Below are 112,181 nucleotides of genomic sequence, written 5' to 3'. Positions count from 1 at the left end.
ATGGCCGAGCCGTTGGGGCAGGCGGCGACGCAGGCGCCGCAGCCGATGCACTCGGCGTGCTCGAAGGCGAAGTCCGCGTCCGGCTTGGGCACCGGTGTCGCATGCGCGTCGGGCGCCGTACCGGTCGGGGCGGAGATGTAGCCGCCGGCCTGGATGATCCGGTCGAACGCCGAACGGTCCACGACCAGGTCCTTGACGACCGGGAAGGCCGAGGCGCGCCAGGGCTCGATGTCGATCGTGTCGCCGTCCGCGAAGGACCGCATGTGGAGCTGACACGTGGTGGTGCGTTCCGGGCCGTGGGCGTCGCCGTTGATGACGAGGCTGCACGCGCCGCAGATGCCCTCGCGGCAGTCGTGGTCGAAGGCGACGGGGTCGTCGCCTTCGAGGATGAGCTCCTCGTTGAGGGTGTCGAGCATCTCCAGGAACGACATGTCCTGCGAGATTCCGTCCACCTCGTAGGTGGACATGGCGCCGGGGGCGTCGGCGTTCTTCTGGCGCCAGACGCGCAGGGTGAGCTTCATGCGTAGCTCCGCTGAGTGGGGTGGACGTACTCGAAGACGAGGTCTTCCTTGTGCAGGACGGGGGCTTCGCCGGTGGCGGCGAACTCCCATGCCGCCGCGTACGAGAACTCCTCGTCCCGGCGGGCGGCTTCGCCGTCCGCGGTCTGCGACTCCTCGCGGAAGTGGCCTCCGCAGGACTCCGCACGGTGCAGCGCGTCGAGGCACATGAGCTCGGCGAGCTCCAGGTAGTCGACGATGCGGTTGGCCTTCTCCAGCGACTGGTTGAACTCGTCGCCCGTGCCGGGGACCTTGATGCGGCGCCAGAACTCCTCGCGGATCTGCGGGATCCGGTCGAGGGCCTTGCGCAGGCCCTGGGCGGTGCGGGCCATTCCGCAGTACTCCCACATGAGTTCACCGATCTCCCGGTGGAAGGAGTCGGGGGTGCGGTCGCCGTCGACGGCCAGGAGCAGGTTGAGCCGGTCCTCGGTCTCGGCGACCACCTCCTCCACGGCGGGGTGGGAGGCGTCGACCTCGTCGTGGTGCGGGTTGCGGGCCAGGTAGTCGTTGATGGTCGACGGCAGGACGAAGTAGCCGTCGGCGAGGCCCTGCATCAGCGCGGAGGCGCCGAGCCGGTTGGCGCCGTGGTCGGAGAAGTTGGCCTCGCCGATCGCGAACAGGCCCGGAACGGTGGTCTGGAGGTCGTAGTCGACCCAGAGCCCGCCCATCGTGTAGTGCACGGCCGGGTAGATCCGCATCGGGGTCTCGTACGGGTTCTCCGCGGTGATCTGCGCGTACATGTCGAAGAGGTTGCCGTACTTCTCCTCGACCTTGGCGCGCCCCATCCGCTCGATGGCCTCGGCGAAGTCCAGGTAGACGCCCTGGCCGCCGGGGCCGACGCCGCGGCCCTCGTCGCAGACGTTCTTCGCGGCGCGGGAAGCGATGTCGCGGGGCACGAGGTTGCCGAAGGCGGGGTAGATGCGCTCCAGGTAGTAGTCGCGTTCGTCCTCGGGGATCTGGTTCGCGGGGCGGTCGTCGCCCTTGGCCTTCGGCACCCAGATGCGGCCGTCGTTGCGGAGCGACTCGCTCATCAGCGTCAGCTTGGACTGGTGCTCGCCCGTGCGCGGGATGCAGGTGGGGTGGATCTGGGTGAAGCAGGGGTTGGCGAAGTACGCGCCGCGCCGGTGGGCGCGCCAGATGGCGGTGGCGTTGGAGTTCATCGCGTTGGTCGACAGGTAGAAGACGTTGCCGTAGCCGCCGCTGGCCAGCACGACCGCGTCGGCGAAGTACGTGTCGATCTTCCCCGTGACCAGGTCGCGGGCGACGATGCCGCGGGCCTTGCCGTCGACGATGACCAGGTCGAGCATCTCGGTACGGGGGTGCAGCTCGACGTTGCCCGCGGCGATCTGCCGGGAGAGCGCCTGGTAGGCGCCGAGGAGCAGTTGCTGTCCGGTCTGGCCACGGGCGTAGAAGGTGCGGGAGACCTGGACGCCGCCGAAGGAGCGGTTGTCGAGGAGGCCGCCGTACTCACGGGCGAAGGGGACGCCCTGGGCCACGCACTGGTCGATGATCTCCACGGAGATCTGGGCCAGGCGGTGGACGTTGGACTCGCGGGCGCGGAAGTCGCCGCCCTTGACGGTGTCGTAGAAGAGCCGGTGGACCGAGTCGCCGTCGTTGCGGTAGTTCTTCGCCGCGTTGATGCCGCCCTGGGCAGCGACCGAGTGCGCCCTGCGGGGCGAGTCCTGGAAGCAGAACTGGACGACGTGGTAGCCCTGTTCGGCGAGCGTGGCACCGGCCGAACCGCCGGCGAGGCCGGTGCCGACGACGATGACGGTGTGCTTGCGGCGGTTGGCGGGGTTGACCAGCTTCGCCTCGAAGCGGCGGGTGTCCCAGCGCTCGGCGACGGGGCCGGCGGGCGCCTTGGTGTCGGTGACCGGTGCGCCGGTCGCGTAGTCCGTGTAGTCGTTCATGTCAGCTCACCACTCCGGTCATGACGGCGACGGGTACGGAGACGAAGCCCACCGTCAGTACCAGCGCGAGGACGTTGCCGAGGGCCTTCAGGGCGCGGTCGCGGCTCGCGCGGCCGGCGCCGAGGGTCTGCGCCGCGCTCCAGAACCCGTGCTGGACGTGCAGCCCCACGGCCACCATGGCGACGATGTAGATGACGTTGCCGTACCAGGTGGAGAAGGTGTCGATGACGTTCTGGTACGGGTGCCCGGACTGGAATCCGCCCGAGTGCACGGTCCCGGTCGTCAGGTCCAGGATGTGCCAGACGATGAACAGCGCCATGATGATGCCGCCGTAGCGCATCGTGTTCGTGGCATAGCTCGCGCGCGGCTTCTTGTGCACGTACTTGCTGGGACGCGCCCGCAGGTCGCGCCGGCTGAGCTGGTACGCGGACACCGCGTGCAGGACCACCGCGGCGACCAGGACGACACGGACGATCCACAGCGCCCACTCGTGGTGCAGGACCGGCTCGCCCATCACGCGCAGCCAGTGCGCGTAGCCGTTGAACTCGTCGGAACCGAAGAAGATCTTCAGGTTGCCGACCATGTGGACGACCAAGTAGAGGAGCATGATCAGACCGCTCACGGCCATGATCGTCTTCTTGCCGACGGATGAGTCCCAGAGCGTGCGCGTCATGGACGGCCGTCGGTCCGTCCGTGTTGCCAATGCCATGAACACGACGCTAGGGCCGAAGGGCCCGATCAGTCCAAGACATGGAGTAGCTGATATCCATAGGCGCACCCTATTGACCGCGGTAGGCTGGGTGTATGCAGTTCCAGCAGCTCCTGTACTTCGTGGCGGTCGCCGAGGCCCGGCACTTCACCCGCGCCGCGGAGGAGGTGCACGTCTCGCAGCCCTCGCTCTCCCAGCAGATCAGGGCCCTCGAGACCGAGCTGGGCGCCGAACTGTTCAGCCGGGCCCGGGGGAACATCACGCTGACGGACGCGGGCGAGGCCCTGCTGCCGCTCGCCCGGCGCATCCTGGCCGACGCCGACACCGCACGGCACGAGGTCCAGGAGCTGGCCCAGCTGCGCCGTGGCCGGGTCAGACTGGGCGCGACGCCCAGCGTCTGCACGGGGCTGCTGCCCGATGTACTGCGCCGCTTCCACGACCTGCACCCCGGGATCCAGCTGCTGCTGGAGGAGGGCGGTTCGCACGACCTGGTACGTGAACTGGCGCGCGGCGCACTCGACCTGGCCCTCGTGGTGCTGCCGCTGCCCGCGGCCTCACCGGCACTGACCACCGTCGAACTGCTCCAGGAGGACCTGGTGGTGGTCTCCTCGGCGGACGGTCCGCGGCCCGGCCGGGGCGGCACGGTCCGGATCGCGGACCTTCAGGGCGAACCGCTGGTGATGTTCCGGCACGGCTACGACCTGCGGGAGCTGACGGTGGCCGCCTGCCGCGCCGAGGGCTTCGAGCCGTCGTTCACGGTGGAGGGTGGCGAGATGGATGCCGTGCTCGGCTTCGTCCGGGCCGGCCTGGGCGTGGCGGTGGTCCCGAGCATGGTCGCCGTCCGGGCCGGCCACGACCTGCGGACGACACCCCTCGCGCGGCCGGGACTGCGCCGCACGATCGCGCTGGCGCACCGCAGCGACGTGGCTCCGCCGCGGGCGGCGCGTGAGCTGCAGCGGGTGCTCCTCGCCAGCCGGGCGGAAGCCGTCCCCTCAGGGCCGTCCGGCGCTTGACGACGGACTCGGGGGCACGGCGTCCGCCGGACTCACACCGCGTCGGCCAGCAGCAGGGAGTGGATCCGGTCCGGTGCGCCGGGGCGCGCGTAGTACCAGCCCTGGGCGGTGTCGCAGCCCAGCTGCCGCAGCTGATCCGCCTGCGCCCTCGTCTCCACGCCCTCCACCGTCACGGCCAGGTCGAGGCTGTGCGCGAGCGACACGATCCCCTCGACGATCTTCAGGTCGACGGGGTCGGCCGGATGGTGCTGCATCCCCTGGGTGAAGGACCGGTCCAGTTTCAGCACGCTCACCGGCAGCCGCCGCAGGTTCGCCAGGTTGGAGTACCCGGTGCCGAAGTCGTCGAGCGCTATGTCGACGCCCATTTCCGCCAGTTGCCGCAGCGGCTTCAGCAGGTCCTCGTCCGCCCCGATGAGGGCCGACTCGGTGACCTCCAGGCACAGCGCTCCCGTTTCGAGCCCGGAACGCTCCAGGACGTCGACGGTCTCCGCGACCAGCCCCGGGTGGTGCAGCTGGGCCGGTGAGAGGTTGACGTTGATCCGCAGCGGACCGCCGTCGGTGTGCCGCTCCTGCCAGAAGTTGGCCTGCCGCACCGACTCCTCCAGCACCCAGCGGCCGAGCGGCACGATCAGCCCGGTGTGCTCCGCGAGTGCGATGAACCGGTCGGGCCCCAGCACCCCGTGCTGCGGGTGGCACCAGCGCACCAGAGCCTCCGCGCCGTGCACCGAACCGTCGTCCAGGTGCACCAGCGGCTGGTACTCGATGAAGAACTCGCCGCGCTCCAGTGCGGCCGGCAGCGCCGTGGTCAGGCCGTGCCGGGTGATCGCGCGGGCGTCCGCCTCCGCGTCGGCGAGCTCGAAGCGGTTGCCGCCCGCGGACTTGGCCCGGTACATCGTGATGTCGGCGCTGCGCAGCACCTCCGCGGCGCTCCGCTCGCCGGCGGGCCCCTCGACGACCCCGATGGACCCGCGGACGGTCAGCTCGCGCCCGTCGAGGCGTACCGGCGCGGCAAGTACGCCGAGGAGCCGGCACGCGAGCTCGTCGACCTCCGCCGCGGTGTCCGGTCCGGTGGTCAGGGCCACGAACTCGTCGCCGCCGAGCCGCGCCACCATCTCCCCGGGTGCGGTCGCGCAGCTCTGCAGCCGGTCCGCGACCTCGACCAGCAGCCGGTCGCCCGAAGCGTGGCCCAGGCTGTCGTTGATCGCCTTGAAGCCGTCCAGGTCCAGGTAGCAGAGGCCGAACCGGCTCCCGTCGCCCGCCGAGAGCGCCTTCTCCAGCCGTTCCAGGAAGAGCGTCCGGTTCGGCAGACTGGTGAGCGCGTCGTGCGTGGCCTCGTACCGCAGCCGCAGATTGAGCAGCCGGCGCTCGGTGGTGTCCTCCATCAGGGCCAGCTGGTACTCGGGCCGGCCCTCGGAGTCACGGAGCAGCGACACCGTGAGATTGGTCCACAGGACGGTGCCGTCGTTGCGGTAGTACGGCTTCTCGACCCGGTAGTGCTCGCGTTCACCACGGACCAGCTCGTTGTAGTACTTCCAGACCTGCGGGGTGTCCTCCGGATGGACCCACTCGTTGAGCCGGTGGCTCAGGACGTGGTTCTCGAGGCCGCCGAACATCCGGGTGAGGGTGTCGTTGATCTCCAGCAGGTTGCCGTCCAGATCGGCGATACCGATGCCGATGGCCGCGTCCTTGAAGACGGCCCTGAAGCGCGCCTCCGTCGCGTGCAGCGCCTGTTCGGCGTGGGAGCGTGCGGCGAGCGCCGAGCGGGCGATGGCCTCCTGCTCGGCGAGGGTCCGCTCGCGCAGTGCCTGGGAGAAGCCGCCGGCGACCGCGTGCTGGATCCGCGCGCTGCGGGACCGGCTGTCCTCGGTCGAGAGCGCGACCGGTCCGTTGCTGCCGCAGTAGAGCACCAGGTAAGAGTCGACGACGCCGAGCGTGGAGCTGAGCGCGTCCGGATCCGTGCAGTGCGCCGCGACGAGGGCCGTGCCCACCGCGGTTGCGGGTGCCGGGTCGAACGGGCGGGCGTGCAGCGTGTCGCTGAGCGAGCGGGCCAGCGGGAGCAGATGCTGCTCGAACTCCGGCCGGGTCATGGAGGTGGCCGTCGACGGGAAGATCGCCCGGCTCCAGATCGTGGCGAATCTCCGGAGCCGGTCCTCGGGGCCGTCGGGCTCCGCGTCCGGGGCTCCGGACGCCTGGGCGGGAATGCTCACGCCTTGCGTCCCACTCCGGCGAAGCCCGCGAAGGCGTACGGGTCCTCGTTCTCCTGCGCACCGGCTGCCTCGGGACGCCAGAGCGGCATCGGCACCAGTCCGGGCTCGACCATCTCGTAGCCGTCGAAGAACCGGCCGACCTGATCGCGGGAGCGCATGACCAGCGGGTTGCGGATGTCCTCGTACACCCCCACCGCACCGCCGGCTTCCTCCCTCGTCACGGGAACCCCCTCGTACGAGGCGTGGGTGACGACCAGCAGGCTTCCCGGGGCGAGGATGTCGCGCAGCGCGGCGACGGCCGTGTGCGGGTCGTCGGCGTCCTCGATGAAGTGGAGCACGGCGACGAGCAGCAGCGCCACGGGGCGGTCCAGGTCGAGAAGTTTGGAGACCTCGGGGTGGTCGCGGATCTCCTCCGGCCGACGCAGGTCGGCCGCGGCGATCACCGCGCGGTCGTTGCCTTCGAGTACGGCCTGACTGTGTGCAACAGCGACGGGATCATGATCGACGTAGGCCACTTTCGCCTGCGGGTCGAGCGCCTGAGCGACCTCGTGCACGTTGCCGAAGGTCGGTATCCCGGAGCCGATGTCCAGGAACTGCGTGACGCCCTCGTCCAGCGCGAAGCGTACGGCCCGCCGCATAAAGGCGCGGTTCGCCTGCATGATCTTGGGAAGTCCCGGCATGAACTCCATGGCCTTGCGGGCCGCTTCCCGGTCCACCTCGAAATTGTGCGAGCCGCCCAGATAGAAGTCGTACATTCGGGACACGCTCGGCACCGAAATGTCAATGCCTCGCGGTGCCCAGGCGGGACGCTCCATCGATGTCTCCAACAGTCGCCTCGGGGATCCGGCCATGTTCATGGTCAGTATTGACCAGAGGCTACTGACCCACCGCCAGGAGAGCGAGCGGAAACGGAAATTAGCGGTCCGTTATTGGTCACACACCAGTGGCATGTGCAACCGTCCCGTCGCTGCCAGTGACATTCGGCGACGGGACGGCACCGGAAGACCGCGCGGCAACTACTTCGGCGCGCCGACCAACTTGGCCTGGGGCGAGACCGCGTACCAGGTGCCCCCGACCCCCTGGCCGTTGGTGTCACCCGGTTTGACGTCCCCGGAGAACGTGTAGATGGGCCAGCAGTCGATGGCCTGCTGCTTGAGTCCGTCGGGCCGGTCGAAGGTGACGAAACCCTTCGTGGTGACGCCCTTCACCTCATTCTTCCCGACCGGCGCGACAACCGGCCACTTCGAGAGACAGGCGCCGGTGCAGGCCGACTTCATCGGCCACGCAACATCCTTCTTGAACCGGTAGACCGTCATGCCGCGCTTGTCCACGACGATATCGCCGAGTTTCGGATCCTTGCGCACCGAGAGTCCCGCAAGGCCGGCCGGTTCCGCACCCGAGGGACCGTCCGCGTTCACGGCCGCCTTCTTGCCGTCCGGCGCCGCGGCGAACCAGGTTCCACCCACTCCCTGCCCCAGCGCGTCGCCCGGGCGGGCGTCCTTGGCATACCGGTACATCGGCCAGCCGGCCAGTGTGAGTTGCTGCGTACCGTCGGCGCGGGTGACCTTCCCGACCGTAGCGGCATCCGTTCCGGCGGCCGCTGTGACATTGCCCGCCGGCACCGGCGGCCAGGCTTTCGCACAGTCGCCTTCGCAATTCGACTTGGGCGGGCTCGCAGTGTCCTTGTCGAATCGGTAGAGCGTGAATCCCTCGCTGTCCGTGACGACTTTGCCGAGCTTCCTGCTGTCCCACACCGCGAGCTGACCGGCCTGCTTCGCCGACGCGGTCTCCGTCGTGGCGCCGGAACCGTAACCGCTGTCCGATCCGTAGCTGTCGGCAGCCTGCCCGGCCGGACTCGCGTTGCCCACGTTCTGCCCGTCGGGAGACTCGCCGCCCTTGTCCTGACCGCACGCCGTCGTGAGCGCCAACAAGGCCGCCGCGGTCACCGCGAGCGAGGCGTTTCGCCAGGTGTTCATGTCAACTCCCGTGGTACTTCCGCCAGTTGCGGCGCGGGTTCGCGCCGTTCATGGCAGTGGATACGGGCGCCGGGCCGTTCTTTGTTCAATGCGTACGCAGATTCTTCCGGAGCCTCAAACACTGAGTGCTCCAGGTCCCCTCCATCAGGCGAATCCCGCGACTGTCCGGCGTGCCCCGCCACGGCCTGGCACATGCTGCCCCTCGTGTACGGATCACTCATCGGCCGACTCACCGCGGCCGTCGCACTCACCTGGCTGCTGACCGCCCCGACGCCCGCGCTGGCCGACAGCTGCGCGTACGCCTCCATCGGGGACGGTGACGGCGGTGTGGCGGTGGCCGAGAGCGGCGACGGCAGCTGCTACGCGGGGCCGGTGCCGGAGCCCACTCCCCCGCCGTCTCCGAAACCGAAGCCCCCGCCTCCACCTCCTCCACCGCCACCGCCACCTCCACCGCCACCGCCACCTCCGCCGCCTCCGCCACCGCCACCGCCCGTTCCCGCTCCCCCTCCCGAGCCGCCTCCTGCGCCCACCCCGCCTCCGCCCCCCACACCGTCCCCGTCGCCCATTCCGTCCCCGTCCCCCACACCGTCCGCACGCCCGGCGCCACCCGCGCCCGTGGCGCTTCCCTCGTACCGCAGACCCGTACGGAAGGCCCCGGAACGCCAAACCTCCCTGGTCACGCTCACTTTGATGATCACAGCCCCCGCAGTGTTCGCCGTCGCCGTACTGCGGCCCCGTTCCCGATGACCTCCGGAGGCACCCATGTCGGAATGGCTGGTTCTCACCCTCGCCATGGCCGCGGCCAGCACCGTCGTGCTGACCATCGCCGTACTCAACAACCGTCGCCTTCCCGAGGACGACGACCCGTCCGAGACCCCTGACGTCATCGAGTACATGACGATGATGATCGGGGTGGTCTACGCCATCGTGCTGGGCCTCGCCATCGCGGGCGTCTGGGAGGGCCGCGGCGCCGCCCAGGAGTACGTACGCCAGGAGGCACAGGCCCTGCACGAGGTCAGCGCACGCTCGTCCGTCTACCCGGTCGAGGTCCGCAACCGGATCCGCGCGGACGTCGACGCCTACGTCAGCTACGTCGTGCACGACGAATGGCGGACGATGAGCGAGCACGGCACCCTCGGCGACCGGGGCGGTGAGCTCCTGGACCGGGTACGCGCCGACGTCACGGACTACCGGCCGAAGACGGACCACGAGGGGCAGGCCTACCAGCCGCTGGTCGACCAGGTCGCGGCAGCGGACGACGCCCGCAACGCACGGGGGCAGAGCGCGGGAGCCACGATGCCGGGCGTCGTCTGGTTCGGGCTGATCACCGGGGCACTGGTGACGGTGGGGCTGATCTTCACCCTGCAGATCCGCCGGACGTTCCGCGAACTCCTGCTGGCCGGTCTCTTCAGCGTCCTGATCGCCTTCCTCCTCTTCCTCATCTGGGACTTCGACTCCCCCTTCGGCCGGGGCATCTCGGCCACCGCCGCACCGTTCCTTGATCTGTTCCCCGGCGCGGCGGGCGGATAGCGGACCTCTCCCCCGGGCGGTGCGCCGCTCGGGGGACAGCGGTGCCCCGAGCGGCGCACCCCGATCGCGGGCGAAATGCACCACTTCTAGCGTTGCCCGCATCGAGGTGCATTTCTGACGCTTTGTGGAAATCCGTTCCGCAGCTGCTCCTCGGGGACCCGGAGGATTCACCATGCGCGCAATACGTGTCACCCCCGTCGCTCTGCTCGGCGCCGCAGCACTCGCCCTGACCGCCCCGGCCGTGACCGCGTATGCCGCTACCACGGGCGGACCGTCCAACAGCGGGAGCGGGTACACCGTCACGCCTTCGGTGATCGCGCCCGGCGGCCAGGTCACCCTGGCGGCCAGGGGCTGCTCCACCACGGCCACGGCGTCCTCGGGGGTGTTCGACACCGTCACCATCCCCCAGGGCGGCACCGGGCGGGCGACAGTCGACTCGGACGCCAAGCCGGGCGCCGCCTATGAGGTGACGTTCACCTGCAACACCTCGCCGGTCTCCACGGCCAAGGTGAACCTCACCATCAGCGCCGCCACCAGCACACCCACCACGAGCTCGACGAGCTCCGCGGTGTCCACCGCCTCCCCGGCCGGTGTGCAGGGCGGTCTCGGCGGCAGCATCGACAGCATGGACACCGGCGAGATCGTGGCCGGCACCGCGCTGGCCGTGGCCGCCGCCACCGGCACCGTCTTCGTGGTGCGGCGGCGCAAGGAGAGCCGCTCGCACTGACCGGCACCGCCGGCGGAACGAAAGTCGCCCCGGGTCCTCTTGGAGGACTCGGGGCGACTTCGGTTATCGGGCCGGTGGGTGCGTCCTTACGGTCAGATCGCCCCATTGCCCGTCCTCCGGCGGCGCATGAAGTACATGCCTCCGCCGAGGGCCGCCGAGGCGGCCAGGCCCGCTCCGACGCCCATCTCCGCCGGGCTCGCGGCCATCGAGCCGCCGAAGCCGCCCTGCGCGCCACGGCTGTTGAGCACGGTGAAGCGGTGTCCGGCCGTCCGGTCGGTGCCGTCGCAGCGCACCGTCAGGTTGTAGGAGCCGGGCGTCGCGTCGTTGAAGATCCGGACCCGGGCGTGGCCGACCCGGCCCGCCGAAAGCCTCGTGGTGCGGAACGCGTTGGACGAGACGCTGCCGCCACGGCCGCAGCCCTCGGCGCTGACCTGCATGGCCGCGCCCTGGTGGACGCGCTCGGGGTCGACGGTCACGTTGTTCGGACCGTTGTTGCGGCCGTTCCCGCCGTTCCCGCCGTTCCCGCCGTTCCCGCCGTTCCCGCCGTTTCCGCCGTTTCCGCCGTTGCCTCCGTTGCCTCCGTTGCCGTTGCCGTCTCCGTTGTCCCAGTCGCCCGGGTCGTTCCAGTCGTTCTGGCTGTTGCCGTTGTTCTGGCCGTTCCCGACGTCTCCACCGGCTGCGGCCATCGGGGCACCGAGCCCGAGGGCGGCGACGGCGGTCGCGGCGACAACGAGAGCGCGTGTAGCACGCATCGTTCGAACCTCCAGCGGGAAGCGCCCCGGAGCTCTGTGCACCGGGATGGTTCGACGAGAACGCCTCCCATGACGAACCCTCACCAGATCCTTGATCCACCGCATTTCGGGACTGCTCCACCCCGGTGATCCGACACACCGGGCGAACACCCGTGAACCTGATGGACCCGCAGGTCACAGACCGTCAGAAGTTTTCTCCGGCCGCTACTCCGATAAGCAGCCCGCCGGGTCGCCGCCACCCGTTCGCGCCTCCCTGAATGCCGCCCGGCCGACCCGCGCCTAGCGTTCCCCTCGTCGCGACGAAGGGAGAACCATGGGCCGGGACAACTGGCGCCCAGAACGGATCAGACACTCGCCGTGGGGCGCACTCGCACTGGCGATGCTCACCGGTCTCGCGTTGATGCGGAACGGAGCGGACCTCTCACCCGGTCCGCCGCAGCCGGTCGCCGCCACATCGGTGGGCCACCAGAAGATCGCCCCGGGGACCCCGGTGGCCGGCCCGGCCGTGAAGCCGCTGGCGTACGCGCCCGTCGCACGCGTGGCCATCCCCTCGATCGGGGTCGACGCACCGGTGGTCGACGTGAACCTCGACGCGAACGGCTGGATCGAGACACCGCCCCCGCAGGACCCCAACCTGGCCGGCTGGTACCAGAACGGCATCGCGCCGGGGCAGCTCGGCACCTCCGTCATCGTCGGTCACGTCGACAACCAGGCTGGCCCCGCCGTGTTCTACGGACTCGGCTCGCTGAAGAAGGGCAACCGCGTCGAGGTCGCCCGCAGTGACGACCGTATCGCCGTGTTCGAGGTCTACGGAGTCGAGGTGTTCTCCAAGAACGACTTCCCCGGCGCCCGGGTGTACGGCGACACGGGACAGGCGGAACTGCGGGTCATCACCTGCGGCGGCGGATACACGAAGGCGAACGGTTACGACGGCAACGTGGTGGCCTTCGCCCGCCTGGTCGAAACCCGCTGAGGCCGATGAGGCCGGCGGAGGCCTCTTGGGCCGCTGCGGCCGATGAGGCCTGTTCGCGACTGCTGCCGGGGGACGGACACCGCCTCCCGGCAGCAGTCGTCCCACCTCAGCGCCGCTGCGGCACCGTGATCCGGTATCCGTCGTCCAGCAGTTCCGGCAGATAGCGGCGCAGCGCCGACACGCTCTGCGAACGGTTGCCGCCCGCGTCGTGCGAGAGCACCACCACCCCGGGGGCCGCTCCCTCCCTGACCCGGCGGACGATGCTGTCGGTGCCCGGCACGGTCCAGTCCAGGGTGTCCACCGTCCAGGCCATCGGCTCCATTCCCATCGCCGCCCCGATCTCGAACGAGTTCCGGTTCCACGCCCCGTACGGGGCCCGGTACCAGAGCGGCGGAGCGCCGGTGATCTTCTCGATCACCTCGCTGGTACGGCCCAGTTCGTCGGTGACGCCGGACCGGGAGAGCTTGGTGACGAGCGGGTGGGTCCAGGAGTGGTTGCCGACGGTGTGCCCCTCGTCGGCGATCCTGCGCACCAGGTCCTCGTTGTCGTGGGCCATCTCCCCGCAGAGGAAGAACATGGCCCGTACGTCGTGCTTGCGCAGGGTGTCCAGGATGTGCGGGGTGTAGAGCGGGTCGGGTCCGTCGTCGAAGCTCAGCACCATGGCCCGGCCGATGTCCGGCAGCTCCTCGAAGGGGCGGGTGCGGACCGGTGGCACGGCCGGCCGGTAGTGGGGCGGGCTGTCCGCGGTCATGGGCCTCAGCCGGTAGGCCAGCGGCCGGGTCCGCAGGGCGGCTGCCTGCGGACCGGCGGCCACGGCCGACGACGGCGCGGGACGCCGGAACGGGGCGCCCGCGGAGTCCGCCGCGACCAGGCGCACGACAGTGGCGGCGCCCAGCCCGGCCGCCAGCCTCAGCAGCGTTCTGCGCATCGGCGGCATCTGATCGTTCTTCATGACCAACTGCTCGCACATCCGCTCTGTCACCCCTCTCAACGACACCGGTCACGGAGGGTTTTGCACCCAATGGAGGGAGCGCGTCCGCGCATCCGGCAGCAGCGCGCCGGGGCACTCGGGAGCCCGGCACAGGGGCGTCCGGAAGAGCCGATAGCCTCACTGCCGTGACAGACCAGCAGCCCCACCAGTTCGAACGTGGCACAGACGGCCCCAAGGTGATCGTCGCGGGCCTCGACGGTTCCGATTCCTCCATGCGCGCCGCCGCGTATGCAGCAGGTCTCGCCCGCCGGCAGCGGGCCATGCTCGCCCTCGTCTACGTCCAGCCCGTGCTGACCGCGGGTGCCGCGCTCGGTGCTCCGGTCGGCGATGCGACGGGGGATGTGGCGGAGGGCCTGGTGAACGAGATCCGGGAGTCGACCGAGCGCATGAAGGACATATGGGATGTGCGCTGGGAGTTCCACACCTTCCGCGGTGATCCGTACAACGGTCTGGTGACGGCGGCGGACGAGCTCAAGGCGGACGCCGTCGTGGTGGGCGCGTCCGAGTCGGCGGGGCACCGGTTCATCGGCTCGGTGGCCGTACGCCTGGTGAAGGCCGGGCGCTGGCCCGTCACCGTGGTCCCGTAACCCCCCTCCCCCGGCCCCGGCATCGCCGCCCGACCGTTCACCGCACCATTCGCCGCTCCGTGCGACCGCTCGTCGCACGGGGCCGCGTTTGTCCTGTTCCCCGGGGCGTGAATGCGTTCGTATACGCCAGTCAGCAGCGAGGCGGCAGGGACCTCCGCGGGGAAGGGCGTTCACCATGACCACGACGACGACCGATGAGCGGGCACTCGCGGATCTGCAGCGTGAGCACGGACCCGCTCTCTTCCACTTCCTGCTCGGTCTGACCTTCGGCGACCGGCAGCGGGCCGAGGATCTCCTCCAGGAGACGCTGGTCCGGGCCTGGCAGCACCCGGAGGCCTTCGACGGACCCTACGAGTCGATGCGGCCGTGGCTGTTCACCGTGGGCCGCCGGCTGGCGATCGACGCCCGCAGGTCGCGGCTGGCCCGGCCGGCCGAGGTCAGCGACGCGGTGCTGGAGAGCGCCCCGGGCCGGGAGGACACCGCGGAGTCCGCGGTGTCCGCGCTCGATGTGCGCGAGGCGGTCCGCACCCTCAGCCCGGAGCACCGGGCCGTGCTCGTCCAGATCTACTTCCGGGGGCTGAGCGTGGGCGAGACCGCCGAGGTGCTGGGGATACCCGCCGGCACGGTGAAGTCCCGCTCCTATTACGCCCTGCGCCTGCTCTCCCGTAACCTCCCCGGTTACTCCAGCAGGTCCTCCTCGGTGAGCAGCGGCAGCAGGGCCGCCGCCTCCGCGACCGCCGCGTAGTCGGCGGCGCACCGGTCGCAGTTCTGGAGATGCCGGGCGACGGTGCACGCCTCCGCGGCCGGTAGCGCGTCCAGGACGTAGGCGCCGAGCAACTGCCGCATGTGGGGTCCCTCCTCCGGGTGGCCGGTCATCGCAACCTCGTATCTGTGACGGATCGGGTCCGACGGATCCTGTCCTTCTGGCCACGCGGGGCGCGCTCCCCCGGTTCAATGCTGCGTGTAGGGCCGTACCGAGAACGGAATGGGGCGAGACCGGATGCGTCCGGAACGTCAAGACGGATCCAGTGGCGGCGGGCTGCGGATCCCGATGGCCTGGATGTACGCGGAGTACATCGCCGACGAACTGCTGCGGACCGGCGAGCTGATGGAGCCGGCGACGCTGGAGTACCGGGCGGGGCGCGATGCGCTCGCCCTGACCGTGTTCCTCTCCGACGGTGCGGTGGCCGGCTCCCTCCCGTCCGCCCGGGTGGACGAGCTGCGGCTGCTGACCGCGTACGGAGCCCCGTGGCGGGGCTGGGTCTGCGCGCGGCTCGACGCGCTGGAGGAGGCGGGCGACACCGGGCCTGATCTGGCCCTGGCCCGTGCGGCCTGGCGGTGGCTGGAGGACACCGAACTCCTGGCGGCCGACCTGGACGCGCTCGGTCCGCCGCCGTGGGAGCCGGCCGACAGCTCCGGGGAGCCGGAGGAGGAGCGGGCGGCCGCCCAGGTCTGGACACCTGCCTGGCAGCTGGGACTGCCGCTGGGGCACCTCTCGATCCACCTGTACTGAGGGATCCGCCCGTACCGGGGATCCGCCCGTACCGGGGATCCGCCCGTACGGGGGGCGCCGCCACCGATTCAGGAACCGTGCACCCCGGCCCGGTACTTCGGCAGCCGCACCGTGATGCGCATGCCGGCGCCGATGCCCGTCTCGATGACGAGCCCGTAGTCGTCCCCGTACACCTGTCGCAGCCGTTCGTCGACGTTCAGCAGGCCGATGCCCGTGGACTTCCCGCCTTCGCCGCGCAGGATGTGACGCAGGCGTTCCGGGTCCATGCCGGTGCCGTCGTCCTCGATGACCACCTCGGCCTCGGAGCCGGCGTCCAGCGCGCTGATGGTGATGCGGCTGGAGGTGACGGCCCCTTCGAGCCCGTGTTTGACGGCGTTCTCGACCAGGGGCTGGAGGCAGAGGAAGGGCAGGGCGACGGGCAGCACCTCGGGGGCGACCTGGAGCGTGACCGAGAGGCGTTCGCCGAACCGGGCCCGGACGAGGGCCAGGTACTGGTCGATGGAGTGCAGTTCGTCGGCGAGGGTGGTGAAGTCGCCGTGGCTGCGGAACGAGTAGCGGGTGAAGTCGGCGAACTCCAGGAGGAGCTCACGGGCCTGCTCGGGGTCGGTGCGGACGAACGAGGCGATGGCGGCCAGTGAGTTGAAGATGAAGTGCGGGGAGATCTGTGCGCGCAGGGCCCTGATCTCGGCCTCGATGAGCTGGGTGCGCGAGCGGTCGAGCTCGGCGAGTTCCAGTTGTACGCAGACCCAGCGCGCGACCTCGCCCGCCGCCCTCGCCAGGACCGCCGACTCGCGCGGGGCGTAGGCGATCAGGGTGCCGAGGACCCGGTGGTCGACGGTGAGCGGCACGGCGACGGCCCAGCGCAGCGGGCAGTCCAGGTCGTCGCACTCGCTGCGGAAGGCGGTGTCGCGGCCGGTGGCGAGGACGTCCCGTACCTGGTCCATGATGTGCCGGCCGTGGTGGTCGCCCTCGCCGTCCCAGACCAGGATCCGGTCCCGGTCGGTGAGGCACAGGGCGTCGGTGCCGAGCAGCGAACGCAGGCGGCGGGACGATCTGCGGGCGCTCTCCTCGGTCAGCCCGGCGCGCAGCGGGGGCGCGGCGAGCGAGGCGGTGTGCAGGGTCTCGAACGTGGCGTGTTCGACCGGTGTGCCGACGTCGCTGGTGCGGACGGGGCGTGCGGTGCGCCGGCCGGTCAGCAGGCCGCCGCCGAACAGCAGCAGCACGAGGAGCACGATGACGGCGTATCCGGCCCCGGTCACCGGTGCCTCCCGGTGGTGAGTGCCTCGGGCAGGTGGAATCGGGTCATGGCGGCGTTGGTGCCGGCGGGTATCCGCCCCGGGGTGGCGAGCGAGACCAGGATCATGGCGAGGAAGCCGACGGGGACGGACCAGACGGCGGGCCAGGCGAGCAGGGCGTGCGGCCAGCCGGGGGGCCGTACCGCCCCGCTGACGGTGATGGCGACGGAGAGCAGGGCGGAGCCGCCGCCCAGGACGAGTCCCGCCACCGCTCCGGGCGGGGTGAGCCGGCGCCACCAGATGCCGAGGACCAGCAGCGGGCAGAAGGACGACGCGGACACGGCGAACGCCATCCCGACCGAGTCGGCGACCGGTACCCGGCTGACGATCAGCGACCCGGCCAGCGGGACGGAGATGGCAAGGACGGTGGCCAGCCGGAAGTGCCGTACGCCGCGCGAGGGCAGGACGTCCTGGGTGATGACGCCGGCGACGGCCATCGTCAGTCCGGAGGCCGTCGACAGGAACGCGGCGAAGGCGCCGCCGGCGATGAGCGCGCCGAGCAGATCGCCGCCGAGCCCGCCGATGACCCGGCCGGGGAGCAGCAGTACGGCGGCGTCCGCGTCGCCTCCGTGGATGAGCTCGGGTGCGTACAGCCGGCCGAGGGCTCCGTAGACGGGCGGCAGCAGGTAGAAGACGCCGATCAGGGCGAGGACGGCGACGGTGGTGCGGCGGGCGTCGCGGCCGTTGGGGCTGGTGTAGAAGCGGACGACGACGTGCGGCAGGCCCATGGTGCCGAGGAACGTGGCGACGATGAGCCCGTAGGTGGCGTACAGCGGATGGTCGGCGCGGAAGACGGAGAGCTGCTCGTCGAACGTGACGCGGGGCCGCCCGTCGCCCTGCCAGGCGAGCACCAGGAAGAGGGCGGGGACGAGGAGGGCGGTCAGCTTCAGCCAGTACTGGAAGACCTGGACGAAGGTGATGGAGCGCATCCCGCCCGCGGCGACGGCGAGGACGACGACGGAGGCGACGAGGACGTCACCGAGCCAGCCGGGCGCCCCCGTCAGGATCTTGAGCGTGAGTCCGGCGCCCTGGAGCTGCGGGACGAGATAGAGCCAGCCGGCGCCGACGACCAGGACGCTGACGAGTCTGCGCACCTGCCGGGATTCGAGGCGCCCCTCGGCGAAGTCCGGCAGGGTGTACGCCCCCGAGCGGCGCAGCGGGGCCGCGACGAAGACGAGCAGCACCAGATACCCGGCGGTGTAGCCGACCGGGTACCAGAGCATGTCGGGTCCGTGGACGAGCACCAGGCCCGCGATGCCGAGGAACGAGGCGGCGGAGAGGTACTCGCCGCTGATCGCGGCCGCGTTCAGCCGGGGCCGTACGGTGCGCGAGGCGACGTAGAAGTCGGAGGTGGTGCGCGAGATGCGCAGCCCGAACCCGCCGACGAGGACGGTGGCGAGGACGACGGAGGCGACGGCCGCCACCGCGTACGTGCGGCTCACTGTGCGGGGCGGCCTTCCACGAGCCGGGCGAAGTCGCGCTCGTTGCGCTCGGCCCGGCGCACGTACCACCAGGCGAGCAGCGTCAGCGGCGGGTAGGCGGCGAAGCCGAGGACGCCCCAGACGACGGCGGAGCTGTGCAGGGCCTCGAAGACGAGGGGCAGGGTACCGACGACGACGGCGAGGCCGGTGAACGCGGTGAGTCCGGCGCGCAGCTGGCTGCGCATCAGCGAGCGGACGTAGGCGCCGCCGAGCGCGGTCTGCTCGTCGATCTCCGACTGGGTGCGGTAGCGCGGCAGCGGACGCACCCGGCGGGGCTCCCCCGTCACCACTTCACGCCGGGGCGTTGGCTCTGCGGACATGGGGCCGGAGTGTACGCAGCACCCGACCCCGCTGGGAAGGGGTCCGGGTGCGGGTAGACGCTGGTCAGCGGCCGGTCTGCCGCATCAGGAGATCGCGCAGCGCGCGGGTGTGGCGGCGGCTGACGGCAAGCTCCGCGGTGCCGATGCGCACGCTCATGCTGCCCGCGTCCAGGCGCAGTTCGTCGATCCGCCCGAGCGCCACCAGGTGGCGGCGGTGGATGCGGACGAACCCGCGGGTGCGCCAGCGCTCCTCCAGGGTGGTCAGGGGGACGCGGACGAGGTGGCTGCCGGTGGCGGTGTGCAGCCGGGCGTAGTCGCCCTGCGCCTCGGCGTACGCGATGTCGTCGATCGGGATGAAGCGGATGACACCGCCGAGTTCGACGGGAATCTGGTCGTGCGCGCTGTCGTGCGCGGGTGCGGAGCGGCCGCCGACCTGTTCGGCGACGCGGCGCACCGCCTCGGCGAGGCGTTCGCGGCGCACCGGCTTGAGGACGTAGTCGACGGCCTTCAGGTCGAAGGCGTGCACGGCGAAGCCCTCGTGGGCGGTGACGAAGACGATGAGCGGGGGCGCGGCGAACCCGGCCAGCAACTGGGCGACGTCGAGTCCGGTGAGGCCCGCCATGTGGATGTCGAGGAAGACGACGTCGATGGCGGCGGGGTCGTCCGGCCCGGCTTCGACGGCGCTGCCGATGCGCCGCAGCGCCTCGGTGGCGCCGGTGGCTCCCTCGGCGCTGCGGATCCGGGGATCGGCGCGCAGGAGGTACAGGAGTTCCTCCAGAGCGGGTTCTTCGTCGTCGACGGCGAGTACGCGGAGCATGAGGCCGGAGTTTAGGGCCTGTACGGCGCTGTGCAGGGGGGTGTGCTGAGTGATTCACGGGCTGTTTCCGTACGGGACGGCATGTGCAGCCCGCAACACCGTCGCGATGTCGGCGCCTACGTCCTGGGTGTGCTCGGCGCCGCCGACGCCTTCCGTTTCGAGGAGCATCTGGAGGGCTGTCCCCTGTGTGCGGGCGCCGTGGTCGAGTTCGGCGGGGTGACGGCCGTTCTCGGGCGGTACGCCCGGCTGACGCCTCCGGGCGTCGCCCCCGTGGCGTGCGCCGGTCCCGGTCTGGTGCGGCGGGCCACGGAGGAGGTGGCGGCCGGGCGGCGCAGGACGCGGCGGCGGCGCCTGGTCCTGGGGGCGGCGGCCGTGGTGCTCGTGGCAGGGGCGCCGTTCGTGGTGCCCGGCGAGGGGTCCGGCAGCGGGCGGTGGGCGGCCGTGGACCGGGGTTCCGGGATGGCGGCCGTCGTGACGGCGGGGGCGCGCGAGTGGGGCGCCGATGTCGGGCTGGAGGTGTCGGGGGTGCCTGAGTCCGGGGTCTGCTCGCTGGTCGCGGTGGGGCGGGACGGGGACGAGGAGACCGTCGCCACGTGGTCGTCGGCCGGCCCGGGCGAGGCGCCGCTCCGGCTCGACGGGGGCGCGGCCCTGCGGCCCGGGGACATCGCCCGCTTCGAGGTGCGGACGGCGGCGGGCCGGCCGCTGCTGCGGCTCACCCGCTGAGGCGTGCTACTTGAGCAGCTTGGAGAGGCGCCGGTCGGCCAGCGGCTTGCCACCGGTCTGGCAGGTCGGGCAGTACTGCAGCGAGGAGTCGCTGAACGACACCTCGCGGATGGTGTCCCCGCAGACCGGGCAGGCCTGGCCGGTGCGCCCGTGGACGCGCATGCCGCTCTTCTTCTCGGCCTTGAGGCGTCCGGCCGCCAGTCCGCTGGAGCGGGTGACGGCGTCGTTCAGAGTGGTGCGCAGAGCCGTGTGGAGCCGGGTGATCTCGTCGTCGGTGAGGTGCGCGGTGAGTTTGAAGGGCGACATCCTCGCGACGTGCAGGATCTCGTCGCTGTAGGCGTTGCCGATGCCGGCGATGAGGGACTGGTCGCGCAGGGCGCCCTTGATCTGGCGGCGTTCGCCTTCGAGCAGCGCGGCGAAGGCGTCCCGGTCGAAGGCCGCGTCGAGCGGGTCGGGGCCCAGGCGGGCGATCCCGGGGATCGCGGCCGGATCGTTCACCAGGTACACGGCGAGGCGTTTGGTGGTCCCGGCCTCGGTCAGGTCGAAGCCGTCGCCGTCGGTGAGGACGGCACGCAGCGCCAGGGGGCCCTTTCCGGGGCGCGGCGGAGTGGCGGGGAAGCTGTCCTTCCAGTGCAGCCAGCCGGCCCGGGCGAGGTGGGTGACCAGGTGCAGCGGGCCCACGGCGATGTCGAGGAACTTGCCGTGCCGCCGGACGCCCGTGACCGTACCGCCGTGCAGGGCGGTGAGCGGTGGGTCGTACGTCTTGAGGACGCTGATGGCGAGCGGCAGGACACGGTCGATCTCCCTGCCGACCAGGTGGTCGTCGAGGAAGACCCGCAGGGCTTCGACTTCCGGCAGTTCGGGCATGGTTCCCAGCCTGCCGCAGCCCGCGCCCCGGCGCCTACCGGAGGCCGTACACGCGCTCGGCCGTGGTGGCGAGGACGGCGTCCCGCTCGTCGTCCGCGAGGCCGCCGAGGAGCGCCAGCGCGGTCTCGACGACCTCGGTGTACGTGGCCGCGAGCCGGCACACCGGCCAGTCCGAGCCGAACATCAGCCGGCCGGGCCCGAAGGCGTCGAGGACCGTGCCGGCGTACGGGCGCAGGTCCTTGACGGTCCAGTCGTGCGGGTCCGCCTCGGTGACCAGGCCGGAGAGTTTGCACACGGTGTTGGGGAGGGCGGCGAGCGCCCTCAGGTCGTCGGCCCAGGGGTGCTGCTGCCCGGTGGCGATCTGCGGCTTGCCGGCGTGGTCGAGTACGAAGGTGAGCCCGGGCAGCAGTTCGGCGGCGCGGACGGCGGCGGGCAGCTGGTGGGGCCGGACCACCAGGTCGTAGACGAGTCCGGCGTCGGCCACGGCGGCCAGTCCGCGCTGTACGTCCGGGCGCAGCAGCCACCGGGGGTCGGGTTCGCCCTGCACCTGGTGGCGGAGCGAGACGAGCCGGTCACCTCCGGGAAGCTCGCGCAGGGCGGCCAGGGCGTCGGCGACGTCCGGGGCGGTGAGGTCGCTCCAGCCCACGACGCCGGCGACCAGGCCGCTGCCGTGGGCGAGCGCGAGGAACTCGGGGGTCTCCTCCGGGAGCGTGACGGTCTGGACGAGCACGGTCGCGGACACGCCGTTGGCCCGCGCCTCCGGCTCCAGGTCGGCGAGGGTGAAGTCACGGCGCAGGGGCGCCAGTTCCTCTCCGGTGATCCAGTCCTGGTCGCGTACCGAGAGGTCCCACACATGGTGGTGGGCATCGACGATGCGGGGACGGGCGGTCATCTCACAGCTCCCAGGCGACCGGGAGGCCCGCTTCGGCCCCGTCCGACGAGTAGTCGTGCGCGACGTCGAGGAGTTCGGCCATCCTGGCCTGCCACGTGACGTTGACGGGGAGTTGCTCCAGTTCGGCGAGGAGCCGGGCGTAGTCGTCGCACTCGATGACGTGGAACAGGTCGGTGCCGCTGCGCCAGATCGTCCAGGAGGTGGCTCCCGCCGCCCGGATCGCCCGGGTCAGTTCGGCCGGGACCTCGCGGTGGGCGGCCTCGTACTCGGCTATGCGGTCCGCACGGACCTTGGTGTGCAGGGCGATCCGCATGTCAGTGTCCGTTCTCGGTCAGCAGGGCCTCGGCACGCAGGTCGTCCCAGAGGGCGTCAGGTATCTCCTGGCGGAGGAGGGCGGCGGCGTCGCGCACCTCGTCGGGTGACCGGGTGCCCACGAGCACGCCGGCGACCGCCGGGTGGCTGAGCGGGTAGTGCAGGGCCGCGGCGCGCAGCGGCACGCCGTGGCCCTCGGTGACGGCCTTCAGGCGAAGGGCCCGGTCCAGGAGGCTCAGCGGTGCGGCGGCGTAGTCGTACGTCGCGCCGGGGCGCGGGTCGGCGAGGAGGCCGGAGTTGAAGACGCCGCCGACGACGACACTGCGGCCGCGGGCGGCGGCCGCGGGCAGCAGATCGCTCAGGGCTGACTGGTCGAGGAGGGTGTAGCGGCCGGCGCAGAGCACCACGTCGACGTCGGTCTCGACGACGAAGCGGGTGAGCATCGCGGTCTGGTTCATTCCGGCCCCGATGGCCCCGATCAGCCCTTCGGCCCGCAGCTTCTCCAGCTCCGGGTAGGCCTCGCCGAAGGCGGCTTCCGCGTGGTCGTCCGGGTCGTGGAGGTAGGCGATGTCGATGCGGTCGAGGCCGAGGCGCTCCAGACTGTCCTCGATGCTCCGGCGGACGCCTGCGGCGCTGAAGTCCCAGCGCCTGCGGTGCGTCGCACGGACGGCGAAGCCCTCGGAGAGCGTTTCGGACGCGGCGGCCCCGCCGCCGGGCAGCGGATCGAGCACCCTCCCCACTTTGGTGGAGAGCACGTACGCGTCGCGGGGCCGGGAACGCAGGGCCTCGCCCAGCCGTCGCTCCGAGAGACCGAGCCCGTAGTGCGGCGCGGTGTCGAAGTGGCGCACGCCCTCGTCCCAGGCCGCGTCGACGGCTGCCGCGGCCTGTGCGGGCTCCACGGCGCTGAAGAGATTGCCGATGGCGGCCGCTCCGAAGGACAGCTCGGTGATCTCGACCGCGCTGTTTCCCAGCCTGTTGCGCCGCATGTGTCCGCCGCCCTCCCCGAAGATCGCTTCCTGCACACAGCGAATATTCATCGGATCACTTGGGCACGTCAACACCCAGGAGGACATCAGTGGTGGCAATTGCTCGCTGATCTGTCCGATCTATAGGGCCGTGCTCAGGGCAGCAGCGTCAGCAGTTCGGAGACCTCGTCCTCGGCACAGCGGCCCAGCCGCTCCAGGTCGGGCAGCGCCTTGCCGTCGGCCACCAGGCCGATCTGCACCGTGCCGCCGTACGTGGTCAGCGCGACGGCCAGCGACTGGCCGCGGGCCAGCGGCGCCATCGGGTAGAGCGCCCGCAGCGGGCAGCCGCCCAGTGACAGGGCCGAACGCGGCAGCGGCACGCTGGTGACCAGTACGTCGAAGAGCATCCGGGCGGCGCTCCCGGCCAGCGGCGCACCGAAGCGGTGGGCCAGCGAGGGCAGTTGGTCGGCGAGGACCGCGACCGCTCCGGCCCCGCGCAGCGGCCCCGCGGCCTTGTTGCGGTCCATGGCACCGCGGACGGCCCGCAGCCGCTCCCAGGGGTCGGGTTCGGAGACGGGGAGGCCCAGCAGATAGGCAGAGAGCCGGTTTCCGGTGGCCGCGGCCGTGCCGCCCGGCCGGCGACGGGAGACGGGGACCAGGGCGCGCGGGTCGGAACCCGGCAGCGGTTCGCCTCGTTCCAGCATCCAGCGGCGCAGCGCACCCGCCACGACCGCGAGCAGCACGTCGTTGCCGGTACCGCCCGCCGCCCGGCGGATCCGCCGCACGGATGCGAGGTCGAGATCGGCCGTGGCGAGGCGCCGGGTGCCGGAGGAACTGGCGCTGAGGGCGGGCGCGCCGCGCAGATCGAGGCGACTGGCCCGTACGAGCGAGGCCCCGACGCCGAAGGCGCGGCCGAGGTCCTCGATCCGGCCGAGGGCGAGTCCGGCGACCTGTCGGGGGCCTGGCATCCAGGAGCGCGGCGGCACGGGGCGGACCCGGCCGGCCGCGGGTCCCGGCCGGCCCCGGCCCGCGGCCGAGGCGATCTCGTCGAAGATCCCGGCGCCGATGGCGACCGCTCGCATGCCGTCGGCGAGCGCGTGGTGAAGCTTGACGAGCACGGCGAACGGACCGTCCGGGGCACCTTCGATGAGGTACATCTGCCAGGGCGGCAGCCCTCGGCGCAGCGGCTGTTCCATCAGTTCGCCCGCGAGCAGGGTGGCGGCGGCCATGAAACCGGCCTCGCCCTCACCGGCGGTCGCCGCCTCGGGCAGCCGCACCCGCTTGACGTGCCGGTGGACGTCGAAGTCCTTGTCCACCGACCAGGCCGCGCCGCCGACGGGCAGCAGCACGTCACGCACCCGCATCCGGAGCCGGGGAATGGCGGCGGCCCGGGTTCCGAGCAGTTCGAGAAGGGCGTCGGGGCCCGGGGGGCGGTCACCGTCCGGCGCGAAGACGGCGAGCGCACCGAGGTGCATGGGGTGCGCATCGGACTCGAGGTGCCAGAAGGCCAGATCGAGAGGTGCCAGTAGCTCAGTGCCCAACGGGTCCTCATGTCATGGAAGACGAAGACTGACAAAACCGCAGTCAATCTCGCGCGGTCGGTTACGGTCAAGTACAGACATGTTACGTTCTGTTACTTTTCAGTAGTGTGCAGTTCCGGGGAACGGCCAGGCGGATCAGTCGCGTGGCGGGATGACGAACTCGCACCAGACGCACTTGCCGGTGCCCCGGGATTCGACGCCCCAGGCGTCCGCCAGCCGGTCGACGAGCATCAGCCCGCGGCCCGAGACCCCCGAATCGCCCGCGTCCCGGCGGCGCGGCAGCGCGCTGGACCGGTCCTCCACATCGACGCGCAGACGCCGTTCCGGCCCGGTCAGGACCCGGATCGTGACGATCGCGCCGCCGTCGGTGTGCATCAGGGCGTTGGTCGTCAGCTCGTCGGCGGCCAGCTCCACCTCGTCGGCCCGCTCCTTCGCACCCCACGCCCGCACCGCCGCACGGATCATGTGCCGCGCCGAGCTGAGCGCCTCCGGGTCGTTCTGTCCCACGTGCTGCTGGAGCCGGCCCCCCGGCTGCGGGGCGTGGGCGGCCTTGCGGCGCAGCAGCAGCACCGCCACATCGTCCTCGCCGCCGCGTTCGTCGACCGATTCGCAGAGCCGGTCGGCCAGGCGCTGGAGGTCCGCCGGGCCGTTCCGGATCATGGCGGTGAGCAGCTGCATGCCCTCGTCGAGATCGGCGCCCGGCAGCTCCACCAGGCCGTCGGTGAACAGCACCATGGTCTGCCCGGGGTCCAGCTCGACCGTGCTGACCGGGTACTCCAGCCGCCCGAACTCGGCGGAGAGCCCCAGCGGGAGCCCGCCGTCGACCAGGAGCTTGCGACAGCTCCCGTCGGCTTCGCGCACCAGGGGGTCGACATGACCGGCCCGGACCACCTGCACCACACCCGTGGTCAGGTCCGCCTCGGCGTAGGTGCAGGTCGCGAAGCGGTCGGTGTCCAGCTCGTGCAGGAAGACGGAGGCCCGCGCCATGACCGTGGCGGGGCTGTGCCCCTCGGCCGCGTACGCCCGCAGCACGATGCGCAGCTGACCCATGACGGCGGCGGCGTGGGTGTCGTGGCCCTGGACGTCCCCGATGACCGTGCCGACCCGGCCGCCGGGCAGCGGGATGACGTCGTACCAGTCGCCGCCGATGTCCCGGCCCAGCCGGGCCGAGCGGTAGCGCACGGCGATCTGCGCTCCCGGCACGTCGGGGATGCGGCGCGGCAGCATCGCCTGCTGGAGGCCCTCGGCGAGGTCGTGCTCCTGCTCGTACAGCATGGCGCGCTGGAGGCTCTGGGCGATGGAGCTGCCGAGGGCGACCAGCAGATTGCGTTCGTCGCCGGTGAATCCGTTCTTGTCGCTGTACAGGAGGCCGAGGGCACCGATGGGGCGGGCCTGGGCGATCAGCGGCAGATAGGCGGCCGAGGTGATGCCCAGATGGCTGATGTGGGGCCACAGGACCGGATACGAGTCCGCGAAGTCCTCGGCGGACTCGATGAAGCGGGGACCGAGCGTGCGCACGACCTCGCTCATCGGGTACTGGTCGTCCGTCCGTGTGTACCGGGTGCCCGGCACGAAGGCGCCTTCGGGTCCGTCGGCCACCAGGTGGATGCGCCCGGCCTCGATCAGCCCCATGACCAGACTGGTCGCCCCCAGATGGGCCAGTCCCTGGGAGTTCTTGAGCACGTTGATGACGTCCTGGACCGTACGGGCGTGGGCCAGCGCGGCGGTGGTGGCGTCCACCAGGCTGGTCCGCCGCCGCCGCTCCTCGTCCAGTTCGTGGCGGGCGGTGGCGTCGGCCAGCTCCTGCGTGGCGTCGCGGACGATCCCGATGATGCGGCGCGGCCGCCCGGTGGCGTCGCGCTGGACGAAACCCTGGGTGTGCGTCCATTGGAGGGTGCCGTCACGCCGCAGAATGCGGAAGTACGCCCCGTAGTTCTTCCGGCCGGACTTGAGCGCCTGAGTGACCATGGCGTCCAGGCGTACGCCCTCGTCCGGCGGCACCCGTGTTCCGAGCGTCGTCGGCTTGTTGTCGTACTCGTCGCCCCTCAGGTCGAACACGTCGAGGGCCGCCTGTTCCATGTGCATGAGGCCGCTGTCCAGGTCCCAGTCGAAGCTGCCCATACGGTTCAGGGCGAGACTGAGGTCCGGGTGGGCGGGCCAGTCGTCCGGGAGTGACAGGGCACCCGCTACCCGATCATCCATGTGGGTCACTCTGCCACTATTTGTCCGATTCTTCGAGTGAGCCGTCCACCAGGTGAACGTGCGATGGAACACATTTCCGAGCCGCTCGAAGGAGCCGATTTCCCGGAGATTCCGCGGGATCCCCCCGTCCGGCAAAGGTGCGGGGCGCCGGAAATCGCCGCAGAACGCCGACCCGCCCCGAAAGGGGGCAGGGGCAGCGGCTAACGTGTGCGTCGGGGTGGAGTAAGCCAAGCCTTACCACGGCCCGCCCCGCTCCTGCTCGTTCGTCCTAAGGAACAGCTCGCCATGACACGCCCCGTCCGCGTAGCCATCGTCGGTGCCGGCCCCGCCGGAATCTACGCAGCGGACGCGCTGCTCAAATCCGATGCCGCCACCGACCCGGGCGTCTCCATCGACCTGTTCGAGCGGATGCCCGCCCCCTTCGGCCTGATCCGTTACGGCGTGGCTCCGGACCACCCGCGGATCAAGGGCATCGTGCAGGCGCTGCACCAGGTCCTGGACAAGCCCCAGATCCGCCTCTTCGGGAACGTCGACTACCCGAACGACATCGGCCTGGACGAGCTGCGGACCTTCTACGACGCGGTGATCTTCTCCACCGGCGCCGACGCGGACCGCGCCCTCGACATACCGGGGAGTGACCTGGACGGCTCGCACGGTGCCGCCGAGTTCGTCTCCTGGTACGACGGTCACCCGGACGTGGCGCGCACCTGGCCGCTGGAGGCCGAGAAGGTCGCCGTCCTGGGTGTCGGCAACGTGGCCCTTGACGTCGCCCGCATCCTCGCCAAGACCGCCGACGAGCTGCTGCCGACCGAGATCCCCGCCAACGTCTACGACGGCCTGAAGGCCAACAAGGCGCTGGAGGTGCACGTCTTCGGGCGGCGCGGTCCCGCTCAGGCCAAGTTCAGCCCGATGGAGCTGCGGGAGCTGGACCACTCGCCGAACATCGAGGTCATCGTCAACCCCGAGGACATCGACTACGACGCGGGCTCGATCGAGACCCGCCGCGGCAACAAGCAGGCCAACATGGTCGCCTCCACGCTGGAGAACTGGGCGATCCGCGACGTCGGCGACCGGCCGCACAAGCTCTTCCTGCACTTCTTCGAGTCCCCCGTGGAGATCCTCGGCGAGGACGGCAGCGTCGTCGGCCTGCGGACCGAGCGCACCGAGCTGGACGGCACCGGCAATGTGAAGGGCACCGGCCAGTTCAAGGACTGGGACGTGCAGAGCGTCTACCGCGCGGTCGGCTACTACTCCCAGGAGCTGCCCAAGCTCCCCTTCGACGTCGCGTCCGGCACGGTTCCGCACGCCGCCGGACGGGTTCTGGCCGGCGGCGAGCCGATGGAGTCGGTGTACGTCACCGGCTGGATCAAGCGGGGCCCGATCGGCCTGATCGGTCACACCAAGGGCGACGCCAACGAAACGGTCGCCTGCCTGCTGGAGGACCACACCACCGGCCGGCTGCCCGCCCCGGCACAGCCCGAGCCGGGGGCCGTGACCGAGTTCCTGGAGTCGCGCGGCGTCCGGTACACCACCCGTGAGGGCTGGTACCGCCTGGACGCGCACGAGCGCGCCCTGGGCGAGCCGCAGGGCCGCGAGCGGGTCAAGGTCGTGGAGCGCGAAGCCATGCTGGACGCCTCGGAGCCCGGCAACTGACACCACGGTGAAGGCCCCGGAACGCCCGAACGGTGTTCCGGGGCCTTCACCGTTACGGCGGCATCAGCGGCCCTGCGGCGCCTTGACGTAGTCGCCGAAGGTCCCGTTCCTGGAACCGTCCCGGCTCGGCGACCAGGTGGTGCTTGAGGCTGCCGTTGCAGTGGTTCCAGGCCTGCGCGACGAGGTTCGGCACCACATGGTCACCACGGGCCCCGGCTGGTGCGGGCAGACCCGGCACCTGCTTCCCGAGGCGGTGTCGGTCAGGAGGCGGCGCGCGCGCTCCGGGACCGTTCACGCACCCGGTCCGGATAGCGCTCCGTGAACCGGACCGCCAGGACCAGCAGGATCACGGGGATGATCCAGTTGTACCAGTCGGCGCCGGACGACGTGTGCACCGCGACCAGGCCCAGCAGGGCGGTCGCGGCGAAGACCCCTCCCCAGAGCAGGGTCAGCACCCGGTTCACATGCCGGAAGACGGGTGTGCCCCACACCTCGCGAGGGGTGGTCTCCCGCGCGTACTGCTCGGTGAACGGGACGAACGCCAGCGAGCCGAGCGCCACCACGGCGACCACCGAGCTGGACAGCACCTGTGCGTACCGCTCCACCCAGGAGAGGTCCTGGGTGTTCAGGAAGAGCGCGAGGACGCTGAGGACGGCGAAGAAGACGATGCCGGTGACCTCAAGCACCTTGAACGAACCCCGCCGCAGGTCCGGGAGGTTGAGGACGACGGCCGCGACGAGACCGGCCAGCGCCGCATACTCCCAGGTACTGGGCGAGGCGATGACGGCGAAGATGATCCACGGGGCGAACGCGAAGAACAGATTCCCGGTCCGCCGCCCGGAATTGGATGGGGCCACCGGACACCTCCGGGGCATGTCCCGCGGCACTCTGCCGCTTTCTCCATGGTGAAGCCGGGCCTCGCCCTCCGCATCTCCGCAGCCGTATCTCCGCGCCCCCGGGCCCACGTTGCAGCGGCTGCGGGCCGGAGATTCAATGAAGGATCGGCACGGCACGCATTCAGAGGCGCCCACGCCCGGCAAGGGGAGGCCACCATGGCCGCACACGCCCAGCAGGCCTTCGACCCGGCCCGCGTCGTCCATCTCTCCGGCCGTTTCGCCCCGGTGACCGACGAGGTGGACGAGGCGGAGCTCCAGGTGACGGGCGAACTGCCCGACGAGCTCGACGGGCTTTTCCTGCGCAACGGTCCCAACCCCCGCTTCAGCCCCATCGGTTCGTTCCTCTACCCGATCGACGGGGACGGAATGCTGCACGGGGTGTGGATCTCCGGCGGTCAGGCCCGGTACCGCAACCGTTTCGTCCGCACACCCGCCGTGCTGGCCGAGGAACGTGCGGGGCGGGCGCTGTGGGGTGGGATCGAATCAATGATCATGCCTCAGGTCCCGGACGTGGAACCGGAGTTGGCCGGTACGTTCCGCGATCTTCCGGACATCAATGTGGTCCGCCACGCGGGACGGCTGCTGGCACTCGCGGAATCTGACTGCCCCTTCCTGATCACGCCGGAACTGGAGACGGCCGGAAAGGAGACGTTCGGCGGGGCACTGCCGGCCGGCATCACCGCCCACCCGAAGATCGACCCGCTCACCGGCGAGATGCTGGTCTTCTGCTACGGCCTGGAACCCCCGTACCTCACCTGGTCGGCCATCGCCCCCGATGGCTCCGTCGCCCGCGGTCCCACGACGATCGACGGACTCGACGAACCGATGATGATCCACGACATGGCCCTCACCGCCAGTTTCCTGGTGATCGCGCTGGCGCCGGTGTTCTTCGACATCGCCGCCGCGATGAGCGGTGGATCCATGATCGACTGGCGGCCGGAGCGCGGCACCCGCGTGGCCCTGGTCCCCCGCGACGGCGGCCCTGTGCGATGGGCTTCGGACGAGGCCTTCTGGCTGTGGCACACGGTCAACGCGTACGACACCGGGCCCGAGGGCAGTGATGTGGTGCTGGACTACGTGCAGTGGTCCCGCCTGTCCATGGGCGCGCCGGACCCCGCACAGGCGCCCAACACCGCCGGTCTGGTGCGCGCGGTCATCGATCCCGTCGCCGGCACGATGCGCCGGACGATGCTGGACGACGCCAGAATGGAACTTCCCCGTACCGACGACCGCTTGATCGGCCGGCGTCACCAACAGCTCGCCGTAGCCTCCGATTCCGGGAACCCGGATCTGCTCCCGGGCGAGTTCGACGCGCTGCGCTGGTACGACGGAAGGGACACGTCGGGTACGAGCACGGTGTGGCGGGCCGGGGATCTGTCCGTCGGCGAACCGGTCTTCGCCCCCTCGCCCGGCACCGCGCCGGGCGAGGGCGGCCACTGGATGACGTACGCCACCGACCGTACCGACGACACCAGTTGGCTGCTCGTCATCCCCGCCGAGGATCCCGCCTCCGGCCCGGTCGCCCGGGTGCGGATCCCGGTAAGGGTCCCGCTGGGGCTGCACGGCAACTGGCTGCCGACACAGGAATGAAGGTCCGGACCACATGGGGTGGCGACGCTCGCACCGGTGCCTCTGACCGGTACGGAGGCAGGTCCCGGGCACGATCGGCGTCGCACCTCCCTCACGGGGCCGGATCACCCCGATGGCGTAAGCCGGCAGTCGCTGCGTCGCCTCCCTGCACCGCCCGTGCGAGCTTGTAGCCGGGCGGCCGTCGTGCCGTCGGACAACCGGTATCGGACACAGGAGCCTCACATGAGCAAGCTGGCTGATGACCTTCGGACACTGAGCCGCGAGGCGTACTGGTACCTCTATCCGCTGGTGACGATGGACATCTCCAGGCGGCAGGCCGCTGCCCTGCCGGCCGGCGTGAAGCCCGCGTTCGGGCCGCCGAACCGGTTCCATCACATGCGCGCGTTCCCGACGGCGGATTTCCGCGCCGTGGTACGGCCGAACTTCGACACCCTTTACTCCAGCGCCTGGGTGGACCTGACGGCGGGGCCCGTCCGCCTGTCCGTCGCCGACACCGGCGACCGGTACTTCCTGTTGCCGATGCTGGACATGTGGACCGATGTCTTCGCCGTGCCGGGCAAACGCACCACCGGCACCGGAGCACAGGAGTACCTGATCGTCGGTCCCGGATGGACCGGCCGGCCCCCCGCGGACGCCCAGGTGATCCACGCACCGACACCGCACGCGTGGATCATCGGCCGTACCCAGACCAACGGCCCGGCCGACTACCAGGCGGTCCACGCCGTCCAGGACGGCTTCCGCCTCACACCGCTGACGCCGGTGGAGCACCGGCCCGACCCCGGCGTGGACACGGACACCGAACCCCTCAGCCTGGTCAACGGGCTCACCGGCGTCGACTTCTTCGCCCGGGCCGCCGAGGCCCTGCGCGTGAACGAACCGCACCCTACCGACTTCTCGGTGCTGGCCCGCATCGCCGGCCTCGGCATCATCCCCGGACAGGCCTTCGACGCGGAAGCCTTCACGGCGGCCCAGCAGGCCGAGATCTCGGCCGGTACCGAGGAAGCCCTGCGACAGATGCACGCTGCCCGGTCGCGGCTCGGCGCCCAGCACAACGGCTGGGCCAGTGTCCTCCAGACCATCGGCGTCTACGGCAACGCCTACTTCCGGCGTGCCGTGGTCACCCTGGTCGGCCTCGGCGCCAACCCGCCCGAGGACGCCGTATACCCGCTGCTCACCGCCGACGCCGACGGCGAGCCGCTCACGGGTGAGCGCGATTACGTCCTGCACTTCGAGGCCGACCGCCTCCCGCCGGTCGCCGCGTTCTGGTCGCTCACCATGTACGACGCCGAGGGCTTCCAGGCCCCCAACGAACTCGACCGCTTCGCCCTCGGCGACCGCGACCCGCTGGACTACAACCCCGACGGGTCTCTGGACATCCACATCAGCCACACCGATCCCGGCCCCGACCGCCGGACCAACTGGCTTCCCGCCCCGCTCGGGCCCCTCGGCATCACACTGCGCCTGTACGCACCCCACCGTCAGGCCCTCGACGGCCACTGGACGCCGCCGCCCGTTCGCAGGGGCTGAGAGCCGGGCCCGTGCCTCCCGTCACCACCCCGGCGGCTCGCTTCCCCCGGATCGCCGGGACCACCGTGAAGAAGCCGGCTGGTGACGCCAGGCACTGAGGCCGGTTCCCAGCCGCGGAACCAGCGGGGGGAGCTGTCCGGGGACGCGAAGCCGAGCAGCCCCGCGATATCGGTCGCGCGGCCGCTCAACCGTCGACGGATGCTTCCGTGTCGTCCTGCCACGGAAGTCGGATGGAGGTCTGGGGCTCGTCGGTCATGGGCGGCACCAGGTCCTGCGGCGGCTCGTCCGGGTCGGCGGGGGCACCGGTCGGCTCGTCCGTCGGGAGCTCCGGGTACCCCTCGGTCGGGCCGTCGGACGGGAGGCCGGTCGGCGTCGGGCAGTTCGTCGGCACCCGCACCGGCGCACCGGTCGGCTCCTTCGTCGCCGCGACCGCCTCGCCCGGCGGGGTCGGGGCAACGGGTGTCGGGCAGTCCCCGGGCCCGGGGGTGGAGCGCGACGGGATCGGCTTCGTCGGCGGCTTCGGCTCCTTGGACCTCGCCGGAGGCGGGTCGGGCAGCGGGCGGGTGATGTCGGTGCCGGGGGCGTAGGGCGGCGGCACTTCGGGGGTGCGGTCACGAGCACCCTCGTCCCCGACCTCACGCGCCATCCAGCTGTTGTGGTCGGCGTCCACGATGACCAGGTCCGCAACCGCCTTCGGGGCGGGTGCGACGACGACGGTCCTCGCCGGGTCGTACCCCGCCCACTTCTCGCCCCGCCCGCCCTCCACGTCTCCCCCGCCGGCGGGCCGGCTCAGCGGGTTGCCGCAGGCGCAGCGGACGCGCGGGAGGCCATGACCGTCCACCATCACAGCGGTTCCGGCCTGGAGCACGGACTGGAACGTGGTGGTCGAACCCGTACGGAAGCCGTGGTTGCCCACCCGGGTGTCGGCGCGCAGGACCACGGGGGTCAGGCCGCGCAGAAAGTCCGGAACACCGGCCCGGGGCACGCCCGCAGCCTGCGCGAAGGCCGCTTCCCTGACCGGGTCGGCCGCGAGGAAGCGGATCTGCTGTCCGACGTCGCAGGAGGCAACCGAGCGGGTGCCGCCGTAGAGGCCGGGGGTCGAACCGGGGAGGGTGCGCGGCGTTCCGTCGCCGGGCGGGGGTGTCCCGGGCGGGGTCGTGCGGGGCACGGCCGGCGCGGCGCCGGCCGGGTCCACCGTGGACCTGGTGAAGGGGTCGGGCCCCTGCGCGGCGGCCGGCTGGAGGAGCACCTCGCCGGCGTCCGCCGTCCCTTCGGTGCCGGGTCCGCCGCCCCCGGCCTCCCGGGCGCAGCCCGCGGTGACGAGGATGCCGGTGGACAGTACGGCGAGCACGGCGCGGCGCATGCGTGTCGGTGCGTGCACGAAGAGGTCTCCTGCCTGGTCACCGGTCACTGGTGGTCTCTCATGTCTGCCGCAGTTCCCCCTCCCCCGCAAGCCGGGGCCGCACGGTGTGCCCGCGGTTCCGGACATCACGCCGCCATCACCTTGAACGCGTTCAAGAAAGCCTCTAGAGTCAGCACCACCATCGCTTGAACGCGTTCAAGAAGGGGGGGCTGAAGGGTGTCGGTCCTGGTGGGTCTGATCGTGATGCTGGGCATGCTGGTGATCGTGCCCTCCGGACTGCGGCTGGCGGATGCCCCCGACCTGGACCGGATACGGCGGCTGTGGCTGGTCTTCGCCGTGCCGGGTGCCGTTGCCCTCTGGCTGCCGCGCGGCCCCCTGGCCACCGTCCTGGCCCTCGGGTACGGACTGGGCGCCGTACTCCTCGCCCTGCATGCCCCGGCCCGAATCGTCCGGCGCCCCGGTCCGCTGCTGTCATGGCGCACAGCACCCGCCGAGATCGCCCTGCTCACTGCCCTGTCGGCCCCGGCCGTCTCCGCCGTCGCGCTGGTCGCCGAGCGCTCGGGGCGTCCGCTGTTCGGCTTCGGCCTCGGAATCCTGGCGCTGACCGTGCCGCACTTCCACTTCGCCGGATTCGCCGCCGCTCTGGTCGCCGGACTGGTCGGCCGCGTGGTCGACAGCGCGGCGGGGCGGTTCGCGGCGCTGAGCGTTCCGCTGGGCACCCTGCTCGTCCTGACCGGCTACTTCATCGGCGACTGGGCCGAACTCGCGGGGGCAGTGGTCCTGACAGCAGGCATGTGGACCGTCGCTCTCCTGACCTGGCGCACGGTCAGGCCCGCGGCCCGCGACCGGACCACCGGGCTGCTGCTCGCCGCCTCGGCCGCCGTGCTCGCGGCGACCATGGCGCTGGCACTGAGCTGGGCCCTGGGCGAGGCCACCGGCCTCCCGCACCCCACTCTGACCTGGATGGCCGCCACCCACGGCGTGGGCAACGCGCTGGGCTTCGCGCTCTGCTCGGTGCTCGCCTGGCAACGCCTGAACCCCCGTTCCGCCCATGAAGAAACCCGCGAAGGAACCCACGAAGGAAGGACCGCATGAGCACCCTCACGTATCCGGAGGCGGGCAGCACCCGGCTCGGCCCACTCCCCGACGGCTACCACCATCTGCACCACCGCACCCGGATCGGACACGGTCGTGCCGACTTCGAGGCCGCGGGCGCCGCGATCACCGAATTCCGTATGCACCGCGTCTCCGGGACGCGGGTCAGGGCCTCCGCGCCACGCGCCGAGCCCGGTGCCTCCGTTCGGGTGGCGCTGGGGGCCGGCCCGTTCCGGTTGACCGCGCCGTGCCGCGTCGTCTGGGCCGAGTACGGTCCCGAACGCATCGGATTCGCGTACGGAACGCTCCCCCGCCACCCCGAGTGCGGCGAGGAGTGCTTCGTGGCCGAGCTCGCGGACGACGGCACGGTCACGTTCACCGTGATGGCGTTCAGCCGGCCCGCACGCTGGTACACCCGCATCGCCGGACCGTTCGTGCCGGTGGCGCAGCGGTGGTACGCGCGCCGGCTCGGCCGCACGCTGCGCCGGATCGTCAGGGAGGGACACGCACCACAGGAGTGAGACGCCGCGGAGCGACGGGCCGATACTGGAAGCGATGGACTGGTTCACCGCAGACGGGTACTGGCTCGGCCGGCTCCTCTTCCAGAAGGCCCTGGCCGTCATCTATCTGGCCGCCTTCCTCACCGCCGCGCTCCAGTTCCGGGCGCTGATCGGCGAGCGCGGCATGCTGCCCGCCCCCGAGGTCCTGCGCCGGACGGACTGGCGCACCGCCCCGGGCCTGTTCCGCCTGCACTACTCCGACCGGTTCTTCGCCCTGGTCGCCTGGTTCGGCTGTGCGCTCGCCGTCGCGCTGCTCGCGGGTACGGACCGTTTCGTACCCCTGTGGGGGGCCATGGTCCTGTGGGCCCTGCCCTGGGCGCTGTATCTGTCGATCGTGCAGGTCGGTGGTACGTGGTACGGCTTCGGCTGGGAGTCGTTGCTCCTGGAGACGGGGTTCCTCGCCGTCTTCCTCGGCAACGCGCACACGGCGCCGCCGGTGCTCGTGCTGTGGCTGCTGCGCTGGGTGCTGTTCCGGGTGGAGTTCGGCGCGGGACTGATCAAGATCCGCGGCGACGCGTGCTGGCGCAAGCTGACGTGCCTGTACTTCCACCACGAGACCCAGCCGATGCCGGGCCCGCTGAGCTGGTTCTTCCACCACCTCCCCCGCCCCGTGCACCGGGCCGAGGTGGCGGCCAACCATGTGACGCAGCTCCTCGTGCCGGTGCTGCTCTTCACCCCGCAGCCGGTGGCGAGCGCGGCGGCGCTGCTGATGGTCCTCACGCAGCTCTGGCTCGTGCTGTCGGGCAACTTCGCCTGGCTCAACTGGCTGACGATCGCCCTCGCCCTGTCGGCCGTGGACTGGTCCCCGGTCACCGAGCCGCCCGCGCAGGCCGGTGCGCCGCTCTGGTACGAGGTGGTGGTCATCGCCGTCACGGCCCTGGTCGTGGTCCTCAGCTATCGCCCGGCCCGCAACCTCCTGTCGCGCCGGCAGATCATGAACCGGTCCTTCGACCCGCTGCACCTGGTCAACACGTACGGCGCCTTCGGCAGCATCAGCCGCGTCCGGATGGAGGTGGTGGTCGAGGGCACCGACGAGGCGGTGATCCGCCCGGGGACGGTCTGGCGGGAGTACGGCTTCCGGGGCAAGCCGGGCGATCCGCGCCGGCTGCCGCGCCAGTTCGCCCCGTACCATCTGCGGCTCGACTGGATGATGTGGTTCGCGGCGCTCTCGCCCGCGTACGCCCGCCCCTGGTTCGGGCCGTTCGTGGAGCGGCTGCTGGACAACGACCGGGACACGCTGCGGCTGCTGCGCCACAACCCGTTCCCGGGTGCGCCGCCGGCACACGTCCGCGCCAGGGTGTACCGCTACCGGTACACGACCTGGCGCGAACTGCGGGACACCGGGTGCTGGTGGCACCGCACCTATGTACGGGAGTTCCTGCACCCGACCCCGCCGGGCCCGGCTACCGGCCGCCCTCGCGGGAACGCAGCAACGAGCTGATCTGCTGGACGAGTTCGTCGTCCTCGGACGCCGGCTTGCCGGAGACCAGGGCGCCGAGGCGCTCGGCGGTCTGGAAGTCGTACGCGCGCTCCTCCTCCTCGCCGGGGACGGTCGCGTACTCCTCCTTGGCACGGAATCCGACGGTCAGGTCCACGGCCTTGGCGATGAGCCAGGTGAGGATGAACGAGAAGGCGATCACGGAGACGATGGCGACGAGCTGCTTGCCGAGCAGCCCCCAGCCTCCTCCGTAGAAGAGCCCTTCCTTGCCGCTGATGCGCGCGGTGGCGAAGAGTCCGACCATGATCAGGCCGATCAGCCCTCCGACGCCGTGCACGCCCACCACGTCGAGCGTGTCGTCCACGTTGAAGCGGAACTTGAGCGTGATCGCGAAGGCGCAGACCGCGCCGACGACGAGGCCGGTGATGACCGCGCCGAGCGTGTCGATCTCACCGCAGGCCGGGGTGATGGCGACCATGCCCGCGACGGCGGACGAGACGACGCCCATGGTGGTGACCTTGCCGGTGCGCCACTTCTCCACCAGCGGCCAGGTGACCATGGCTCCGGCGGCCCCGAGCTGGGTGTTGATGAAGGCCGCGGCGGCGGTTCCCTGGTCGGTCAGCGCGGAACCGGAGTTGAAGCCGAACCAGCCGAACCAGAGCAGGCCCACGCCGATGACCACGAGCGGAATGTTGTTGGGGCGCTCCTCGCGGCGGGCGAAGTCGCGCGGCGCGCGCAGGACGAGGGCGACGGCCAGACCGGCGACGCCGGAGTTGAGTTCCACCGGCAGACCGCCGGCGAAGTCGAGGGCGCCGAGGTGCTTCACGATCCAGCCGTCCGTGTCGAACACCCAGTGCGCGATGGGGATGTAGACGATGAGCAGCCACAGCACGACGAAGACGAGCCACCCCCTCATCGTGGCGCGGTCCGCGATCGATCCGCTGACCAGCGCCACCGTGATGATGGCGAAGCCCATCTGGAAGGTGCTGTAGACGTACGTGGGGATCGCCCCGGTCAGCGTGTTCAGCTCGATGTCGTGCATGAACACGTGGTCGAGGTTCCCGATGATTCCGGCGCCGCCGACATCGGGCCCGAACGCCAGCGTGTACCCGATGACCCACCAGACGAGGGTGCCGAACGCCAGCGCGGCGAAGCTCATCTTGATCATCATGAGCACATGGCGGGTGCGCACCATGCCGCCGTAGAAGAAGGCGAGGCCGGGCGTCATCAACAGCACCATGGCGGTGGCGGCGAGGAGCCAGGCGGTGTCCCCGGAGTCGTACGCGGCCGGCATCGGCGCGGGAGCGGTGTTCATCGGCGGATCCTCGTGTGGGTCGGTGGGGGTCAGGGCTTGCGCAGGTCGGGGGCCGGGTGGCCGGTGAGCAGGCGGCGGACGGCCTGGCGGACGGCCTCGTGTGCGGCGGCGGTCCGGATCGGGCTGTCGTCCAGCACCCGCACCCATGCGCCGCAGTCCCGGGGCAGGACGCTCACCCCGTACAGGACGCCCAGCTCCGCGAGGGCGTCGTGCAGGGCGTCGGCGAGTTCGGTGGCGGGGACACGGTCGGTCACGGCGAACAGTGAGGCGACGTGGTCGTGACCGGCGAACACGCCCGGCCCCAGGACTCCCTCGCCGCTCCTCCCCGGAGCCAGACGCAGGGTGTCCACGGCGAGCAGCGTGCCGTCGGGCCGGCTGATGTGCAGGTCGGTGGCGAGCACCCGGTAGGCGTGCCGTTCACCGCGGGCGAGCCGCCCTGCGGTGAACGTGTCACCGACGACGACGGTGGCGCCCGGGGCGACGACCACCTCGGTCCGCTGGTAGAAGCGGGCGTCCTTGAACGGGATCAGCGGGTCCGGCAGGTACTCGACATAGCTCCCGGCCTCCGCCGTCAGATGCACCCGCTGGCTCGCGTAGTCGTGTTCCATCCGGAAGATCTTGGTCGCGGCCTGCGTGGTCAGGTGGACCTGGGTGTCAGGGCCGCAGCGGAAGTCCATCCGGTAGCGGTCGGCCTGGGCGATCCCGCCGCCGGTCGCCATCATGTAGACGTAGCTCATCCCGGGCAGTTCGGGGTCGATCCACAGCGGCCGCATGATCTGCAGGGGTGTCTTCTGGTAGCGCTCGACGAGTTCGGTGCGCTCGCCCCGTACCGCGAAGGCCAGGTCGAGGATGCCGACCTTGGCCGGGGAGCCCGGGGCCAGCGTGTCCGGCACGGAGGCCAGGGCCGCCACGTCCGGGGGGACGCGGACCGCGGTGTAGTACGTCTCGGCGAGCCGGTCGGCACGGGGCCGGTACGGGGCGAGCCGCACGTCAGATCAGCACCTTGCGGCGCGATTCGAGGTACACCGCGATCTCGTCGATGCCCTGGCCGGTGAGGCAGTCGGTGAGGACGACGGGGCGGTTGTCGCGTACGCGGTGGGCGTCGGACTCCATGACGTTGATGTCCGTGCGCACGTACTTCGCGATGTCGATCTTGTTGATGACGAGAAGGTCGGAGTCGGTGATTCCGGGCCCGCGCTTACGGGGCATCTTCTCGCCCTCCGCCGTGTCCAGGACGAAGATGAATAGGTCCACGAGCGCCGGGCTGAAGGTGAGCGTGAGGTTGTCGCCGCCGGACTCGTAGAGGAGCGTGTCGGTGTCCGGGAAGCGCTCCAGCATCTCCGCGCCGGCCGCCAGGTTCATCGTGGGGTCGTCGCGCACGGCGGTGTGCGGGCAGGCCCCCGTCTCGACACCGACGACCCGCTCGGGTTCCAGGACCCCGGCCAGCGTGCGGCGGACGTGCTGGGCGTCCTCCTGCGTGTAGATGTCGTTGGTGATGACGGCGGGACGGTGGCCTCGTTCGATCAGCATCGGAACCAGCGCCTCGATCAGCGCGGTCTTGCCCGATCCGACCGGTCCGCCGATGCCGACCCGCAGTACGTTGTCGTCCATGGTGCTGCTCCCTGTGTGGTTCGGGGTGGATTTCAGCTGGCGAAGAGCCGTGCCTCGGCGCGTTCATGACGGCCCGACATGATGTCCGAGGCGAATACGGTGGCGCCGACGTCGTCGAGCTCGCGCCGCAGCGCGGCCTCGACGGTCTTCTCGATGACGGGTGCGGCGCCCCGGATCAGGGTCTGCGTCGTGCGGTGGTCGGTCAGCCGCAGCCGCAGCGCGGCGCCCGCGAAGCTGACGCAGAAGGCGAACAGGTCCGCGGCGACGGCCTGCCGGACCGGAACGCCCGTCGCCGCGTAGATGACTCCTGCGGCCACCGCCTGCGTTCCGGGGGCCTCACTCCGTACGACCCGGTCGAAGTAGTCGCCGATCTCCGGCCGGCCGTACACCTCCTGGCCCAGGTCCAGGAGCTGGCGTCCGGTCCGGGTGGCGGCCTGGCGCATCTCCCGGCCCAGTTTGGTGGCCAGGAGATGCTCGTCGATCCGGACGACCGCCGCCGGGTCACCGGCCGCCGTCGCACGGTGGGCGAGGGCGAGCGCGGTGGCATCGGCGGGACCTACACCGTGCAGCAGCAGGTCCTCCAGCAGGAGCGGCAGGCTGCCGGAGTCGACGGCCCCGGCCTGCGCGAAGCCCTCCAGGCTGTGCGACAGCGTGTAGAAGCCGCTGGGGAACGCGGAGTCGGTCAGCTGGAGGCTGACCAGCAGCGGCCCCAGACCCGTACCCGTGCCGATCCCGTTCACCGTGGCCACGGTGTCTTTGGCGGTGTCACGCTCATCGCGGTACATCGGCCCTAGACCAGGAAGTAGAGGTGGTTGAGGGGCAGCTTCTCGGCCGGGTCGATGGTGGCGACCTTGCCGTTGAGCGTGACCTTGAACGTCTCCGGGTCGACCTTGATGTCGGGCAGGGCGTCGTTGCGGACCATGTTGTGCTTGCCGATGGTGCGGGTGCGGCGCACCGGCAGGACCGTGCGTTCCAGGCCGAGTTCGGCCGGGACCCCGGCGGCGATGGCCGCCTGGGACATGAAGGTGGCGTGAGTCGCCTGCATCGCCTTGCCGTACTGGCCGAACATCGGCCGGTAGATGACGGGCTGCGGGGTCGGCAGCGAGGCGTTGGGGTCGCCCATCTGTGCCCAGGAGATGATGCCGCCCTTGATCACCATCTTCGGCTTGGCGCCGAAGGAGTGGATGGGCCAGAGCACGATGTCGGCGAGCTTGCCCTTCTCGATCGATCCCACGTGGTCGGAGATGCCGGAGGCGATGGCCGGGTTGATGGTGACCTTGGCGAGGTAGCGCAGGACCCGCTGGTTGTCGTTGCGGGCCGAGTCGCCCTCCAGCGTGCCCAGCTTGTCCTTGCAGTGGTGCGCGGTCTGGAAGGCGCGGGTGACGGACTCGCCGATGCGGCCCATGGCCTGGGAGTCGGAGGAGAAGATGCTGATCACACCGAGGTCGTGCAGCACCGACTCGGCGGCGATCGTCTCGGCCCGGACCCGGCTGTCGGCGAAGGACACGTCCTCGGGGATGTCATGGCTGAGGTGGTGACAGACCATGACCATGTCGAGGAGCTCGTCCACCGAGTTCACGGTGTACGGCAGCGTCGGGTTGGTGGAGGACGGCAGGACGTTCGGCTCGCCGGCGATGCGCAGGATGTCCGGGGCGTGACCGCCGCCCGCTCCCTCGCTGTGGAACGTGTGGATGGCCCGGCCGTCGATCGCGGAGCGGGTGTCCTCGAAGAAGCCGCCCTCGTTCAGGCTGTCCGTGTGGATGGAGACCTGGACGTCGTACCGGTCGGCGACGTTCAGCGCGTTGTCGATGACGGCCGGGGTGGCGCCCCAGTCCTCGTGCACCTTGAGCCCGCAGGCACCGGCGACGACCTGCTCGTTGAGCGCCTCCGGAAGGCTGCCGTTGCCCTTGCCCATGATGCCGAGGTTGACCGGCATGGACTCGGCCGCCTGGAGCAGCTTGCCGATGTTGTACGGGCCGGGGGTACAGGTGGTGCCGTTGGAACCGTCCGAAGGACCGGTGCCACCGCCGATCAGCGTGGTGATGCCGTTGGTCAGCGCCTGCTCGGCCTGTTGCGGGGCGATCAGGTGGACGTGGGTGTCGATGGCACCCGCGGTGGCGATGAGGTGCTCGCCCGCGATGGCTTCCGTGCCCGGCCCGATGACCAGGTCCGGGTCGACGCTGTTCTGCGTCTGCGGGTTGCCGGACTTGCCGATGCCGACGATGAAGCCGTCCTTGATGCCGATGTCGCACTTGACGACGCCGACCATCGGGTCGATCACGACCACGTTGGTGATGACGGTGTCGAGTGCGCCCTGGGCAGCGGTGGCCTGCGGGTCGGAGGCCATGCCGTCGCGCATGGTCTTGCCGCCGCCGTAGAGGACCTCGTCGCCGTACTGGCCCTCGCTGTAGTCCTTCTCGACCTCGACGATGAGGTTGGTGTCGGCCAGGTGGAACCGGTCGCCGACCGTCGGCCCGAACATGTCGGTGTACTGCTTGCGGGGCAGGATGGGCATCAGCGCGAACCCTTTTTCTTCTCGTTGGTGGCCTTGGAGCCCTTGGATTCCTTGCCGGCGCGCCTCGGCTTGGCGTCAGGGGTGCCCTGCGCTCCCTCGAAGCCCTGCTCGATGGCCTTGCGGACGGCCTCGACGCGGGCGGGATGGGAGGCGAGGCTGCCGTTGAGCAGTCCGCTGAAGCCGACGAGACGCCCGGTGCCGCCGTACGCGCACAGTTCCACCTCGCGCGAACCGCCGGGCTCGATCCGCACGGAGGTGCCGGCGGCGATGTTGAGGTGCATGCCCAGCGCCTTCTGGCGGTCGAACGACAGGGCCGAGTTGACCTCGAAGAAGTGGTAGTGGGAACCGACCTGAACGGCGCGGTCACCGGTGTTGCTCACGGTGAGCTTCACCGTGCGGCGGCCCGCGTTGAGCTCGATGGGGCCCTTGCCGTACAGATATTTCTGACGGAACGTCATGCGATGCTCCTGACGACTCGGTCCGCGCCGGGGGCGGACGGGTGGTGGTGCGTGTGCAGGGGGCCGGGACCGTGCGCGTGCGGGTGGCCCGGATCGTGGTCACGGTCGTGGCTGTGCTCGTGCGAGTGGCCCGCTTCGTGGCTGTGGTCGTGGCTGTGCTCGTGCGAGTGGCCCGCTTCGTGGCTGTGGTCGTGCCCGTGCGAGTGGCTGTGCTCGTGGCTGTGGTCGTGCCCGTGCGAGTGGCCCGCATCGTGGCTGTGGTCGTGCGAGTGGCCCGGACCGTGCCCGTGCTCGTGTCCCTCGCCCGGCGGGTGCGTGTGGGAGTGACCGTGGTTCTCCGCCGCGGTCAGGCCGGCCGCGACGCCGTCGTCCCCGTGCTCGCGCCAACGCCGTCGGGCGTCGGCGACCCGCTCTCCGAGGACGCGTCGCAGTGCCGACGCCGGGATGAGCGGATCCGCCCGGTCGACGGGCACCGATCCGGCCTCGGGCACATCCGGCAGCGCGAACGCGGCCGGGACCAGCGTCACCCGCCGCGCGCCGAGCAGCCTGCACCGCCGGATGCCCTCGGCCGGGTCCGGGTCTCCCCCGGTGAACGCCACCTCGACGAGGCCGTTGCGGCCGTAGCGCCGTACGAGCGCGGCGATCCGGTAGAGCTCGGCGTCCTCGAACGGGTCCCCGGACGGTGCGGTGAGCAGCAGCGCGGAGGCCTCGGGTACCCGGCCCGCCGCCGCCCGCAGCCACGCGACCAGGTGCTGGGAGGTGCCGAACGGCTCGGCGAGCACGGTGGAACCCCGCTCGCCGGCGGGTACGGCGCGCAGCGTCCGGGCGGTGTCCGCGACGAGTTCGGGGTCGCGGCCGAGCGTCATGGGAACGACGACGGTCTCGCTGTTCCGGCGCCCGTGCGCGGCGATGCTCCGGAACAGTTCGCGCCCGCTGGACACGATGCTGACCCCGCCGTCCACGACGCCGTCCAGCGCACGCCCGTAGGCGGCTTCGTGACCGCACACTGCGATGACGGCAACGGGCTCGGCCACGGGTCAGCCGCCGATGGGGTCGTGGCAGGACACGAGCTTGGTCCCGTCCACGAAGGACGCCTCGACCTGCAGCAGGCCGAGCATCTCCCGTACACCGTCCATCGTGTCGGCCTCACCCACGACATGGCGGCCCAGCTCCATGCAGTCCGCGACGCTCTTGCCGTCACGGGCCGCTTCGAGGATCGCCTCGGTGATCAGCGCGACCGACTCGCTGTAGTTGAGCTTGAGGCCGCGGCCCTGGCGCTTGCGGGCCAGGTCGGCCACGACGTAGACCAGCAGTTTGTCGATCTCGCGAGGTGCGAGGTTCATCGTCAGTACCTTCCTCGGTGATGTACGGGCTGAGGGCAGCAGGTCCGGTGCCGGCCGGGAGCCGTCACTCGCTCCGGCGCAGGCGCGGCAGCAGGGGTACGGCCGCCATCAACACCCAGGTGGTGAGGATGAACGGCCAGGTGAAGGTGTGGCCGCCGAACGATTTGAAGAAGGACGTCAGCGACGCGGTCAGGCCGGTGGTCGCCGCCGCGCCGAACAGGGCGTAGACCCCCGTCCAGACGTTGTTGGCCAGGAAGACGGCACCGATGGCGATGGCCACGAGCACCGCGTTGTATCCGTAGATGCCGCTGGCGATCAGCGCCGTGGGTGCACCCAGCGCCCAGGCGGCGACGATCCCCATCACGCTTCCTGCCGCCGCGTAGAGAACGACGCGCAGGCCGGCCAGGGCGAGCCCGACGAGCATGATCAGCCCGACGTACCAGCTCTCGACCAGGAAGATCTGCGAGACGTTGTTGAAGAACGCGTGCCAGAGGTCGTTCCACGACAGTGCGGTGTCCCCGCTGGTCGTGCTGGACACGGCGGCCGGGGCTCCGTGCCAGACCCGCTCGAACGAGGGGGCTCCCAGCACCATCACTCCGGAGACCAGGCAGAACGGCGCGGTCAGGGGCGTGAGCCCGAAGGGGGCGAGGAAGGTGCCCAGCGCGGCCATCAGAATCGTGCACATGATGGCGCCGACGACGGTCAGCACGTAGGTGGCCGGATGGTTGCCCAGCGAGGAGACGAGGGCGATGCCCGTGAGGCAGCCGGCGTATCCCTGGAGTCCGAGCGCGATACCCGCCCGGTCGACAGCGAGGACGTAGGCGGTCGCGGTGGCGATCAGCGTGCCGAGGGTGGCGAAGAGGCCGGTCTCCCAGCCCGAGACCCACAGCGCAATGAGGATCGCGGCGCCGGTCAGCAGTCCGGGCTGGAGGTCGACCTGTCCGACACCTCGCAGGGAGGCAAGGATGTATGCGGACGGCTGACGTTTCTCAAGCCGCCGGACGATTTCCGGCTCGACGAGGGACAAGACTGGCTCCAGCGACTCGGCGGCGGCGTTCTTCCGTACTGCGGGCAGGAAGAAACGAACCCCCCAATCAAGACATGGGGTCACCCGGTTGTCGCGTTGTGTGCCTTCCGGACTGCTCCGGACGGGTACGCATGCCGCCGCCGTCGCGCGCTCCGGCCGGGCAGCGGCGGCAGGCTCCGTAGATTCACGGGATGTCGATCAAGATGGAGTTGCACCGCCACAGCCACCCCGACCACCACCCCGGGGTGCAGCTGTCGGTCGTGGCGGCCGTCGCGGTCGGCGGCGCGGCGGGAGCCGCCGCCCGGTACGGCGCCGAGCGCCTCTGGCCGACCGGCACCACGGCCTTCCCGTGGACGATCCTGCTGGTCAACACGGTGGGGTGTTTCTTGATGGGTGTGCTGATGGTCACCCTGAAACTGCGCTTCCCCGATGCGCCCCGGCTGATCAGTCCGCTGCTGGGCACCGGTGTGCTGGGTGGGTTCACCTCGTTCTCGCACTACACGGACAACGTGCGGGAGTTGTTCGAGAACCATCAGCCCGGTTACGCGGTCGGCTGTCTGCTGCTGACCGTGGTGGCCGCACTGGCCGCGGTGACCGCGGGCGCGTTCGCCACCCATGCCGCCTTCGGGCGTTCCTACGGCGCGGGGAGCGAGGCCCGATGACCGACTGGCTGCTCGTACTCGCCGGCGGGCTGGTGGGCGCGCCGCTGCGCTATCTGCTCGGTGTGGACGCGAAGTTCCGCTTCCACACCGCTTTCCCGTGGGGCACCTTCGCGGCCAACGCCGGTGCCGCCCTGATCCTGGGCTTCGTCGCGGAGGCGGCGACCGACGGCGACCTGGGAACGCGGCTGAACCTGCTCCTCGCGACAGGATTCTGCGGAGCACTGTCGACGTGGTCGACGTTCTCCTACGAGTTGCTCACCCTGACGTCCGCCCGCCGGGTGGGCCTGGCGGGCGGATACCTGCTCCTCACCGTCTGCGCGGGCGTGGGGCTCTCGTTCGCCGGGGCCGCCGTGGCGAACGCGGTCTTCTGACCGCGGTGAGCGCCACGGCACGGCCGAGCTCCGGCCCCGCCCCTGTTCGGGGTACGGGCCGGAGCTCGGACGGGAAGCACTCAGTCGACGCCGGGCAGGATGTGCGGCTCGGCGAGGTCGTCCTCGTAGCCGGCCAGCCGGATCGGCGCGGACCTGGCCCAGACCTCGATGTTGCGGAGCTTCTCGGGCCTGCGGGCCCGCTCTCCGTACCGTTCGGCCGGTCGCTGGTCGTGCTTCGTCAGTTCTGGTGTCGTCACCGCGCACTCCTTTGTGTCGCGTAGCCCCCGGCGCGTCCGACGTTCCGGCGTCATAACCGGTGGTCGACCGCCCACGGTGCGGGGCAGGGCAGGATCTGTTCGGTCGCGGTGGCGCCGGGTACGGGGCGGGACGGCGGCCCGGTTGACGAGCCTGTCCCAGGACGGCCGAGGAACCTTCGTGGATCCCTTGGTGGCGTCCGTTCCCCTCAGAGTAACCAAACGAGCGCGTCCATGCTCGATGGAACGTGTGCCCTGGGTCACTTTCAGCCACCATGGAGCGAAAAGACCCGGCCCGGAGGACTTCCCGGGCCGGGTCTTGCGACCGAACGCAGCGCCTGCGCTGCGGAGTGCTACCAGTTGGCAGGCGCGTAGTCCTTGAGGAAGCAGCCGTACATCGCCTCGCCGGCTTCGCCGCGGACGATCGGGTCGTAGACGCGCGCGGCGCCGTCGACCAGGTCCAGAGGGGCGTGGAAGCCCTCCTCGGCGAGGCGCATCTTGTCGGGGTGCGGGCGCTCGTCGGTGATCCACCCGGTGTCGACCGCGGTCATCAGGATGCCGTCCTTCTCGAACATCTCCTGGGCGCTGGTGCGGGTCAGCATGTTCAGCGCGGCCTTGGCCATGTTGGTGTGCGGGTGGCCCGCGCCCTTGTAGCCGCGGCCGAACACGCCTTCCATCGCGGAGACGTTGACCACGTAGGAGTGCTTGGCGGCGGTCGCGGCCATCGCCGGGCGGAGCCTGCTGATCAGGATGAACGGCGCGGTGGAGTTGCAGAGCTGGACTTCCAGCAGCTCGATCGGCTCGACCTCGTCGACTGTCTGGATCCAGCTGTTGGTGTGGTGCAGGTCCGGGACGAGCCCGCCCGCGTCGATCGCGGTGCCCGCGGCGATGCGCGCCGGCGACGCCGACCCGGTCACGAGGGCGAGCTCGGTGACGTCCTGCGCGCTCAGCCCCTCCTTGCGGGCGGCGGGCAGCGCGGCCACGCGGTCGACGGTGCCGCTGCCGAAGGTGCCGATCACTTCGGCGGCCGGCAGCTCGCCCGCGGGCAGCGGGGCCGACTCGGCGCCGAGCAGTTCGCTGTACGCCTGCGGGGAGCGGCGGACCGTCTGCGCCGCGTTGTTGATCAGGATGTCCAGCGGGCCCTCGGCGGCCACCGAGTCGGCGAGCGCGACGACCTGGGCGGGGTCGCGCAGGTCGATGCCGACGATCTTCAGGCGGTGGATCCACTCGTCGCTGTCCGGCATCGCCTTGAAGCGGCGGATCGCGTCGTTGGGGAAGCGGGTGGTGATCGTGGTGTGCGCACCGTCGCGGAGCAGCCGCAGCGCGATGTACATGCCGATCTTGGCGCGCCCGCCGGTGAGCAGGGCCCGGCGGCCGGTGAGGTCGGTGCGCGCGTCGCGCCGGGCGCGGTTCTCGCGGGCGCAGTCCTGGCAGAGCTGGTGGTAGAAGGCGTCCACCTCGACGTACCGCGTCTTGCAGATGTAGCAGGACCTCGGTCGCTGGAGGACGCCGGCGATCTCTGAGGCGGCGGAGGACGAGGGCAGCACGCCCTGGGTCTCGTCGTCGATGCGCTCGGCCGAACCGGTCGCGGTCGCCTCGGTCACCGCCTTGTCGTGCGCGGTCTTCGCGGCGCGGCGCTCCTGGCGGCGGCGCTGCTTCACCGTGCGGTAGACACCGGCGGTGGCACGGCGTACGGCGATGGCGTCCGGGTGGTCGACCTCGATGGAGTCGAGCTCGTCGAGCACACCCAGACAGACGGCCAGCCGCTCCGGGTCGATTCCGGGACCGAACTCCTCGATTCCGGGCGCGATCTCCGGGCTGTCCTCTGTCACCGTCATTGCCGTTCCTCTGTCATGTGTCCCTCGTGGCGAACGCCCCGGTCAAGTTTGCCATGAGCCCGGCACTGCTCCGCATCGGTGAGAAGGCCCCCCGGGCGGGCCCCGCACCGGCCCTTTCCTCCACGCTTCGGTCACATATGCTTCGCAGCGATACGGCGCGGGGCCCGGCGCCGTCCGGGCGAGGGGTGGGATGTGACGGAACTCCCTGTGAGCGGGCGCGAACCGTTCCCGGTCCGCGCCGCCTCCGTCCCCGCACAGCACTCCGTGCTCCCCACGGGGAGTGGTTCGGTATGGAACGTGGACGCCGTGATCCTCCTGGTGGAGGACGACGCGGGCGACGCGCTGCTGGTGGAGGAGATGCTCGCGGACGGCGAGCTGGACTCGGCACTGACCTGGTGCAGGACGCTCGCCGAAGCGCGCCGCTTCCTGGCGGCCTGTCGTACGCCCTGCTGTGTGCTGCTCGACCTCCACCTTCCCGATGTGCACGGGCTGGACGCCGTCACCCAGCTCGTCGAGTCGGCGCCGGACGCCGCCGTCGTGGTGCTGACGGGCACCGCCGAGGCGGACACCGGACTGTCGGCCGTGGCCACCGGTGCCCAGGACTACCTGGTCAAGGGGCGGCTCGATCCGCAGGCGCTGGGCCGCTCGGTGCGGTACGCGCTCCAGCGCAAGCAGGTGGAGCGGGCGGCGGGGGCGCTGCGTGCCAACCGGCTGATGGCCCAGGAGAACGCCCGGCTGGAGCGCGGTCTGCTGCCGGTGCCGTTGCTGCACGACGACAGCTTCGAGGCGGTGGCGCGGTACGAACCGGGGCGGGCCCACGCGCTGCTGAGCGGCGACTTCTACGACGTGGTGCAGACGTCCGACGGCACGGTGCACGCGGTGATCGGCGATGTGTCGGGGCACGGGGCCGCGGAGGCGGCGCTGGGGGTATGTCTGCGGGTGGCCTGGCGCACGGCGGTGCTGTGCGCGACCGGTCATCTCGACCAGATCCGCATCCTGGAGGAGATCCTGGTCGCCGAGCGGTCCGACCCCCATCTCTTCGCCACGGTCACCTCGCTGGCCTTCCGGCCGGAGCGGGGCGTCGTCGACGTGGTCAGGGCCGGTCACCCGGGGATGCTCCTGCGCAGCGGGACGGCGGTGCGTTGGGTGGAGCCGGAGCCGGGCATGGCGCTGGGCGTACTGCCGGGCGAGGGCCGGTGGGCGAGGTCCGAGGTGGCGCTGCCGGAGGACGGGCGGATCGTGCTGTTCACCGACGGACTCTTCGAGGGCCGTACCGGGCCCCGGACCCGTCTGGGCGAGGACGGGCTGCTGGCCATGGCCCGTCGGCACGGGGCGCTCGGCGCCCGCCCGTTCGTCGACGCGCTGGTCACCGAGGCATCCGAGGCCGCGACACCGTACGGCGGTCTCGCCGACGACGTGGCCGTGCTCCATCTGGGCTGGGCGGACAGGAGCGAGCGGTGAACCGTCCGCGCCCGTCGGGTCGCCGGCCACTGCCGAGGACCGCCCCTTCGACCGATCCCCACCGCCCCGGCCTCGTCGCACGCCTGTCGGTCCAGAACCGGGTCCATCTCATCCTCGGCGGCTTCGTCCTCGTCGTCTGCGGCGCCCTGGTCGTCGGCGGTCTCGTACTGTCCCGGATATCCGACCGTACGACGGAGCTGGTGGACCGCATCCAGCCGGCCCGCTCCTCCTCCTTCCAGTTGCAGAACGCCCTGCTCGACCAGGAGACGGGGATCCGCGGCTTCGCCCTCACCGGGGACGACTTCTTCCTTCAGCCGTACGAGGCGGGGAGGCGGGCCGAGGTAGTCAGGCTGGCCCGGGTCCGGGCGCTGGTCGGTGACGAGCAGCCGTTCGGCCGGGACCTGGCAAGGATCGAGGAGGCCGCGCGCAACTGGCGCGCCCGGCACGCCGAGCCGTTGATCGCCGCTGTCCGCAGCGACGGTCCGGCGTCCGAGTCCTCGCTTCCCATCCGGCGCAGCAACGACGAGTTCGACACGCTGCGCCGGCTGTACACCGCTCAGCAGGCCCACCTCGACACCGCGCGCGACCGGGCCCGTGCCGATCTCGACGACGCCCGCACCACCCGGGACCAGGTGGCGCTCGCGCTGGTCGTCGGCCTGCTGCTGGCCGTGATCTCGCTGAGCCTGCTGCTGCACCGGCTGGTGGGCCGGCCGCTGAACCGGCTGAGCGCCGCGTCGGACCGGGTGCGTGCCGGGGCCTTCGGCAACCGGATCGAGGTCCGCGGCCCGTCGGACGTGCGGGCGGTGGCGGCCGCGGTCGAGGACATGCGCCGGCGCATCGTGGACGAGCTCGCCGAGTCGCGGGAGCGCGAGGCGCTGCTGGACGGGCAGGCGCAGGAGCTGCGGCGGTCCAATGCGGAGCTGGAGCAGTTCGCCTACGTGGCCTCGCACGATCTCCAGGAGCCGCTGCGCAAGGTCGCGTCGTTCTGCCGGCTGCTGGAGAAACGGTACGCCGACGAGCTGGACGACCGCGCGCGCCAGTACATCGACTTCGCGGTGGACGGTGCCAAGCGGATGCAGGTGCTCATCAACGACCTGCTGACGTTCTCCAGGGTCGGCCGGGTCCACGACCAGTGGCGGACCGTCGGGCTCGACCGCTGTCTGGACCGGGCGCTGGCCAATCTGGCGCTCGTGGTCGAGGAGTCCGGGGCGACGGTCGTCCGGGACGCCCCGCTGCCCGAGGTCACCGGCGACGCGACGACACTGTCCATGGTGTGGCAGAACCTGATCGGCAACGCGGTGAAGTTCCGCCGTCCCGATGTGCCGTGCCGGATCGAGATCGGGTGCGGGCGCGAGGGCGACACATGGCACTTCACGGTGACGGACAACGGCATCGGGATCGCGCCGGAGGCCGCGGAGCAGGTGTTCGTGATCTTCCAGCGGCTGCACGGCCGCGACGAGTACGGAGGGACGGGGATCGGACTCGCCCTGTGCCGCAAGATCATCGAGTTCCACGGCGGCCACATCCTGCTCGAACCGGCGCCCTCGGCCGGTACCCGGGTCCGCTTCACGCTGCCCGTCGTGGCGGAGGCTCCCGTCCGCACCACGGCGGATCTGCGCGCCTCCGGCCCGTCGGCCGTTCTGCCGGGAGGTACCGGATGAACTCCGATATCTGCCGGCCTCCAACCGGAGTGGGACGGCCGATGCCGGGTAGGCGGACGCCGAGACATGGTCAACGACCTCCCCTGCGTCGCCCTGGCGGGAGCACATGAACGAAAAGGTCACCTCCCGGCCGGCCGGCTTTCCCGAAGGGGAGCCGCCCACGGAGGTCTTGCACAGCGCCAAGGTGTTCGACGGCGAACCCGGCTGCATCGCGCAGGCCCGGGCCCTGGCCGACCACTTCCTGGCGCGGCTGGCCGCCGAGTGGCTCGCGGTGTTCGGGGAGCACACCCGCAGCGATCTGATGCTGGCGGTGAGCGAACTGGTCACCAATGCGGACCGCTACAGCCAGGGCCCGTACCTGTTGGAGCTGGAGGGCACCGCGGAGCGTGTCAGCGTCACGGTGTACGACAGCAGCACGGCGCTCCCGTTGTTCTACTCCCCCGACCCGACGCGCCCCGGCGGCCACGGCATGGAGATCGTCGTGGCGATCTGCGACCGGCTGACCGCCGAGCGGGTGCCGGTGGGCAAGCGCATCCGGGCCGAGTTCGAGCTGAGCAGCTGAGCGGCAGAGCCGTGGGGCGGGCGGGACGCCGCCCGCCCCACATCCAGACTCAGCCCAGCGCGGGCGGGGCGTCCTCGGGCGAGGTGCCCCAGGCCGACGGCTCGCTGCCCACGGTGAAGGTGAGCGAGCGGGCCGAGCGGATGTCGTCCGTGGTGAGGTAGGTGCGCGACTGCTGCGCACCGTCGAGCCGCGCCGACTGGATGTAGCGGTCGGTGTCGGAGGCTCCGGGCGCGCTCACGGTGAGCGATCCGCGCGGGTAGTACCGGCGGTCGAGCTTGATGTCGACGCGCTCGAAGGCGGGCGTGGACAGACCCCAGGTGTCGGTGCCCGGCTGGACCGGGAAGACACCGATCGAGGAGAGCACCATCCAGGCGGACATGGTGCCGAGGTCGTCGTTGCCCGTCATCCCGGTCGGACCGTTGGTGAAGAGCGTCAGGGCGGCGTGCACCACATCGGTCGTCTTCCACGGCTGACCGGTGGAGAGGTAGGTGTACGGGGCGATGAGGTCGGGCTCGTTCTGCGGGTTGTACTTGTCGGCGTTGTAGTACGCGTACGGTCCGTTGACCCACACCTCGCGCGCGGTCTTCGCCGGGTCGGCGAGGAGCTTGTCGTACGCGAAGAAGGAGTCGAGGCGCTGGTTGGCGGCGTCCTTGCCGCCGATCAGATCGACCATGCCGGGAATGTCCTGCGGAACCATCCACTGGTACTGCCAGGACGTGCCCTCGTGGAAGCCCTCGCTCTGCGCGGGGTCGGCCGGGCCGGTGAAGGCGCCGGAGGCGTCACGGGCGCGGAAGAAGCCGGTCGAGGCGTCGAAGATCTTCCGGTAGTTCTGGGCGCGCGCGTCGTAGCGGGCGGCGTCGGCGTCGTGGCCGAGGTCGCGGGCCATCTCGGCGAGCATGCCGTCGGACAGGGCGTACTCCAGGGTGGCGGAGGCGCCGTGGTCGTAGTCGGAGTCGCCGGGCTTGGCGTGCGGCCGGTCCTTGATGTACGGGGCGAAGCCCTCCTTCAGGTACTCGACGTTGGCCTCGCGGCCCACCGGTGCGGAGTCGGTGGCCGGCACTCCGTCGGCGTTCTTCCTCAGCGCGCGGTACGCCTCCTCCTCGTACCCCTTCAACAGGCCCTGCTGGTAGGCGTTGGTGAGGAAGGGGGTGACCGGGTCACCGGTCATGATGTTCGTCTCGACCGTGCCGTAGCCCCACTTGGGCAGCCAGCCGCTCTCGGCGTCGATCCGCAGGACGGATATCGCCATGTCGCGCGACTCGCGCGGGGCGAGCAGCGAGAGGAGCTGTGCCTGGGTGCGGTAGGTGTCCCAGAGCGACCAGTTCTGGTAGTAGGTGAATCCTTGTGCCCGGTGGGTCTTCTGGTCCCAGCCGGTGTAGCGGCCGTCGACGTCGCTGCCGACGTTGGGCGCGAGGAAGGACCGGTAGAGCGAGGAGTAGAAGGTGCGGCGCAGCTCGTCGCTGCCGCCCTGGGCCTTCACGCCTTCGAGGCGCTCCTCCCAGCTGCGCTGTGCGGCGCGCTCGACGCGGTCGAAGCTGTGGCCGCCCTCGGCGCGGAGGTTGAGCGCGGCGCCCTTGGCGTCGACGTAGCTCAGGGCCGTGGTGGCCTCGACGGTGCGGTCCTCGGTGGTGTCGAACCGCAGCCAGGCGCCGTTGCGGGCGTCTGTGGCCGAGGACTTCTTCGTGCCCTCGGTGACGGTGTCGCCGTTCCACGTGCCGGACGTGGTGAACGGCCGGTCGAAGTGGGTGACCGTGTAGACCGTGTACGGCTTGGTGTCCTGGCAGAAGCCACTGCCCTTGATCGCGGTCCGTACGGTGCGGTTGTCCAGGATCTCGACCTCGGACGACAGCGTCCGGTGCAGCGACTGGCCCGCGTTGAGCAGGACGTTGGCCTTGTCGGTGGCCGGGAACGTGTAGCGCTGCACCCCGGTGCGCTGCGTCGCGGTCAGCTCCGCGTCGATCCCGGTCTTGAGCCCGACCTTGTAGTAGCCGGGGCTCGCCTTCTCGTCGTCGTGGCTGAACTCGGCCGCGTACTTCGCATAGTCGGTCTCGGTGACGTCGCCGGTGGTGGGCAGGGTCGGCAGGTCGCCGCCCAGCCCGCAGCCGACGCCGGAGAGATGGACCGAGGAGAAGCCGCGGATGTGGTTCTCGCCGTAGTCGTACCCGGTGTTGTGGCCGGTGTCCGGGGAGAGCTGCACCATGCCGAACGGCACGGAGGCGCCGGGATAGGTGTTGCCCTCGTTCTGGGTACCGATGAACGGGTTGACCAGGTCGGTCAGCCGGCCGTCGGTCCGGGGCGCGGCCTGGGCCGTGGCCCCGATGGTGAGGACACCGCCCAGGAGCGCGGCGGCGGCGAGTGCGGCCGCCGGGCCGCGCAGGCGCGGCCGTGGGATCCGGTGCATGGGGATACTCCTTTGGACAACGTTGTCAGAGCGCGATCATTCTTGGTTCCCCGTTGATCCGCGTCAAGGGGGCGGACCGGCCGCTGTGGTCCGTCCCATGCTGGGACGGACCACAGCGGCCTCAAAAGGTCGGACCTACGGGCAGCCCGCGACGACGTCCTTCGACGCATCGCGGATCAGTGCCTGTTGGGCGTCGTGGACTCGCTTCACATCGGGCTTGACGACCTTGCGGTCATAGGTGAGCAGACCGTTCAGCTCACCCTCCACATCGGAGATCTGCGTGTACACCGCACCGTTGCCGCCCTTGCAGGCCAGCGCGTGCACCTCGTCGAGCTTGGCCAGGTAGTCGTCGGTGTAGGTGGCCGGGTCGACCGCGATGTACGACTGCTGCACCGCCCAGGCGTGGCCGGGCACCGCGAGTCCGAGCCCACCGTACTCGCCGCTCATCAGGGCCCGTCGGCCGTCCGGCTTCGGCAGCGCGGGGCTCGGGTAGCCGTGCTCGTCAATGATGTCCCCGGTCCCGCCGTCGACTCCCAGGTTGATCCCGGACATGCTGTTGACCAGGCGCGTCGGGTCCCAGGCCTTGGCCTGGTCGGCGATCCGGGCCTCGTCGTACTGGCCCCAGCCCTCGTTGAAGGTCACCCACATGACGATGGACGGGTGGCCGGCGTGTTCGTCGATCATCTCCTTCATCTCGTGCTCGTACTCGGCGCGGGCGGCGGCCGACGGGTTGACGGTGTTCATCGCCGGCATGTCCTGCCAGACCATCAGGCCCAGCTTGTCCGCCCAGTAGAACCAGCGGTCGGGCTCGACCTTGATGTGCTTGCGGACCGAGTTGAACCCCATGGCCTTGTGCATCTTCAGGTCGTACGCGAGCGCCTCGTCGGTGGGAGCGGTGTGCAGCCCGTCCGGCCAGAATCCCTGGTCGAGGGTGGCCATCATGAAGACGGGCTTGCCGTTGAGCATGGTGCGCGGGGTTCCGTTCACCTTCTCGACGGCGACGGACCGCATGCCGAAGTAGCTGCCGACCCGGTCGGATCCGACCGTGACCTTGAGCCGGTAGAGGTGCGGATCGTCCGCGGACCACAGGTGCGGGTCGGGTACGGGCACCTTCAGGGCCGACCCGGTGCGCCCGGAGACCGTTCCCACCTTGCGCCTGCCGTCGTACGCGGTTGCCGTGACCGGCACGCCGTCCCGCACTCCGCGCACCTCGACGGCGACGCTCTCGCCCGCGACGTCCGGGGTGAGCTTCAGCGAGTCCGCGTGGTCGGCCGCGACCGGCTCCATCCAGACGGTCTGCCAGATACCGGAGGACGGCGTGTACCAGATCCCGCTCGGGTCCAGGCGCTGCTTGCCCATCGGCGGGTTCTCGCCGTCCTGGGCATCGGTCGGGTCGTAGACGCCGACGATCAGCTCCTGGGTGCGGCCGGGCTTGAGCGCGTCGGTGACGTCGGCGCTGAACTTGTCGTAGCCGCCCTTGTGTTCGGTGACCTTGTGCCCGTTGACGTACACCTCGGACTGCCAGTCAACCGCGCCGAAGTTCAGCTGGAGCCGCCGCGCCGGGCCGACCTTCCAGTTCTTCGGGACGGTGAAGGTCCGGCGGTACCACATACGGTCCTCGTGCCGTTCGATGCCGGAGAGCTGTGACTCGACCGGGTACGGAACGAGGATCTTCTCGCCGAGCTTCTTGCCGACCGGCGGCTGTTCCCCCGGCTTCGCCGCGGCGAACTCCCAGGAACCGTTGAGGTTTTGCCAGTTGTCGCGGGTGAGCTGCGGGCGCGGGTACTCCGGCAGAGCGTTCTTCGGTCCGACCTCATCGGCCCATGCGGTGCGGAGCTGGTACGTGGAGCGGTTGGACCCGCTGGCCCAGAAGGCGCCGACCTGCGTGCCGTCCTCGCCGGCCAGTGCGCCGTCCCCGTCGTAGCGGATGTCGGCCAGGCCCTTGGCGTCACCGGCCTTGTTCCCGACGACCGGCTCCTTGAGGGCGACGGTCAGGCTTCGCGGGTCGGCCGGGTCCGCCTCGACCGCCCCGAGCGGCCACTCGGCCCCGCCGATCACGGCGTCGAGGTGGTTCACCAGGCCGGCCGGAAGGGCGCCGAGCTTCTGGGCGAAGTCGAGCTTGAGGGTGCGGCCGTCGGCGAGCACGGTGGCGCCGATGGCGCCGTCGTACGCGAAGTCGTCCGGCAGCCGGAAGGCGGACTGCGGTACGGGCACCTTGGTGCCGCCCGGTTCGGTCCACTTCAAGTGGAGGTTGGAACCGCCCACGTGCTCGAAGTACTCGACCTTGAAGTCGTAGGCGGTCCCTGCGGTCAACTCGACCGGCTGGGAGGTCTGTTCCTTCTCCCAGTCGTCGACCCAGTGGTCGATGACCGGCTTTCCGTCGATCCAGAGGCGGAAGCCGTTGTCCCCGATCATGGAGAACGTATGGGCGCCGGACTTCTCCGGGACGATCTTCCCGGTCCACCGGATGCTGGCGTCGTCGGCCTGCCCGGTGGCCGAGCTCAGCCGCGACTCCAGGGTCGGGAAGTCGATGGAGGGGTCGAAGCCGGTGGCCTTGAGCGTCCCGAAGTCGAAGGCCCCCGGGGCGGACTGGGTGTAGTACTCCCCCTTCAGCCCCTGCACTTCGGAGGCGGCTGCGGGGTCCTGGCCGGCCGCCGAAGCGGCTGGTACGGCGGACAGACCGGCGGCTCCCACGACAGCTGCCAGGAACAGAATCAGTCTCTTGTCGATGCGCACGGATCCTCCTTGGTGAGGAAGGGTGGCGGCTCGTTGCAACACGATGTACAACGTTGGAAGGAATGGCAGTTGGCATGACAGCACGCCGGATGCGGCGCTGTCCAGGTCCATGACAAGCCCAGGTGCGGAGCGGAGGAACACCCGAAGAGCCCACGTCAGAGCCCTCTGAACCGCGGCGCGGACCGGATCACCACGCCGCCCTTGGGTATGCCCGGAAGACCTCTGGCAGTGGCGTGGATCAGACGAGTTGGTAGAGGCTCTTGGCGACCAGCCACAGACCCGCCAGCAGGGAGAGCGTCACGATCGCCTGGTCCTGGTGGCGTTCCGTCCAGTCGCGCAGCGCGCCCAGCCTCGCCCTGGCCTCCGTGGGCCGGAACGTCGCGTACAGCAGCATCGTCAACAGGCCGGAGGTCGCCAGCAGGCAGAAGACGAAGAGCGCCACGTACGAGCCGGCGGAGGACAGGTGCGCCTGAACGACCGTGGCGGCTCCCGCGGCGACGAGGCCCCACGGCTGCAGGACGACGCCCAGGCCGGCCGCGGTCCACGGCGAGGCGTTGTCCAGCCGGGACAGCCACTTCGGAGACCGGTGCGGCCGGCTGCCCCGCCGCCGCTTGCTCTCCGCGTAGACCACCATCCCGAGGCCCAGCGCCAGTTTGAGCGCCAGGGCCGCCGTGGAGGGGGCGCTGCGAGGCGCCGGCGGCTTGCCGCCGGTCAGCAGGATCACCGCGGCCAGCACGAGGACCAGGCAGCCGAGCCAGGCGAGGACGAACGCGAGCCCCTTGCGTACACCACGGGGTGTGGAGAGCAGCAGGATGAACGCGCTGTTGTGCAGAGGGCCGAGGTTGATGACGAGCCCGATGATGACGAGATCAAGAACCATGCGTGGCACCGATCGCCCTGGCGGTGCGGACACCCGGCCCCGCGCCGAATGCCCCCGCGGTGCGGGCCGTCGTCATCGTGTTGCGAGCACCCGGCCCCGCCCCCATCGGCCTCGCGCCGCGGGTACCGGGCCTCACACCGAGCGCCCCCGTAAAGCGGACCGTCGTCATCGCAATGCGGGCACGGGGCCCCGCCCCCATCGCCCTCACGCCGCGGGTACCGGGCCTCGCATCCATCGGCCTCGCAATGCGGGCACCGGCCCCTGCACCCGTCTTCTTCTCAGTGCCGTGCCGCATGCCCGAGCTCCTCGTCGCAGAGATGAATCCGTCCTCCGTCGACTTCGTAGCCCGTTGGCCGCTCTCATGCCGCCATACGTGCCGAACCGCTCACCAGAGAGACCCGAAAGGCTCTGTCGCGCTTCCGCTCCGCCTACTCAGCCGGGACGCCCGGGCGAGCGGCGGGGCGCCTCGTCGAAGACGCAGTCGCCGCACAGCCCGCCGCCCGGCACACGGTAGTAGAGGCAGCAGGTGCTTCTGCGGAAGGCAGGTCCGTGCGGAGCGCCCGTGCCGCGCAGATCCGGGTGGTCGAACAGTTCTGCGGCCAGGGCGCGGGTGCGCGCGGCGACGGCGGGCCTGCCATGGGTCCGCGCCCACACCATCAGTTGGCGCACGGCTCCCGCCAGCGCGGATCCGGCATTGCCCCACAGCAGCCGGATCGGCACGGGGGTGTCCCGGCGCACCGCCTCGGCGAGCGGGACGAGATGGCCGTACTGGACGACGTCCCGGATCCAGGCGGCCGAGCCCGGAATCACGGTTCGTCCGTCGGACCACAGGTCGTCCGGGGCGGGCAGCCGGGGATCCCAGTGCAGGTCCTCGGCCCGCAGGCTGGGGACGCCCCCCAAGAGGACCGCCGGCCCGAGCGTCGTGGACCACAGCCGCGCGGCCAGCCCCAGATGCGCGACGGAGGCGGCGACGCGCCGTTCGGTCGTCCCGAGCCGCGCCGCGACGGTGTCGATGCGGCCCGTGAGCGGTGCGTCCTCTCCCGCGTACAACCGTGCCAGCGCGAGATGCCCGCCCTCGGGCACCGGGGCCGTCCGCAACGCGAAGAACCCGCCCGGAACCGGCCTCTTCGTTCCCGTCCATCGCGCTGCCGCCTCCCGATCCGCCGGCCACCCGGTGTGACGCCACAGGCACCGGCAGTGCCGCGGCTCGCGGTTCACCGTACCCGTGCGGGATGATCGTTCTGACGTCGGCCGCGAGGAGGACTACCGTCGGGAGGAGGACACCGGGACCACTCCCGTACTACCAAAGCAGTAGGCCGAATCGCCGTCTCAGGGACGACGACGCGGCGGCTTTGAAGGGAGATCGTGGTGTACATGAGTTCCCTCGCGCTGTCCGTGCTGCTGTCACTGGTCTCCGCGGTCGCCTACGCGGCCGGGGCGATCGTCCAGGAGCGCGTGGCCACGGCCTCCGACGGCCGCTCACTCGCGCCTCTGCGCAACCGGGTCTGGTGGGCCGCGGTGGCCCTGAACGGCGTGGGCGCCGTCCTGCACGTGGTGGCCCTGGCCTACGGCCCGCTCAGCCTCGTACAGCCGCTGGGCGCCCTGACCATCGTCTTCGCCCTGCCGATGGCCGCCCTCTTCGTACGCCGCAAGGCCGGGGCGACCGCCTGGCGCGGCGCGCTCATGGCGACGGTGGGGCTTGCGGGACTGCTGGCCCTGACCGGGGGGTCCGACGCGCAGTCCCTCGGCGGGCCCGAGCAACTGATGCTCGCGATCGTGACCTTCGGCGCGGTGGCCGCGCTGATGCTGGTCGCGAAGGCCATGCGCCGGCCGGTGATACGCAGTGTGGTCCTGGCCGGAGCGGCGGGTGTCGCCTTCGGCATCGCGTCCGTGTTCACGAAGACCGTGGCCATGCAGTGGACCTCGGGCGAGGTGGGCGCGGGCGTGCCGACGCTGCTCGTGATCGCGGCGCTCGCGGGGGCCGGGCTGCTGCTGTCCCAGGCTGCGTACCGCGGCGCGGGTCTGACGGCACCGCTCGCCACGGTGACGGTGGTGAACCCGGTGGTGGCCGCCGCGGTCGGCATCACGCTGTTCGGTGAGCAGTTCCGGCACGGCACAGCCGGCACATTGCTCGCCCTCGCCTGCGGGGCCGTGGCGGCCGGCGGGCTGATCATGCTCACCACGGAGCGGATGGGCGCGGAGCGCCGCGAGGGCCGGCGGACTGCCGTCGGCGAGCGTCCGCAGGACGATGCCCACGTGGGCCGGGAGCCCGGTGGCGCGACCGTCGCCGTACGTCCGCCGGGGGCCCTGCCCGTCGGCGCCTCCGGCGAGGACGCGGCGGATTTCGCCGGGCCCGCCGGCTCGCCGGACCCGGCGGGCGCACCGAACGGCCCGGCGGGCACCGTGCCCCGGCCGGTCCGGTCGACGACCCCGACCGTGGTGGCCTTTCCCGATCCCGTGGCACCGACGCCGCCGACGGCGGTCGCGGAAACGTTTCCCGCGCCTCTGCCGATGACGGTACGGAAGCCGCTGGAGCGCCGGGTGGGTCAGGCGGAGTTCGGACCGGACCCGCGGCCGCCCGGCGGCGGCGCGCGCAGGGGCGCGTCCGCCACGGGGTCCACCGCATCTGCCACCGCGGCCGGTGACCGGCCCGGCACTCAGACCTTGACGCCGCCCGCCCTGAGGTAGACCAGCGGGTCGACGTCGGAACCGTAGTCGGGGCCCGTCCGGATCTCGAAGTGCAGGTGCGGCCCCGTGACATTGCCGGTGGAGCCGGAGCGGGCGATGCGCTGCCCCCCGCCCACATGCTGGCCGGAACGCACCAGGAGCGACGACAGGTGCGCGTACTGGCTGTACTTGCCGTCGCTGTGCCGAATGACGATCTGGTAGCCGTACGCCCCGCCCCAGCCCGCCGAGACGACCGTGCCGGGCCCCACCGCCTTCACCGACGTACCGGTGGGCACGGGGAAGTCGACACCCGTGTGGTAGCCGCTGGACCAGGAACCTGCCTGGTGGTACGGAGTGCCCGTGCGGGCCGACACCGGAGCGGTGAGCCCGGAGTGCTTCTCCGCCCGCTCGGTCTTGCGGGTCTCGGTCTTGCGGGTCTCCGTCTTGTGGGTCTCGGTCTTCTTCGGTTTCGGCTTCGCCTGCTGTGTCTGCTTCGGTTGGGCCTGCTGCGCGGGCCGGTCCGTCCGCTTGTGCTCCGGCTGTGCCGTCCGCTTCGGTGCGGGCGCCGCCTTTTCCCTGACGTCCTTGGTCTTCGCGACGTCCTTGGCCCGTGGCTGCGAGGAGGCATCCGCCTTCGGAGCGGCGCCGCTGACCGTCCTCGGCGTCCCTGCCAGGTCGAGGCTCAGACGCTGGCCCGGAAAGATCAGGTCCGGGTCGTCGCCGACGACCTTGCGATTGGCCGAGTAGAGCCGCTGCCAGCCACCGTCCAGGCGCCGTTCGGCCGCGATCCCGGAGAGCGAGTCCCCGCGCGCCACGGTGTACGAGTCACGCTTGCCCGGCACCGTGGTCGGTGTGGCCTTCGCCGTTCCGGCGCTCTGCGAAGCGGCGGCACGGGGCTGGGCCTTCTTCGGCGTCGCGATCTCGGCCGTTCGCTCGGACTGCGGGCTGACGTCCGGTCCGTCACCGCCCCGTGTCAGGCCCGCCTTCCCCGAACAGACCGGCCACGCGCCGGGGCCCTGCCCCTCCAGGACCTTCTCCGCGATGGCGATCTGCTGGTCCCGGGTGGCCAGATCCGCGCGCGGCGCGTACTCCGTACCGCCGTAGGCAGCCCACGTCGACCGGGTGAACTGAAGCCCGCCGAAGTACCCGTTGCCGGTGTTGATGTCCCAGTTGCTGGTGGATTCGCACGCGGCGACCTTGTCCCACACATCACCTGACGCGGCGCCCGCCGACGCCGCGGTGATGAGCGGGAGGGCGATGCCCGCACCGCCCGCTGTGACCGTGAGCGAGACACGGTTGATGCGGCTCGGCTGGTATCTGCGGTGCCGTCCGTTCGCGGCCATGACTTGGCTCCCCCACAGGCAGTAGGACACGTCGCAAGCGGTCAACTTATGTGCAGACAACGCGTGATGACAAGAGCACAGCGAGTTCCGGCCACCGGCGGAGGCCGGGTGGCACACGGCCTGTGCGGAGGCGTTCGCCATTGACACGGTCACCGTCGGCCAGCGACGCTTGGCGCGGCAGCGCGGGAGAGCGCTCTCCCGGCTGCGCGCGGCAGCGCTGCCGTCGCAGCGCGAGGGCGCTGATCGGGCGCGCGGACTGAGAGGGCATGACCGTCATGAGGGACGAAGAGATCGATCCACTGCTGGAGAAGCTCGACCTGGCGCAGAAGGCGCGCCTGCTGACCGGTGCGAGCACCTGGCGTACACACGCCGAACCGGCTGTGGGACTGCGTGCCCTCACCCTCTCCGACGGGCCTGCCGGGGTACGCGGCGAGACCTGGGACGAGCGCGAGACATCGCTCGTCCTGCCCTCCCCGACGGCGCTGGCCGCCTCCTGGGACGAGCACCTGCTGACGGATCTCGGCGCGCTGCTCGCCTCGGAGGCGCGACGCAAAGGCGTGGACGTACTCCTCGCCCCCACCCTCAATCTGCACCGGTCCCCCCTGGGCGGCCGGCACTTCGAGTGCTTCTCCGAGGACCCGCTCCTCACCGGCCGGACCGGCGCGGCCCTCATCAAGGGCATCCAGTCCGGCGGGGTCGCCGCCACCGCCAAGCACTTCGTCGCCAACGACGCCGAGACGGACCGGCTGATCGTCGACGTCCGCATGGACGAGCAGACACTCCACGAGCTCTATCTCGCCCCCTTCGAGGCGGCGGTGGCGGCCGGCGTCCAGGCGGTCATGTCCGCGTACAACAAGGTCGACGGCGTCACCATGTCCGCCTCCCCGCTGCTGGAGCGCCCGTTGAAGGAGGACTGGGGATTCGAGGGGCCCGTGGTCTCGGACTGGGGTGGTGTGCGCACGCTCCTGGACACCGCACGCTCCGCGCAGGACCTGGCGATGCCGGGGCCGGACGGCCCCTGGGCGGCGGGCCTGCTCGCCGCACTGGAACACGGGCTGGTCTCCCCGGCGGCCGTCGACGACAAGGTGAGGCGGCTGCTCCGGCTCGCCGGGCAGGTGGGTGCGCTGGGAACGCCCCGCCCCGCGCGGCGGCCCGTCATCGCTCCCGGCGCGCAGCGGGCACTGCTGCGCCGGGCCGTCGCCGCGGGCTCGGTGCTGCTGCGCAACGCCGGGGAACTGCTGCCGCTGGACCGTGCCGGGATGCGCTCGGTCGCGGTCATCGGTCCGCATGCCACGGCGGTGCGCGTTCAGGGCGGCGGCAGCGCGGAGGTGTTTCCCGAGGCGGTGGTGACGCCGCTGGCCGGGATCGAGGCAGCGCTCGACGGCGCGGCGGAGGTGACCCACCACCGGGGGCTGCCGCCGTCCGGCCGTCCCCTCCCCCTGGACAGGTCGCGTGATCCTCGCACCGGCACACCGGGCGTGCTCGTCAGGCTGCTGGACGCGGACGGTGACGAACTCCATGCCGAGCACCGGCTGTCCGGGCGGATCGTGGAGCCCTCGGTCGTGGTCGACGGTGCCGCGGCCGTGGAGATCCGGGCCCTGGTCCGCCCCGACGTGGGCGGTGTGTGGACCTGGGCGGTGGGGGGCTGGGGAGCGATCTCCCTGTCCGTCGGCGGCGAGACGGTGCTGTCCGGCACGTTCCCGGTGGACAGCGACGATCCGACCCGGGTCCACGTCGCCCCACCGCTGCACCGAGCCCGGGCCGAACTGGTCGCGGGCGAGGAGGTGGAGGTCGTGGCGCGACGCTCGCTCGCCCCGGGTTCGGGTGTGGCGACCGTCCTCGCCGCCGCCCCTCCCGCCGGCGACGCGGCCTCCGCCCTCGCCGAGGCCGTGGCCGCCGCGCGCGCCGCGGACGTCGCCGTGGTGGTCGTCGGCACGACCGAGGAGAGCGAGTCGGAGGGCCAGGACCGCGAGAGCCTTGGGCTGCCCGACGGCCAGGACGCTCTCGTACGGGCCGTGGCGCGGGCCAATCCGCGCACGGTGGTCGTGGTGAACGCGGGCGGCCCGGTCGCCCTGCCCTGGCACTCCCGGGTGCCCGCCCTGCTGCTCACCTGGTTCCCCGGGCAGGAGGCCGGCGGCGGACTCGCCGACGTCCTGTTCGGCCGGGCCGAGCCGGGTGGCCGGCTGCCCACCACCTGGGGCGCCGCGCAGGACGACGTACCGGTGCTCGGCACCGCGCCCGCGCCCGACGGGCGGCTGCACTACGCGGAGGGCCTGCACATCGGCTACGCGGCCTGGCTGCGGTCCGGGGCCGTTCCGGCCTACTGGTTCGGCCACGGGCTGGGGTACACGAGTTGGGAGTACGAGGATCTGACGGCCCCGGCGACGGTCCGGGCCGGGGATTCCTTCAACGTACGGGTCCGGGTGCGCAACTCGGGGCGGCGGCGCGGCCGTGAGGTGGTCCAGCTCTATCTGGCCAGGAACGGCTCCGCGGTCGAGCGGCCGGCCCGGCGCCTGGTCGGGTACGCGGCGGTCACGGCGGAGCCCGGGGAGAGCACGGTCGCGGTGATCCGGGTTTCGGGGCGCGCCCTGGCACACTGGTCGGCCACGCGGCACGGGTGGGAGACGGAGGCCGGTGACTTCGCCCTGCTGGGCGGCCGTTCGGCGGGCGATCTGCCCCTCGGCACGACACTGACGGCGCTCGCGGCGCGGCGCCCGTCCGGAACGGACGCCGACGGTGGCACGGAGGGCAGTGGAGAGCGCTCTCCGGTGATGCTATAAATGCGCTCATGACGGATGCTCCACGATCGGCCGGTACACCCACCCTTGAGGACGTGGCGAGGGCGGCCGGTGTCTCCCGCGCCACCGTCTCCCGGGTGATCAACGGCGTACGCAATGTCGACCCGGTGATCCAGGAGGCCGTGCGCCGAGCGGTCTCCGTCACGGGCTACGCACCCAACCGCGCGGCGCGCTCCCTGGTGACCCGGCGCACCGACGCCATCGCCCTGGTGGTGTCGGGCGCCGGGGTCGACCCGGAACCGGCCGACGGCGGTTCGGCCGCGGACACGGCCGATCCGGAGAGCGGGTCGTCCTTCACCGCGCAGGTCTTCGCCGACCCGTTCTTCGGCCGGGTGGTGACCGGGGTGGTCAACTACCTCCGGCCACGCGGGATGCACCCGGTCCTGATGTTCGCCGAGACGTCACGGGCCCGTGAGGACGTGGTCTCGTTCCTGCGCCAGGGCAGCGCGGACGGCGCGCTGGTCGTCTCGACGCACGCGGAGGACCCGCTGCCCGGCATGCTCACGGACGCCGGACTGCCCGCGGTGCTGTACGCGCGGCCCGCGCGGCCGGTCCGGATCAGCTATGTCGACCTCGCCCACCAGGACGGTGCACGGCTGGCCGCCGAACATCTGCTGGCCCGCGGCTGCCGCCGCCTCGTGACGATCACCGGGCCGCTCGACGTGCCGGCCGGGCAGGACCGGCTGGCCGGTTTCCGCGACACGCTGGCGCAGCACGGACATCCGTACATCCCGATCGCGGAAGGGCAGTTCACCCAGGAGAGCGGCGAGGCCGCGATGGAGCGGCTGCTGGCCGAACACCCGGATCTGGACGGGGTGTTCGCGGCCAACGACCTGATGGCGACGGGCGCCTGCCATGTGCTGCGGGAACAGGGACGGCGGGTGCCCGAGGACGTCGCGGTGATCGGCTTCGACGACAGCAGCGCGGCGTCCGCCTGCCGGCCGCCGCTGACCACGATCCGCCAGCCGGTCGAGGCGATGGCCGCCGAGATGGCCCGGCTGCTCATCGACGGGCTGTCGAAGCCGGACGGCGCGACGACCTCGGTGATCTTCGAACCGGCACTGGTGGTACGGGACTCGGCGTAGGCCCGGCACCGGCCCGCATGGAGGTCCGCCGCCATCACCCGCCGCCCTGAGGGGTGTTGCACTGCCCGGCCCGAGCGGAAATGATCAGGTGGACGCTGCGCTACGTGATCGGGGTCCATGGTGAGTCTGACCGACCGGATACTGCCCCTGGTGGGTGTCGCCCTCGGAGGGCTCATGTCCTTCCTGGTGAGCAGTCTGAACGAGCGGGCGAGGTGGCGGAGGCAGCAGGCGGTGCGGTGGGACGAGCACCGCCTGACCGCCTATGCGGAGTACGCCCACGCCGTGAAGGAGCTGGCGGCCCGCTATCACATGATCGCCGCGGCGCGGGGTCTGGTGTCGGGACCCATGAAGCTGGAACCGACTCCTGATGTGCTCACGGAACTCGGCGAGCTGGAATCCCGCCGTTCCGCCCTCTCCGAGACGCTGGGGCTCCTCGGCGACACCGAGGCGAACACGGCGTCCAAGACGCTGGACCACTGCCTGTGGCGGCTGGAGACCCTGGCCCGGGGTGTCCCCACAGAAGTCGAGCAGAACTGGGATCAGGCGTTCCAGGAGTTCCGGAGTGCGCGCAGCCGCTACGTGGAGCACGCCCGGGCGAGCCTCGGCGTGCCGGGAGCCGTCGCCCGGGACGTGACCTGGCCGGCCGCGTGGCGCCCGACGTCCCGGTCGTCGTCCTCGCCGTAAGGGGACCCGGCTCTTCGGCCCCACCGCCGCGCCCCGGCGCGGGCGCCGCAGCCGGGCAGGCCGGCCCGGCCCGCCCCCGCCTCACCCCGTCGCGTCCGACACCGACCGCGCGCGCCCCCTCCCCCGTACCGCGTCCACGGCCGTCCGGAACCCCGGCGCCGAAGGGCCGGACGGCGCCTCGGGGGACGGGCGGCTGCCGCCCCGGGCCAGGAAGTCGGACAGCGGGAGTGTCGCGGCGCCCACCGTCACCGCGTCGGGGCCGAGGCGGCCCAGCTCGATCGTGGTGCGGGCCGCGGCGTGGCGGAGCGCGTACTCCTGTGCGTAGCGGCGGATGTCGGGCAGCAGATGCGGTCCGATCAGCAGGCCCGCCCACCCACCGAGCAGGATGCGCTCGGGCAGGAAGAGGTTGATGAGGTCGCCCAGGGCCGCCCCCAGGCATTCGGCCGTCTCGTCGAGAAGGGAGACGGCCAGGGGGTCGGGTTCGCCGCCCGGACCGGGGTAGGCGGCGGCGAGCAGGGCGGCGAGCGCGGTCTCGTCGTCGGCGTCGGCGGGCAGTGGGCCGCCCGCCTCGTGCCAGCGCTCGCGCATCGCCTCGGCGCCCGCGTACGCCTCCAGGCAGCCGATCGACCCGCACCGGCAGCGGCGGCCGCGCAACTGCACGGTGGTGTGGCCCCATTCGAGGGCCGTGCTGCTGCGGGCCTCTCCGAGCAGGTCGCCGTGGTTGACGCAGGCGCCGACTCCGGAGCCGATGAGGGCGACCGCGGAGACGCCGGCGCCGCGTCCGCCGCCGAACCACATCTCGGCCTGGCCGAGGGTCTTGGCCCCGTTGTCGATGAAGAACGGCACCTCGGGCGGGATCCGGACGGCGTCGCGGAGCAGCCGCTCGAAGGGAACGGCGCTCCAGCCGATGGTCTGACCGTGGACGACGGACCCCACGTCACCGACCGAACCGTCCGGCGCGTGGCGTTCGATGATGCCGGGGACGCCGATGCCGATGCCGAGAAGCCGGCCCGGATCGGCGCCGGCGTCGCGCAGTACGTCGGCTACCCCGCTCCGGACGTGCCCGACGATGCGGTCGACGTCGTAGCCGTGCTGGGCCAGCAGACGTTCGGTGCGGGCGAGTTCGGTGAGGGCGAGATCGAAGAGCTCGACCCTGATCCGTGTCTCTCCGATGTCGATGCCGATGAGGAGCCCGCCGCCGGGAGCGACGCGCAGCAGGGTGCGGGGGCGGCCGCCGTCGGAGTCGACGACGCCGGCCTCCTCCAGAAGGCCCTCGGCGGAGAGTTCCGCGACGACGTTGCTGATGGAACCTGAGCTCAGCCCCGTCGCGGGGCCGAGCTCCTGGCGGCTCAGCGGGCCGTCGAAATACAACCGTTGCAATACCCTCGCCCGGTTGCCCCGTCGCAGGTCACGCACGGTCCGTCTGTTGCGCTCAGCCATGTGGCTCCTTCCTTCCCGGCAACATACCGCGACCGCAGGACTTGACGCGACATTCTCTCACCTCTTAAATCACGTCATAAATTAAGTCCTGAAGGTCGTTCGGTTCCCGAACGCGGACTTCCTCCCCGGAAAGGGGCCATCCCGCATGCGCACCATCAGAGCCGCAGCAGCCGCCACCCTCGCGATCTCCATAGCCGCCGGAGTCACCGGCTGCGGAGGCGGTACGTCATCGAGCGGCGGCAGCAACGATTCGCCCAAGACCCTCACCTACTGGGCCTCCAACCAGGGCCCCAGCATCGAGGCCGACAAGAAGATCCTGGCCCCCGAGCTGAAGAAGTTCGAGGAGCAGACCGGAATCAAGGTCAAGCTGGAGGTCGTCCCCTGGGCCGACCTGCTGAACCGGATCCTCGCGGCCACCACGTCCGGCCAGGGCCCGGACGTCCTGAACATCGGCAACACCTGGTCGGCCTCGCTCCAGGCGACAGGGGCGCTGCTGCCCTGGGACAAGGCGAACTTCGACGCGATCGGCGGCCGGGACCGCTTCGTCGACTCCGCGGTCGCCTCGGCGGGCGCGGAGGGCAAGGACCCCTCCGCGGTCCCGCTGTACTCACTCGCGTACGCCCTCTACTACAACAAGAAGAGCTTCGCCGAGGCGGGCATCGACAAGCCCCCGGCCACCTGGGACGAGCTGGTCGAGGACGGCAAGAAGCTCTCCCGGAACGGCAAGTGGGGCCTGGGCGCGGAGGGCTCCAACCTCTCCAACAACATCCACCAGACCTTCGTCCTGGGTCAGCAGCACGGCGCGGACTTCTTCGACGCCGCCGGAAAGCCGACCTTCACCTCCGACGGTGCCGTCGCGGCCGTGAAGCAGTACATCGACTTCATGGCCAAGGACAAGATCATCGCGCCGGGCAACGCCGAGTACGCCCAGAACCAGTCCCTGACGGACTTCGCCAAGGGCAAGACCGCGATGGTGCTGTGGCAGGCCGCTGCCTCGACGTTCGCCTCCCAGGGCATGAAGCCCGAGGACTGGGGGGCGGCACCCGTTCCCGTCGCCTCCGGCACCCCCGGCCAGGGCAAGAACGTCAACTCCATGGTCGCCGGCATCAACATGGCGGTGTTCAAGAACACGAAGAACATCGACGGTGCCAAGAAGTTCGTGAAGTTCATGACGAGCGACGCCGAGCAGAAGCTGCTCAACAAGACCTACGGGTCCATCCCGCCGGTCAAGACCGCCCAGGCCGACGCCGCGTTCTCGGCGCCCGACCTCGCGGTCCTGCGCGACACGCTCGCCAAGAGCGCGGCCCCGCTGCCGCAGGTGGCCAACGAGTCGCAGTTCGAGACGGCCGTCGGCACCGCGGTCAAGGAGCTGTGGGCCGACGCCGCAGCCGGACGCCCCGTGACCACCGAATCCGTCAAGGCGCGCCTCGAAAAGGCCCAGCAGACGATGCAGCAGTAAGGCACCTTCCATGACCGCCACCGTGACCACCGACAGCCGAACCGAAAAGTCGGACAGGTTGACGAGCCGGGGCACCGGGGGTGCGCGCAGGAGACTGCCGCGCATCCCCGACCGGATCCGCCAGGGCGGACTGCCCTACCTCCTGCTCCTGCCGGCCGTCCTGCTCGAACTCCTCATCCATGTGATCCCGATGATCATCGGGATCGTGATGAGCTTCCGCCAGCTCACTCAGTTCTTCATCGGCAACTGGGGCGCAGCGCCCTGGACCGGCCTCGACAACTACAGGATCGCCGTCGATTTCAACGCCCCGATCGGCGAGGCGCTGCTCCACTCGTTCTTCGTCACCTGCGTCTTCACGTTCTTCGCCGTCGGCCTGGCGTGGCTGTTCGGTGTCACGGCGGCGATCATGCTCCAGGAGAACTTCCGCGGCCGCGGTTTCCTTCGGGCGGTCTTCCTCGTCCCGTACGCCCTGCCGGTCTACGCGGCCGTCATCACCTGGGCGTTCATGTTCCAGCGGGACAACGGGCTGGTCAACCACGTGCTCCACGACCAGCTCGGGCTGACCGACCAGCCGTCCTTCTGGCTGATCGGTGACAACAGCATCTACGCGCTGATCGTCGTCTCGGTCTGGAAGGGCTGGCCGTTCGCCTTCCTCATCGTGATGGCCGGGCTGCAGAACATCCCGCGCGAGCTGTACGAAGCCTCCGCGATCGACGGCGCCGGCATCTGGCAGCAGATCCGCAAGATCACGCTGCCGTCGCTGCGCCCGGTCAACCAGGTCCTGGTCCTCGTCCTGTTCCTGTGGACGTTCAACGACTTCAACACCCCGTACGTGCTGTTCGGCAAGGCGGCACCCGAGAACGCGGACCTCATCTCGATCCACATCTACCAGTCGTCGTTCGTCACCTGGAACTTCGGCACCGGATCCGCCATGTCCGTGCTCCTGCTGCTGTTCCTCCTGGTCGTGACGGCCGTCTACCTGCTCATCACCTCGCGCGGAAGGAAGGGTGCAGATGCCTAGCCATGCCCAGCCGGCCGCACTGCCGAGAGCGGTCGGATCAAGGTCACGGTCCCGGTCGCCGATGGCCGCGCCGCGGTCCTTCCTCTGGACCCGCCGCATCATCCTGGCCTTCCTGACCGCGTTCGTCCTGCTGCCCGTGTACGTGATGATCAGCAGCTCGCTCAAGCCGCTCCAGGACGTCTCGGGGAAGTTCCACTGGATCCCGTCCGGGCTGACCGTCAAGCCGTACCTCGACATCTGGGACACCGTCCCGCTCGCCCGGTACTTCGTCAACTCGCTGGTGGTGGCGGGCTCGGCGACGGTCCTTTCGGTGATCATCGCGGTGTTCTCCGCGTACGCCGTCAGCCGCTACAAGTTCCGCGGCAAGCGGGTCTTCACCGTCACGGTGCTCTCCACCCAGATGTTCCCCGGCATCCTCTTCCTGCTCCCGCTGTTCCTCATCTTCGTCAACATCGGGAACAGCACCGGGATCGCGCTGTACGGCTCGCGCGGCGGACTGATCCTCACGTATCTGACGTTCTCGCTGCCGTTCTCCATCTGGATGCTCATCGGGTACTTCGACTCGATCCCCAGGGACCTGGACGAGGCCGCCCTCGTCGACGGCTGCGGACCGCTCGGCGCCCTGTTCCGGGTCGTCGTGCCGGCCGCGGTGCCCGGCATCGTCGCCGTCGCCGTGTACGCGTTCATGACGGCCTGGGGCGAGGTCCTCTTCGCCTCCGTCATGACCAACGACACCACCCGCACCCTCGCCGTCGGTCTCCAGGGCTACGCGACGCAGAACGACGTCTACTGGAACCAGGTCATGGCCGCCTCGCTCGTCGTCAGCGTGCCGATCGTCGGCGGGTTCCTGCTCCTGCAGCGCTACCTCGTCGCCGGCCTCACGGCGGGAGCCGTCAAGTGACCACTTCGGAAAGGAAGTCCGTGAACGACCTCAGCGCCCTCCCGGCCGACTTCACCTGGGGCGTCGCCACCGCCGCGTACCAGATCGAGGGAGCCGTGGCCGAGGACGGCCGCGCGCCCTCGATCTGGGACACCTTCTCCCACACCCCGGGCAAGGTGGCCGGTGGCGACACCGGGGACGTGGCCTGCGACCACTACCACCGCGTCCCCGAGGACATCGCCCTGATCAAGGAGGTGGGGGCGGGCGCGTACCGCTTCTCGCTCGCCTGGCCGCGGATCGTCCCGGGCGGCGACGGCCCGGTCAACGAAGCAGGTCTCGACTTCTACGACCGGCTGGTCGACGGGCTCCTGGACGCCGGGATCACCCCGTTCGCCACGCTCTACCACTGGGACCTCCCGCAGGCGCTCCAGGACCGGGGCGGCTGGACGGTCCGCGAGACCGCGGAGCACTTCGCCGCGTACGCCTCGGTCGTCGTGGACCGTCTCGGGGACCGGGTCAAGGACTGGGCGACGCTCAACGAGCCGCTCTGCTCGGCGTGGATCGGACACCTCGAAGGCACGATGGCTCCGGGGCTCACCGAACTGACCGCCGCCGTCCGCGCCTCGTACCACCTGCACCTGGGCCACGGCCTCGCGGTGCGGGCGATCCGGGCCGCGTCCCCGGACGCCCGCGTCGGCATCGTCAACAACCTCAGCCCGGTCGAGGCCGCCACCGACCGCGAGGCGGACCGGGCCGCCGCGGTGCGCGGGGACGGCCACATCAACCGCTGGTGGCTCGACCCGATCCTCGGGCGCGGCTACCCGCAGGACATGGTGAACCTGTACGGAGTCGAACTCCCGGTACAGGACGGCGACATGGATCTCATCTCGGCGCCGCTCGACTGGATGGGCGTGAACTACTACTTCCGCCAGGTCGTCACCGCCGACGCGACCGGCCCCGTCCCGCACGCCAAGCAGGTCTACCTGCCCGGCTCCCGCCACACCCACATGGACTGGGAGGTCCACGCGCAGGGCCTGGAACAGCTCCTTCTGCGCCTGACCGAGGAGTACGGCGTCCAGCGCCTCTACGTCACCGAGAACGGCGCCGCGTACCAGGACGTCGTCCTCGCCGACGGTTCGGTGCACGACCCGGAGCGGACCCAGTACCTGGAGGAGCACCTGGCCGCCTGCGCCCGCGCCGTCCGCAAGGGCGCGCCGCTCGCCGGCTACTTCGCCTGGTCCCTGCTCGACAACTTCGAGTGGGCGTACGGCTACGACAAGCGGTTCGGCCTGGTCCACGTCGACTACGCGACCCAGCGCCGCACCGTCAAGAGCAGCGGCCGGCGGTACGCCGAACTGGCCCGCGAAGTGGCGGCGGGCCGATCGCGCAAGGCCGCCTGACCTCCCCGCGAGGGCGTCGGGGCGCCCCTGCCATCCAGCAGCCTCCGGCCGCGACGGACGACCGTCGCCGCCGGAGGTTTCGCGGTTCGCGGTTCTCCTGGCCCAAGAATTCGAAAAGTCTGCCTTCCGGTTGCCCGATCCTCGGCGAGGAACCCGGTCCACGTGATTGGTTTCCGTGTACAGCCAATACGGCGACGTCAGTTGGGGGCACATCGTGAGAACGAAGGGTGTGAACGGCCGGGCAACGGCGTGGCGGACTCGCGCAGTCGCGGTGGCGTGCTGCCTGGGCCTGTCAGGTGCGGGCGCGTGTTCGTCGGGGCCCGAGCACAGCACCCGGGCGCGCATCCAGGTGGACCGGGCGGAATCTCTCGTGGACGACGCGGTGCGGGTCCGGGTCTCGGGCCTGCATCCGCACGAGGAGGTCACCGTCACCGCAGGCGCAGCGGACTATCGGGGTGCCCCATGGGCAAGCCGGGCCGTCGTCACCGCGGACGACACCGGAACAGTGGACCTCAACCGTGCGCGATCACGTTCAGGCACCTACCGCGGCGTGGACGGCATGGGCCTGTTCTGGTCCATGACGTCACATCAGAAAGGCTCGGGCAAGGAGTCGTTCGCCTCCAAACCACCGGAGCAGCAGGCGTCCTACAAGGTGACGCTCGCCGTGAAGGCGGGCGGCAAGCAGATCGCGACGCGTGCGTTGACGCGCACGTGGATGAGCGAGGGCACGACCTACCAGGCCCTGCACGGGTCCATGAACGGCCTGTACGGGAGCCTCTACCTTCCGCCGCCCCACTCGCCACGACGTGCACCGGTCCTGACCATCGGCGGCTCGGAGGGCGGCACCAGCAACCGCCTCGCCGCCGCGTTGCTCGCCTCCCACGGGCACCCCGTCCTCGCCCTGTGCTACTTCGGCTGCCCGGGGCGTCCGGAGAGCCTGGAGAACATCAGGCTGGAGTACTTCGCCACGGCCGCGCGGTTCCTGGACCGGCAACACGGCACGAGGAATGCCAAACCTGCGGTGATCGGAGTCTCCCGCGGGACGGAGGCAGCCCAACTTCTCGCCCACGCCTACCCCGGCCTCGTCAGCGATGTCGTCCTCTACGCCCCGTCCCGGAACACCACGCCGGGCTACCCCCATGGCATCGCATGGACCAGGGACAACAAGCCGGTCGACCTCACCCCGATTCCACTCGGCAACGTGAAGGGCAGCGTTCTGGCGATCGCGGGTGATGACGACCGGCTCTGGCAGTCGGCCGAAGCCGCCCGCAGCATCGGGGACGAGCAGTCGCGCCCGGGCCGGCAGCGCGAGGCCCTGGTCTACAGGAAGGCGGGCCACGCCATCGGCTGGTACCCCTACAGCCCCACGGCCCACTACGCCCTGAACCGGCTGTCGAACAGGTACATGGACCTCGGTGGGACATCGGCCGGGAACGCTCACGCACAGGCGGACGGCTGGCCCCGCGTGCTCAGGCTTCTCGGTGAGTGAGACCGCATCACGGAGCGTCCGACCGCGCTGCGCCGGCGGCATGTTCACGTCCACGGCATTCACTCCTCGCGCGCGGCCCCGCCGGTCGCCGACGGCCAGTTCGAGAGCAGGAAGTGCAACGCCTCGACGGCGCGCTCCCATGAGGTCTGCACCGCTCGTGGCGCACCGAACCCGCCGTCCGCCTCAAGGGCGGTGAACCCGTGGAACGTGCTGCGCAGCAGCCGTACCGCGTCCGTGAGATCAGGTTCGGTCAGGCCGTAGGCGCGCAGCATGGACGACGTGGTCGCGATGGTCCTGTGGTACGCGGGCGATGCGGCGGCGACGGCAGGGTCGACGCGCATCCGGGTCGCCTCGTAGCGGCCCGGGCACTCCAGCGCGAAGGACCGGTAGGCGTCGGCGAAGGCGATCAGGGCGTCCCGCCCGGCCCGGCCGGCCACGGCGGTCTCGATCCGGTCGATGAACTCCCCCGCGGCCAGCAGCGCCACCCTGGTACGCAGATCCTGGAGGTTCTTGACGTGGGAGTACAGGCTGGCGTCCTTGACGCCGAAGCCGCGGGCCAGCGCGGAAATGGTGACCTTGTCGAAGCCGGTCGCGTCCGCCAGGTCGGCGGCCGCCGCGACGACGCGGTCGGTCGTGAGCCCCGCGCGTACCATCCCCACCCCATCGCCGTACCGCCTCGGCCCCTCGGCCTTCTCCGGAATATACACAGGCGGGCGCCCGGTCAGGAAAGCCGGCGGCCCGCGGTGGCCACGGATCGCCGTGAGCACCTCGGGCCATTGCGCCGAAGGTCGCCCGGCGCCTTGCAGGCGGTGCCGCGCGCACCGAGGGAGTCCGTGGTGCCGCCGGCGTTCGTGGTGTTCCTTGCCCGTGCACGGGTGGTGGTGCGACGTGCCGGTCCGGCCGGGGCAGACGATCGGTCGTCGGGCGCGGTGTGACTGACCGAGCAGTTCGCCTGGAACTCGTGGAAGTAGCGGTACGGGGGGCCGTTCGGCGGACAGCGGAGCCGGATGGTGCGGCGCGGAGAGGCCGCTTCGGGGCGGCAGCCGGAAACACTCCGGAGAGCGCTCTCCAGTACTCTGTCAGGGTTGCGCCGCTGCTCAGGAGTGTCGGGAGCTGGTGAACAACAGCGGCAGGGGAGCCTGTTGCGCTCGGATCCGGGTGCCGTCGAGCCGTTGAACAGGCCGTCCTTCCCTCCCGTATCCATACTGGACATCGCAGCCTCCCGGCGCCCCGCCCCGGCTTCCCTGCCTGCGGGCCGGCCCCGGCCTCCCCGACAGATTGCAGGAGCAGACAGATGAGCGGCACTGCCCAGATCGGCGTCACCGGACTCGCGGTGATGGGCCGCAACCTGGCCCGCAACTTCGCCCGCAACGGCTACACCGTCGCCGTGCACAACCGCACGACGGCGAAGACGGACGCCCTGGTCGAGGAGTTCGGCGACGAGGGGACCTTCGTGGCCGCGCGCACGCCCGAGGAGTTCGTCGCGGCCCTGGAACGGCCGCGCCGCCTGATCGTCATGGTGAAGGCGGGCGAGCCGACGGACGCGGTCATCCAGGAGTTCGCCCCGCTGCTGGACGAGGGCGATGTCATCATCGACGGCGGCAACGCCCACTTCGAGGACACCCGCCGCCGCGAGAAGGAGCTGCGCGGACGCGGAGTCCACTTCGTCGGCGCCGGTATCTCGGGCGGCGAGGAGGGCGCGCTGAACGGCCCCAGCATCATGCCGGGCGGTTCGGCCGAGTCGTACGTGTCGCTGGGACCGATGCTGGAGAAGATCGCGGCGAAGGCGAAGGACGGCGCGCCCTGCACCACGCACATCGGGCCCGACGGCGCCGGTCACTTCGTCAAGATGGTGCACAACGGCATCGAGTACGCGGACATGCAGCTCATCGGCGAGGCGTACCAGCTGCTCCGCGACGTGGCCGGCTACTCCCCCGCCCAGATCGCGGAGATCTTCCGCACGTGGAACACCGGGCGTCTGGACTCCTACCTCATCGAGATCACCGCAGATGTGCTCTCGCACGTCGACGCGGCGACCGGTCAGCCCTTCGTTGACGTCGTGCTCGACCGGGCGGAGCAGAAGGGCACCGGCCGCTGGACCGTACAGATCGCCCTCGACCTGGGGGTTCCCGTCTCCGGCATCGCCGAGGCCGTCTTCGCCCGTTCGGTCTCCGGCCACGCCGACCTCCGTGATGCCTCACGCCACCTCGCCGGACCGACCGTCCGCAAACTCGGCGAGGACGACGCGGCGGCGTTCGCCGACCACGTGGAGCAGGCCCTGTACGCCTCGAAGATCGTCGCCTACACGCAGGGCTTCCACGAGATCGCGGCCGGCAGCGAGCAGTACGCCTGGGACATCGACCTCGGCAAGGTCGCCGCGATCTGGCGTGGCGGCTGCATTATCCGGGCCGCGTTCCTCGACCGCATCACCAGCGCCTACGAAGCCCGGCCCGACATGCCGAGTCTCCTCTCCGACAAGAGCTTCGCCGAGGAGATCGCCGCCGCCCAGGACGACTGGCGCACCGTGATCGCCACTGCCGTCACCCAGGGCGTCCCGACTCCGGCCTTCGCCGCCACCCTCGCGTACTACGACTCCCTGCGCGCGGAACGCCTCCCCGCCGCCCTGACCCAGGGCCAGCGCGACTACTTCGGCGCACACACCTACCACCGCACCGACCGCGAGGGCACCTTCCACACCCTCTGGGGCGACGACAAGAGGGAAGTCAGTAAATGACCGACGTCGCACGCGCGGGCATGACAAGCGGGCGGGATGGGCCGTTTCCCATGAGGGAGCAGGGGTACGCGACGCAGACACTCGATTACGCAACCCGCGCTCCGGAACTTACGGTGGGGGTTAACCGGATGGAAGGGAAAGCGCCATGCTCAAGGCAATCGCAGATGTTCTCCGTTCAATCGGCAGCGCCATCGCCACGGTAGTCAGCCTGCCGTTCCGTGCGCTCGGTCGTCTTTTCAGCGGAGCCTCCAGCTCGGCACACCGCCACAGCTGACGCATGATGTCCGCCCCCGGAACGGGTGCCGGGCGTTGTCCGCAGCCACCGCCACCCATTCGTCTGCATTCCGGATTTCCTGGTGGGCGGCCGCACTCTCCGCGCTTTCGCCGGCGCGTTGGAGCGGCATGACTGCGTCCATGGAAGCGCTGTGGCGTACCCCAGGTTTGACATCCTTCAATCCGGGCTAGTCGAACTTTCGTGACGTCGTTTCGCCTTCCCGGCGGGACCAGCTTTGCACGCACAGAAACACGATGGAGGGCAACCGGATGACCGACACTTCACGTGAGCCGACCACCACCGATTCCGGAGCCCCGGTGGAGAGCGACGAACACTCGCTCACTGTCGGACCGGGCGGCCCGATTCTGCTGCAGGACGCCTACCTGATTGAGCAGATGGCACAGTTCAACCGGGAACGAATCCCCGAGCGTCAGCCTCACGCAAAGGGAAGCGGGGCCTTCGGGCATTTCGAGGTGACCGCTGATGTCAGCGCCTACACAAAGGCTGCGGTGTTCCAGCCCGGTACCACGACCGACCTCGTGGCCCGTTTCTCCACCGTCGCGGGCGAGCGTGGCAGCCCGGACACGTGGCGTGACCCCCGGGGCTTCGCGGTGAAGTTCTACACCAGCGAAGGCAACTACGACATGGTGGGGAACAACACCCCCGTGTTCTTCGTGAAGGATCCGATGAAGTTCCAGCACTTCATCCGCTCCCAGAAACGACGCGCGGACAACAATCTGCGCGACCACGACATGCAGTGGGACTTCTGGACCCTCTCGCCCGAGTCGGCCCACCAGGTCACGTGGCTGATGGGCGACCGAGGCATCCCGCGCACCTGGCGCCACATGAATGGCTACACCTCCCACACCTACATGTGGATCAATGCGCAGGGCGACCGCTTCTGGGTGAAGTACCACTTCAAGACCGATCAGGGGATCGAGTACTTCACGCAGGACGAAGCCGACCAGATGGCCTCGGCGGACACGGATTACCACACCCGGGACCTCTTCGAGCACATCCGTGACGGCGAATACCCGAGCTGGACCCTGCGCGTACAGGTCATGCCGTACGAGGACGCCGCTGAGTACCGGTTCAACCCGTTCGACCTGACCAAGGTGTGGCCGCACAGCGACTATCCGCTGATCGAGGTGGGCCGGATGACGCTGGACCGCAACCCCACCGACAACCACGCCGAAATCGAGCAGGCGGCCTTCCAGCCGAACAACCTGGTCCCCGGCATCGGCCCCAGCCCGGACCGCATGCTGCTGGCCCGGCTGTTCTCGTACGCGGACGCGCACCGCCACCGCATCGGGGGCAACTACCAGCAGCTCCCCGTCAACGCGCCCGTCGCGCCCGTGAACACGTACTCGAAGGACGGGGCGATGGCGTACCGCAAGACCGCGGACCCCGTCTACGCGCCGAATTCCAAGGGCGGCCCCGCGGCGGACACGGACCGGTACGGCAACCCGCCCAGCTGGTACACCGACGGCGACATCACCCGGGCCGCCTACGTCTCCCATGCCGAGGACGACGACTGGGGACAGGCGGGCACCATGGTGCGCGAGGTCCTCGACGACGCGGCCCGTGAGCGTCTGGTGGACAACGTCGTCGGCCATCTCCTCAACGGCGTGACAGAACCCGTTCTGCAACGAGCCTTCGAGTACTGGTCCAACGTCGACAAGTCGATCGGCGAGCGCATCAAGCAGGGTGTTCACGCCAAGGCGGACGAGAAGGACCCCAAGGCCGCGAAGCAGAGCAACCCCACGCGCCGGGACATGCAGGCGAAGGCCTGATATCGGACGCGGCGGAGCCGTCGCGCCTGCCCTCACCACCATCGGTGACCGATGTCCGGGTTCCGGGGTGGTCAGAGGGCAGGCGATGGGCCTGGGCCGCAGCTTCGGGACGGGCACACACGCCCCCAGCAGTCGGTTCAGGCCACATGGTCATCCGCGGACGCACGCAACGTGGCACGGCGTGGCCCCGCTACTGGTCGCAGCTGGTCACACCGTGATCTGTCCCGATCTACGTGGCTATGGCGAGTCGTCGAAGCCCCCGACCGACCAGGAGCCCGTCCGTACTCCAAGCGCGCCATGGCCGGCGACTGCCTGGCGTTGATGCGTGGCCTGGGCCACGAACGGTTCGCCGTCGTCGGCCACGACCGAGGAGCGTACGTGGCCACCCGCCTCGCCCTGGACCACCCCGCGGCCGTCTCCGCACTCAGCGTGCTGGACGCCGTCCCCATCGGTGAGGCACTGCGCCGGTGCGACGCAGAGTTCGCCGCGAGCTGGTGGCACTGGTTCTTCCTCGGGCAGACCGACAAGCCCGCCGAACGAATCATCAGCGCGGATCCTGACGCCTGGTACAGAGCCACACCCGAGCAGATGGGCGCCGAGGCGTACGAGGACTACCACCGCGCCATCCACGACCCGTCCACCGTGCACGCCATGTGCGAGGACTACCGGGCCGGCCTGGGCATCGACCGCGAGCACGACGACGCCGACCGGCGGGCCGGCCGCCGCATCGAGTCTCCGATGCAGGTGCTGTGGGCCGCCCGTGACGATATGGCCGACCTCTATGGTGACGTGCTGGACGTGTGGCGGGACTGGGCGGGCGACCGGCTGGAGGGGAGCTCGATCGACTCCGGCCACCACATCGCCGAGGAAGCGCCCGAGGCGCTCGCTGTCACGCTGGACGAGTTCTGGAGAACTGCCGCTTGAGGCACCCGCACAAGTGCCGTCGCAAGCGAGGCGTCCGATGGCATGACGGAGACTATGGGGACTCCCGAAAGCCCCGGGCGCCGGCCGGATACCTCTCATCTTGCTTCTTCGTCCTCTGCCTCGCCTTCGTATTCGTCGTCGGGTTCTTCGTATTCGTCCTCGTCCTCGTCCTCGTCTTCTTCGTACTCGTCCTCTTCGGGCTCGTCTTCTTCGTACTCGTCCTCTTCGGGCTCGTCCTCTTCGGGCTCGTCCTCTTCGGGCTCGTCCTCTTCGGGCTCGTCCTCTTCGGGCTCCTCGTCCTCCGGTTCATCGTCCTCGAGCCCTTCCTCATGGCTGCGGACGACTTCCCCGTCGCGGATCTCCCCGCGCCAGCCTTCGACATCCTCGTCGTCGGTGAGCGTGGCGTACCGCTGGAAATGCTTGAGATCCAGTCGCAGTCGGCGTCCCTGCGCACGCCAGATGTTGCCCGTCTTCTCGAAGAATCCGGACGGGGTGTACTCGACGACAACGACGATGCGGGTCAGGGACGGAGCCAGTTCGTGGAAGGTGATGGCACCATGCGTCGTCCCTTTGTCACCTTCGGACGTCCAGACGATGCGGTCATCGGGCACCTGCTCCTGCACCGTGGACTTCCAACTACGGTTGGAGAAAGCAACCTTGAGCTTCCAGTCGCTCTCGACCTCATCCGACTTGGTCACGCTGGTGACGCCTCTGGTGAAGGAGTTGAACTCCTCTATCTCGGTCCAGCGGTCATAGACCGTGCGCAGGGGTTTACCGACATCGATGGTCTCCACGATGTTGGTCACCTTGGCGCTGCCGGATGAGCTGCCACCGCCTCCGAACGCACTCTTGACCGAGTCCACGGCCTTGTCCTTGAGCGCGCCGGCCTTCTCGCCCACAAACGCCTTGGCCGGGTTCTCGCCGCCGAGTACCCGTTTCCCGACGTCCAACAGGCCCCCGCCCCCGCCGCCCTCGCCGTCCCCAAGTCCCTGGGCAAGGTCGTTGAGCTTCCCGCCGGCGGAGTCCAGCAGCCGCTGCCCCTGAGCCCCGACGTAGGCGGACAGTTGCTCCTTGATCTGGTCCAGGCCGGATGCGTCCTTGTCCGTAGGGTCGTCCTCCTGCTTGACCATGTGACCTACCTCCTCCGGCCGGCGCGCTTCGCGGACTTCTTCGCAGTGCCCTTCTCCGGCGACGACTTCTTGGCCGCGGCCTTCTTTGTCGGCTTACTGGGCGCCGCCTTCTTGGCCGGTGCCTTCTTGGCGGGTGCCTTTTTCGCCGGCGCCTTCTTGGCGGGCGCCTTCTTGGCCGGAGCCTTCTTGGCCGGCGCCTTCTTGGCCGGCGCCTTCTTGGCCGGCGCCTTCTTGGCCGGAGCCTTCTTGGCCGGAGCCTTCTTAGCAGCCGCGCGCTTTGCCGGACGACGCCGAGGAGGTTCCTGTTCCTCTTCGTCCTCTTCTTCCTCGTCCTCGTCCTCGTCCTCTTCCTCTTCCTCCTCGTCCTCCGGCTCCTCCTCCGGCTCCTCGTCCTCCGGCTCCTCCTCCGGCTCCTCGTCCTCCGGCTCCTCCTCCGGCTCCTCGTCCTCCGGCTCCTCTGCCTCGTCTTCTTCCTCTTCCTCTTCCTCTTCTTCGGCCTCTTCGGGTTCCTCCTCGGGCTCCTCCTCGGCCTCTTCGTCCGGTCCTGCGAGCAGCGCTTCGGTCCGCTGCTGGAGTACGTCGGCGACGGCTTCGAGACGACGGTTCGCCGTTGCCGACAGCGCTGCACGCCCGGCATCCAGCAGTTCACCCCGCGCCTGCTCAACCAGCGGCGCCACCGCGGGATTCTCCGCCAGCTTGCGTACGCCCAGAGTGACGGCCTCCCTTGGATTGAGTGGTAGTTGCTGGCCCGCTACGAGGGAGGCGATGCCGAGGGCGAGCTTCCCTTTCTTGGTCCGGCCAAGGACATAGCCCGCCGCTACGGCGGCGGCGAGAGCGACCTTTTTGTTGTTTTCCATGAGTGCCTCGAATCGCTGGGAGAAGGGTGGCGAGGCCCTTCCGGGCCCCAGGAGCGGCGCTACCGGACTCGCGGGCTCCCGCCGCCGCTGTCCTCGTCGCCGTCTTCGTCATCCGATCCGGCCAGGTGGACGTCGAGCACCCTGATGTTGATCTCGACGACTTCCAGGCCCGTCATCGTCTCCACCGCGTCCGTCACCCGCGAGCGGATCTCCTTCGCGGCGTCCCCGATGGGTTCGCCGTACTCCACGACCACGTCCAGATCGATCGCGGCCTGCTCCTCGCCGACCTCGACCTTGACGCCCCTGCTGGGGTCGGACGTCTTGGCCACCCTGTCCCGCACTGATCCGAGCGCCCGTGAAGCGCTGCCGCCCAGCGAGTAGATTCCGTCGGTCTCACGGGCCGCGATGCCCGCGATGGTGGCGACGACGTTGTCGGCGATGGTGATCGTGCCGCGTGGCCCTCCACTGCTGCCACCGTTCGTGCCTTGAGGCGTGCTGCCACTGATGTCGGTGCTGGCCATCGGAGATCCTCCAGAGAAGAGGGACGTGTCTGCGAGTGCCACGACGGTGCTGCAGCGAGCGCTGGCCCGCATCGCGGTGCGCACCCTCATTCCAATGTCCTCCGGCTTCCGATAAGCCGCCATTTGGCTGATTCCGGGTTCTCGGTGGTCTCCCGTTCGGTCCAGCACCGCATGCGGTGCGACCGCGCGCTCAGCAGACTGGCGACCATGCCAGAGCAGCGTGCCGGGAAAGCCCGGACCTCCCGATCCACTCACTCCTCCGCGGGCAAGGAGCACGTCGGCGGAGCGGTGGAGGCGGCCGAACACGCGTGTCAGAACCTGAGAAGGCTGATCGGACACAAGGCCGAAGGCGTGTCCGCGATCTCGCGGACCGACGGCGGCTGGCACGTCGACGTCGATGTCCTGGAGCTCCCGCGCATTCCCGACACCACCAGCCTCCTCGCCACGTACGAAGTGGACATCGATGAGGACGGTTCGCTGCTGCAGTACCGCCGAGTACGTCGCTACCGCCGCGGTCAGGCAGACACGTGAGCGCCTGGTACCTGAGCCAATCCCGAAAGACGGTCACCCCTTGAGTACATACAGCGAGGAGGTTGTCCGCGTTCCCCGCGCCGGCAGCCTCTATGACGTCCTGGAACTCATCCTCGACCGCGGCATGGTCATCGACATCTTCGTACGTGTGTCGCTGGTCGGCATCGAGATCCTGAAGATCGATGCACGGATCGTCGTCGCCAGTGTCGACACCTACCTGCGGTTCGCCGAAGCCTGCAATCGGCTGGACCTGGAGACCGACGCGAACAGCAGGACGGTGCCGGAACTGTTCGGCGGCGGCATGGCGAAGAGCGTCGGGAAGGCAGGGGCGAAGAAGGCCGCGCACTCCGTGACCGACAAGGTCAAGAAGGCCGTCGGCGTGGGTGAGGACGATGAGGACGAACTGGAGGAGGAACGCCCGCGCCGGTCCAAGACGTCCCGCTCCCGGAGCACCGAAAGCGAACGCCCCCGCCGCCGCAAAGAGGAGCGCTGACCCATGACCGCTTCGGGCATTTACGTGTATGGCATCGTGGGCGGCTCCCACCCGCTTCCCCCCGATGCCGTCGGCGTCGGTGAGCCGCCGGCACCGGTGCGGTTGCTGCCGGCCGAGGATCTCGCTGTCGTGGTCAGCGCTGCGCATCCGGACCTCAGGGCCCGGCGACGCGACCTGATGGCGCATCAGGGCCTTCTCATGGGGCTGGCCGAATCCGGACCCGTGCTGCCGATGCGCTTCGGAATGGTCGCACCGGACGAGGCCACGGTGCTGGCCGGTGTAGCGGCACACCGGAGTGAGCACGCCGCGGTTCTGAAGCGGCTTGACTCCCGCATCGAGATGAACGTCAAGATCACGCCGGTGCAGGACAACCTGGCCGCGCTGATCCGTGAGGACCCGGTGGTCCGGAGGGTCCGCGAGGAGACACGTCGGCACCCCGGTTACGAAGCCAACGTCCGGCTCGGCGAAGCCGTGGCGGCAGGTCTGCGGCGCAGGGCCGCGGCGGCAGCGGCCCGGCTGCCGGCCGAATTCGCCGGGATTGCCCACGACATGTGTCCGGGGCCGGACGTGGACGGCTGCGTACTGAACGTGTCCTTCCTGGTCTCCCGCCGCGAGGTGGAGCATTTCCGCGGCGTTGCCGAGCGATTCGCCACGGACCATTCGGACCACATCGACCTACGGGTGACCGGACCGCTGCCCTGCTACAGCTTCGTGGCTCCACAGCCCGTCCCGGCCAGGGCCTGACATGGGTCTGCTCTCCGGTGTCCTGCTCCTCCCCCTGGCACCCGTACGCGGCGTGGTCTGGGTCTCCGACCGGCTCATCGACGCGGCGGAGGCGGAACTCTACGACCCGGCAGTGATCCGTACGCAGCTCGCGGAGCTCAACCGCGCCCTGGACGACGGTGAGATCGACGTCACACGGTTCGAGCGCGAGGAGGAACGGCTGCTGGACATTCTCGACAGGAAATCACCGGTACCCGGAGGCACACCGTGACAGCAATGGACAGCTGGACCTCCTCGGAGCCCCAGTCGCGTCCGCCGACGACCGCGAACCTTGCCGAGATCCTGGAACGGGTACTGGACAAAGGCATCGTCATCGCCGGGGACATCAAGATCGACCTGCTGGACATCGAACTGCTGACCATCCGCCTGCGGCTGTTCATTTCGTCCGTGGAGACAGCGAAGAAGGCGGGCATCGACTGGTGGGAGACCGACCCCGCTCTCTCCTCGCGTGCCGCGCACAACGCCCTGGCCGACGAAAACGAACGCCTGCGCGAACGAATCGAGGCCCTGGAGAGCGACGAACCGCAGGAAGTCAGCAGCACTCGTCATGCCGACAGTGGCCGGCAGATCGGCAGCAGAAGGGAATGGCCTCGCCGATGACCGTGACTCCACACCACCCACAGGGTTCAACCGATCGCATCAGCTCTGCCGCCACCTATGTCTTCGCGGTCTGCCGGGCTGACCATCCCGGGAACTTCGCCTCCGCCTCCCGCGGACATGCCGCGGGTGGGCCGCTGCGTCTGCTGACGGTCGGCGGGGTATGCGCCGTGGTCCAGGACGTGCCTGCGGCGGAATTCTCCGAAGCGGCCCTGCGCGACCGGCTCGCCGATGCCGCCGAACTCGAACGTTGCGCACGAACCCACCATGAGGTCGTCACCGCCGCGGCCTCGGTCGGGCCCACGGTCCCGCTGCCGCTGGCCACGCTCTATCTCGATGACGAGCGGGCCGGCACGGCCCTCCGGGAGAACCAGGATCGCTTCGGCGCGGTGCTGGAACGCATCACCGGGCGGGCGGAGTGGGCCGTCAAGGTCTACATGACGCACCCCGAAACTCTGGCGCGGTCCGCTGTGCCGGCGCCTCCCGAAAAGCCTCCGCCGAACACTCAGCCCGGACCTCAACAACGCTCGGGCCGTGCGTACATGAACCGACTGCGCGGCCGGCAGCAACTGCGTGAATCACAACGGGAAGCAGCACTCGCAGCTGGCGAGCGAGTGGGCAGCGCGTTGCGGGAGCTGGCGGTCGGCACGGTCCAGCGCCGTCCGCACGGCCCAGAGGTCACCGGCAAGGACCGCACCCAGGTCATGAACGCCGCCTGTCTGATCGCCGATGACAGGATCGAGGAGCTGACCACCACGATCAGGCGGCTCCGCGCATCCCCGGAATTCAAGGGCATCGAGATCGACGTGTGCGGGCCCTGGGCCCCCTACTCGTTCACGGACGGAGGAGACCTTGCACAGCACCGCTAGCCCCGTTCCGTGGCAGGGCCCGGAAGCCACAGCCCCCATCGGCGTCCCCCTGGTCGACCTGCTCGACAGGGTGCTGGGCACCGGCGTCGTCATCAGCGGGGACCTCGTCATCGCCATCGCCGACGTACCACTGGTCCGCCTCTCGCTGCACGCCCTCCTGGCATCCGTCAGCGAGCGCGTCCCCGCGCCGTGGGCCGACAGCGGGCCCCTGTGAACGACACCCGAGTGGACATCGACCCGCACAACGCGGGCCGCGATCTGGCCTCGCTGGTGCTCACGGTCGTAGAGCTGCTCAGACAGCTGATGGAACGCCAGGCGATCCGCCGCTTCGACAGTGGAGAGCTGACGGAGGAACAGGAGGAGAACGTGGGAACCACCCTCATGCTCCTCGACGAGCGGATGACGCAGCTCTGTGAGCTGCACGGCCTGCGCCGCGAGGACCTCAACCTGGACCTGGGCCCGCTCGGTACCCTGCTGTCCCACGAGGCTCGTTGACGGAACACCAATCCGGCCCCGGGCGTCCGACGCATAGTGGCGTCGGTGTGAGGCCGCTGTTCTGTTGCCCCTGTCGACCGGCAACCCTGCGACCCGGGCCACCGAGGACTGCTGGTTTCCCCCTGCCTGACCGCACACTCCCCCGGCGTCCCGGGCCGTGACCGACGCGCACGCCAGACCCGACCGCCTACCGGACGTTCGTCCTGCTCATCCCTCGACGCCGGTGGAGGAGTGGGGCGCTCCGACAGGCTTGGACTCCGGGGAACCGCGCTGGCGCAGGTAGACGGAGAGGATGGCCATGGAAGCGACGGCGAGAAGCTCGGACTGCCAGTTCTGCAGGCTACGGCTCCAGAAGTCGGCAGAGGCGATGTACTGGCTCCAGCCGATGGGCGCCTGGAGCTGCCTCAATTGTTGCTCGTTGTAGGCGGCCGAGCCCGCGATGGACTGGGCCAGCCAGGACAGGAGAAAGAGCCCTGCCATCACCAGACCGAGCGACCGGGAGAACACCGCCTGTCGAACCCCGCCCGCGCGGGCCCAGCGTGGCGCATCCGGACCTGCGTGAGGGCCCACCTGTTGGTCCTTGTCCGATTCGATGCCGGCCTTGTGCATGCTCTTCGATTCGGGCGAACCACGTTGGAGCAGCCAGACGGTGGCGAAGACGTACAGGAAGAACTGCAGGTATTCCGACTGCCAGTTCTCGGCCACGTCGACCGCGAAGTCGGAGGACGTCAGATAGTCCAAAAAGCTGACCTGGGCGAGTCCGTCCGTGGCGAGCTGATTGTTGAACTCGGCATTGCCCGCGACGGCTTGACCCGCGAGAGCAAGCAGGAAGGCGATACCGAAGCCGATACTTATGCCGTTTTCCCTGATGAACCGGCACATGCTGTGCTCCCGCGCGTCGCTGCTCCGTCCCTGGCCCGGCACCTCCGGCGGGGCTTCGCCCGTGCTCATCGCCGCATCACCCCGACCACGATGAAATAGGCGAGGCCGCCCAGGACAATGGTCAGGCAGAGAGTGAACATGGTGCGCACGCGTCAGCCTCCCTTGACCGAGCAGTGGTAGGGCCGGCCTGGCCGGGGCCGGCATCCGGCGGCAACGATCTTCCAGCCGTCCGAGAACTGCGAAAGAAAGAGTGTGTCCGAGGCCAGCGTCGCGCGCGCCTGACGCCCGTAGACGTCCACACCACGCACCGCACCGCCGGCCGGAAGGTCTTGCGCACCGATGGCGTCGGCGCACGCCTTCTTCTCCGCATCCTCGATTTCACTGCGCGTCTTCGGAGCCAGAGCAGCACACATCGCCGTCCGGTCCCCGCCGTCCAGATCCCGCTCGAATGCCGTGGCCGCCGCCGAGGCGTCCGCCTCCCGCTCTCCAGGACCGCCGCAGGCCGTGAGACCCAGCAGGACCGCGCCCAGGGGAAGCATCGTCCGCGTGATGCGACGACGCTGTACGTGCACGCTGGCTCCCTTCACAGCCGGTACGTATCCCGTTCCATCCTGGGTGACCGCCTGCCCGAAACGCCGCCGGACACGCCTCGCCCTCAGACACGCGTCTCCGCTGAGGCTCTCAGCTGCGCAGCCGGTCGGTGGGCTCGGTCACCGAGAGGGGGGTGGCCGCCAGACTGGCGAGTATTTTGAGGCGTTCTTCGGAGGTGCTGCCCGGTTCGGAGGTGTACAGGCTCAGGTCGTGCACGGCCCGGTGGGACACGGGCAGGTCCAGGGACTGGTAAGTCAGCTCAAGGAGACCGACCTCCGGATGCTGCAGTTGCTTGATGCCGTCGTGGCGGATACGGACATCGTGCGCCGCCCACAGGGTGCGGAAGTCGGGGCTGAGGGTGGACAGCTCGCCGATCAGTTCGCGCAGTGCCCGGTCGTGCGGTTCACGCCCGGCCTCGGCACGCAGCAACGCGACGGTGGCCGCGGCACCGGCGTCCCAGTCGACGAAGAAGTCCTGCGAGCCGGTGTCGAGGAAGTGGTAGCGGGCGAAGTTCGCGCGGCCTCGCTTGTCGGTCGTGACGCTTTCGAACATCGGCGCGTGAAGAACCCGGGCCAGCGGGTTGGTGGCGACGATGTCCAGGCGGCCGTTGCGTACGAAGGCGGCGGACATCGTCATGGAGTCGAGCAGCCACTGGACGCGGGGCGGGACCTCGACGTCCTTGCGGCGGGACGGCGTGCGGTGGGCGGGCCAGGCGGGCGGGCCGGGCGGCACGGGCCAGGCGGCGCGGGCCAGGCGGCGCGGGCCAGGTCGAACAGATAGGTTCGTTCGTCTTCGTCCAGTTGCGGGGCCTGGGAGACCGCGGCGAGAACGTCCTCGGACACGCCGCTGATATGCCCCTTCTCCAGGCGCGTGTACCACTCGGTGCTCACGCCGGCGAGCACGGCGACCTCCTCCCGCCGCAGCCCCGGGACCCGGCGCCGGGTGCTGGTGGGGCCGGGGCGGACGATCCCGGTTGCCTGCTCGTAGGGTCGGGGACGATTTCGACGCGGACGTCGCCGGCGTCATCAGCCGCGTCGGCGTACCCCAGTACGAAGAGGCACCGATCGGCTTCGGCAGCCTCTTCCGCCACAACATCCGCCAGGTCGGCGGCCCCACCGGTCCGCGCCTACATCGAGGAACTGATGCCCGACATCCTCAACGGCACCATCGAGCCGGGCCAGGTCTTCAACGCCACCACGGACCTCGACGGCGTACCGGTCGGCTACCAGGACATGGCCGACCGTAAGAGCCTGAAGGTCCTCGTCAAGCCCTGAACCAGGAGACAGCGGGTGGGGGCGGCCGCAGGCCGCACACGTACCGTCATGGCACCGCTTGGCCGGCATCTTCTGAGGTGCGCCGACGGTACAGGCCACCGCCAGCCAGCCGCAGCGTAGGAGGAGAGGGAGACTCGGTGCATGACGGACGCCCCGCTGCATATCAACGCCCTCATCATCGACGCCGCCGATCCCGAGCGGCTTGCCGCGTTCTGGTCGAAGCTGCTCGGCAGGCCGATCTCGGATCGGAGCGGACCCTACGTCTGGTTGCGAAGCGAGAGTGGCCTGGGCCTGGGCTTCCAGCAGGCCGGTGAGCGGAAGTCGGCCAAGAATCGTATGCATTTCGACATCGCCTCATCCGATCCGGGCTCCGAGCAGCAGCGGGTCGAGGCGCTCGGGGGACGACGGCTGCCGGAGTACGCGGACGGCGGGTTCCTGGTGATGGCCGACCCCGAGGGCAACGAGTTCTGCATCATCCCCCAGGGCTCCGTGGGGCTCGACGACCAGGGTCGCGCGCATTACCTCGGCTGACGGATGAGGTTCGTGCTGATGCACGGGACGGCCGCAGGCCTCCTCGTGTCTCGACGCCGCTTTCCTGAGCGGTGCCGGACACCGGTGCTCGTGCGGACCGGCGGTTCCGAGAGCGGTGCCACAATCCGGGCCCCCGACGGCCGCCCGGAGCGGCGGCAGGACATCGACACCCCGCTGAGGGACAATCCCGACACTCCTACGGGCGCGGTGGCGCGCGCATCCGGCTCTGCCGGTGGGGTACTCGGGGGGGGCACGTGAACCAACGGGAGGCAACATGGAGTCGGTGGACGACCGGATCGCCAACCCTTGGGGCGGCCGTGTGCCACACCGGCGGCATGGGTGTTGGCCGGCCCGGGTGGACATGTTCCTCGCCGAGGGCGTCGAGCCCGCCATGGTGCAGAAGTGGGTACAGGCAGCCTCCATTCTCCATTCGGACGGGGACGCCATGGACATCGCCGTCATCGACGGCCGCATGGTCGGTGTGCGCGGGCGGGCCACCGACCGGGTCAACCGGGGCAGACTCGGGCCCAAGGACCTGTTCGGGTGGCAGGCCAACGCCTCCCCGGACCGGCTGACCCGGCCTCTGGTGCGCGAAGGCGGCCGGCTGGTGGAGAGTGACTGGGAGACGGCGATGAGCCGCGTTGTCTCACGGTCACGCGAACTGCTGGCTGACCGTGGACCCGGCTCCCTCGGCTTCTACACCTCGGGCCAGTTGTTCCTGGAGGAGTACTACACCCTCGCGGTGCTGGCCAGAGCGGGTATCGGCACCAACCACATCGACGGCAACACCCGGCTGTGCACCTCGACCGCAGCCGAAGCCCTCAAGGAGTCCTTCGGCTGCGACGGGCAGCCCGGCAGCTACGACGACATCGACCATGCCGATGTGATCGCCCTGTTCGGCCACAACATCGCCGAGACCCAGCCCGTGCAGTGGATGAGGATCCTCGACCGTCTGGAAGGCGCCGAGCCCCCGCGCCTCCTGTGTGTGGACCCGCGCCCCACTCAGGTGGCACGAAGGGCCGCCGTTCACCTCGCCCCACGCGTCGGCACCAACGTCGCGGTGCTCAACGCGCTGCTGCACGAGATCATCCGGACCGACCGCGTCGATCACGCGTACATCGAGGCACACACGGTCGGCTACGAGAAGCTGACGGCGCAGGTCAAGGACTGCACACCCGAGTGGGCGGCGGGCATCTGCGACGTCCCGGCCAAGCGGCTGGGTGAGGCGGCCGAGCTCCTCGGATCTGCCGATCGGCTGCTGTCCACGGTGCTGCAGGGCTTCTACCAGTCCCACCAGGCGACGGCCGCAGCGGTCCAGGTCAACAATCTGCATCTCATCCGCGGCATGCTGGGCCGGCCCGGCGCCGGTGTGCTGCAGATGAACGGGCAGCCCACCGCGCAGAACACCCGGGAGTGCGGTGCCAACGGTGATCTGCCGGGCTTCCGCAACTGGCAGAACGATGCACACGTGGCCGATCTGGCGGAGGTGTGGAACGTGGAGCCGAGCACGATCCCGCACTATGCGCCTCCCACCCACGCCATGCAGATGTTCAGGTACGCGGAGCAGGGCTCGATCCGGATGCTGTGGATCAGTGGCACGAACCCGGCCGTTTCGCTGCCCGAACTCGCCCGCGTACGCTCGATCCTGGCCCAGGAGCGGCTGTTCGTCGTCGTGCAGGACCTGTTCCTCACTGAGACGGCGCAGTTCGCCGATGTGGTGCTGCCGGCCGCCACCTGGGGCGAGAAGACCGGCACCTTCACCAACGCCGACCGCACCGTGCATCTGAGTGCCAAAGCCGTGGACCCGCCCGGCCAGGCCAGGCCGGACCTCGACATCTTCCTGGACTACGCCGCGCAGATGGGCTTTCGCGACAAGGACGGCGGGCCCCTGATCACCTGGCGGAGCCCGGAGTCGGCGTTCGAGGCGTGGAAGCGGTGCAGCGTCGGCCGCCCCTGCGACTACAGCGGACTCACGTACGCGAAGCTGCGCGAAGCAGGCGGCATCCAATGGCCGGTCAACCGGCAGTCGCCGGACGGTACCGAGCGGCTCTACACGGAAGGCGTCAGCTGGGCCCGCCCCGACGTGTGCGAGAGCTACGGGAAGGACCTGGTGACGGGCGCGGCGGACAGCGAGGCGGACTTTCGCGCCGTCAATCCGGACGGCAAGGGGATGATCAAGGTTGCCGGGTATCTGCCGATGCACGAGCATCCGGACGATCAGTACCCGTACCAGTTGACGACGGGCCGGACGCTCTACCACTTCCACACCCGGACCAAGACCGGCCGCGCACCGCAATTGAACAACGCGGCCCCCGACGTATGGGTCGAAATCAGCGAAACGGATGCTGTCGCACAGGGCTTCGGCGAGGGCGACCTGGTCGAGGTCCGCTCACGACGCGGCACCCTCCGTGGGCGGCTGCGCATCACAGCGCTTCGGCCGGGACTGCTGTTCGTGCCGTTCCACTACGGCTACTGGGACACACCGGCCGGCTCGGGTCCGGGCCCCACCACACCTGGGAGGGCCGCGAACGAAACGACCGTCACCGACTGGGACCCCGCCTCCAAGCAGCCTCTGTTCAAGACTGCGTCTGCCGCCCTCACCCTCGTCGAACGCGGCACCGGGGAGCAGTCCCCCGCCCCGACCACCACCGCCTCGGCACCCGTCGTCCCCGCGGGCGTCAGGGCCACTGTCGGCGGCCGGGCCGCACACGTGTCTCAGGCCCCGGACCCTGCATGGGACATGCCGGGAGGCAACAAGTGAACGGCATCCAACTCGCCCTGCACACGCTGCACGACGGTGAACAACACCTGGCCACCCAGCTCGTCACCGTCGCCGACAGACACCGCACGGACCACGAGATCCACCATGTCGCCACGGATATCGCCGCGTGGTCGCACGAACACGTCCGGCGCCTCGCCGAGGCGTTGCCACGGTACGGTCTCAGCCCCGGCGGTGCGTCAGGTGGCCGCCGGGACGGCGGCCCCTGTGCGGCACTCCCCCGCAGTACCGGGGACATGGCCGGCCATCGGTCCGAACCCGGTCTTTCGCTCCTGTGCGATCTGCGCGACCTGCATCTCGCAGCCGCGTACAACTCACTGCACTGGGAAATGCTCGCCCAGGTGGCACAGGCTGCCAAGGCCGCAGACCTGCTCTCCCTCGCCACGTCCTGCCACCCCCGGACCCTGCGCCAGCTGCGCTGGACCAACACCATGGTCAAAACCCTGTCGCCCCAGGTTCTCAGCAGCCTGTGACGCGGACGAACCCGACGAGGCCTCAGGTTCAGGTGGCCCTGGACGCCACCCGGGGATCAGTCGGCTCCCACATCGTGCACCGACACGCGGATGGTGCCGGCGGAACTGTCGGCGGCGTCAGGAAGAAACATCCCCGCGTCGACTCCTGTACGCAGGTAGTCCACCACGGCCCGGTCGAGCAGCTCGCCGGGAAGGGCAGCGGGAATTCCCGGAGGGTAAGGGGTGAGCATTTCGGCGCAGATGCGGCCGATCGCCTGAGCGGCCGGAACCTGCTCGACATCCCCGAAGAAGGCATCGCGCGGAAGCGTCATCTGCCGAGGACGCAGCTCGGCGGGGTCCGGGATTCGGATCGCCGGGGCCGGCGGAAGCTCGTCGGCGTGAGCGACCAGGTCGCGCAGGCCGTCGAGGAGCCGCGCGGTCGTCGTCTCGTCGTCGGCGTGTGTGAGCTGGGCGTTGATGCGCCGGTGGTCGGAGGTGTGCAGGTTGATTCGATGGTGTTGACGCATCCAGTCGGCAGCATCGTAGCCGCTGAACTTGAGTCCGCTCAGATCGATGAAGACCTGAAGGGGATCCATGTCGAACGCGCGCCCGGGCGCACAGAAGTCGTTGCGGTCATGGACGTGCAGTCCTTCGATGTCCTCGATGGCCGCGCGTACACGGCGAGCCCTGGAAAGGGCGCCGTCCAGGAGTTCACGCCCCTGTTCCACCATCTGGCGTCGCCATCCGTCGAGGGCGGCGTAGATGAGGACCGAGGGGCTGGTGGTGTCCAGCAGGTCGGCACGCGAGGCAAGGGTCTGCGCGGTGACCAGGTCGCCTTGCAGATGAAAGACCGATCCCTGCTCGAGCCCGGATCCCATTTTGTGGACGGACGTGACGCACAGGTCCGCGCCCGCGTCCATGGCCCAGGCGGGCAGGTCGGGGTGGAACGGCAGGTGAGCTCCCCACGCCTCGTCCACGATCAGCGGCACGCCACGCTCGTGGCACAGCGTCGCGATGGCTCCGATGTCGGCGCAGGTGCCGTACGGAGTGGGGCTCGTGACCAGAGCCCCCCGCGCGTCAGGGTGTGCTTCGAATGCCGACCGGAAGGCCTCGGGAGCGGGTGGGTGCGCAAGGTGGAGCTCGGGATCCCACTGGGGGTCGACCCACACAGGACGAATGCCCGCGAGAATCAAGCCCGAGATAACTGATTTGTGCGCGTCGCGGCCGACCAGGAGCTTTTCGTGCGGCCCGGCCACGGAGAGCATGGCGGCCTTCACCGACAACGAGCTCCCGCAGGTGGAGAAGAACGTGTGCTCGGCGCCCACGGCGTCGGCCATCAGGTCCTGTGCCTGTTCCAGGATTCCCTGGGACGTGGTCCGGTCGTCCAGGCCGGACACCGCAAGCATGTCCGCACTGAACACAGCGTCTCCGAGTACAGCCCGCACCCTTGGGTCGGCTCCCCGGCCCTGCTTGTGACCGGGAGGGGTGAATGGCAACTGCTCCTGCGCCTGATACGCGGCCAGAGCCTCGAGTACGGGAGCGGACGAGTGATCCATGGTGTGCGGCTTCCAGTTCGAGTGAGAGGAACCGTCTCAGGTGACCTGTCGGACAGCGGGGGTGAGCGGTCCGATGCACGGTGTCCCGTGAGCGGACCTGTCGCGGCTTCCACGACCATGGAAGCCCCCTCGCCGACCACGACGCCTGCCCAGCCCGAGATCCGGCCGACCACCGCCGGAACGCCGCCCTGCGCGGCGGAGGCCGAATTCGCTTGCCGGCTCATCGGGTTTCCATTCGGCAGATGGGCAATCTCCGAAAACAAAGCCGTCAGCGCCCGGCAAGGAGCAGACATCGACTGCCCACGAGTACCCGTGGACGCGCCGTCTGACACGCGAACTGCGCCATCCGCGCCACGGCACAGCCACCTCCCCGGCCAAGCCGCACGACACCCCGGTCACGAACCAGCTGCCGCCCTGTCCCGCTCGTGGTGTATTCCCTCCGCACTCGCCGGTCCAAGCCGCAAAATTGCTCGCAGGCGCTCGCCGTGCGCACCCCCGTCCAACGGTGACACCATGACGGCATGGGAAGGAAGGCTCTCATCCTGATCGACATGATCAATTCCTACGACCACCCTGACGCGGACGTTCTCATTCCGTCCGTACGCACAGCGTTGCCGCACATTGCCGGGCTCCTGGACCGTGCGCGCAACAAGGGCGTGCCGGTCATTTATGTCAATGACAATTTCGGCGAATGGCGTTCTCATCATGGGGAAATCGTCGCCTCCGCCATGGCCGGGGCGAGAGCCGAACTCGTCCGCCCAGTGCAACCGGATGCGGAGTCGCTCTTCGTGGTCAAGGCAAGACACTCGATCTTTTACGAAACGCCTCTTGCCTACCTGCTGGCACAACTCGACGTGGACCATGTAGTTCTTTGCGGACAGGTCACCGAGCAGTGCATTCTGTATTCCGCGCTCGACGCACATATTCGCCACCTGCGGGTAACCATTCCTGAGAACGCCGTCGCCCACATCCACAGAGACCTCGCCGACGCGGCCCTGCGCATGATGGAGCGCAATATGCAGGCGACCATCACGACAGCCGAAGGCGTCGAGCTGTAGTGGCCTCGCCGCGTTCCCCGCATGGTCGCGCCAGGCCGTCCGCCGGGGTTCGGCCGCTCCATCCGGGGAACAGGTGAATGCACCTTTCCCCGAACTTTCCCGACGCAGACCCGACGCAGACCCGATACAGGAGGCAGAAGATGACGCCCAGTGGACAGGAACCCCAGGATCCCGTGACCAAACACCCCCGGCCGGACTTCCCCCAGCAGGAACAGCCCGTGCCGGGCTGGACGGGAGCGATGGATCCCGCGCCGGACCACGGTGAGGAGTCCTATCAGGGGCACGGCCTCCTCACCGACCGCAAGGCGCTGGTGACCGGTGGGGACTCCGGCATCGGGCGCGCCGTCGCGCTCGCATACGCACGCGAGGGCGCCGACGTGCTGTTCAGTTATCTGGAATCGGAGGAGAGTGACGCCCGCGAGACAGTCCGACTGATCAAGGATGCGGGGCGACGGGGCGTAGCCGTCGCATGTGACATCCGCGAAGAGGAACAATGTCAGGGGCTCATCGAACGAGCGGTCGCCGAATTCGGGCGGATCGATATTCTCGTCAACAACGCCGCCTACCAGATGTCCCAGCCCGACGGAATCAGCGCCATCACCACGGAACAGTTCGATCGTGTCGTCCGCACGAATCTCTACGGAATGTTCTGGCTGTCCAAAGGGGCACTGCCATTCATCCGCAAGGGCGGTTGCATCATCAATTCGGCTTCGGTCCAGGCGTACAAACCAAGCCCGCATCTGCTTGACTACGCCATGACCAAGGGCGCGATCGTCACCTTCACCCAGGGCCTTGCACAGATGGTGGCGCCGGACGGTATCCGGGTCAACGCCGTTGCCCCCGGCCCGGTCTGGACGCCTCTGATCCCAGCGACACTGCCCGACACGGTCGAATTCGGGAAGCAGTCCCCCCTGGGACGACCCGCCCAGCCGGCGGAGATCGCGCCCTGTTACGTCTTTCTCGCCTCACCGCAGGCGAGTTACATCACCGCCGAAGTCCTCAACGCCACGGGCGGCACTCCCCTCCCCTGACCCGTGAGCCGTCCCAAGGCGGCCATGGTCGTATCGCCTCGGGGCATGCCACGGCGCATGATGACAGTGCAGGGCGTCTACGCTCCGCGACACCGCGGCAGCTGCGCGGTGCTCCCACGCAGCGGACGACCGACCCGGCAGAGGCGCACGGCCCCTACGCGTTGGGCGGATACGGCGCATCCGCAAGCACCGCGGCAAGGTGTGCAGCGTTGACGGCCAGAGTGTGGGTCGTGGCGGCGACGGCCTCGGGTGTCTGGTCCAGGTCCTGGTAGTCGGTGCCCTGCTGCGCTTCGCCGACCCAGTACGTCACGGCCCCCGGTGCCAGGGTGAAGCCCAGGTCGTTGAGGCCCTGGAAGAGGTCCGCGCTGACCTTGTGCGCGCCGTCCTCGTTGCCGGCCACGGCGACGATCCCTACCTTGCCGTAGGTCAGCTGACGGCCCTCGTCATCCGTTTCGGAGATATCGGCGTTCAGACGCTCAAGCACCCGCTGGCACACACTCGACGGGTGCCCCAGCCAGATGGGCGTGGCCACCAGCACGATGTCCGCGGCCATGACCTTCTCGCGCAGCCCCGGCCACGCGTCCGACTCCCCCATGTCCTGCGCGACCCCCGGCCGCACGTCATGGTCGACCACACGTACGGTCTCTCCCTCCACGCCGAGGTCCGCAAGCTCCGACATGATCTGATCCGCCAGCAGCTGACTGCTGGATCGCTTCGGGGACGGTGACAGGGTGCAGACGAGAGCGAGAGCTCGGGTCACATCGACCAACTCCTCTTGTTTGACCGGACAGGAACGTTGCCCGTCCGTGTGTGCGTAGCCGGAAGACACATATCGATCCACTGCAGGTGAACTCACCGTTCCACAGGGGTACCCCCGCTTCCCGGCAACACGCACGGGCATGCGGAACACTGGCGGCCTGGTCCACCGGCGGGCCGGGTGGCGCTGGGGGGGGGACGCGATGGCGTGGGAACTGGGTGCGGCCGCTGTTGCGGTCGGGATGCTGATTGCGGTGGTGACCGCGCCGGTCGGTGTGTCCGGCGCGGTGTTCCTGCTCCCGGTGCAGCTCAGCATCTTCGGCGTGCCCAGTCCGGCCGTCACCCCGACGAACCTGCTGTACAACGTCGTCGCCGTGCCTGGCGCCCTGCTGCGTTATCGACGTGACGGCGTCCTGAGGGGTCCGCTCGTGCGCCGGCTGGTGCTCGGCACCCTGCCCGGCGTTGTCCTGGGCGCCCTCATCCGCGTCTTCGCCCTCCCCGGCCCGGACGTCTTCCGGCTTCTGGTCGCCGTGCTGCTACTGCCTCTCGGCACCTGGCTGATCATCCGGACGCTTCGTCCCGGCCCCGCGGACCGTGCACGCCACGAGCCCTCACCCCGAGCGGTGACCGGCCTGGCCCTCACCGTCGGCGTCGTTGGCGGCATCTTCGGCATCGGCGGAGGCTCAGTCCTCGGCCCGGTCCTCGTCGGCCGCGGCCTGCCCGTGGCCAAGGTCGCCCCGGCCGCGCTCGCCTCGACCTTCGCCACCTCGGTGGTCGGAGCCGCCACCTACGCCCTGCTGGCACTGACGCACAGCGGCGACATCGCCCCCGACTGGGCCCTCGGGGCCAGTTGCGGCGTGGGCGGCCTCCTCGGCGGGTACCTCGGCGCCCGCCTCCAGCCCCACCTGCCCGAGACCTTCCTCCGGCTGCTTCTCGGCACGCTCGCTGCCGCGCTCGGTGCCCTTTACGCGATCAACTCGATGCGCTGACTCTCTCGATCGGCGTTCTCCCGTTGTCCGCGTCCACGAGGATCATCCCGGCCTCCGCCACCGCCCTCGCCGGCCGCACGCCTCCCCGCCGCCCTCACCCAGGGTCGACGCGACTACTTCGGCGCGCACACCCACCACCGCACCTTCCACGCCCGCCGCGGCGACGACGAGAACGCAGTCGAGAGATGACCGGCACCGGCCGGTGTCCACGCTGTTGTTGCAGGTGCACGCCCTCGCGCAGACGGCGGTCCGATGCGCCCGCCCGGACGGCGGTCTGTGCGTCGGGACGCAGAAAACCCGGAGGACCAGACATCCTCGCGGTGCTACGGTCGGGCCCCATGCGCTGGCTTCCCGATAATTTCGTCCACCCCGTCCTGGTACCGCTGCCGGGCAGCGGCCACCACCTGAGGCCGATCCGGGAGACGGACACGGCACTCGACTATCCGGCCGTGATGGGCTCCCGCGAGCGGCTGTGGGCCATGTTCGGGCCGGCCTGGGGCTGGCCCGCAGCCACGATGACCTACGAGGCCGACCAGGCGGACCTGCTGCGCCACGAGAAGGAGATCGCCGCCCACCAGTCCTTCAACTACGCGCTGTTCGACACGGCGGAGACGGCCCTCCTCGGCTGTGTGTACATCGACCCGCCGGAGAAGTCCGGCGCAGACGGCGAGATCTGCTGGTGGGTGGTGGACGAACTGGTGGGCAGCGAGGTCGAGCAGGCGCTGGACGCTCTGGTGCCGCAGTGGATCGCCGCCGACTGGCCGTTCGAGCAGCCACGCTTCATCGGGCGCGAGATTTCCTGGCCGGACTGGCTCGCGCTGCCGGCGCACCCCGACGCATAACACCCGGTTGGGGCGCGACGCCTCCGGCTTCGGTTCCCGTCGGCTCCGCAATCAGAAGTCGACGGGGTCGTACGTCCCTCCACGAAAGACGAAAGGCGTCGTCCCGGACTCGAACTCGTTGCGGTAGTGGCCGCCGTAGCCGGGTTCCGCAACATGCGGTGCGATCAGGTCGAGCAGCGCCGTGAGGTCGAGCATGTGGTCATCGACCCAGTAGTTCCGCGAGTAGAGCTCCCATGCGTGGACCTCGCCGGCCGCCGTGAATTCCTGAACCCGGCGCTGGAATGAGCGGCAGTCACCTCCCGGGAGACGGCTGTTCGGATTCGGCACGAGCAGGGGGTACAGGAACTCACCGATGCCGAGATCACCCGGTTCCTCCACGTCCTCACCCAGATGCCAACGCAGGGCGGACAGGACCCGCTCCGGGGTGGCGTCGTGCAGAAGGCACGAGAAGACGACTTCGTAGTGGCTGCTCATGGGGACCATGATGCGGCAGCGCGCCGCACCCCCCGATCACGCCGTCAGCCGATCCGCTTGAGCAGTTCGTCGGCGAGCGGACCGGACGAGGCCGGGTTCTGGCCGGTGACCAGGTTGCGGTCGACGACCACGTACGGGGCCCACGGCTCGCCCTCCTGGAAGTCGGTGCCGATCTCCACGAGACGGTCCTGGAGCAGCCACTTGGCCTTGTCAGCGAAGCCGGCCTGGCTCTCCTCGGTGTTGGTGAAGCCGGTGAGCCGGTAGCCGGAGAAGGAGTTGGTGCCGTCGGCCTTCTTGGCGGCGAGGATGGCCGCCGGGGCGTGGCAGACGATGCCGAGCGGCATCCCCGAGTCCAGCGCCCGGGTCAGCAGCCTGCCCGAGTCGGCGTTGACCGCCAGGTCCTCCATCGGACCGTGCCCGCCCGGGTAGAAGACCGCCGCGTAGTCCGCCGGGTCCACGTCCTCCACCTTCAGCGGGTGCCGGAGTTCGGTCATACCGGCGACGGCGGCCGCCATTTTGTCGGCGTTCTCCTGGCCGTCGTTGAACTCCGGGGCCAGGCTGCCGCGGTCCACGGTCGGCACCACTCCACCGGGCGTGGCGACGGTGATCTCGTGTCCGGCGGCCCGGAACCTCTCGTACGGGGCGATGACCTCCTCGGCCCAGAAGCCGGTCGGATGCACCGTGCCGTCGGCGAGGGTCCAGTGGTCGGATCCGGTCACGACGAAAAGGATCTTTGCCATGTCACGTCTTTCGTTGGGCCGGGAGCCCCGCTCCCGGGAGGGTGTGCGGCCCGGCGGGCCCGGATCAGGGCCCGCCGTCGCGCCGATGTGTCCGACGGTACGGCCGCCTACCCATCTGGCTCCCGCAGAATCGCGGGCGGGAGCGACGGGGAATCCCATGGGATGACGGGAATGGGGCAGACGGCTGCCACCGGTCCGGTGCCCCGCAGTCCCGTAACGCCGGCTCAGGAGGCCATGCGGGCACGCAACGCCGCGCAGAACCAGTCCAGTTCGGGCGACAGCGGATCCGGGGCCGGCCAGCGGTTGACCACGGCGAGCAGGTGAAGGTAGCGCTCCCTGCGCGGATCGTTCACGGTGTCGAGGCGGGCGAGGAGCCGCTGCCGGAGCGCGGCGTCGTCCGGCCGGCCGCACTGGTGCGCGTACGCGGCCGTGACCGCGTCGATGACAGGGCGGGCCTGCGTGGAGCCCGGGTCGATGCCAGCGGCGCGCGCCGGGGCGGTACGGTCGCGGATCACCGCCTCCGGGCCGGGCCCGGGAACTCCGGCGGCATGCCCGGTCCGGTCCGCCGCGTGATGCGCTGCCGTACGGCGCATGGCGGCCCGGAATCCGGGGTCCTGGCACAGTTCGGCGAGTTCGATCCACGCCTCCGTCTCCTCCTCCGCGGGGTTGTCGGACAGGTGTGGCGTCATCGATGTCACCACGCCCGCAAGGCCCGTCCCGGCCCCCAGGCCTTTGAGTACCTCGTTCAGGAACTCGCCTGTGAGGGACCTTCGTTCGTCCTCGGAGAGTGCGGCCAGTCGGTGCATGAGTTCCATCTCCTCTGGGGTGGCGCCGCGCCGTGCGGCGGCCATGAGCACCGCACGACGCGCGGTCAGCACCCGGATCCGTACAGCGAGCGCCTCCGCGTGCACTGCGGCGAGCTCGGCCGGCGGCGTGTCCCGGTCCAGGGCCTCGCGGATCGTGGGCAGGTCGAGCCCGAGCGCGCGCAGTGTCCGCACCAGACGCAGACGTGCGACGGCTTCGGGGCCGTAGCGGCGGTAGCCGGCCGGGGTGCGGCCGGCGGGCGGCACGATCCCACGGTCCGAGTACGCCCGGACGGCCTTGACCGTGAGCCCGGTCCGCCGTGCCAGCTCGCCGATCGAGAGATACGTGTCGCCGTCGCCGTTCATGCGCCCACTCTCCCGTCTCCCCCGGGGGGAGACTCAAGTCGCCCTCCCGGCCGGTCCGGCAGTACGTCACCGGCCCCGGGAGCCGCGCGGCATCGCGCGCACACGGGGTCGCCCGGTCGGGTGCCCCGGAGTGCGGTGGGGCCCGGGATGTGGGTAAGTGGCAGCGGGTCCTGTCTCGCCGCACGCGCGACCGGGGCCGTGTTCCACCGCGTCGTACCGCCGAGCCAGCTCATGGAGCCGCCGTATGCCCGAGATCACCGAGCAACCGGCCCCGGCGCAGCCGGTCGTCGCGCCGCTGACCAGTGCGGCCCTGATCCTGGTCGCCACGATCGAGCCCGGTGGTGAGCCCGTCGTCCGGGAGGCGCTGCCGGATCTGGCGGCGTTCGCCCGTTCCATCGGGTTCCGCTACCCGGATGCGGGACTGGTGTGTGTGACCGGGTTCGGCTCCGACGCCTGGGACCGGTTGTTCTCGGGTCCGCGGCCCGCCTCGCTGCACCCCTTCCAGGAGTTGCACGGCGCCCGTCATCATGCCCCGGCCACCCCGGGCGACCTGCTGTTCCACATCCGGGCCGAGCGGATGGACGTGTGCTGGGAGTGGGCCACACAGTTGCTGGACCGGCTGGGCGGGGCGGTGAAGGTCGTCGACGAGACGCAGGGTTTCCGCTACCTCGACCACCGGGACCTGCTCGGGTTCGTCGACGGAACCGAGAACCCGGTGGGCGGCGACGCCCGGTCGGCGGCGCTGGTGGGGGACGAGGACCCGGACTTCGCCGGCGGAAGCTATGTCATCGTCCAGAAGTACCTGCACGACCTGGCCTCGTGGAACGCCCTGTCGACCGAGGAGCAGGAGCGGGTGATCGGACGGACCAAGTTCACCGACATCGAGCTCGCCGACGACGTCAAACCCGCCGACTCCCATGTCGCACTGAACACCATCACCGACCCCGACGGCACGGAGCGCGACATCCTGCGCGCCAACATGCCGTTCGGCAGCTTCGGGCAGGGCGAGTTCGGTACGTACTTCATCGGGTTCGCCGCCGACCCGGACGTCACCGAGCGGATGCTGCGCAACATGTTCCTCGGTGACCCGCCCGGCACCCACGACCGCATCCTCGACTTCTCGACCGCGGTCACCGGCACGCTGTTCCACGCCCCCGGCGCCGACTTCCTCGACGCCCCTCCGCCGTCGCCCGCCTCCGCCGAGGCCGCGCCCCAGCCGGAGCCGGCGTCCGCGCCGGTGCCGAGGGCCGTGGTCACGCCGGTGGTCCGGGACGGTTCGCTGCGCATCGGCAGCCTGCAAGAAAGCGCCCAGAGATGAACAACCTCCATCGCGAACTCGCCCCTGTCACCCAGGCCGCCTGGGACCAGATCGAAGAGGAGGCCCGGCGCACCTTCAGCCGCCATCTGGCCGGCCGCCGCGTGGTCGACGTCAGCGGGCCGGAGGGCCCGCAACTGGCGGCGGTCGGCGACGGCCATCTGCGCGACATCGATCCGCCCACTCCGGACGTCATCGCCCGTGCCCGTACGTCGATGCCGGTCATCGAGTGGCGGGTGCCGTTCACCGTGACACGGGCCGCCGTCGACGATGTCGAGCGCGGCTCGGAGGACAGTGACTGGCAGCCCGTCAAGGACGCGGCCCGGACCTGCGCGTTCGCCGAGGACATGGCCATCATCGACGGTTACGCCTCGGCCGGGATCGCCGGTCTGCGGGACGGCTCCTCGCACACCGCGCTGCCGTTGCCGGCCGATGCGCGCGACTATCCCGCCACGGTCAGCCAGGCACTGACCCGGCTGCGTCTGGCCGGAGTGGACGGACCGTACCGGCTGCTGCTGGGGGCGGACGCGTTCACGGAGGCCACCGAGACCTCCGACCACGGCTATCCCGTCTCCACGCACCTGGCCCGGCTGCTGGACGACCAGATCCTGTGGGCACCGGCCGTCGCGGGCGGGGTGCTGCTGTCCACCCGGGGCGGCGACTTCGAGCTGTGCCTGGGCGAGGACCTGTCCATCGGCTACCAGGACCATGACGCGACGGACATCCGGCTGTACTTCCACCAGTCGTTCACCTTCCGGATGCTGACTCCGGAGGCCGTGGTCCCGATCCTCGCCTGACCGGCGGACGCGTGCGGATCCGGTCGGCCCCGGCACACCCGGCTGCTCCTCGCGCGTACGGTCCGCCTCCGCACCGTACGGGCCGGAGGCGGTCCGTGCGGTTCACCGGCCGCTGTGACAACGGCCTGAACCGATGTCGTCCGCTTGGACGGAGACTGTGGGACGCCCCATGACCGCACCTGATTCCATGAGCCCTCCCCCGTCGTCCTCCTCCGTGCGTGTCGCGGCCGCGGTCCGCCACGCCGTCGCGGCCGGTCTGCTCGGCGAGTCGAACCCGGTCGCCGGATTCGTCGACACGGACGGCGTACGGGAGTCGGTGGCCGCGCTCCAGCAGGCGTTCGCGGGGGTGCCCGGTGTGCTGCACACCTTCGCCGCGAAGGCCGCGTCGCTCGTGCCCGTGCTGCGGCTGCTCGCGCAGTGCGGGATGGGCTGCGAGGTCGCGAGCCCGGGTGAACTGCGGATCGCGCTCGATGCCGGGTTCGCACCGTCGAAGATCGTCCTCGACTCCCCCGTCAAGACGCGTGACGAGATCCGACGGGCACTGGCGCTCGGCGTGGCGCTCAACGCCGACAACCTCGACGAGGTGGACCGGATCGCTTCGCTGCGGCCCTCGGACGCGGTGTCCGCCATCGGGCTCCGGGTCAATCCCCAGGTCGGCGGCGGGGCCATCGGTGCGATGAGCACGGCCACGGCCACCTCCAAGTTCGGCGTGGCGCTGCACGATCCCGGCGCGCGCGAGCGTGTCGTGGAGGCGTTCGCGGCCCGCCCGTGGCTGAGCCGGCTGCACGCCCATGTCGGTTCGCAGGGCTGCTCCCTGGAGCTGATCGTGGCGGGCATCGGCGAGACGTACCGGCTGGCCGAGGACATCAACACCCGGCTGGGCCGCCCGCAGATCACCGGCCTCGACATCGGCGGCGGTCTGCCCGTCAACTTCGCCGACGACACGGTCCGCCCCACCTTCGCCGCGTACGCGACCGCGCTGCGCGGCGCGGTGCCGGGACTGTTCGACGGGCGGTACGGACTCGTCACCGAGTTCGGCCGGTCGCTGATGGCCAAGAACGGCTTCATCTGTGCGCTCGTGGAGTACACGAAGGACGCCGGAGGCCGGCGGATCGCGCTCACCCACGCGGGCGCGCAGACCGCCACCCGTACCGTCTTCATGCCCGACGCCTGGCCGCTGCGGGTGGGCGCGTTCGACGCCGACGGGCTCCCGAAGGCCGGCCCGGCGCTCGTCCAGGACATCGCGGGTCCGTGCTGCTTCGCCGGGGACGTCGTCGCGCCGGCCCGGGAACTGCCCGAACTGCGGACGGGCGACTACGTGGTGCTGTACGACACCGGCGCGTACTACTTCTCCACACCGTGGGCCTACAACAGCCTGCCGCGGCCCGCGGTGTACGGATTCGGCACGGGCGCGAGCGCGGGGCAGGACGGCCTCGCGGTCCGCTTCGCTCCGGTGCGTGACGCCCAGTCGCTGGACTCGATCGCCGCGGAGAGCGGGCTCGCGCACGCCGACGCCCTGCTGGTGCTGAACGCCTGAACCCCCGCACGCACCCTCCCTCTATTTAGTAGCCATGTAGATAGTAGCCATGTACGGTATCGCCATGAGCAACGCATCCGCGGGTCCGACCCCCGGCTTCCTGGTCTGGCGACTGTCGATGAAATGGCGGGTTGCCATCGACCGGGGGCTGGCGCCGCTCGGGCTGACCCACGCGCAGTACTCCCTGCTGGGGTCCCTGTGGGGGATGCAGCAGACGGGGCTCCGGCCGAGCCAGCGGGCACTCGCGGACCACACCGGACTCGAAGCGCTCTACGTCTCGAAACTGGCCCGCGGACTGGAGGCCGCCGGATTCGTCGACCGGGCCGCCGACCCGGCCGACACCCGGGCCGTCCGCCTGTCGCTCACCCCCGAGGGGCTCGCGGTCACCGGTCGCGCGGTCGAGGTGGTGCGCCGGCTCGTCGACGGGCTGCTCGCTCCCCTGGGCGGCCTGGACGGCCCGGACACCGAGGCGTTCACCCGGACACTGACGGCACTGCTCGACGTGCCGGTTCCCGTAGTCACCGGTCCTTCAACCGAGGAGTCATCATGACCACCACACCGACCGTCAACGGCCAGGTCATCGGCCAGGCCCACTACGCCACGCGCGCCGTTCTCGAAAGCCTGCTGGCCGCCACGGACACCACCTTCCACGAGTCCGTCGCCCTGAACGCCACGGCGGACGGCGGTGGGAGCATCGAGCACCCGCGGCTCGTCCACCGGATGACGTCCACACTCAAGATCGACACCACGGCCGTGCAGACCGTCCTGACCGGCCTGATCAAGCAGGGCCTGCTGGCGGAGGAGCCGGGAGAACCGGCACGGCTGTCCATGACCGCCGAGGGCAGCGAGCTGCACCGTACGCACCGGGCCGCCCTCTCCGAGGTCACCGCCCGGCTCTACGCGGACCTGCCGGCCGAGGACCTGGCGACGGCGGGCCGGGTCCTGACCGAGGTCACGGCACGGGCCAACGCGGTGCTGGCCGGGGGCTGAGCCGACGGTCACCGCCGGCCGGCCGATCGGTGCCGGGTGCGCGCCCCGCGCTGACGCCGACGCCGGACCCGTGAAGGTCAGCCGACCGGTGAGGGCTCCGGCTCGGGCGGCGGCACCGGCTCGGGGTTCGGCGCGGGCGGCTGCGGGATCGGATCCGGAGCCGGGCCCGGCGGCGTGGGCACGGGCGGCGTCGGCCCCGGGCCGGGCGGCGTCGGCGTCGGCTCCGGGAGCGGCTGGGGCGGCCCCGGAATCGGTCCGGGGGTGGGCGCCGGCGGAACCGGATCGGGGTACGGGTGGGTCATCTCGGGCCTCCGAACGGTCGGGGTGGATCTCCTCCACCGTCTCCCGGAGCGGCTGCCCGCGCCCGGCGAGTCCACACGTACGGGCCGCGGATGCACCGGTCCGCTCGCGGTCACACCCGTCCGGCCGTCCGCGCTCGTGATCGTGATCGCACGGCCGCGACCGCCGCGGCGTCCAGCCCGGCTCGGGGGCTGGACAGAACCGGGATCCGGGTGACCGAACGGGTGACCGCGCCCGCCATCGAGACCTGGGCCAGCACGATCGCATCGGCGTCCGTCACGGCGTCGGCCGCCGCCGCCACGAGATCCAGGTAGCCGTCATGATCACCGGCCTCGAAGCGCTCCCAAGCGCCCTCGACCAGAACGGTGCGCACCTCCAGGTCCCGCTGCCCCGCCCGCTCCGCCTCCTCGGCGATCAGCGCGCGGGTCGGTTCCAGGGTGGCGTGGTGCGCCGCGAGGACGGTCACCCTCCGCGCGCGGACGGCGGCGGCCGCCATCGGCCGGTCGATGCGCAGGACCGGGACACCGAGCCGCGCCCCGACGGACTCGGCGACCCCGCCGATCGTCGAGCAGGTGCAGAGCACCGCGGTGGCCCCGTCCGCGACAGCGCTGTTCACGAGCGCCTCGACATCCCCCGCCACCGCTTCGGGCCCCAGCACACCCGCCCGGTCGAGCAGGTCCTTGTACACGAGGTGGCGCACGACGAGGCCGGGGTGGTGGGCGTCACGCAGGGCGTCGAAGACCGGGACGTGGACCGGGGAGGTATGCAGGAGTGCGAGGCTCATCCACGCCACGCTACCGGCAGCCCCGCCCCCGCCCGGCAGGCGCCCACCATCCGGAACTGCGGGTCAGTGGTCAGTAGAGCTCGGGATGGGCGGCGAGCTCCTTCTTGGCCCGCTCCACCAGTTCCGCCGGAGCTTCAGGAGCCTCGTCCGGGTGGCGCGACGCCCACTTGGCGGCGTACGGACAGAGCGGGACGACGGGGACGCCCTCGCGGGCGGCCATGGAGTAGAACTCCTTGACCAGGGCGCCACCGATGCCCTTCCCCTCGTGCCCCTGCTCGACGACCGTGTGCACGGCGACGAGCGCCGCGGGCGCCCCGTCCAGCACGAAGTACACGATGACGCCTGCGGCCTCGCCGTCCACGTACGCGAGCAGCTTGCCCGCTGTCCGGTCGTCACGGATGTCGGGGCCGGTCTGTCCGGACTGCTCTGCCATGGCGGATGCTCCCTCGCTGTGTGAGGCGCTTCAGCGCGCCGCGGGGACGGCGTGCGGGCTGCGCTCGGTGTCGGAACCCGGCACGGGCGCGGAGGCGTCGGCACCGAGCTCGACGATCCGGTTGCCCGCGTCGACATGGACGATACGCGGAATCAGCCCGCGCGCCTCGGCGTCGTCGACCTGTGCGTAGCTGATCAGAATGACCAGGTCACCGGGGTGCACGAGATGAGCGGCGGCTCCGTTGATCCCGATCACACCGGAGCCGCGCTCGCCCTCGATGACGTAGGTCTCCAGCCGGGCACCGTTGTCGATGTCGACGATGTGCACGAGCTCGCCGGGCAGCAGGTCGGCGGCTTCCATCAGCGCGGCGTCGACCGTGACGGACCCGACGTAATGCAGGTCGGCCTGGGTCACGGTGGCGCGATGGATCTTGGACTTGAACATCGTACGCATCATTGAGGTACTCCTGGACATAGGCTCCCTGCCTGCATATTTGCAGGTCAAGTGCGGTTCCCTTACCTTACAACGAGTCGCGTGTCCGGTCAGCTTTCGCAGGGTCTTTGAGGACTGATGCTGACCGATTGCTGACTTTTCTGACGCACCGTCAATCATTGTGGGAGAGCTTCGCCGACCCTCCTGGACTTCATCGCAGCGACTGCAGAAGCCTACGCAGCAGCCTCCGAACAGTGCCCGTGATCACCGTCACTCTGGCGCTCTGGCGCTCTGGGCCGATCACGAGCGAGGGCGGTCACCGGGGAACCGGGCTGCGCAACACCTGGGGTCAGCCGATCCCAGGCCCCTCAACCCCGCCCCCGGGAGGAGCCATCAATGGTTCAACAAGGTGATCTTTGACCACGTTGACCGACCTGCTGCGCGGCGAGATTCCAACGTGCGGTCGGGCACTCAACGTAGTACCCGGCCCCCGCCGCCTGCAGCCGCGCGTACGCCCCTCCCGCCGCGAGGAGTTGCTCATGGGTTCCGGTCTCCACGATGGATCCGCCGTCCATCACGACGATGGTGTCCGCATGGCGGATCGTCGAGAGCCGATGGGCGATCACGAAGGCCGTGCGCCCCTCGCGCAGACGGGCCAGTGCCTGCTGGACCAGGACCTCGGTCCGGGTGTCGACGGAACTCGTCGCCTCGTCCAGGACCAGCAGCGAGGGGCGGGCCAGGAAGGCACGCGCAATGGTCAGGAGCTGCTTCTCCCCCGCGCTCAGCACGGTCGCCTCCTCGTCCACGATGGTGTCGTAGCCGTGGGGAAGGGTCCGGATGAATCTGTCCGCGTGCGCCAGGACCGCCGCTTCGACGATCTCCTCGCGGCTCGGGGCGTCGGCCCCGTAGGCGATGTTCTCCGCGATGACCCCCGGGACAGCCAGGTGTCCTGCAGGACCGTGCCGATCCCGCCGCGCAGGCGGGCACGGGGTATCGCGGCGATGTCCTCGCCGTCCAGGGTGATGCGCCCGGAGCGGACGTCGTAGAAGCGCATGAGCAGGTTGACGAGGGTGGTCTTGCCGGCGCCCGTGGGGCCGACGATCGCGACGGTCCGACCGGGCTCGACGGTCAGCGTCAGGTCCTCGATCAGGGGCTCGCCCTCGACGTACCGGTAGGAGACGTCCCTCAAACGTCACACGGCCGGCCGGGGCCGGTCCGGGCGCTTCGCCGCGGCCGGTGTCCGGCTCCTCCTCCGACAGGTCGAGCAGGTCCAGGACGCGCTCGCCGGACGCGAGACCCGACTGGACCGTACCGGCCATGCCGGCCAGGTAGATGAACGGCTGGCTGTACTGCCGCGAGTACTGGACGAAGGCCTGGATGTCACCCACCGACAGCGCCCCGGCGGCAACGCGCACACCGCCCACCACCGCGATCAGTACGTAGTTGAGGTTGCTCAGGAATCCCATGACCGGCTGCAGGGCGCTCGACGCCGACTGCGCCTTCCTCGTCGCCGCGGTCAGGCGGTGGTTCGCTTCGGTGAACGCCTTCCGGGCCTCCTCCTCACGGCCGAAGGCCTTCACCAGCGGGTGGCCGGTGCAGATCTCCTCGATCCGCCCGTTGAGCTCGCCGGTGCTCGTCCACTGTTCCCGGAACGAGGGCTGCGCCCGCCGTGCCAGACGGGCTGCCGCCAGAACCGACAGCGGAGCGGTCACCAACGCGACGAGTGCCATCAGCGGCGATATCCAGAACTCACGGCCAGCATCCCAACGATGCTGAAGAACGGCACGACGAACTGGCCCATCACGACCGGCACGCTCACCACCACGGTCGGCGGGCGGACGGACACCCAGCCGGCGAACGGGACCTGAGCCGCCCTGCTTATGTACAGAGATCTGTGGGCTCCATAGCCCATCAGGAGGGGCGCGGGAACGTCCAGAAGGCATAGCGCCCCTCCTGTGAACCGGGGCGGACAACTTACGCGCCAGCGCTTCTGGGAACACACCGCACGGAGGTCGTCGTGTTCCCACCGCAATGCCCGGCTGACTGTTCTCGGGAGGCGGCTGCTGGTTGAACGTGTCTGATCCGGCCGTCCGCTCGCGCAGGTGGCAGCCGAGATGGGAATCTCTCAGGCCACGGCCCACAAGTGGATGCACCGCTGCCACACCGCACTCGACGGACACCCACCCGTCACCCCCGTCAACAACCCTGCGGATCAAGAGACGTAGGCGACGGTGCGGCCGGTGAGTTCACCGGTCACCAGGCCGAACTTGCGCAGCTCCCGCCGTACGGCGGAGACTGCGTTGACCACGGCAGGCATGCGCGAGGCGGGCGGGCCGTGCCGGAAGGCGCACGTCAGCGTTTCCGCCGCGCTGTCAGCTCAGGCATCGCCCATGACCAGACCCTCGATGGTGTGCTTCTGGGTGATGGGCATCAGCTGGTCGACGACCGGACAGTCCAGATGCCGCCGGACGCGCTCGGGCAGCGCCTTCCAAAAGGCGCGGGTCACGGCAGTGTCATGCCGTTCGCTGTTGGCGGCCTCAGGACCGTCCACCCCCAGAACCAGCACGGGCCGGGACTTCGCGGAGTCGTTCCTCGTCCCGCGGTGGATGGTGAGGGCGCTGCGCGCCGAAATGTCGCCGCGCTGCGGGTACTTGCGCACGGCGCGTTCCTCGTAGCGCGGGTAGTGGGACCGGGGCGGGAACATACCGTGCTCGAACTCCGGGCTGTCATCCCACTGGGTGCCCGGCGCGATCTCGAAGGGGCCCATGTCCTCCTGGGTGTCGACGGCGGTGACGTTGAAGGCCAGGGACGTGAGCCGCCGCTCAGCACGGGTCTCCTCGGGGAGGGGGAAGTCCCGGTGCCAGGGCTGGTTGACGGCGCCTTCGAGCGGTACGTCAAAGCCGAGCTCGACGATGCGATAGTCGGCGCCGAGCACGGCCTCGCAGACCGAGCGCACCCAGGGATGGTCGACGAGTTCGACGAAGCCGCGCAGCTGCTCGGGGTGGATCTCCACGTAGTAGCGGTGCGGACCGCGTCCAACGGCCCCTCCGGGCCGTGTCAGCGCTTCCTGGAAGGCGGCTTCGATGTCCTCGTGCAGACGGTCGGCCCACTCCGTGGTGAACGCGCCCTTGCGGGCCGTGATGCCGAGCGAGTACAGAGCCTCGACCTCAGTACTCACGTTCACGTCCAGGGCATCCGTGGTGATTCCCGGGTGCGTGTGCGAGCTCATGCGTGCCTCCTTGCAGCAGACTGTCCGAGACATGTTGCAACGATGATTTCAACGTTGCAATAGCTGTGACGGACAATCTTGATCCCTGCCGACGGCGGCATGTCAGGATGGCGTGGTGAGCAGCAGCCTGAAAGACGTAGCCGCCCGCGCCGGGGTTTCGGCACGCACCGTGTCGAACGTGGTCAGCGGTTCCGCGCGGGTCGCGGCGGACACCCGCCGACGAGTCCAGGAGGCGATCGACGAGCTGGGATACCGGCCCAACCTCGCCGCACGCAGCCTGCGGGCCGGTCGCACCGGCATCATCGGGCTGGCCATCCCGGAGCTGCACTCCCCCTATTTCGCGGAGCTCGCGGGCCTGATCGTCCAGGAGGCACGGAAACGCTCGTGGACAGTGATCATCGATCAGACGCTGGGCGACGCCGAGGCGGAACGCCGCTTGCTGACCGGCAGCGGTGGACGCGTGATGGACGGGTTGATCATCAGTCCGTGGGCGCTGACCGCTCAGGAGCTGGCGTCGACCGCGAGATCTCTGCCGATCGTCATGCTCGGCGAGCGCAGCCCTCAGGGCTTCGCCGACCGCGTGGCCGTTGACAACGTGAGCGCCGCGGATGAGGCCACCACTCATCTGCTGATGCTGGGACGCCGCCGGATCGCAGCCATCGGCCTGCAGCCACATCTCCACAACGGAACGTCGGACCTGCGCGCCGAGGGCTACCGCAGGGCGCTGCGGCGGGCCGGCATCAGGCCCCTGCCGCGGTGGGAACGCACCGTGGACACGCTGCACCGCAAGGACGGTGCCCTGGCCCTGGCGGACCTGCTCGACAGCGGTGGCGAGAAGCCGGACGCGGTGTTCGCCTTCAGCGACGAACTGGCCCTGGGCGTACTGCACATGGCGC

The 112,181-nt window shown here is 70.4% G+C and carries 108 protein-coding genes and 5 pseudogenes (2 of these 113 running past the window's edge); 55 read left to right on the top strand and 58 right to left on the bottom strand.

Annotated elements, in window-relative coordinates; translation table 11 throughout:
- The 3 genes in view from OG446_RS34870 to OG446_RS34860 are tightly spaced (at most 1 nt apart) and all read right to left on the bottom strand, a layout consistent with a single transcriptional unit that may run on beyond the window.
- A protein-coding gene (locus OG446_RS34870) for a succinate dehydrogenase/fumarate reductase iron-sulfur subunit (RefSeq protein ID WP_328897783.1) crosses the window boundary here: on the bottom strand, positions 1-521 show its 5' portion. Its footprint begins 226 nt before the window's first position; the window shows 521 of its 747 coding nt (coding positions 1-521); its start codon is at positions 519-521; its stop codon lies beyond the left edge, outside the window.
- Positions 518-2,467 (bottom strand): fumarate reductase/succinate dehydrogenase flavoprotein subunit, encoded by a 1,950-nt coding sequence (locus OG446_RS34865; protein WP_328897782.1) that lies wholly within the window; start codon positions 2,465-2,467, stop codon positions 518-520. The genes OG446_RS34870 and OG446_RS34865 overlap by 4 nt, the downstream gene beginning before the upstream one ends.
- Position 2,468: 1 nt before the next feature.
- On the bottom strand, positions 2,469-3,176 hold the full coding sequence (locus tag OG446_RS34860) for a succinate dehydrogenase (RefSeq protein WP_328897781.1): 708 nt from the start codon (positions 3,174-3,176) through the stop codon (positions 2,469-2,471).
- A 95-nt stretch (positions 3,177-3,271) separates the two neighbouring features.
- On the opposite strand from OG446_RS34860, the gene OG446_RS34855 reads away from it, so the two are divergent.
- The gene (locus OG446_RS34855; RefSeq protein WP_328897780.1) at positions 3,272-4,189 is read left to right on the top strand and encodes a LysR family transcriptional regulator; all 918 of its coding nucleotides are present in this window, start codon (positions 3,272-3,274) and stop codon (positions 4,187-4,189) included.
- A gap of 32 nt (positions 4,190-4,221) precedes the next feature.
- On the opposite strand, the gene OG446_RS34850 is transcribed toward OG446_RS34855, so the two are convergent.
- From OG446_RS34850 to OG446_RS34840, 3 genes are all read right to left on the bottom strand, one after another.
- Positions 4,222-6,396 (bottom strand): putative bifunctional diguanylate cyclase/phosphodiesterase, encoded by a 2,175-nt coding sequence (locus OG446_RS34850; protein ID WP_328897779.1) that lies wholly within the window; start codon positions 6,394-6,396, stop codon positions 4,222-4,224.
- Entirely contained in the window at positions 6,393-7,211 is an 819-nt protein-coding gene (locus tag OG446_RS34845) for an SAM-dependent methyltransferase (RefSeq protein ID WP_328897778.1), read from the bottom strand. Before OG446_RS34845 ends, OG446_RS34850 begins: the two co-directional genes overlap by 4 nt.
- A gap of 201 nt (positions 7,212-7,412) precedes the next feature.
- Positions 7,413-8,372, bottom strand: a complete 960-nt coding sequence (locus OG446_RS34840; protein ID WP_328897777.1) for an SCO0930 family lipoprotein — start codon at positions 8,370-8,372, stop codon at positions 7,413-7,415.
- A 762-nt stretch (positions 8,373-9,134) separates the two neighbouring features.
- On the opposite strand from OG446_RS34840, the gene OG446_RS34835 reads away from it, so the two are divergent.
- Together OG446_RS34835 and OG446_RS34830 are read left to right on the top strand one after the other, a co-directional pair.
- Entirely contained in the window at positions 9,135-9,902 is a 768-nt protein-coding gene (locus OG446_RS34835) for a bestrophin-like domain (RefSeq protein ID WP_328897776.1), read from the top strand.
- A gap of 172 nt (positions 9,903-10,074) precedes the next feature.
- Positions 10,075-10,629 carry a hypothetical protein gene (locus OG446_RS34830; protein WP_328897775.1) on the top strand — a complete coding sequence of 185 codons (555 nt, stop codon included), beginning with the start codon at positions 10,075-10,077 and terminating at the stop codon, positions 10,627-10,629.
- A gap of 92 nt (positions 10,630-10,721) precedes the next feature.
- Here OG446_RS34830 and OG446_RS34825 read toward each other — a convergent pair whose 3' ends face one another.
- A complete protein-coding gene (locus OG446_RS34825; RefSeq protein ID WP_328897774.1) occupies positions 10,722-11,381 on the bottom strand; it encodes a hypothetical protein in 660 nt (219 codons plus the stop codon).
- 313 nt (positions 11,382-11,694) lie between these two features.
- On the opposite strand from OG446_RS34825, the gene OG446_RS34820 reads away from it, so the two are divergent.
- Positions 11,695-12,354, top strand: a complete 660-nt coding sequence (locus OG446_RS34820) for a class F sortase (RefSeq protein WP_328897773.1) — start codon at positions 11,695-11,697, stop codon at positions 12,352-12,354.
- A gap of 106 nt (positions 12,355-12,460) precedes the next feature.
- Here the strand turns inward: OG446_RS34820 and OG446_RS34815 are convergent, their stop codons facing one another.
- Complete coding sequence (locus OG446_RS34815) at positions 12,461-13,306, bottom strand: polysaccharide deacetylase family protein (RefSeq protein ID WP_328897772.1); 846 nt, start codon at positions 13,304-13,306, stop codon at positions 12,461-12,463.
- Positions 13,307-13,470: 164 nt separating this feature from the next.
- Here OG446_RS34815 and OG446_RS34810 point away from each other — a divergent pair, with 164 nt between their 5' ends.
- Complete coding sequence (locus tag OG446_RS34810) at positions 13,471-13,932, top strand: universal stress protein (RefSeq protein ID WP_328897771.1); 462 nt, start codon at positions 13,471-13,473, stop codon at positions 13,930-13,932.
- A gap of 175 nt (positions 13,933-14,107) precedes the next feature.
- Positions 14,108-14,677: a sigma-70 family RNA polymerase sigma factor gene (locus OG446_RS34805; protein WP_328897770.1), complete on the top strand. Its 570-nt coding sequence runs from the start codon at positions 14,108-14,110 to the stop codon at positions 14,675-14,677.
- Here the strand turns inward: OG446_RS34805 and OG446_RS34800 are convergent.
- The gene (locus OG446_RS34800; protein ID WP_328897769.1) at positions 14,611-14,808 is read right to left on the bottom strand and encodes a zf-HC2 domain-containing protein; all 198 of its coding nucleotides are present in this window, start codon (positions 14,806-14,808) and stop codon (positions 14,611-14,613) included. The genes OG446_RS34805 and OG446_RS34800 overlap by 67 nt on opposite strands.
- Positions 14,809-14,932: 124 nt before the next feature.
- On the opposite strand from OG446_RS34800, the gene OG446_RS34795 reads away from it, so the two are divergent.
- A complete protein-coding gene (locus tag OG446_RS34795; protein ID WP_328897768.1) occupies positions 14,933-15,445 on the top strand; it encodes a hypothetical protein in 513 nt (170 codons plus the stop codon).
- 68 nt (positions 15,446-15,513) lie between these two features.
- Here OG446_RS34795 and OG446_RS34790 read toward each other — a convergent pair whose 3' ends face one another.
- The 4 genes from OG446_RS34790 to OG446_RS34775 all read right to left on the bottom strand — a co-directional run bounded on the left by OG446_RS34790 (position 15,514) and on the right by OG446_RS34775 (position 19,358).
- The gene (locus tag OG446_RS34790; protein WP_328897767.1) at positions 15,514-16,704 is read right to left on the bottom strand and encodes a sensor histidine kinase; all 1,191 of its coding nucleotides are present in this window, start codon (positions 16,702-16,704) and stop codon (positions 15,514-15,516) included.
- Positions 16,701-18,182: a sodium/solute symporter gene (locus OG446_RS34785; RefSeq protein WP_328897766.1), complete on the bottom strand. Its 1,482-nt coding sequence runs from the start codon at positions 18,180-18,182 to the stop codon at positions 16,701-16,703. Before OG446_RS34785 ends, OG446_RS34790 begins: the two co-directional genes overlap by 4 nt.
- Positions 18,179-18,541: a hypothetical protein gene (locus OG446_RS34780; RefSeq protein ID WP_148015635.1), complete on the bottom strand. Its 363-nt coding sequence runs from the start codon at positions 18,539-18,541 to the stop codon at positions 18,179-18,181. Before OG446_RS34780 ends, OG446_RS34785 begins: the two co-directional genes overlap by 4 nt.
- 64 nt (positions 18,542-18,605) lie before the next feature.
- Complete coding sequence (locus tag OG446_RS34775; protein ID WP_328897765.1) at positions 18,606-19,358, bottom strand: LytR/AlgR family response regulator transcription factor; 753 nt, start codon at positions 19,356-19,358, stop codon at positions 18,606-18,608.
- Positions 19,359-19,439: 81 nt separating this feature from the next.
- Here OG446_RS34775 and OG446_RS34770 point away from each other — a divergent pair, with 81 nt between their 5' ends.
- Positions 19,440-20,081 carry a zf-HC2 domain-containing protein gene (locus OG446_RS34770; RefSeq protein ID WP_328897764.1) on the top strand — a complete coding sequence of 214 codons (642 nt, stop codon included), beginning with the start codon at positions 19,440-19,442 and terminating at the stop codon, positions 20,079-20,081.
- A 6-nt stretch (positions 20,082-20,087) separates the two neighbouring features.
- Here OG446_RS34770 and OG446_RS34765 read toward each other — a convergent pair whose 3' ends face one another.
- From OG446_RS34765 to OG446_RS34740, 6 genes are all read right to left on the bottom strand, one after another.
- Positions 20,088-20,948 carry an Fpg/Nei family DNA glycosylase gene (locus OG446_RS34765; RefSeq protein ID WP_328897763.1) on the bottom strand — a complete coding sequence of 287 codons (861 nt, stop codon included), beginning with the start codon at positions 20,946-20,948 and terminating at the stop codon, positions 20,088-20,090.
- Between the two features lie 34 nt (positions 20,949-20,982).
- A complete protein-coding gene (locus OG446_RS34760) occupies positions 20,983-21,840 on the bottom strand; it encodes an amidohydrolase family protein (RefSeq protein ID WP_328897762.1) in 858 nt (285 codons plus the stop codon).
- Position 21,841: 1 nt separating this feature from the next.
- Entirely contained in the window at positions 21,842-22,153 is a 312-nt protein-coding gene (locus OG446_RS34755; RefSeq protein ID WP_328897761.1) for an L-rhamnose mutarotase, read from the bottom strand.
- 1 nt (position 22,154) lies between these two features.
- Positions 22,155-23,138: an aldo/keto reductase gene (locus OG446_RS34750; RefSeq protein ID WP_328898513.1), complete on the bottom strand. Its 984-nt coding sequence runs from the start codon at positions 23,136-23,138 to the stop codon at positions 22,155-22,157.
- A gap of 134 nt (positions 23,139-23,272) precedes the next feature.
- On the bottom strand, positions 23,273-24,658 hold the full coding sequence (locus OG446_RS34745; RefSeq protein ID WP_328897760.1) for a wax ester/triacylglycerol synthase family O-acyltransferase: 1,386 nt from the start codon (positions 24,656-24,658) through the stop codon (positions 23,273-23,275).
- 135 nt (positions 24,659-24,793) lie between these two features.
- Positions 24,794-26,860, bottom strand: a complete 2,067-nt coding sequence (locus OG446_RS34740; RefSeq protein WP_328897759.1) for a SpoIIE family protein phosphatase — start codon at positions 26,858-26,860, stop codon at positions 24,794-24,796.
- Between the two features lie 285 nt (positions 26,861-27,145).
- Between OG446_RS34740 and OG446_RS34735 the strand changes: the two genes are divergently transcribed.
- Positions 27,146-28,513, top strand: coding sequence for an FAD-dependent oxidoreductase (locus tag OG446_RS34735; RefSeq protein WP_328897758.1), 1,368 nt, complete (start codon positions 27,146-27,148; stop codon positions 28,511-28,513).
- Between the two features lie 63 nt (positions 28,514-28,576).
- Here the strand turns inward: OG446_RS34735 and OG446_RS34730 are convergent.
- Positions 28,577-28,757 (bottom strand): annotated as a pseudogene (locus OG446_RS34730) (chitinase); the annotation flags it as partial.
- A gap of 16 nt (positions 28,758-28,773) precedes the next feature.
- Positions 28,774-29,370, bottom strand: a complete 597-nt coding sequence (locus OG446_RS34725) for a hypothetical protein (RefSeq protein ID WP_328897757.1) — start codon at positions 29,368-29,370, stop codon at positions 28,774-28,776.
- 195 nt (positions 29,371-29,565) lie between these two features.
- Between OG446_RS34725 and OG446_RS34720 the strand changes: the two genes are divergently transcribed.
- Both OG446_RS34720 and OG446_RS34715 read left to right on the top strand, forming a co-directional pair.
- Complete coding sequence (locus OG446_RS34720; protein ID WP_328897756.1) at positions 29,566-30,999, top strand: carotenoid oxygenase family protein; 1,434 nt, start codon at positions 29,566-29,568, stop codon at positions 30,997-30,999.
- A gap of 222 nt (positions 31,000-31,221) precedes the next feature.
- Entirely contained in the window at positions 31,222-32,526 is a 1,305-nt protein-coding gene (locus OG446_RS34715; RefSeq protein WP_328897755.1) for a DUF1254 domain-containing protein, read from the top strand.
- A 184-nt stretch (positions 32,527-32,710) separates the two neighbouring features.
- Here the strand turns inward: OG446_RS34715 and OG446_RS34710 are convergent, their stop codons facing one another.
- Complete coding sequence (locus tag OG446_RS34710; protein WP_328897754.1) at positions 32,711-33,907, bottom strand: DUF6777 domain-containing protein; 1,197 nt, start codon at positions 33,905-33,907, stop codon at positions 32,711-32,713.
- Between the two features lie 198 nt (positions 33,908-34,105).
- Between OG446_RS34710 and OG446_RS34705 the strand changes: the two genes are divergently transcribed.
- From OG446_RS34705 to OG446_RS34695, 3 genes are read left to right on the top strand one after another with little or no spacing between them, the layout of a single operon-like run.
- Positions 34,106-34,984 carry a YndJ family protein gene (locus OG446_RS34705; RefSeq protein WP_328897753.1) on the top strand — a complete coding sequence of 293 codons (879 nt, stop codon included), beginning with the start codon at positions 34,106-34,108 and terminating at the stop codon, positions 34,982-34,984.
- On the top strand, positions 34,981-35,505 hold the full coding sequence (locus OG446_RS34700; protein ID WP_328897752.1) for a DUF1990 family protein: 525 nt from the start codon (positions 34,981-34,983) through the stop codon (positions 35,503-35,505). Before OG446_RS34705 ends, OG446_RS34700 begins: the two co-directional genes overlap by 4 nt.
- Before the next feature lie 34 nt (positions 35,506-35,539).
- Complete coding sequence (locus OG446_RS34695) at positions 35,540-36,985, top strand: lipase maturation factor family protein (protein WP_328897751.1); 1,446 nt, start codon at positions 35,540-35,542, stop codon at positions 36,983-36,985.
- On the opposite strand, the gene OG446_RS34690 is transcribed toward OG446_RS34695, so the two are convergent.
- From OG446_RS34690 to OG446_RS34650, 9 genes are all read right to left on the bottom strand, one after another.
- On the bottom strand, positions 36,948-38,297 hold the full coding sequence (locus OG446_RS34690; RefSeq protein WP_328897750.1) for an ammonium transporter: 1,350 nt from the start codon (positions 38,295-38,297) through the stop codon (positions 36,948-36,950). The two genes, OG446_RS34695 and OG446_RS34690, sit on opposite strands and share 38 nt — an antisense overlap.
- A 29-nt stretch (positions 38,298-38,326) precedes the next feature.
- Entirely contained in the window at positions 38,327-39,286 is a 960-nt protein-coding gene (locus tag OG446_RS34685; protein ID WP_328897749.1) for an urease accessory protein UreD, read from the bottom strand.
- Position 39,287: 1 nt separating this feature from the next.
- On the bottom strand, positions 39,288-39,908 hold the full coding sequence (gene ureG, locus OG446_RS34680; RefSeq protein WP_328897748.1) for an urease accessory protein UreG: 621 nt from the start codon (positions 39,906-39,908) through the stop codon (positions 39,288-39,290).
- A 32-nt stretch (positions 39,909-39,940) separates the two neighbouring features.
- Entirely contained in the window at positions 39,941-40,693 is a 753-nt protein-coding gene (locus tag OG446_RS34675) for an urease accessory protein UreF (RefSeq protein ID WP_328897747.1), read from the bottom strand.
- 5 nt (positions 40,694-40,698) lie between these two features.
- Positions 40,699-42,423 (bottom strand): urease subunit alpha, encoded by a 1,725-nt coding sequence (ureC, locus tag OG446_RS34670; RefSeq protein WP_328897746.1) that lies wholly within the window; start codon positions 42,421-42,423, stop codon positions 40,699-40,701.
- Positions 42,423-42,881 carry an urease subunit beta gene (locus OG446_RS34665; protein ID WP_328897745.1) on the bottom strand — a complete coding sequence of 153 codons (459 nt, stop codon included), beginning with the start codon at positions 42,879-42,881 and terminating at the stop codon, positions 42,423-42,425. The genes ureC and OG446_RS34665 overlap by 1 nt, the downstream gene beginning before the upstream one ends.
- Positions 42,878-43,888 (bottom strand): cobalamin biosynthesis protein CbiX, encoded by a 1,011-nt coding sequence (locus OG446_RS34660; protein WP_443050249.1) that lies wholly within the window; start codon positions 43,886-43,888, stop codon positions 42,878-42,880. Before OG446_RS34660 ends, OG446_RS34665 begins: the two co-directional genes overlap by 4 nt.
- Before the next feature lie 30 nt (positions 43,889-43,918).
- Complete coding sequence (locus OG446_RS34655; RefSeq protein WP_326656109.1) at positions 43,919-44,224, bottom strand: urease subunit gamma; 306 nt, start codon at positions 44,222-44,224, stop codon at positions 43,919-43,921.
- A gap of 64 nt (positions 44,225-44,288) precedes the next feature.
- Positions 44,289-45,251, bottom strand: a complete 963-nt coding sequence (locus OG446_RS34650) for an urea transporter (protein ID WP_328897743.1) — start codon at positions 45,249-45,251, stop codon at positions 44,289-44,291.
- A 191-nt stretch (positions 45,252-45,442) separates the two neighbouring features.
- Between OG446_RS34650 and OG446_RS34645 the strand changes: the two genes are divergently transcribed.
- Both OG446_RS34645 and OG446_RS34640 read left to right on the top strand, forming a co-directional pair.
- On the top strand, positions 45,443-45,913 hold the full coding sequence (locus OG446_RS34645) for a fluoride efflux transporter FluC (protein WP_328897742.1): 471 nt from the start codon (positions 45,443-45,445) through the stop codon (positions 45,911-45,913).
- Positions 45,910-46,284, top strand: coding sequence for a fluoride efflux transporter FluC (locus OG446_RS34640; protein WP_328897741.1), 375 nt, complete (start codon positions 45,910-45,912; stop codon positions 46,282-46,284). Before OG446_RS34645 ends, OG446_RS34640 begins: the two co-directional genes overlap by 4 nt.
- Before the next feature lie 80 nt (positions 46,285-46,364).
- Here OG446_RS34640 and OG446_RS34635 read toward each other — a convergent pair whose 3' ends face one another.
- Positions 46,365-46,541, bottom strand: coding sequence for a hypothetical protein (locus OG446_RS34635; protein WP_326656112.1), 177 nt, complete (start codon positions 46,539-46,541; stop codon positions 46,365-46,367).
- A 350-nt stretch (positions 46,542-46,891) separates the two neighbouring features.
- Positions 46,892-48,376 carry an SDR family NAD(P)-dependent oxidoreductase gene (locus tag OG446_RS34630; RefSeq protein ID WP_328897740.1) on the bottom strand — a complete coding sequence of 495 codons (1,485 nt, stop codon included), beginning with the start codon at positions 48,374-48,376 and terminating at the stop codon, positions 46,892-46,894.
- Positions 48,377-48,568: 192 nt separating this feature from the next.
- Between OG446_RS34630 and OG446_RS34625 the strand changes: the two genes are divergently transcribed.
- The 3 genes from OG446_RS34625 (at position 48,569) to OG446_RS34615 (ending at position 52,060) form a co-directional block, all read left to right on the top strand.
- Positions 48,569-49,837 (top strand): PP2C family protein-serine/threonine phosphatase, encoded by a 1,269-nt coding sequence (locus OG446_RS34625; RefSeq protein WP_389258818.1) that lies wholly within the window; start codon positions 48,569-48,571, stop codon positions 49,835-49,837.
- Between the two features lie 29 nt (positions 49,838-49,866).
- Positions 49,867-51,498: a sensor histidine kinase gene (locus OG446_RS34620; RefSeq protein WP_328898511.1), complete on the top strand. Its 1,632-nt coding sequence runs from the start codon at positions 49,867-49,869 to the stop codon at positions 51,496-51,498.
- A 106-nt stretch (positions 51,499-51,604) separates the two neighbouring features.
- Positions 51,605-52,060 (top strand): ATP-binding protein, encoded by a 456-nt coding sequence (locus tag OG446_RS34615; protein ID WP_328897739.1) that lies wholly within the window; start codon positions 51,605-51,607, stop codon positions 52,058-52,060.
- Positions 52,061-52,109: 49 nt separating this feature from the next.
- Here the strand turns inward: OG446_RS34615 and OG446_RS34610 are convergent, their stop codons facing one another.
- The 4 genes from OG446_RS34610 to OG446_RS34595 form a co-directional block, all read right to left on the bottom strand.
- Entirely contained in the window at positions 52,110-54,461 is a 2,352-nt protein-coding gene (locus tag OG446_RS34610; protein WP_328897738.1) for a GH92 family glycosyl hydrolase, read from the bottom strand.
- A gap of 135 nt (positions 54,462-54,596) precedes the next feature.
- Complete coding sequence (locus OG446_RS34605; protein ID WP_328897737.1) at positions 54,597-57,197, bottom strand: PA14 domain-containing protein; 2,601 nt, start codon at positions 57,195-57,197, stop codon at positions 54,597-54,599.
- Positions 57,198-57,435: 238 nt separating this feature from the next.
- On the bottom strand, positions 57,436-58,077 hold the full coding sequence (locus tag OG446_RS34600; RefSeq protein WP_328897736.1) for a GAP family protein: 642 nt from the start codon (positions 58,075-58,077) through the stop codon (positions 57,436-57,438).
- Positions 58,078-58,509: 432 nt separating this feature from the next.
- Positions 58,510-59,175, bottom strand: a complete 666-nt coding sequence (locus tag OG446_RS34595) for a (2Fe-2S)-binding protein (RefSeq protein WP_328897735.1) — start codon at positions 59,173-59,175, stop codon at positions 58,510-58,512.
- A 276-nt stretch (positions 59,176-59,451) separates the two neighbouring features.
- Between OG446_RS34595 and OG446_RS34590 the strand changes: the two genes are divergently transcribed.
- Positions 59,452-60,765, top strand: coding sequence for a DMT family transporter (locus tag OG446_RS34590; protein WP_328897734.1), 1,314 nt, complete (start codon positions 59,452-59,454; stop codon positions 60,763-60,765).
- Here the strand turns inward: OG446_RS34590 and OG446_RS34585 are convergent.
- The gene (locus tag OG446_RS34585) at positions 60,735-62,087 is read right to left on the bottom strand and encodes a transglycosylase family protein (protein ID WP_328897733.1); all 1,353 of its coding nucleotides are present in this window, start codon (positions 62,085-62,087) and stop codon (positions 60,735-60,737) included. The genes OG446_RS34590 and OG446_RS34585 overlap by 31 nt on opposite strands.
- Before the next feature lie 266 nt (positions 62,088-62,353).
- Here OG446_RS34585 and OG446_RS34580 point away from each other — a divergent pair, with 266 nt between their 5' ends.
- From OG446_RS34580 to OG446_RS34570, 3 genes are all read left to right on the top strand, one after another.
- The gene (locus tag OG446_RS34580; RefSeq protein ID WP_328897732.1) at positions 62,354-64,867 is read left to right on the top strand and encodes a glycoside hydrolase family 3 C-terminal domain-containing protein; all 2,514 of its coding nucleotides are present in this window, start codon (positions 62,354-62,356) and stop codon (positions 64,865-64,867) included.
- Positions 64,868-64,875: 8 nt separating this feature from the next.
- Entirely contained in the window at positions 64,876-65,970 is a 1,095-nt protein-coding gene (locus OG446_RS34575) for a LacI family DNA-binding transcriptional regulator (RefSeq protein WP_328897731.1), read from the top strand.
- Positions 65,971-66,087: 117 nt separating this feature from the next.
- A complete protein-coding gene (locus OG446_RS34570) occupies positions 66,088-66,654 on the top strand; it encodes a hypothetical protein (RefSeq protein WP_328897730.1) in 567 nt (188 codons plus the stop codon).
- A gap of 81 nt (positions 66,655-66,735) precedes the next feature.
- Here OG446_RS34570 and OG446_RS34565 read toward each other — a convergent pair whose 3' ends face one another.
- The gene (locus OG446_RS34565) at positions 66,736-68,094 is read right to left on the bottom strand and encodes an ROK family transcriptional regulator (protein WP_328897729.1); all 1,359 of its coding nucleotides are present in this window, start codon (positions 68,092-68,094) and stop codon (positions 66,736-66,738) included.
- A gap of 145 nt (positions 68,095-68,239) precedes the next feature.
- Here OG446_RS34565 and OG446_RS34560 point away from each other — a divergent pair, with 145 nt between their 5' ends.
- From OG446_RS34560 to OG446_RS34540, 5 genes are all read left to right on the top strand, one after another.
- The gene (locus tag OG446_RS34560) at positions 68,240-69,553 is read left to right on the top strand and encodes an ABC transporter substrate-binding protein (protein ID WP_328897728.1); all 1,314 of its coding nucleotides are present in this window, start codon (positions 68,240-68,242) and stop codon (positions 69,551-69,553) included.
- Positions 69,554-69,563: 10 nt separating this feature from the next.
- Positions 69,564-70,574 carry a carbohydrate ABC transporter permease gene (locus OG446_RS34555; RefSeq protein ID WP_328897727.1) on the top strand — a complete coding sequence of 337 codons (1,011 nt, stop codon included), beginning with the start codon at positions 69,564-69,566 and terminating at the stop codon, positions 70,572-70,574.
- Positions 70,567-71,475, top strand: a complete 909-nt coding sequence (locus OG446_RS34550; protein ID WP_328897726.1) for a carbohydrate ABC transporter permease — start codon at positions 70,567-70,569, stop codon at positions 71,473-71,475. The genes OG446_RS34555 and OG446_RS34550 overlap by 8 nt, the downstream gene beginning before the upstream one ends.
- A gap of 20 nt (positions 71,476-71,495) precedes the next feature.
- The gene (locus OG446_RS34545) at positions 71,496-72,854 is read left to right on the top strand and encodes a GH1 family beta-glucosidase (protein WP_328898510.1); all 1,359 of its coding nucleotides are present in this window, start codon (positions 71,496-71,498) and stop codon (positions 72,852-72,854) included.
- 370 nt (positions 72,855-73,224) lie between these two features.
- Complete coding sequence (locus OG446_RS34540) at positions 73,225-74,343, top strand: acyl-CoA thioesterase/bile acid-CoA:amino acid N-acyltransferase family protein (RefSeq protein WP_328897725.1); 1,119 nt, start codon at positions 73,225-73,227, stop codon at positions 74,341-74,343.
- Between the two features lie 59 nt (positions 74,344-74,402).
- Here OG446_RS34540 and OG446_RS34535 read toward each other — a convergent pair whose 3' ends face one another.
- Together OG446_RS34535 and OG446_RS37255 are read right to left on the bottom strand one after the other, a co-directional pair.
- Entirely contained in the window at positions 74,403-74,996 is a 594-nt protein-coding gene (locus OG446_RS34535) for a TetR-like C-terminal domain-containing protein (protein WP_328898509.1), read from the bottom strand.
- A 134-nt stretch (positions 74,997-75,130) separates the two neighbouring features.
- A pseudogene (locus OG446_RS37255) lies at positions 75,131-75,325 on the bottom strand (DUF1996 domain-containing protein); the annotation flags it as partial.
- A 312-nt stretch (positions 75,326-75,637) separates the two neighbouring features.
- On the opposite strand from OG446_RS37255, the gene gndA reads away from it, so the two are divergent.
- The 4 genes and pseudogenes from gndA to OG446_RS34515 all read left to right on the top strand — a co-directional run bounded on the left by gndA (position 75,638) and on the right by OG446_RS34515 (position 80,068).
- Positions 75,638-77,077: an NADP-dependent phosphogluconate dehydrogenase gene (gene gndA, locus OG446_RS34530; RefSeq protein ID WP_328897724.1), complete on the top strand. Its 1,440-nt coding sequence runs from the start codon at positions 75,638-75,640 to the stop codon at positions 77,075-77,077.
- A gap of 145 nt (positions 77,078-77,222) precedes the next feature.
- A complete protein-coding gene (locus OG446_RS34525; protein WP_328897723.1) occupies positions 77,223-77,351 on the top strand; it encodes an LPFR motif small protein in 129 nt (42 codons plus the stop codon).
- A 269-nt stretch (positions 77,352-77,620) separates the two neighbouring features.
- On the top strand, positions 77,621-79,144 hold the full coding sequence (locus tag OG446_RS34520) for a catalase (protein WP_328897722.1): 1,524 nt from the start codon (positions 77,621-77,623) through the stop codon (positions 79,142-79,144).
- 51 nt (positions 79,145-79,195) lie between these two features.
- A pseudogene (locus OG446_RS34515) lies at positions 79,196-80,068 on the top strand (alpha/beta fold hydrolase).
- Between the two features lie 95 nt (positions 80,069-80,163).
- Here the strand turns inward: OG446_RS34515 and OG446_RS34510 are convergent.
- Genes OG446_RS34510 through OG446_RS34500 form a run of 3 tightly spaced genes read right to left on the bottom strand, consistent with a single transcriptional unit; the run spans position 80,164 to position 82,576 of the window.
- A complete protein-coding gene (locus tag OG446_RS34510; protein ID WP_328897721.1) occupies positions 80,164-81,198 on the bottom strand; it encodes an SRPBCC family protein in 1,035 nt (344 codons plus the stop codon).
- A gap of 5 nt (positions 81,199-81,203) precedes the next feature.
- Positions 81,204-82,055: a histone protein gene (locus tag OG446_RS34505; protein ID WP_328897720.1), complete on the bottom strand. Its 852-nt coding sequence runs from the start codon at positions 82,053-82,055 to the stop codon at positions 81,204-81,206.
- A 59-nt stretch (positions 82,056-82,114) separates the two neighbouring features.
- Positions 82,115-82,576: an Asp23/Gls24 family envelope stress response protein gene (locus tag OG446_RS34500; RefSeq protein WP_328897719.1), complete on the bottom strand. Its 462-nt coding sequence runs from the start codon at positions 82,574-82,576 to the stop codon at positions 82,115-82,117.
- A gap of 207 nt (positions 82,577-82,783) precedes the next feature.
- Here OG446_RS34500 and OG446_RS34495 point away from each other — a divergent pair, with 207 nt between their 5' ends.
- From OG446_RS34495 to OG446_RS34460, 8 genes are read left to right on the top strand one after another with little or no spacing between them, the layout of a single operon-like run.
- Entirely contained in the window at positions 82,784-83,107 is a 324-nt protein-coding gene (locus OG446_RS34495) for a gas vesicle protein GvpO (RefSeq protein ID WP_328897718.1), read from the top strand.
- A 40-nt stretch (positions 83,108-83,147) separates the two neighbouring features.
- On the top strand, positions 83,148-83,600 hold the full coding sequence (gene gvpJ, locus OG446_RS34490; RefSeq protein ID WP_328897717.1) for a gas vesicle protein GvpJ: 453 nt from the start codon (positions 83,148-83,150) through the stop codon (positions 83,598-83,600).
- Between the two features lie 3 nt (positions 83,601-83,603).
- Complete coding sequence (locus OG446_RS34485) at positions 83,604-84,344, top strand: GvpL/GvpF family gas vesicle protein (protein WP_328897716.1); 741 nt, start codon at positions 83,604-83,606, stop codon at positions 84,342-84,344.
- 1 nt (position 84,345) lies between these two features.
- Positions 84,346-84,594 carry a gas vesicle protein GvpG gene (locus tag OG446_RS34480; RefSeq protein WP_328897715.1) on the top strand — a complete coding sequence of 83 codons (249 nt, stop codon included), beginning with the start codon at positions 84,346-84,348 and terminating at the stop codon, positions 84,592-84,594.
- 5 nt (positions 84,595-84,599) lie between these two features.
- Positions 84,600-84,983: a gas vesicle protein gene (locus tag OG446_RS34475; protein ID WP_328897714.1), complete on the top strand. Its 384-nt coding sequence runs from the start codon at positions 84,600-84,602 to the stop codon at positions 84,981-84,983.
- The gene (locus OG446_RS34470; RefSeq protein WP_328897713.1) at positions 84,968-85,849 is read left to right on the top strand and encodes a GvpL/GvpF family gas vesicle protein; all 882 of its coding nucleotides are present in this window, start codon (positions 84,968-84,970) and stop codon (positions 85,847-85,849) included. Before OG446_RS34475 ends, OG446_RS34470 begins: the two co-directional genes overlap by 16 nt.
- Entirely contained in the window at positions 85,833-86,063 is a 231-nt protein-coding gene (locus tag OG446_RS34465) for a gas vesicle protein (RefSeq protein ID WP_328897712.1), read from the top strand. The genes OG446_RS34470 and OG446_RS34465 overlap by 17 nt, the downstream gene beginning before the upstream one ends.
- Positions 86,060-86,344, top strand: coding sequence for a gas vesicle protein K (locus tag OG446_RS34460; protein WP_328897711.1), 285 nt, complete (start codon positions 86,060-86,062; stop codon positions 86,342-86,344). The genes OG446_RS34465 and OG446_RS34460 overlap by 4 nt, the downstream gene beginning before the upstream one ends.
- 207 nt (positions 86,345-86,551) lie before the next feature.
- On the opposite strand, the gene OG446_RS34455 is transcribed toward OG446_RS34460, so the two are convergent.
- From OG446_RS34455 to OG446_RS34440, 4 genes are all read right to left on the bottom strand, one after another.
- Entirely contained in the window at positions 86,552-87,226 is a 675-nt protein-coding gene (locus OG446_RS34455; RefSeq protein WP_328898508.1) for a DUF6766 family protein, read from the bottom strand.
- 152 nt (positions 87,227-87,378) lie between these two features.
- Positions 87,379-87,798 carry a hypothetical protein gene (locus OG446_RS34450; protein ID WP_328897710.1) on the bottom strand — a complete coding sequence of 140 codons (420 nt, stop codon included), beginning with the start codon at positions 87,796-87,798 and terminating at the stop codon, positions 87,379-87,381.
- A 109-nt stretch (positions 87,799-87,907) separates the two neighbouring features.
- A complete protein-coding gene (locus tag OG446_RS34445; RefSeq protein ID WP_328897709.1) occupies positions 87,908-88,549 on the bottom strand; it encodes an MmyB family transcriptional regulator in 642 nt (213 codons plus the stop codon).
- A complete protein-coding gene (locus OG446_RS34440; protein ID WP_328898507.1) occupies positions 88,450-88,707 on the bottom strand; it encodes a hypothetical protein in 258 nt (85 codons plus the stop codon). The genes OG446_RS34445 and OG446_RS34440 overlap by 100 nt, the downstream gene beginning before the upstream one ends.
- 252 nt (positions 88,708-88,959) lie before the next feature.
- Between OG446_RS34440 and OG446_RS34435 the strand changes: the two genes are divergently transcribed.
- The 4 genes from OG446_RS34435 to OG446_RS34420 all read left to right on the top strand — a co-directional run bounded on the left by OG446_RS34435 (position 88,960) and on the right by OG446_RS34420 (position 92,874).
- Positions 88,960-89,091, top strand: coding sequence for a hypothetical protein (locus OG446_RS34435; protein WP_328897708.1), 132 nt, complete (start codon positions 88,960-88,962; stop codon positions 89,089-89,091).
- 141 nt (positions 89,092-89,232) lie between these two features.
- Positions 89,233-89,622: a VOC family protein gene (locus OG446_RS34430; protein WP_328897707.1), complete on the top strand. Its 390-nt coding sequence runs from the start codon at positions 89,233-89,235 to the stop codon at positions 89,620-89,622.
- Between the two features lie 274 nt (positions 89,623-89,896).
- On the top strand, positions 89,897-92,383 hold the full coding sequence (locus OG446_RS34425; RefSeq protein WP_328897706.1) for a molybdopterin oxidoreductase family protein: 2,487 nt from the start codon (positions 89,897-89,899) through the stop codon (positions 92,381-92,383).
- Positions 92,380-92,874 (top strand): hypothetical protein, encoded by a 495-nt coding sequence (locus OG446_RS34420; RefSeq protein WP_328897705.1) that lies wholly within the window; start codon positions 92,380-92,382, stop codon positions 92,872-92,874. Before OG446_RS34425 ends, OG446_RS34420 begins: the two co-directional genes overlap by 4 nt.
- 56 nt (positions 92,875-92,930) lie before the next feature.
- Here OG446_RS34420 and OG446_RS34415 read toward each other — a convergent pair whose 3' ends face one another.
- Positions 92,931-94,409 carry an aminotransferase class I/II-fold pyridoxal phosphate-dependent enzyme gene (locus tag OG446_RS34415; protein ID WP_328897704.1) on the bottom strand — a complete coding sequence of 493 codons (1,479 nt, stop codon included), beginning with the start codon at positions 94,407-94,409 and terminating at the stop codon, positions 92,931-92,933.
- A 521-nt stretch (positions 94,410-94,930) separates the two neighbouring features.
- Between OG446_RS34415 and OG446_RS34410 the strand changes: the two genes are divergently transcribed.
- Complete coding sequence (locus OG446_RS34410) at positions 94,931-95,467, top strand: cysteine hydrolase family protein (RefSeq protein WP_328897703.1); 537 nt, start codon at positions 94,931-94,933, stop codon at positions 95,465-95,467.
- Positions 95,468-95,607: 140 nt separating this feature from the next.
- Complete coding sequence (locus OG446_RS34405) at positions 95,608-96,498, top strand: SDR family oxidoreductase (RefSeq protein ID WP_328897702.1); 891 nt, start codon at positions 95,608-95,610, stop codon at positions 96,496-96,498.
- A gap of 154 nt (positions 96,499-96,652) precedes the next feature.
- Here the strand turns inward: OG446_RS34405 and OG446_RS34400 are convergent, their stop codons facing one another.
- Positions 96,653-97,258: a flavodoxin family protein gene (locus OG446_RS34400; RefSeq protein ID WP_328897701.1), complete on the bottom strand. Its 606-nt coding sequence runs from the start codon at positions 97,256-97,258 to the stop codon at positions 96,653-96,655.
- A 199-nt stretch (positions 97,259-97,457) separates the two neighbouring features.
- On the opposite strand from OG446_RS34400, the gene OG446_RS34395 reads away from it, so the two are divergent.
- The gene (locus OG446_RS34395) at positions 97,458-98,243 is read left to right on the top strand and encodes a sulfite exporter TauE/SafE family protein (protein WP_328897700.1); all 786 of its coding nucleotides are present in this window, start codon (positions 97,458-97,460) and stop codon (positions 98,241-98,243) included.
- Between the two features lie 338 nt (positions 98,244-98,581).
- Positions 98,582-99,085: an N-acetyltransferase gene (locus tag OG446_RS34390; protein ID WP_328897699.1), complete on the top strand. Its 504-nt coding sequence runs from the start codon at positions 98,582-98,584 to the stop codon at positions 99,083-99,085.
- A gap of 51 nt (positions 99,086-99,136) precedes the next feature.
- On the opposite strand, the gene OG446_RS34385 is transcribed toward OG446_RS34390, so the two are convergent.
- The 3 genes from OG446_RS34385 to OG446_RS34375 all read right to left on the bottom strand — a co-directional run bounded on the left by OG446_RS34385 (position 99,137) and on the right by OG446_RS34375 (position 101,468).
- A complete protein-coding gene (locus tag OG446_RS34385) occupies positions 99,137-99,559 on the bottom strand; it encodes a hypothetical protein (protein ID WP_328897698.1) in 423 nt (140 codons plus the stop codon).
- 44 nt (positions 99,560-99,603) lie between these two features.
- Positions 99,604-100,299: a type 1 glutamine amidotransferase domain-containing protein gene (locus OG446_RS34380; RefSeq protein WP_328897697.1), complete on the bottom strand. Its 696-nt coding sequence runs from the start codon at positions 100,297-100,299 to the stop codon at positions 99,604-99,606.
- Between the two features lie 224 nt (positions 100,300-100,523).
- A complete protein-coding gene (locus tag OG446_RS34375; RefSeq protein ID WP_328897696.1) occupies positions 100,524-101,468 on the bottom strand; it encodes a MerR family transcriptional regulator in 945 nt (314 codons plus the stop codon).
- Between the two features lie 244 nt (positions 101,469-101,712).
- Between OG446_RS34375 and OG446_RS34370 the strand changes: the two genes are divergently transcribed.
- The 5 genes from OG446_RS34370 to OG446_RS34350 all read left to right on the top strand — a co-directional run bounded on the left by OG446_RS34370 (position 101,713) and on the right by OG446_RS34350 (position 106,107).
- The gene (locus tag OG446_RS34370) at positions 101,713-102,786 is read left to right on the top strand and encodes a Dyp-type peroxidase (RefSeq protein WP_328897695.1); all 1,074 of its coding nucleotides are present in this window, start codon (positions 101,713-101,715) and stop codon (positions 102,784-102,786) included.
- Positions 102,783-103,580 (top strand): family 1 encapsulin nanocompartment shell protein, encoded by a 798-nt coding sequence (locus tag OG446_RS34365; RefSeq protein ID WP_328897694.1) that lies wholly within the window; start codon positions 102,783-102,785, stop codon positions 103,578-103,580. The genes OG446_RS34370 and OG446_RS34365 overlap by 4 nt, the downstream gene beginning before the upstream one ends.
- Positions 103,581-103,749: 169 nt before the next feature.
- Positions 103,750-105,117 carry a diaminopimelate decarboxylase gene (locus OG446_RS34360; RefSeq protein WP_328897693.1) on the top strand — a complete coding sequence of 456 codons (1,368 nt, stop codon included), beginning with the start codon at positions 103,750-103,752 and terminating at the stop codon, positions 105,115-105,117.
- 64 nt (positions 105,118-105,181) lie between these two features.
- Entirely contained in the window at positions 105,182-105,667 is a 486-nt protein-coding gene (locus tag OG446_RS34355) for a MarR family winged helix-turn-helix transcriptional regulator (protein WP_328897692.1), read from the top strand.
- Positions 105,664-106,107: a hypothetical protein gene (locus OG446_RS34350; protein WP_328897691.1), complete on the top strand. Its 444-nt coding sequence runs from the start codon at positions 105,664-105,666 to the stop codon at positions 106,105-106,107. The genes OG446_RS34355 and OG446_RS34350 overlap by 4 nt, the downstream gene beginning before the upstream one ends.
- Positions 106,108-106,519: 412 nt before the next feature.
- On the opposite strand, the gene OG446_RS34345 is transcribed toward OG446_RS34350, so the two are convergent.
- From OG446_RS34345 to OG446_RS34330, 4 genes and pseudogenes are all read right to left on the bottom strand, one after another.
- Positions 106,520-107,191, bottom strand: a complete 672-nt coding sequence (locus tag OG446_RS34345) for an aspartate/glutamate racemase family protein (RefSeq protein WP_328897690.1) — start codon at positions 107,189-107,191, stop codon at positions 106,520-106,522.
- A gap of 70 nt (positions 107,192-107,261) precedes the next feature.
- Positions 107,262-107,624 carry a GNAT family N-acetyltransferase gene (locus tag OG446_RS34340; protein ID WP_328897689.1) on the bottom strand — a complete coding sequence of 121 codons (363 nt, stop codon included), beginning with the start codon at positions 107,622-107,624 and terminating at the stop codon, positions 107,262-107,264.
- Positions 107,625-107,654: 30 nt separating this feature from the next.
- Complete coding sequence (panD, locus tag OG446_RS34335; protein ID WP_328897688.1) at positions 107,655-108,080, bottom strand: aspartate 1-decarboxylase; 426 nt, start codon at positions 108,078-108,080, stop codon at positions 107,655-107,657.
- 467 nt (positions 108,081-108,547) lie between these two features.
- Positions 108,548-109,857 (bottom strand): annotated as a pseudogene (locus tag OG446_RS34330) (ABC transporter ATP-binding protein); the annotation flags it as partial.
- A gap of 238 nt (positions 109,858-110,095) precedes the next feature.
- On the opposite strand from OG446_RS34330, the pseudogene OG446_RS34325 reads away from it, so the two are divergent.
- Positions 110,096-110,212: pseudogene (locus tag OG446_RS34325) on the top strand (IS481 family transposase); the annotation flags it as partial.
- A gap of 221 nt (positions 110,213-110,433) precedes the next feature.
- On the opposite strand, the gene OG446_RS34320 reads toward OG446_RS34325, so the two are convergent.
- Positions 110,434-111,285 carry a phytanoyl-CoA dioxygenase family protein gene (locus OG446_RS34320; RefSeq protein ID WP_328897687.1) on the bottom strand — a complete coding sequence of 284 codons (852 nt, stop codon included), beginning with the start codon at positions 111,283-111,285 and terminating at the stop codon, positions 110,434-110,436.
- 115 nt (positions 111,286-111,400) lie between these two features.
- Between OG446_RS34320 and OG446_RS34315 the strand changes: the two genes are divergently transcribed.
- Positions 111,401-112,181, top strand: the 5' portion of a protein-coding gene (locus OG446_RS34315; RefSeq protein WP_328897686.1) for a LacI family DNA-binding transcriptional regulator. Its footprint extends 263 nt past the window's final position; the window shows 781 of its 1,044 coding nt (coding positions 1-781); the start codon lies at positions 111,401-111,403; its stop codon lies off the right edge, out of view.

The sequence above is a fragment of the Streptomyces sp. NBC_00236 genome (assembly GCF_036195045.1).
Taxonomy (GTDB): domain Bacteria; phylum Actinomycetota; class Actinomycetes; order Streptomycetales; family Streptomycetaceae; genus Streptomyces.
Note: the sequence above shows the minus strand (reverse complement) of the source record. Positions and strands in the feature narration are given on the sequence as shown.

Excerpts from the sequence above, each read along its gene's own strand:
- OG446_RS34380 (WP_328897697.1), bottom strand. The coding sequence starts at position 100,299 with ATGGCAAAGATCCTTTTCGTCGTGACCGGATCCGACCACTGGACCCTC.
- OG446_RS34800 (WP_328897769.1), bottom strand. The coding sequence starts at position 14,808 with ATGACCGGCCACCCGGAGGAGGGACCCCACATGCGGCAGTTGCTCGGC.
- OG446_RS34355 (WP_328897692.1), top strand. The coding sequence starts at position 105,182 with ATGAGCAACGCATCCGCGGGTCCGACCCCCGGCTTCCTGGTCTGGCGA.
- OG446_RS34600 (WP_328897736.1), bottom strand. The coding sequence starts at position 58,077 with ATGGTTCTTGATCTCGTCATCATCGGGCTCGTCATCAACCTCGGCCCT.
- OG446_RS34480 (WP_328897715.1), top strand. The coding sequence starts at position 84,346 with ATGGGTCTGCTCTCCGGTGTCCTGCTCCTCCCCCTGGCACCCGTACGC.
- OG446_RS34395 (WP_328897700.1), top strand. The coding sequence starts at position 97,458 with ATGGCGTGGGAACTGGGTGCGGCCGCTGTTGCGGTCGGGATGCTGATT.
- OG446_RS34695 (WP_328897751.1), top strand. The coding sequence starts at position 35,540 with ATGGACTGGTTCACCGCAGACGGGTACTGGCTCGGCCGGCTCCTCTTC.
- OG446_RS34520 (WP_328897722.1), top strand. The coding sequence starts at position 77,621 with ATGACCGACACTTCACGTGAGCCGACCACCACCGATTCCGGAGCCCCG.
- OG446_RS34610 (WP_328897738.1), bottom strand. The coding sequence starts at position 54,461 with ATGCACCGGATCCCACGGCCGCGCCTGCGCGGCCCGGCGGCCGCACTC.
- OG446_RS34760 (WP_328897762.1), bottom strand. The coding sequence starts at position 21,840 with ATGACCGCCCGTCCCCGCATCGTCGATGCCCACCACCATGTGTGGGAC.
- OG446_RS34860 (WP_328897781.1), bottom strand. The coding sequence starts at position 3,176 with ATGGCATTGGCAACACGGACGGACCGACGGCCGTCCATGACGCGCACG.
- OG446_RS34350 (WP_328897691.1), top strand. The coding sequence starts at position 105,664 with ATGACCACCACACCGACCGTCAACGGCCAGGTCATCGGCCAGGCCCAC.
- OG446_RS34575 (WP_328897731.1), top strand. The coding sequence starts at position 64,876 with ATGACGGATGCTCCACGATCGGCCGGTACACCCACCCTTGAGGACGTG.
- OG446_RS34795 (WP_328897768.1), top strand. The coding sequence starts at position 14,933 with ATGCGTCCGGAACGTCAAGACGGATCCAGTGGCGGCGGGCTGCGGATC.
- OG446_RS34340 (WP_328897689.1), bottom strand. The coding sequence starts at position 107,624 with ATGGCAGAGCAGTCCGGACAGACCGGCCCCGACATCCGTGACGACCGG.
- OG446_RS34425 (WP_328897706.1), top strand. The coding sequence starts at position 89,897 with ATGGAGTCGGTGGACGACCGGATCGCCAACCCTTGGGGCGGCCGTGTG.
- OG446_RS34370 (WP_328897695.1), top strand. The coding sequence starts at position 101,713 with ATGCCCGAGATCACCGAGCAACCGGCCCCGGCGCAGCCGGTCGTCGCG.
- OG446_RS34675 (WP_328897747.1), bottom strand. The coding sequence starts at position 40,693 with ATGTACCGCGATGAGCGTGACACCGCCAAAGACACCGTGGCCACGGTG.
- OG446_RS34405 (WP_328897702.1), top strand. The coding sequence starts at position 95,608 with ATGACGCCCAGTGGACAGGAACCCCAGGATCCCGTGACCAAACACCCC.
- OG446_RS34770 (WP_328897764.1), top strand. The coding sequence starts at position 19,440 with ATGTGCAGCCCGCAACACCGTCGCGATGTCGGCGCCTACGTCCTGGGT.
- OG446_RS34805 (WP_328897770.1), top strand. The coding sequence starts at position 14,108 with ATGACCACGACGACGACCGATGAGCGGGCACTCGCGGATCTGCAGCGT.
- OG446_RS34865 (WP_328897782.1), bottom strand. The coding sequence starts at position 2,467 with ATGAACGACTACACGGACTACGCGACCGGCGCACCGGTCACCGACACC.
- OG446_RS34750 (WP_328898513.1), bottom strand. The coding sequence starts at position 23,138 with ATGCGGCGCAACAGGCTGGGAAACAGCGCGGTCGAGATCACCGAGCTG.
- OG446_RS34765 (WP_328897763.1), bottom strand. The coding sequence starts at position 20,948 with ATGCCCGAACTGCCGGAAGTCGAAGCCCTGCGGGTCTTCCTCGACGAC.
- OG446_RS34415 (WP_328897704.1), bottom strand. The coding sequence starts at position 94,409 with ATGGATCACTCGTCCGCTCCCGTACTCGAGGCTCTGGCCGCGTATCAG.
- gndA (WP_328897724.1), top strand. The coding sequence starts at position 75,638 with ATGAGCGGCACTGCCCAGATCGGCGTCACCGGACTCGCGGTGATGGGC.
- OG446_RS34390 (WP_328897699.1), top strand. The coding sequence starts at position 98,582 with ATGCGCTGGCTTCCCGATAATTTCGTCCACCCCGTCCTGGTACCGCTG.
- OG446_RS34840 (WP_328897777.1), bottom strand. The coding sequence starts at position 8,372 with ATGAACACCTGGCGAAACGCCTCGCTCGCGGTGACCGCGGCGGCCTTG.
- OG446_RS34560 (WP_328897728.1), top strand. The coding sequence starts at position 68,240 with ATGCGCACCATCAGAGCCGCAGCAGCCGCCACCCTCGCGATCTCCATA.
- OG446_RS34775 (WP_328897765.1), bottom strand. The coding sequence starts at position 19,358 with ATGCTCCGCGTACTCGCCGTCGACGACGAAGAACCCGCTCTGGAGGAA.
- OG446_RS34455 (WP_328898508.1), bottom strand. The coding sequence starts at position 87,226 with ATGTGCCGGTTCATCAGGGAAAACGGCATAAGTATCGGCTTCGGTATC.
- OG446_RS34510 (WP_328897721.1), bottom strand. The coding sequence starts at position 81,198 with ATGGTCAAGCAGGAGGACGACCCTACGGACAAGGACGCATCCGGCCTG.
- OG446_RS34665 (WP_328897745.1), bottom strand. The coding sequence starts at position 42,881 with ATGACGTTCCGTCAGAAATATCTGTACGGCAAGGGCCCCATCGAGCTC.
- OG446_RS34820 (WP_328897773.1), top strand. The coding sequence starts at position 11,695 with ATGGGCCGGGACAACTGGCGCCCAGAACGGATCAGACACTCGCCGTGG.
- OG446_RS34320 (WP_328897687.1), bottom strand. The coding sequence starts at position 111,285 with ATGAGCTCGCACACGCACCCGGGAATCACCACGGATGCCCTGGACGTG.
- OG446_RS34715 (WP_328897755.1), top strand. The coding sequence starts at position 31,222 with ATGAGCAAGCTGGCTGATGACCTTCGGACACTGAGCCGCGAGGCGTAC.
- OG446_RS34535 (WP_328898509.1), bottom strand. The coding sequence starts at position 74,996 with ATGGTACGCGCGGGGCTCACGACCGACCGCGTCGTCGCGGCGGCCGCC.
- OG446_RS34525 (WP_328897723.1), top strand. The coding sequence starts at position 77,223 with ATGCTCAAGGCAATCGCAGATGTTCTCCGTTCAATCGGCAGCGCCATC.
- OG446_RS34590 (WP_328897734.1), top strand. The coding sequence starts at position 59,452 with ATGAGTTCCCTCGCGCTGTCCGTGCTGCTGTCACTGGTCTCCGCGGTC.
- OG446_RS34500 (WP_328897719.1), bottom strand. The coding sequence starts at position 82,576 with ATGGCCAGCACCGACATCAGTGGCAGCACGCCTCAAGGCACGAACGGT.
- OG446_RS34835 (WP_328897776.1), top strand. The coding sequence starts at position 9,135 with ATGTCGGAATGGCTGGTTCTCACCCTCGCCATGGCCGCGGCCAGCACC.
- OG446_RS34825 (WP_328897774.1), bottom strand. The coding sequence starts at position 11,381 with ATGCGTGCTACACGCGCTCTCGTTGTCGCCGCGACCGCCGTCGCCGCC.
- OG446_RS34830 (WP_328897775.1), top strand. The coding sequence starts at position 10,075 with ATGCGCGCAATACGTGTCACCCCCGTCGCTCTGCTCGGCGCCGCAGCA.
- ureC (WP_328897746.1), bottom strand. The coding sequence starts at position 42,423 with ATGCCCATCCTGCCCCGCAAGCAGTACACCGACATGTTCGGGCCGACG.
- OG446_RS34585 (WP_328897733.1), bottom strand. The coding sequence starts at position 62,087 with ATGGCCGCGAACGGACGGCACCGCAGATACCAGCCGAGCCGCATCAAC.
- OG446_RS34495 (WP_328897718.1), top strand. The coding sequence starts at position 82,784 with ATGCCAGAGCAGCGTGCCGGGAAAGCCCGGACCTCCCGATCCACTCAC.
- OG446_RS34365 (WP_328897694.1), top strand. The coding sequence starts at position 102,783 with ATGAACAACCTCCATCGCGAACTCGCCCCTGTCACCCAGGCCGCCTGG.
- OG446_RS34470 (WP_328897713.1), top strand. The coding sequence starts at position 84,968 with ATGGCCTCGCCGATGACCGTGACTCCACACCACCCACAGGGTTCAACC.
- OG446_RS34475 (WP_328897714.1), top strand. The coding sequence starts at position 84,600 with ATGGACAGCTGGACCTCCTCGGAGCCCCAGTCGCGTCCGCCGACGACC.
- OG446_RS34360 (WP_328897693.1), top strand. The coding sequence starts at position 103,750 with ATGACCGCACCTGATTCCATGAGCCCTCCCCCGTCGTCCTCCTCCGTG.
- OG446_RS34645 (WP_328897742.1), top strand. The coding sequence starts at position 45,443 with ATGTCGATCAAGATGGAGTTGCACCGCCACAGCCACCCCGACCACCAC.
- OG446_RS34485 (WP_328897716.1), top strand. The coding sequence starts at position 83,604 with ATGACCGCTTCGGGCATTTACGTGTATGGCATCGTGGGCGGCTCCCAC.
- panD (WP_328897688.1), bottom strand. The coding sequence starts at position 108,080 with ATGATGCGTACGATGTTCAAGTCCAAGATCCATCGCGCCACCGTGACC.
- OG446_RS34435 (WP_328897708.1), top strand. The coding sequence starts at position 88,960 with ATGCCCGACATCCTCAACGGCACCATCGAGCCGGGCCAGGTCTTCAAC.
- OG446_RS34700 (WP_328897752.1), top strand. The coding sequence starts at position 34,981 with ATGAGCACCCTCACGTATCCGGAGGCGGGCAGCACCCGGCTCGGCCCA.
- OG446_RS34720 (WP_328897756.1), top strand. The coding sequence starts at position 29,566 with ATGGCCGCACACGCCCAGCAGGCCTTCGACCCGGCCCGCGTCGTCCAT.
- OG446_RS34755 (WP_328897761.1), bottom strand. The coding sequence starts at position 22,153 with ATGCGGATCGCCCTGCACACCAAGGTCCGTGCGGACCGCATAGCCGAG.
- OG446_RS34565 (WP_328897729.1), bottom strand. The coding sequence starts at position 68,094 with ATGGCTGAGCGCAACAGACGGACCGTGCGTGACCTGCGACGGGGCAAC.
- OG446_RS34655 (WP_326656109.1), bottom strand. The coding sequence starts at position 44,224 with ATGAACCTCGCACCTCGCGAGATCGACAAACTGCTGGTCTACGTCGTG.
- ureG (WP_328897748.1), bottom strand. The coding sequence starts at position 39,908 with ATGGACGACAACGTACTGCGGGTCGGCATCGGCGGACCGGTCGGATCG.
- OG446_RS34430 (WP_328897707.1), top strand. The coding sequence starts at position 89,233 with ATGACGGACGCCCCGCTGCATATCAACGCCCTCATCATCGACGCCGCC.
- OG446_RS34855 (WP_328897780.1), top strand. The coding sequence starts at position 3,272 with ATGCAGTTCCAGCAGCTCCTGTACTTCGTGGCGGTCGCCGAGGCCCGG.
- OG446_RS34735 (WP_328897758.1), top strand. The coding sequence starts at position 27,146 with ATGACACGCCCCGTCCGCGTAGCCATCGTCGGTGCCGGCCCCGCCGGA.
- OG446_RS34630 (WP_328897740.1), bottom strand. The coding sequence starts at position 48,376 with ATGACGGTGACAGAGGACAGCCCGGAGATCGCGCCCGGAATCGAGGAG.
- OG446_RS34505 (WP_328897720.1), bottom strand. The coding sequence starts at position 82,055 with ATGGAAAACAACAAAAAGGTCGCTCTCGCCGCCGCCGTAGCGGCGGGC.
- OG446_RS34345 (WP_328897690.1), bottom strand. The coding sequence starts at position 107,191 with ATGAGCCTCGCACTCCTGCATACCTCCCCGGTCCACGTCCCGGTCTTC.
- OG446_RS34815 (WP_328897772.1), bottom strand. The coding sequence starts at position 13,306 with ATGAAGAACGATCAGATGCCGCCGATGCGCAGAACGCTGCTGAGGCTG.
- OG446_RS34640 (WP_328897741.1), top strand. The coding sequence starts at position 45,910 with ATGACCGACTGGCTGCTCGTACTCGCCGGCGGGCTGGTGGGCGCGCCG.
- OG446_RS34385 (WP_328897698.1), bottom strand. The coding sequence starts at position 99,559 with ATGAGCAGCCACTACGAAGTCGTCTTCTCGTGCCTTCTGCACGACGCC.
- OG446_RS34580 (WP_328897732.1), top strand. The coding sequence starts at position 62,354 with ATGACCGTCATGAGGGACGAAGAGATCGATCCACTGCTGGAGAAGCTC.
- OG446_RS34615 (WP_328897739.1), top strand. The coding sequence starts at position 51,605 with ATGAACGAAAAGGTCACCTCCCGGCCGGCCGGCTTTCCCGAAGGGGAG.
- OG446_RS34550 (WP_328897726.1), top strand. The coding sequence starts at position 70,567 with ATGCCTAGCCATGCCCAGCCGGCCGCACTGCCGAGAGCGGTCGGATCA.
- OG446_RS34570 (WP_328897730.1), top strand. The coding sequence starts at position 66,088 with ATGGTGAGTCTGACCGACCGGATACTGCCCCTGGTGGGTGTCGCCCTC.
- OG446_RS34780 (WP_148015635.1), bottom strand. The coding sequence starts at position 18,541 with ATGTCCGCAGAGCCAACGCCCCGGCGTGAAGTGGTGACGGGGGAGCCC.
- OG446_RS34690 (WP_328897750.1), bottom strand. The coding sequence starts at position 38,297 with ATGAACACCGCTCCCGCGCCGATGCCGGCCGCGTACGACTCCGGGGAC.
- OG446_RS34740 (WP_328897759.1), bottom strand. The coding sequence starts at position 26,860 with ATGGATGATCGGGTAGCGGGTGCCCTGTCACTCCCGGACGACTGGCCC.
- OG446_RS34845 (WP_328897778.1), bottom strand. The coding sequence starts at position 7,211 with ATGGAGCGTCCCGCCTGGGCACCGCGAGGCATTGACATTTCGGTGCCG.
- OG446_RS34375 (WP_328897696.1), bottom strand. The coding sequence starts at position 101,468 with ATGAACGGCGACGGCGACACGTATCTCTCGATCGGCGAGCTGGCACGG.
- OG446_RS34555 (WP_328897727.1), top strand. The coding sequence starts at position 69,564 with ATGACCGCCACCGTGACCACCGACAGCCGAACCGAAAAGTCGGACAGG.
- OG446_RS34410 (WP_328897703.1), top strand. The coding sequence starts at position 94,931 with ATGGGAAGGAAGGCTCTCATCCTGATCGACATGATCAATTCCTACGAC.